This is a genomic window from Mycobacterium alsense, assembly GCF_002086635.1.
GTDB classification, from domain to species: Bacteria; Actinomycetota; Actinomycetes; order Mycobacteriales; family Mycobacteriaceae; genus Mycobacterium; species Mycobacterium alsense.
This window is the reverse complement of record NZ_MVHD01000006.1, coordinates 55706-167198: the sequence shown is the minus strand read 5'-3', so window position 1 is coordinate 167198 and position 111493 is coordinate 55706. Positions and strand designations below refer to the sequence as shown.

Sequence of the window (111493 nt, the reverse complement as noted above, 5' to 3'; positions counted from 1 at the left end):
GTATCGGCGCCGGCCGTGGGGCGGTGGGAAACGCTATGCAGGGGTGACGCGGTTGCGGGCCCGGTTAACCCTGCCGCGGCACCGGAACTGCGGTGGCCGCGGCGTCTCTTGCCATGCGCCATGGATCCTCCGCCGATAGTCCACCATGATTTGCCGCCGAACGCACCCTTATTGCTGGTGCGAGGCGTGTCGATCGGGTGAACACCGCGATGCATCACAATGGAGGCGATGACCCAGGTGAGCTTTTACGATGCCGTCGGCGGCGCCGAGACCTTCGATGCGATCGTGTCGCGGTTTTACGCGCAGGTGCCCGAGGACGAGATTTTGAGCCAGCTGTATCCCGAAGACGACCTGGCCGGCGCCGAAGAGCGGTTGCGCATGTTCCTCGAGCAGTACTGGGGCGGCCCGCGCACCTACTCCGAGCGGCGCGGGCACCCGCGGCTGCGGATGCGTCACGCCCCGTTCCGCATCACCCCCATCGAGCGCGACGCCTGGCTGCGGTGCATGCACACCGCGGTCGCCTCCATCGACTCCCGCACGCTTGACGACGAGCATCGCCGCGAGCTGCTCGACTACCTCGAAATGGCCGCGCACTCCCTGGTCAACGCGACATTTTGATGCCGGGCAGCAGGAGCGCCGAGCCGTGGTGGACGAGCGCGGTCTTCTACCAGGTGTATCCGCGGTCGTTCGCCGACAGCGACGGCGACGGGATCGGTGACCTCGACGGGCTGACGGCCCGCCTGGAACACCTGCAACGACTGGGCGTCGACGCCATCTGGCTCAACCCGGTCACCGTCTCCCCGATGGCCGACCACGGCTACGACGTCGCCGACCCCCGCGACATCGACCCGTTGTTCGGCGGGCTGGCCGCATTCGAGCGCCTGGTCGACGCCGCGCACCGGCGGGGCATCAAGGTGACGATGGACGTGGTGCCCAACCACACCAGTTCCCAGCACCCCTGGTTTGTCGCGGCCCTGGAGGCCGGGCCGGGCACGGCGGCGCGGGACCGCTACTACTTCCGCGACGGGCGCGGCCCCGCGGGCGAGCGGCCGCCCAACAATTGGCTGTCGGTGTTCGGCGGGCCGGCCTGGACCCGGGTGACCGAACCCGACGGCAACCCGGGCCAGTGGTATCTGCACCTGTTCGACGCCGAACAGCCCGACCTGAACTGGGAGCACCCCGACGTCTTCGACGACTTCGAGAAGACGCTGCGCTTCTGGCTGGACCGCGGGGTGGACGGGTTTCGCATCGACGTGGCGCACGGGATGGCCAAGCCGTCCGACCTGGCCGACGCGCCCGAGGGCCTGGCCAAGATCCTGCGCCACAACGACGACGACCCGCGGTTCAACCACCCCCGCGTGCACGACATCCACCGCGGCATCCGCGCGGTCGTCGACGACTATCCCGGGGCGGTGACCGTCGGCGAGGTGTGGGTCACCGACAACGCCCGCTGGGCGGAGTACCTGCGGCCCGACGAGCTGCATCTCGGGTTCAACTTCCGCCTCGCCCAAATCGACTTCGCGGCAAGCGAAGTCCGCGACGCGATCGTCAACTCGCTGGCGGCGACCGCGCTCGTGAACGCCACCCCGACCTGGACGCTGTCCAACCACGACGTGGGCCGCGAGGTCACCCGCTACGGCGGCGGCGAGCTCGGGCTGCGCCGGGCGCGGGCCATGGCGATGGTGATGCTCGCCCTGCCGGGCGCGGTGTTCATCTACAACGGCGAGGAGCTGGGCCTGCCCGACGTGCCGCTGCCCGACGAGGTGCTCCAGGATCCGACGTGGGAACGCTCCGGGCACACCGAACGCGGGCGCGACAAGTGCCGGGTCCCGCTCCCGTGGTCGGGCGCCGCGCCCCCGTTCGGGTTCTCCACCGGCGCCGACACCTGGCTGCCGATGCCGGCGGACTGGGCGGCGCTGACGGTGGAACGGCAGCTCGGCGACCCCTCGTCGACCCTGTCCTTTTTTCGGCGCGCGCTCCAAACCCGCAGGGAGCGCGGCGAATTCCGCGGCACCGAGATCGAGTGGCAGAAGTCGCCGCGCGGCGCGGTGGTGTTCCGGCGCCTGGACGGGGGCCTGGTGTGCGCGCTCAACGCCGGCCGCCGCCCGATGGCGCTTCCGCAGGGGGAACTCATCTTGGCCAGCGCGCCGCTGGTTGACCGGAAGCTGCCGCCGGACGCGGCGGCGTGGCTGGTCTGACCCGCGCGAGGCTTCAGCGCAGCACCAGCGCGGCGTGGCCGCGGCGGCGGTACACCGAGCCGAACTTGGCGTCGATCCGCAACCACGACGGCAGGATCCGGACCCGGACCGCCTCGTCGGCGGTGGCGCCGGCGGGCGACTGCGGCAGGAAACCCATGGCGGTCAACGCCAAAACGCAGCGCATCGGCAACCCGACGCTGACGTCGGCCGAGCTGACCCGGATGACCTCCTGGTCGAGCAGCGAGACCGGCGGGCCGTGCGAACTACCGTGCTCCTTGGCGAGTTGCGCGCCGCGCTGCGCCAGGTCCAGCATCACCCGGGCGGGCACATCGTCGAGGTGGGTGAAGCCGGATTCCGGCGGCAGCGCCGCACGCCACGCGGAGTCCATCGCGAAGCCCGGGTCGACGTAACCCGAGGCGTCGGCCGCCGACAGGCCGCGCGCCAGGGAGTCCGCGGCCACCGACAGGTCGTCCGGCCGCACCCTGCCGACCACCACCCGGCTGGCCAGCACGTCGAAACCCGTTGCCACCCAGGCGGTCAGCTGCCCCGCCGATCGCGCGCGCAGCCGAACGACCGTGGAGCCGTCCAGCCGCAGCGCGTGATCGACGAACGCGGCCAGGTCCCCGCGGTGCGCGGGGTCACGCAGCCACAGCCCGCGCTCGGCCGCCCTGTCTAGTCCCGGATCCACCGCTGCAGATACTCCCGATGGTGCGGCGCCAGGCGCACCAGCCGCTGCTCCTCGATGTGGACCGCCGCCAACTGCGTCTCGGCGACGACGGCGGGCCTCGACGCGGGGTCGGCGTTGACCGATCGGACCTCGTAGCCAAGCGTGAAGTCGACGGCGCGCAGCCGTTTGGTCCACGTGGTCACCTGCAGCGGCGAATCGGTCAGCCGCAGCTGGCCCTTGTAGGTGACCCGCACGTCGGCGATCAGCAGCCCGATGCTGGTGATGTCGGCGGCGAACGGCTCGTGGAGGAACTGCACCCGCGCCTCTTCGAGGATCGTGACCATGGTGGCGTGGTTGATGTGCTGGTACATGTCGATGTCCGACCAGCGCACCGGGACCGGCGCGACGTACCCGATGCTCAACTCGACGATCCCCTCCCGCTGGTGCGTGTCATCCGCCGGATCTGCCGCGCGGCAACCGACAGCGTGGCGAGATCCTTTGCGCCGCTTTCCTGTATCTCGGTGAGCGTCCGGCGCGCGCGCTCCACCCGGGAGGCGCTCATCTGCTCCCACTCCCCGATCTTCTCTTCGCCGCTCTCGTCGGGTTCCCCCACGGCCAGCACGTCAAAGCACAGCGACCGCAGCGAGGAGTAGATGTCGTCGCGAATCGCCAAGCGCGCCAACGACTGCCAGCGGTCGTGCCGCGGCAGCTCGGAGACGGCGGTCAGCAGGCCATCGGTGCCCAGGCGGTCCATCAGCGCAAAATAGGTGTCCGCCACCTCGGCGGTGTCGATCTCGGTGATGTCGGCGACGTCGATGATGTCCAGCAGGCTGTAGCGGTACAGGCCGGCCGCGACCATGTAGGCCAGCTCGTTCGGTGCGCCCTGCGACGCGAACTCCGCGGCCTCCTTTTCCACGATGGCCTTGTCGTCGCCGCGCAACCACTCCGACATCCGGGGTGTCAGCTCCTTGACCTTCGCCGCGAACCGGTTGATCTCGGCGCCGACGGCCAGCGGCTGGGGGCGGTAGTTGAGCAGCCAGCGCCCGGCGCGGTCGATCAGCCGGCGGGTGTCCAGCGTGAGCCGGTCCGACAGCGCGACGGGCAGATTCGCCGCACGGACCTGCCGCCAGATCTCGCTCACGCCGAAGATCGCATCGGTGGCGACGTAGGTGCGCACCGCGTCGATCGGCCCGACACCGACGTCTTCGGTGATGCGGAAGGCGTAGCTGATGCCCGCGGTGTTCACCAAGTCGTTGACCAGCATCGTGGTGACGATCTCCCGGCGCAGCTGGTGGGTGCGGATCTCCGGGGTGAACCGTTCGCGCAGCGGCGCCGGAAAGTATCGCGGCAGGCGGGATGCGAACACGTCCTGCTCCGGCAGCTCGGTGGTGAGCATGTCCTCTTTGAGCGTGAGCTTGACATGCGCCATCAGCATGCACAGCTCCGGGGACGTCAGCCCCAACCCGGCCTCGAGGCGACGGTGGATCTCCTTCTCCGACGGCAGCGCCTCCAATTCCCGGTTGAGCCCGCGGCTTTCGAGGTATTTGATCTGCATCGCGTGCACCGGCAGCAGGCTGGCCGCATTGGCGCGGCTGGTGCCGATCAAGTCGTTTTGCTCTTCGTTGTCGGCGAGCACCAATCGCGCAACCTCGTCGGTCATCGACTCCAGCAGCTCTTTGCGCTCCTCGGCCTTCACCTTGCCCGCGGTGACCAGCGAATCGATCAGGATCTTGATGTTCACCTCGTGGTCGGAACAGTCGACGCCGGCGGAGTTGTCCATCGCGTCGGTATTGATTCGCCCGCCCGACAGGTCGAACTCCACACGGCCCAGCGCCGTCACGCCGAGGTTGCCACCCTCGCCGATCACCTTGGCGCGCACCTGATTCCCGTTGATGCGCACCGGGTCATTGGCGCGGTCGCCGACGTCGGCGTCGGACTCGGACTCCGCCTTGATGTAGGTGCCGATGCCGCCGTTGAACAACAGGTCGACCGGCGCCTGCAGGATCGCCCGGATGAGCTCCGGCGGGGACATCTCGCCGGCCTCGCCGGCGATGCCCAGGGCGTCGCGGACCTGCGGGCTGACCGGGATGGCCTTCTGTTCGCGGCTGTAGACCCCGCCGCCCTCGCTGATCAACGAGGCGTCGTAGTCGCCCCAGCTCGAACGCGGCAGGTCGAACATCCGCCGGCGTTCCTCCCACGACCGCGCGGCATCGGGATCGGGATCGAGGAAGATGTGCCGGTGGTCGAAGGCGGCCACCAGCCTGATGTGCTTGGACAGCAGCATGCCGTTACCGAACACGTCGCCGCTCATGTCTCCGATGCCGACGACGGTGAACTCCTCGGACTGGGTGTCGACGCCCATTTCCCGGAAGTGGCGCTTGACGGCCTCCCACGCGCCCTTGGCGGTGATGCCCATGGCCTTGTGGTCGTAGCCCACCGAACCGCCGGACGCGAACGCGTCACCAAGCCAGAACCCGTAGGACTTGGCGACGTCGTTGGCGATGTCGGAGAACGTGGCGGTGCCCTTGTCGGCGGCCACCACGAGGTAGGCGTCGTCGCCGTCGCGGCGAATCACCCCGGGGGGTGGGCTGACCTTTCCCGTTGCGTGGTCGACGTTGTCGGTGACGTCGAGCAGCCCGGAGATGAACAGCTGATAGCACGCGACGCCCTCTGCGCGGCTGGCGTCGCGGTCGACGGCGGCATCACCGGAGGGCAGCGGCGCGCGCTTGAGCACGAACCCGCCCTTGGCGCCGACCGGCACGATGACGGCGTTCTTCACCGCCTGCGCCTTGACCAGCCCGAGAATCTCGGTGCGGAAGTCGTCGCGGCGGTCGGACCACCGCAGCCCGCCGCGCGCCACCGGGCCGAAGCGCAGGTGCACGCCCTCGACGCGTGGCGAGTACACGAAGATTTCGAACTTCGGGCGTGGCAGCGGCAGCTCGTCGAGCAGCTGGGCGTCCAGCTTGAGGGCCAACGCATCCCGGGCGCGAGCCGAACCCTCACGCGTCACAAAGTAATTCGTCCGCAGCGTGGCCTGAACCAGCGACGCGAACGCGCGCAGGATGCGGTCGGTGTCCAGGCTCACCAGGGCGTCGATGTCCGCGGCGACCGCGGCGGCGGCCGCTTGCGCGTCGCGCGACGTCGGCCCCCCCGATTCCCTCGGGTCGAAAAGCGCCTCGAACAGCGTGACCAGCGACCGCACCGTCGAGGGGTGCTCGTTGAGCACCGATTCGATGTGGGACTGGCTGTAGGGAAAGTTGGCCTGCCGCAGGTACTTCGCGTAGGCGCGCAGGAGGACGGCCTGCTGCCAGGTCAGCCTTGCGCGCAACACCAGCTCGTTGAAGCGGTCGATCTCGACGCGGCCCTGCCAGATCGCGGTGACCGCGTCGGCGAATCGCTCGGCGGTGGCGTCGCGTTCGGCCTCCGTGGTCGCGAGGCTGATCGTCGGGTGCGGCTGGATCTTGAACTGGTAGATCCACACCGGCATGCCGTCCGGGCGGGCGACGGTGAACGGCCGCTCCTCCAGCACGACCACCCCCATGCTCTGCAGCATCGGCAACAGCTGGCTCAGCGAGGCGGCGTGAGCGCCCAAAAACCATGTCAGCTGGGCGATCCCGTCCTCGCCGCGGTCGGAGAACACCAATTTGACCGAACCGTCGGACAGTTCGTTGATGATGGCGATGTGCGCGATGGCGTCGGTGGGCGTGACGGCCTGCTTGTAGACCTCGCTGAAGGCGGAGGCGTAATGCTCGGCGTCGGCGTGCGAGACGGGGGAATCGGAAAGGTCGGCGGCAGCGGCGATCAGGCGATCCCCCCACGTTCGCGCGGCCTCACTCAGCAACCCCTGGATCCGGATTCGGTTGGCTTCCGACGTGTCGACGGGCGCGGCGGCGGGGCTGGTATCGTCCTCCTGGGGCAACCGAACCATGAAATGCATGAGCGCCCAAGGCGATTCGCTCACACGAGCGGTGAACTCCAGCCTCGTCCCGCCGAATTCGCGGACCAGGATGTCCTCCATCTGCAACCGCACCGCGGTGGTGTAGCGGTCGCGCGGAAGGTAGACCAGGCAGGAGACGAAGTACTGCAGCCGGTCGGCGCGCACGAACAACAGCGCACGCCGCTGCGATCCCAGGTCCACCACCGCTTTGGCCATCGTCAAAAGCCGTTCGGCGCTCAGCGTGAAAAGCTCCGAGCGCGGGACGGTCTGGATGACGTCGAGCAGCAGCTGGCCCGGGTGGATGGGGTCGCTGTCGGCCATCGCGAGCGCTTCGCGGACCCGGCGCGAGATCATTGGGATTTCCAGGACATCGGCGTTCATGGCCGCGACCGTGAACAGCCCCACGAGGCGGTGCTCGAGTACACCGCCGTCGTCGCTTTTTTCGCGAACGGCGATCACGTACGGATAGGCGCCGTAGCGCAGGTAGCTGCCGACGACGGATTGGGCCAGGACCAGCAGGTGACCGTCGTCGGTCAACCGCGGGCGCGAACCGGTGCGCGTGCGCAGGACGCCGAGGCCGGTGGGGCCATCGCTGGACACCAGCTTGTCGTGCACCCGGCAGCGTTGGTAGCCCAGCAGCAGGAAGTTCCCCTTGCCCAGCCAGCGCAGCAGCTCCGCGACGTCCCGGCGGTCCGGCGCCGCAAAGCGGTCGCCGGAGTTGGTTTCGACGGCGGCGGCCAGCTCTCTCAGCGTGCTGATCAACCCGGCGGCGTCGGTGGCGACCTGCTTGACGTCGGCCAGCACCCTGGGCAGCAGCCGCTCCACCTCGGCGAGGGTCCTGCTGTCGACGGATGGCGACAGCGGGACGTAGATCCACGCTTCGCCGTCGTACTGCGACGCGCCGGGCGCTTTGGGCGCGATGCTGAGCAGGTCGCCCTCGGCGTTGCGCCGCACGTCGAACACCGGCGTCATGATCCCCGCGTAGGCGACACCGAGCCGGTGCAGCAGGACAGTGACGGAGTCCAGCAGCATGCTGCCGTGGTCGGTGACGACCTGGAGCGCGGGTCCGAACCCGTCGGTGTCGTCGGCCGGGTACACGCAGACGCAGCTTCCGCTTTGCGCGCGGCACTGGCCGAGCCGGTAGTGGGCGCGCAACATCGCGGGGGTCACCATGTCCGAGGGGTCGGCGGGTGTGGCGGTGTCGGGTTCTTCTCCGCGCGGACCGCGATAGCTTTCGACGTAGGCGTTCGCGATCCAGTCGGGAATGTCGTCACTCGTGGTGAACGCGGTCCACGGCTTGAAATCTGGCTTAGCACCGGGATCGATCGTCATGCCGATTGCTCCCAACTCGCGACGGACGCCGGCTGCGCCGATCGCCTCGCCCGGCAGCGGGCTTGGCTAACCCGACACTAGTCGCGCGTGAGCTTGCGGTGGGTCACTCGGTGCGGCCGGGCGGCCTCCTCGCCGAGCCGCTCGACCTTGTTTTCCTCGTACGCCCCGAAGTTGCCCTCGAACCAGAACCACTTGGCCTCGTTGTCCTCGTCGCCTTCCCAGGCCAGGATGTGCGTGCACGTGCGGTCGAGGAACCAGCGGTCGTGCGAAATCACCACCGCGCAACCCGGAAACTTTTCCAGCGCGTTCTCCAGCGAGCTCAGGGTCTCGACGTCCAGGTCGTTGGTCGGCTCGTCGAGCAGGATCAGGTTGCCGCCCTGCTTGAGCGTCAGCGCCAGGTTCAGCCGGTTGCGCTCCCCGCCGGACAGCACGCCGGCCGGCTTCTGCTGGTCCGGGCCCTTGAAGCCGAACGCCGACACGTAGGCCCGCGACGGCACCTCGCTCTGGCCGACCTCGATGTAGTCCAGCCCGTCGGAGACCACTTCCCACACGGTCTTCTTGGGGTCGATGCCGGAGCGGGCCTGGTCGACGTAGCTCAGCTTGACGGTCTCGCCGATCTTGACGGTGCCGCTGTCGGGCTGCTCGAGCCCGACGATGGTCTTGAACAGCGTGGTCTTGCCCACCCCGTTGGGGCCGATGACCCCGACGATTCCGTTGCGCGGCAACGTGAACGACAGGTCCTTGATCAGCGTGCGCCCGTCGTAGCCCTTGTCGAGGTGCTCCACCTCGACGACGACGTTGCCCAGCCGGGGCCCGACCGGGATCTGGATCTCCTCGAAGTCGAGCTTGCGCGTCTTTTCCGCCTCGGCGGCCATCTCCTCGTACCGCTGCAGGCGGGCCTTGCTCTTGGCCTGGCGGGCCTTCGCCCCGGACCGCACCCACGCCAGCTCGTCTTGCAGGCGCTTTTGCAGCTTGGCGTCCTTGCGGCCCTGCACCGCCAGCCGCTCGGCCTTCTTCTCCAGATAGGTCGAGTAGTTGCCCTCGTACGGGTACGCGCGCCCGCGGTCGAGCTCGAGGATCCACTCGGCGACGTTGTCCAGGAAATACCGGTCGTGGGTCACCGCCAGGATCGCCCCCGGGTAGGCGGCCAGGTGCTGCTCGAGCCACTGCACGCTCTCGGCGTCCAGGTGGTTGGTCGGCTCGTCGAGCAGCAGCAGATCCGGCTTGGACAGCAGCAGCTTGCACAGCGCCACGCGGCGGCGCTCGCCGCCGGACAGGTTCGTCACCGGGTCGTCCGGCGGCGGGCAGCGCAGCGCGTCCATCGCCTGCTCCAGCTGCGAGTCGAGGTCCCACGCCTCGGCGTGGTCCAGTTCCTCCTGCAGCCGGCCCATCTCCTCCATCAGCTCGTCGGAGTAGTCGGTGGCCATCAACTCGGCGACCTCGTTGAAGCGGTCGAGCTTGACCTTGATGTCGCCCAGCCCCTCTTCGACGTTGCCGCGAACGGTCTTCTCCTCGTTCAGCGGCGGCTCCTGTTGCAGGATGCCGACGGTGGCGCCGGTGGCCAGGAAGGCTTCGCCGTTGTTCGGCTTGTCCAGGCCGGCCATGATCCGCAAGACGCTCGACTTGCCGGCGCCGTTGGGGCCCACGACGCCGATCTTGGCGCCCGGGAAGAAGCTCAACGTGACGTCGTCCAGGATGACCTTGTCGCCGTGCGCCTTGCGGACCTTTTTCATCGTGTAGATGAACTCAGCCATGCCGCGGTGTTGCCTTTCTGGTTTTGCAGAATGATCCCGCCGACCATCCTAGGCACCGCGCGGCGGCCCCATTGCCGCAGCTAAGCCGACAGCGACAGCGCCCCCGGTTCCGCGTCGGACCCGGTGGCCTCGGATGCTGCGGACTCCGCACCGTCGGCGTCGTCGCCGTCGTCGGCGGTTTGTCCCTCGCCGTCGCCCGAGGCCGCCGCGACCTCGCCCGCACTCGGACCCGTGTAACCGGGCTTTTCGATGCGCACGATCGCGCGGGACACGTCGGGCCCGACCGACGTCGCGCGCATCTCCAGCGACGACCGGCGATTGCCGTCCCGGTCCTCGTACTCGCTGGTGTACACGTGACCGACCACGATCACCGGTGCGCCCTTGCCCAGTGCGGCGCCGACTCCGGTGACCAACTTGCCCCAGCAGTTCACGTTGATGAACAGCGAGTTTCCCGGCTCCCAGCCGCCGTCGGCGGTCCGGCGGCGCGAATTGCTGGCCACCCGGAACTTCATGACCTCCTGGGTGCCGACCTGCCGGCGCTCGGGGTTGTTGACGATGTGACCCACGACGGTCAGCGGTGTTTCGAACATTGACTCATTTCCTTTCGTGTCGCGTGTGTGCCGGTTGCCATTCAGCGCGCGGGCAGCGACAGGGCGGGGCGGCCGGTGCGGCTCGGCGCGCACCGTGTGGACAAGGCCCCAACTGTGGATCGGCGGCTCCGAACCTGGGGGCTTTGATTCGGCGGTGACGGCGGGGGCTACTCGCACTTTTCCGCCCTGAACGCAGAGTCAACGCAGCGTCAGGGCTCGCGGCGCGCCAGTTCGGCCAGCATCGCGTTGTAGGCGGCCAGCTCGGCGTCGTCGTCGCGCTCGGCCGCGCGGTCCAGCCGCCGGGCGGTGCGCTGGTCGCTGCGCGCCCATTGCACCAGCAGCGCAAGCATCACGATCACCAGCGGCACCTCGCCCGCCGCCCACGCGATCCCCCCGCCCAGTCGCTGGTCGCCCAGCAGGTCGGTGTGCCAGCTCAGCCCCAGCGACCGGTAAAAGCTCGCGCCGAGCACGGTCTTGGTGCCCATCAGCACCACCCCGAAGAAGGCGTGCAGCGGCAACGACGCGAACACGACGGCCACCTTGGCCAGCGGCGGGAGCGGCCGCGGCGTGGGGTCGACCCCGATGACCACCCAGTAGAACAGGTAGCCGCTCAGCAGGAAGTGCACGTTCATCGCCAGGTGGCCGGCGTGGCTGCTCACGGCGATGTCGAACAGGTCCGACAGGTACAGCCCGTAGAACCCGGCGACGAACAGCACGGTCGCCACCACCGGGTTGGTGAGGAACCGCGACACGTGGCTGTGCAGCGCGGCCAACAGCCATTCCCGCGGGCCGGGCGGGTCGCCCCGGCCCGCGGCGGGCAGCGCGCGCAACGCCAGCGTGACCGGGGCGCCGAGCACCAGCAGGATCGGTACCAGCATCGACAGGCCCATGTGGGCGACCATGTGCATGCTGAACATCGCCGGCATGTACCTGCCGACGCCCGACGACGTCACGAACAGCAGCGCCAGGCAGCCCAGCAGCCAGCTCAGGGTCCGGCCCGGGGGCCAGCCGTCGCCGCGGCGCCGCAGCCGCACCACCCCCGCGACGTAGACCGCGGCGAGGACGATCGCGGCGCTGCCGAAGATCAGGTCGAAACGCCAGTCGAACAGGATGCGCGTCACGGTGGGAGGCCCGTCGAAGTCGTAGCCGATCTCGGCCTCGGCGACGGTGGGCAGCCGCGCCGGAGGCGGCGGCGGGGCGGTGCGGCCCAGCCCGACGGCGATGCCGAAGGTGAGGCCGAACACCGCCGCCTCGATCAGCGCGAGCCTGACCAGCGCCCCGCGGGAGGTGCCCGGATTGGCTTGCAGCGCAGCCACTCCCGAGCGCCGCTGGCGCCAGCCCAGGACCCCCAGCGCGCACAGCGCGACGAATTTGGCGACGACCAGCCGCCCGTAGCCGGTGGTCAGCAGGTCCGACGGCAGCACGCGCACCAACGCGTTCACCAACCCGCTCAGCGCCATCGCCACCCAGCACCACAGCGCTACCGCCGAGAATCGCCGCGCCGCCAGCGCGGTGTGGTCGCCGCGGCGCAGCGCGTGGGCGAGCAGGGCGAGCAGGCCGCCGGCCCACAGGCCCGCGGCGACGAGGTGGATCAGCAGGCTGTTGGTGGCCAGGTCGTGCGAGCCACCGGCCGACGAGTGGCCGGTCAATCCGAGCGGGATCAGCGTCACCAGCGATCCGGCCAGCAGCACCGGCGTCCACGACCACCGCAGCACCGACGCGCTGGCCAGCGTGACCGCCGCCGCCAGGATCGCGGTCCAGCGCCAGGCGGAGGCGGTGTTGATCATCCCGGCCAACGACCAGATCGTGACCGGGTTGAGGTGGTCGATCACCGGCTGGCCCGACACGTCGGAGATGGTCAGCGGCACCAGCAGCGCGGCGCACACCGCCCAGGCCCCCGACGCGATCGTGCCCACCCGAAGCGCGCGGTAGCCGTCGGCGTCGAGGACACCGCTGCTTTGCGGCGGCACCAGAAACGCGGCGAAAAGGAACGACCCGACGGCCAGCACCGCGGCGATCTCCCCCGCCGCCCGGACGAACGGCAGCCCCAGCGTGGTCGCCGGGCCGGGATCGGGCAGGCCGGTGGCGGTCAGCGCGCCGGCCAGCGACAGCGCGCCGATCCCCGCGGCGGTGCAGCCGGCCAACGCCGCGACGCCGATCAGCACCGGCCATAGCAGCGCGCGGCGCGCGCGCACCGGCTGGACCGTCATGCACCCAGCGTATTGGGGGTCGCGCGGGCTACCGAGTCCGGATGTCCACGCGGCCCCGGCGGGCCTCTGCCTCCCGGGCGACGAACTGGTGTCGGGCGATTCGCCCGACGTGATCGGAGTCGCGAAGGATGGCGCGCAATTCCCGGCGGAACGCGTCGCGCCGTTCGGCGAGGTCGGCGGCGGGTGCGACCAGATCCTGGTCGACGACGACCTGGTAGGCGGTGGCGAACAGCAGCGTCGAGACCGATTCGCTGCTGCGGATCCGGGTCTGCGCCACGTATTGGCGCCCGACGCCCAGCGCCGATTCCGTGAGTTCCTTCTGCCCGACGTCGGCGGGCGCGTCGCGCAACACGTCGGCAACGAGCTCGTACGCCTCGAAGCACACCCGCAGCATCGCGTCGGCCATCAACGGACGCTTGGAAAACAACATCGCGTCGATCTCGTCGCCCCCGGCGGCGACGTGGTCCTCCCAGTCGTCGTGCCAGGCCATCTCTTCGGCGATGTTCTCCCGGAACGTCGCCGAATCGGCGAAGTAGAAGTCGAATTTCAGCAGGTCGCGCAACCGCATGGCCTGCGACCAAAAGGCCTCCATGCGATCACCTTCCGCGCGCCTGGCGTGCGCGAGCGCCAGCTCGACGATCGAGGTCTCCAGGAACGCGTGGATCACCGAGTTGCGGTAGAACGCCGCCGCGTGTTCCTTGTCGGGCCCGATCAGCCACACCGGCTCCCGCCCGCCGTCGACGCGGGTGATCGGGTGCCCGTTGGACAGCGCGTCGACCGCCGCGCGCACGCCGTCGCGGGTGCGCAGCCGCAACGCGCTGGTCGACACCGGGATGTTCTTGCGCTCGAGGTAGTCCAGCGAGTCCTGCAGCGTGTGGTGGAGCTGGTCGAGCGTCAGCGCGGCGCCGCGCGTGGTCAGCAGCAACGCGCACACCAGGCCGGTCGCGGTCACCGGGGTGGACTGCAGGATCCGCCATGCGACCTCGAACGACATCTTCTGCAGCGCAAGGCGTTTGGCGTCCTGATCGTGCACCAGCGGGCCGTGCGGCGGGCCGAGGTACTGGCGCATCGACACCGCCTCGGGGAAGCGGACGTAGATCTTGCCGTAGTTGCGTTCGCCCTGGGCCCTGATGAAGTTGTACAGCCAGCCGATGCCCTCGGGGGTCTTCTCGCCGCCGCGGGCGTAGGCGGCGTATTCCGCGGTCTCGTGCAGCTGGTCGAAGCTGATCGACACCGGCTGCAGCAGGATGTCCTCGCTGCGGGCGTCCAGGTAGGCATCGGCGACGTAGGCCAGCAGACCGAGCTTGGGCGGCAACATCTTCCCGGTGCGCGAGCGGGTGCCCTCAATGGACCAGCTCAGGTTGAACCGCTTCTCGACGATGTAGCCGACGAACTCGCGCAGCACGTATTTGTACAGCGGGTCGCCGCCGATGTTGCGGCGGATGAAGATCACGCCGGACCGGCGCAACAGCGGGCCCATCACCCCGAACGACAGGTTGATGCCGGCGAACACGTGCACCGGCGGTAATCGGTTCTCCTGCATCGCCACCGGCACCACAGCGCCGTCGATGTACGACCGGTGCGAGAACAGCAGCACCGCCGGGTGGGCCTCCAGCGCGGAGCGCATGCCCGCGACCTGATACTCGTCGTAGTCGATCTCGGGGTCGAATCCGCGGCTGATGGCCCGGCCCAGGACGCCGACCAGGTCGACGGAAACCCGGCTCCATCCGGTGGCGAGCTCGTCGAGCATCTTGGCGGCTTCCTCGACGGTGGCGCCCGGAATCTTGTCGAGGCCCGCGCGAAACCGCGTGGACGCCAAGATCTCCGGCTTCACCAGCCGCGGCGACTTGTACTGCGGGCCGAGCCGTCGGTATTCGGCCCGTTCCATCGCCAGGATGGCGCGGCGGGTGACGAATTGCGCGAAGTCGCGCTTGTCCTCCCCGACGGTGGTGTCGCGCCACTGCTGGCGCAGCTCGGAAATCTTCGCCGGCTCGCCGGCCACCACCCGCGCGCGTTGCGGGTCGTTGTGCACGATCTGTCGCTGCTGACGGGGGTTGGGGTGGTAGGGATCCCGGCCGGGGATCAGCCCCGCCAGCTTGGCGAGCCGGCCGCGGTTGGCCGGCGGCAGCCAGAACACCCGCACGGGCACGATCGAACGGTCTCCCCCAACTTCCTCGTTGGATTCGGATTCGAGCTGTTCGGCCAGCGCGGTCAGCGCCGCCGCCGGTGCGTCGCGTTCCGGCAGCGTCAGCACCTCGAACCTCGCCTCGGCGTTGCCCGCCCGCTGCCGGTCCACCCAGGCCATGACCAGTTCCCGCTCGACGGGCGAGGTCATCGACGCCAATATCAGCGCGTCTTGCGCGGCGAGGACTGCGCTGATAGTCGCCGCCGGTTTGGTCACGGCCGCCCTCGGGGCTGTTGCGCCTCACCGTCTTTGAGTCCGACGGTCGACGCGTTCGGGTTCGCCTTCGCGGGCTTCTTCTTGGCGGCCTTCTTCGGCGCCGCCTTCTTGGCGGCCGCTTTCTTGGGGGCCGCCTTCTTGGCGGCCGCTTTCTTGGGGGCCGCCTTCGGGGTCGCCTTCTTGGCCGTCTTCTTGGCCGCCTTCTTCTCGGCGTACAGGCTGACCTCGGGCAGTTCGTCGACCGGCCAGTTGGCGAGCGTGTCCAGATACAGTTGACGCACCTCGGCGATGCGCTGGGGTAGCGTCTCGACCGTCCAGTCCTGCACCGAGATCGGCGGAAACACCGCGACGTCGACCGTCCCGGGGTTGATCACGGCCGAGTTGCGCGCGGCGACGATCTCGGCGTTGCGGATGACGATCGGGACGATCGGGATGCCGACCGCCATCGCGATGCGGAAGGCCCCCTTCTTGAACGGCCCGACCTCGGTGGTGTCGACCCGGGTGCCCTCGGGTGCGATCACGATCGAAAGCCCTTTCCTGGCAAGCTCTTCCATCTCGTGCAGCGACTCCACCGCGGCGACCGGGTCGTCGCGATCGATGAACGCCGCGTCCATCGCCTTGCCGATGGTGCCCATGATGGGGTCTTTGGCCAGCTCCTTCTTGCCCACCGCCGTCCAGTTTTCGCGCACCAGCGCGCCGGTGATGACCGGGTCAACCTGGTTGCGGTGGTTGAAGATAAAGACCGCCGGACGCTGCGCGGTCAGGTTCTCCTGGCCGATGACATTGAGGTGCACACCGGCGATCGCCAGCAGCGTCTGGGAAAAGGTCGAGGTGAAAAAGTTGACGCCCCGGCGGCGGCTGCGGGTCAGCACGCCGATGCCCACCGCGCCGGCGGCGACCGGGAAAATCGAACCGAAGCCGGCGAGCGTGCGCAGCTGGCGCCGCAGCCCCACGCGGCCCCGGCTGTCGAATCGCAGGATCGGCCAGCCGCGCCGCTTGGCCACCGCGGCCATCTTGCCCTCGGGATTGGTCGGCCGGGGATTGCCGACCAGATACATCAGGGCGACGTCCTCGTCGCCGTCGGCGTAGAAGTAGCTGTCCTTGAGGTCGATGCCGTGCTCGGCGGCGAACCGTTGCACCGCAGCGGCTTTGCCCGGGCCCCAGAGGATCGGCTTCTGCACGCCGCCGGTGAGCATTCCGTCCTCGTTGGTCTCGAACTTGTTGGTCAGCATGTTGGAGATGCCGAGGAAGCGCGCCACGGGGTTGACCTGGATGGTCAGCGCCGACGAGCTGAGCACCACGGTGTGGCCGCGGGCAACGTGAGCGCGCACCAATTCGCGCATCTCGGGGTAGATCCGCGACTCGATCCGCTGGACGAACAGCCGCTCGCCGATCTCCTCCAGGTCGTCGAGCAGCCGCCCGGCCAGCGCGGCAGCGGCCTTGCCGATGAGATCCTCGAACTCGATGCGCCCCAGCGTGTGGCTCAGACCGGCCTGCACCATGCCGAGCAGCTCCCCCACCCCCATGTCGCGGCGCCGCAGCCGCTCCTGGGTCAGGATGACGGCGGTGAAGCCGGCGACCAGCGTCCCGTCCAGGTCGAAGAACGCGCCGATCTTGGGTCCGGGCGGGCTGGCCATGATCTCGGCGACGGAACCCGGCAGCCGCATCTCGGCCGCGGGCTTCGGCGTGCCGCGCTCCTCCGAGGCGGTCATGACCCCGACGCCGATCGCGACGAGACGGCCGGTTCGACGAACGAGGCGGGCACCGCGCGCGGCGCCGGGTCGCCGGCCAGGGCCAGGATCTCGTCGAAACCCTCCAGCAGGCACTGCGCGAACAGCGGCTCGTTGCGCACCGAGGCCCGGTCGTAGCGCACGGTGATCGTGCACCATCCGCCGCGGGAAATCAGCACCACCATCATCGCGACGCCGGGCAGCGGACCGATCCCGTACTGCCGCAACACTTTTGCCCCGGCGATGTAGGTGTCGCCGGGATAGACCGGGACGTTGCTGGCCTGCACGTCGGAGCCGATCACCGAGCCGGTGAGCCCTTCGAGGATCGGTGTGGGCAGCACTGAAAGCACCGGGGCGATCGAGCCGACGATGTTCATCGCGGGCTCGTCGCGCCGCTGCGTCATCTGGGCGCGGATCTTCCTCATCCGGGCGACGGGGTCGGCGGTGCCCAGCGGTGCCGCCAGGTTGACGCCGGTGAACCGGTTGCCGCCGGCGGTGTCGGCGTCGGCGCGCAGGTTGACCGGCACCGCCATCGGCAGCGTGCTGATCGGCACGCCGAAGGCCTCGTGGTAGCGGCGCAACGCGCCCGACAGGCCAGCCAGGTAGGCGTCGTTGATCGATCCGCCGCCGGCCTTGGCGGCCCGGTGCAGGTCGGCGAGCGGGATGTCGATCGCTTCGGTGCGGGTGGCAAGGCTGCGCCGGCGCAGCAGCGGCGACGGCTCGGCGGCGCGGTTCATCACCCGCATGCCGGACATCGCGTAGCCGACCGCTCCCCCCACCGTCGACACGGGGTCGAGCACCGCTCGCCCGGCAGCGGACACCGCCCCGGATACCGCGCCCACGACGCCGCTGACGATGGCGAGCGGCAGGCGGTTGATGCCCTGTCGCATCAGGTCGTTGGGGCTCAGGTCCTGCGGAATGGGTTGCGGCGGCGTCGGCCTCGGCGGCGGATCGCGTTCGAGATCGTAGATCTCGGCGAACATCGCGACGCCGCCGACGCCGTCGGTGACCGCGTGGCTGACATGCAACAGCGTCGCGGCCCTGCCGTCGGCCAGGCCCTCGACCAGGGTGGCCGTCCACAGCGGGCGCGAGATGTCCATCGGCGACTGCAGGATCACCTCGGCGAGGTCGAACACCTCGCGCAGCGTGCCGGAGCCGGAGACGCGCACCCGGCGCACGTGGAAATCCAGGTTGAAGTCGGGGTCGACCACCCAGCGCGGCGCCGCCGTCGGCAACGTCGGCACGACCACCTTCTGCCGCAGCCGCAACACCCGCCGGGACGCGTTTTCGAATCGGGTGCGGAAGCGCTCCCAGTCCGGCGTCGAGTCGAGGAGCTCCAGCGCCATGATCCCCGACCGGGTCCGGGGATTCGCCTCGCCCCGGTGCATCAGGTAGTCGACCGGTCCAAGCTCGTCGGACAATTTAACGGCCTCGATCGACTCAGCCATGATGATGAACTCGACGCGCCAACGTTGTCACCGCCGACCAAGCCTCCTGCTCCGGACCCGCGAAACTGATTGCCCACCCAACGCTAGTCGGGTTCCCGCGCTGGTGAAAGGCGACGGTCAGCTGGCCGGAGTCGCCGACAGGGGCAGCGAATCCGTCAGGGAGCCGGCGCGGCGCCCGTAGACGACGCCCAGGAAATCGGCGACGGCGTCGGCGGCCAACCGCGACCGGACCGTCGGGGTGATGTCGAATGCGTGGTGGGCGTTGGCGAGTTCGGCGTAGGCCACCGTGGCGGCCCCGGCCTCCTTGAGCGCCGCGCAGAAGGCCCTTGCCTGGCCGCTGGGCACCAGCTCGTCCTTCTCGCCGTGCAGCACGAAGAACGGCGGCGCCTCGCCGTGCGTGTAGGCGATGGGTGAGGCCGCCCTGAACCGCTCGGGGTCGTCGGTGTAGCGGCTCTTGAGAACGAACTGCTCGAGGAACGGCAGCATCAGCTCGTGCATGTTCTCGAAGTCGGTGAAGTCGTAGACGCCGTAGTACGGCGCGACGGCCTGGACGCTGGTGTCGGCGTCCTCGAAGCCGGGCTGGAGCGCCGGGTCGTTGGGGGTGAGCGCGGCCAGCGAAGCCAGGTGCCCGCCGGCCGACCCGCCGGTGATCGCCACGAAGTCGGGGTCGCCGCCGTAGTCGGCGATGTTCTCGCGGACCCACGCGATGGCCCGTTTGACGTCGATGAGGTGGGTCGGGAAGGTGCAGCGCGGGCTCTTGCTGTAGTTGATCGACACGCAGATCCAGCCGAGTTCGGCCATCCGGCTCATCAGCGTGTAGGCCTGCACGCGTTTGTCGCCGACGGCCCACGCTCCCCCGGGCACCTGGATGAGGACCGGCGCACGGCGCCCGGGCGTCAGGTCGTGGCGCCGCCAGACGTCCAGCAGGTGTGCGCTGCCCCCGGGGCCGTAGGGGATGTCCGAGGTCTGCGCGGCGTAGCGGCGGTGCGGCCCTTGCCTGCGCAGTAGCCCGCCGCGCGGGGCGCAGGGGGTCTCGGCGCAGGTGGGGTGGCGCACCTGGTCCCGGAAGTCGGCGCCGAAGCACTCCTCGAGTGCGGCCGTGAGGGCCTGGTCGGCCTTCTGTGCGGCCCACGAGGTGCCGACGCGGCCGATCGCGGGCGGCGACACACGGGACAACGCGTGCCCGGTCAGCACATGCGGGGGGAATTCGGTGGTGAGCCAGCCGGCCACCCAGCCGACCGCGGACGGTGAGCCGCGCAACAACAACGCGCCGGCCCGGTAGGTGTCTCGGGCATCGGCGGCCAGCCGCAGCGCGTGGGCGCCGGCCTGCGAGCACCGTGAAGTCAGGTTCAAGGCCACGCTCATGGCAACGCCACCCCTCGACGTCAGGCACACGCGTCGTTGCGGTTAACGGTTGTTTACCAACCGATGTCGTACGTGTGTCGAGGCCCACACGATAACCGATAAGCGCGGCGCGGGAAGGCTTTTCGGGCGCGTCGCGCCCGGCGAGTCTTTCTGTGAGTGCCGTTCGATAGACTGACCTGCACATTGCCTCCGTAGCTCAGGTGGATAGAGCAAGGGCCTTCTAATCCCTAGGTCGCACGTTCGAGTCGTGCCGGGGGCACTGCAGGCATCATTTGCGGCTGGTCGCGATGCCAGGCAGCTCGGAGTCGACGATCTCGATGTCGCGCAGTCCCGCTGAAGCCAAGCGGGCGCGCAGATCACCCGTCAGCTGCTTCTGCGGCGGCGATCAACGCGCTCCCCAGCTTCCGCGCCTCGGTCGGGGTGATGACCGAGGCATCGGCGCCTTCGATGATGATCTCGCGCTCAGCGTGCCCATCCGCGTACTGCCGCCCGATAATGGACACCACGATATCGCCGATAGGATCGCGTCCCCCGTGGTCGGCTACCGGCTTGATTTTCCACTCCTGGCCGTCGAACACCCTGAACGTTGTGCCGGTGCTTTCCCATCTGTCGACCCAGGTTGCCCCGATGGGTGCCGCAAGGTCGAGTTTCATGGCCAGATCGTTTCCGCGATCCCGAGCGCGCGCTGTGGTCATGGGTCGTCCTCCTTGGGTGATGTAGTCAGTTGACTACATCACGGCAATGTTGTGTAGTCAACTGACTACACCGAAGGCGCGCCCGTTGCGCTGCGTGATTGTGGTCACGCTGCCGCACAGGATGGCGAGAATGGCGGTCGTGGCCCCGCGCCGCCTCAGTAGCGGTAGATGCGCTCCGCGTTGGCGGCAAAGAGCTTGTCCCGGGCGCCGGCGCCGAGGCCGGCGGTGATCGCCGAGTAGGAGGAGTAAAGCTCATCGAAGGAACCGTGCATCGCATCAACCGGGAAGTTGCTCGCGAACAGGCAGCGGTCGACGCCGAAAGCGTCGATGGCGTGCTCAAGCCAGGGAGCCAGCGCATCGACCGCCATCGATCCCAGCGGCATGGCAGCGGACCCGCGAAGGCGCCCTTGGGTCGAACGCCGCGAAACCGGGACGCTGTCGACTGCTCGTCAAGGAATGCCACAGCCCCGGCAACAGATTCGGCCGGGGGCAGGCCGCCGATGATCGCATCGGGGTGCCCGTCGGCCTGCGCCCGTCGGTCGAGTTCGAGGGTCTCCCCCCACCGAAGTCGACTCGGCGGTCAAGTCAGACGAAGTCCGAACCGCCGTCTACGTTGACCGTCGCCCCGGTGACATAGCCGTTCCGTCGAGAGGCCAGGTAAGTCGTGATGGACGCGATTTCCTCCGGCAGACCCGCCCGACCCAGGTCGCACGGCTGGTGAAAGTTGTCGTCGATCCACGTCATCACGTCGACGGGGTTCGTCGCGTCCAGGCCGTCCGCTGCCAGGATGTCCTTGAGGTTCTCGGTGAAGCTGGCCGTGACTATGGTGCCAGGGCAGACGCAGTTGACCAGAATGCCGTCCTTGGCAAGGCTTTTCGATAGGTTCTTGGTCACGCTGCTCAATGCCGCTTTCGACGCGGTGTAGGCGACGATCCGCGGATTCTGCCGCTGGATCGAGTGCGCCGAAAGGGTGACGACGCGTGCCCAGTCCGCTGCCCGCAGCATGGGCAGCGCAGCGCGGATCGAACGCACTCCGGACATGGTGCCCAACGCGAACGCAGCGTCCCACTCGGCGTCGTCCATCTCCTCGAAATACCCGTCGCCCGGTCCGATGGTGTGGACCAAGCTGTTGAGCGCGCCCCATCGTTCCTGTACCTCTTGGAATCCCGCTGCGATGGAGTCACCGTTCGACATGTCGACACTGATGCCCACGGCATCGGGGGCACCCGCAGCCATGAGTGATTTCGTGGCGGCATCAAGGGCGTCCCGACCGCGGGCCATCACCGCGACTTTCGCCCCTTCGGCGGCCAGCGTCTCGGCGATCGCCAAACCCATGCCCTTGCTGCCGCCGGTGACCACCGCGGCCGAACCCGCTAGACCTAAGTCCATGCTCTCCCTCTCCTTGAATGTGCCTATTTGGATGCGTTGCGCTTCAACGGTTTTTGTTTCGATCGCGGTTCACTGAGAACCGCGTGGATGGTCTTGGGAGCTACACCGAGGCCGCCAAGACAGAATCGCTGTACGCGCTGCCGAGTATTCTTGAGGTCGCAAGTTGCTGTGGCCCAATGGCGTTCGACGTTGGACCACACGACGCCCTGGATCGAAAGTGCCTCGACCTCGGGATCGATGTCGCGGAATAGCCGCGCGTCTCGTCCGCGTTCGAGCTGGTCGATGAGCGGGCGCAGAATCTCCCGATATGCCGGGCCGACCAGCTCCGGTGCAGCGAACATCTGCGACTGGGCTTCCAGCGACAGCTGGCGCAGGTCCGACCGGATCTCGACGTTGAAGGCCAGGTCGAGACGGCCGTCGATCCAGGCGGCTACGGCGCGAACGGCATCAGGTGCGGAGGCCATAAGCGACTCGAGCCGTTGCATTTCGGCACCCGCCATCTCAAGGAATAGCGCAGACACGAGTTGGTCCTTGGAGTCGAAGTGCCGATAGAAGGCCCTGGTGCCCAGCTGCGACCGGTTGAGCACGCCGGCGATGTTGAGTGCGCTTACGCCGTTCTCGCGCACAATCTCGGTGGCGGCGGAGAGAATAGCGGTCCGGATCCGCGGATCGGGCGCGAGTTTCTTTCGTCCGCCCGAGATGCCGGGTTCCATCAGGCCGATGCGTCGTAGGTCGCCAGATAGTCGCTGAACGCCTCGCGCACCTGTCCCTCGGTCAATCCATAATCCGCCAATTCGTACGAATGAGTGCCGTGCTGGCCGGGCTTGTGCCCGTCGGCCCACGCCTGCACCTTTGCGCGTGCAGCATCTGTGAAGGTGAGGCCGAGTTGCTCGTAGCTGTCGGCCACCGTCTTGACCGAGTCGGTCTGCAGGTCCGCGAACGACACGTCGACGAAGCGGTCGTCGCCGAACTTCTTACGAAATTCCATCGCCCGCCCGATCCCCTTGGCCCACCAGGCCAGCTGCTCGGCCCCTAGTTCGTGCGGATCCTTGCGGTCGCTGCTCCAGCTGCGAATGTAAGAGATGAGACTGCACACCGAACCCAGCACCTTCGCTGGATCACGATGACTCCATAGGAATTTGGCATTGGGATATACCTCGACGAAGGCGTCGAGGGCAAACATGTGCACCGGTGTGCGCAGGTGCCAGAGACTCGGCTTGCAATGCCACTGGAGAAGTTTCAGGACCTGCTGGTGGAACTCGTAGGTCTCCCGCATATCCGTTTCCAACAGCCAGTCGATATAGCTGGGGACGCGGACTACGCCGTCGAAATGATAGGTGCGAAAGCTCATTCCCATCAGATCCTGGCACTCGGTAGCGACTTCGGGTCCCGTACTCATCATCGACTTGAATTCCGGGAACATCTGATCGATCATCGTGATGCCCTCGGCGGCCTGCGCGATCCGCGGATCGGTGTGCTGGGTGGCGGCCTCGGGCGGGGGCGTGGGCGCTTGCGACTCCCAGGTCCGTAGCGACCGGAACTGCGGATCATTTGCCACCAATTGCCCCAGAGCCGTCGTGCCGGTACGGGGTAGGCCGAGTATCACCACGGGACCCTCGACCACCTCGTCGCCGATCTCCGGATGCTGCTTGTAGGTGTCCACGATCTTCAACCGCTGAATGAGCGCGTTGCTGATGGTCGCGTGCTGGATCACTCGGCCCATGTCGTTGAGCTGGGCCTCGCTGTTCAAACTGTCGATGGTCCGCTCGAGGCCCTGACGGTAGTAGGACGTGCCGAAATCTTCGAGGCCGGTAGCGTTGCGGGCCCCCTCTTCCAGTTCGTCTGCGGAGAAGCTCATCGATAGAACCTTTCGTGTACGGCGCGGCGGCGCGATTCGATGACCTGCGCGCGTTCCTCGGGGGTTGTCATGGTGGTGTCAGACGGCAATGCCGACAGAACCTCGCCGAACGCCACGACGCGGGTGCTCGGTACGGGGGCAGTCTCGGTGCGGACACAGCGCAGGAGCATGGCGCCGTTGCTGTGCCCAGCCGTGTCAAGCCAATTCGCCACGCCGGGATCCCGCGTGGCCAGAACGAAGCGCGCTATCCCGTCGGGATCAACGACCGCTTGATGACCGTTGAGGCTGGACTGGTGGAGTCCGTAGTGGATCGTCTCCAGCCACGGATTGCCCAACGAGAGGCTCCAGTAGACACCCTTCGGAGGTTCGAACTCCAGGATCAAGGCTTCATCGGGATCCAATTCGAATCGCCCTATGACCGGCCGATTCTCGGCCGCCGCGCCCATCGAGCTCATGTCCATCGGGGGCACGAAGTCGTTGGCTTCGGGCATCGCCCCGAAGTCGAGAAAGAACTTCAGGTTGTCGTAGACGAATTCCCCCAACGCGTAAAGCTGGCGCGAGACCGAAACATCCAGGTCGACGGAGCGGTCCTTCTGCTCGGCAGGGTCGCCGATACGTTCGATCTTCAGCGAAGCCAGGGTCTCGGTGTCCCAGTCGTATAGGAAGTTCCGCACCGTCAGTGTGGGATGATCGCCGGCGAGCTTGAGCCAGTTCCCTTCGTGCTCATCGGCCGAGAGGATTGCCTCGAAGTTCCCGTCGGGGTCCACTTTGAGTTCGTCGACGAGACGATTGGTGACGGCGGCCATCCCGTCCATCGTCTGCAGGCCGACGTAGCGGGCAGTGCCTCGATTGCCGAATAACCGATAGGTCTCGCCAGCACGCATGCTGGCATTCATGTACACGCAGTCCGGACATTCGAGGCCCCACGTGATGATGTCGTCCGTCTTGGCCCGGGTAACCGCGAGTACCGGATCCGGGTCCACGCGCAGCGCCACATCGGTTCCGGCCGCGAGCAAGACCATCAGGTGGCGCATCCCCGACGCATAGTCGATCCGGTTCTTGTTGACCGGAGTCGACACCACCAGTTGCTCGGCTGCGTTCAGGCGCTCCTGCAGGTGGGCCCACGCCTCGGCCAATTGTGGGTCCTCGCCGCCGCCACCGGACAACGCCGTCTCTGCAATCGTGTGGGGCAACCACGCCATCGGGTTTTTCCACGCGGTCGGGGCCTGCTCATCAGCCACGGTTCCTCCGCCTCCAGCGCGCTGCGCATTTTGAAAACGTCATTTTCGATACGTACGTACGCACTGTCGCACTGAATGACGCCGGCTGTCAACGAGTCGCCGCCGCCTTTCGCCTTTTCAGCCCTTCGACAACTGCCTCTGCCGGTCGACCATTGGACGCGCACTGTCGACAGCCCGATAGCCGCTCGAAGCGCTACCGTGGCCGAACCCTCTGTGCCGCAGGAAAACTGGTCTCCGACCATGCTTATGGCTGGATGGGACGTCAGTGTCTACACGGCGACAGGCGTCCTCGGACGACGAATCATCGGAGTTCCCATCCTCGCCGACGCGGACGCCGAGGCGTTGGTCGCGCTCGCCGCGCCCGCAATCCAAGCCATGCTCACCTCAGGGTTGCCGCCCGAAGAGCACATCGGCCACCAGATCAGCTGAAGACGGCAACGCGATCGAACACGCTCGTTTCGCGGCGGCCGCCGAGCCGAGGCGCCAAGCTCACAAATTGGACGCAACGTTTCGCGTCGCGATATGTCAGCATCAGTACGTGAACGCACGGCTGTTCGCTTGTTCGCCGGCCGCCGCGGTGGTGACAACCTTGGCGGCCCTGCTGAGCGCACCGATGGCCCCCTTCGCGTCCGCTGCCCCCTGTCCCGATGTCGACGTGACGTTTGCGCGCGGCACCGACGAACCACCCGGTATCGGTGGGGTCGGGACGGCGTTTGTCGATTCGCTGCGCTCGCAGGTCGCCGGTCGGTCCGTCGGGGTGTATCCGGTCAACTACCCAGCGACCGAAGATTGGCCCCCGTCTGCTTCTGCCGGCGCCGGCGATGCGAGCGCTCACGTTCAATCCATGGTTGCGAATTGCCCCGCCACCAAGCTGGTGCTCGGCGGATATTCCCAAGGCGCGATGGTGACGGATCTGGTCACCATCGCCCGAGCATCGATTGCGGGCTTCAACGCCGCGACGCTATCGGCGGACGAGGCCGATCACGTCGCTGCGGTCGCCGTCTTCGGGAATCCGACGGTTCGATATCTCGGGGGGCCGATCAGCGACATCAGCCCGTGGTATGGGGCCAAGGCCATTGACCTGTGTGCGCCCGGCGATCCGATCTGCTCTCCCGGGGGCCTGTCGCTGCCCACGCATGACGAGATGTTCTCCGCGGCGCACCTGTCGTATGCGCAGTCCGGGATGCCCGGTCAGGCCGCGACTTTCGTCGCGTCCCAGCTGAGCCATTGACCCGGGTTCATTACGATTCGCCGGCCGCGCGCGAACCGAAATGGACCGTAGCGAACCCGGTGCTCAGCGATGTGTAGCGGGCATCGACGAAGCCCGCTTCCACCATCGCGTCGCGCAACTCGTCCCGCGACAGCCAGGTCCGGATCGAATCGGCGGTGTAATGATGCGCGTCGCGATGCCACGCCACGGCCCGGCCCGCCACCGGCATCACGCGGAAGTAGAGCAGGTCGTGGAGGCCTGCCAGCACCCTCGAGGTCGGCCGGCTGAAATCGAGCACCATCAACCGGCCGCCCGGCCGCAGGACGCGCCGGAACTCGCGCAACGCCTGGACGCGGTCGGCGACGTTGCGCAGCCCGAAGCCGATCGTGACCACGTCGAACGACGCATCCGGGAATCGCAGGTCCATGGCGTCGCCCTCCTGGAAGTCGACGGCACCGTGTTGTCGCCCGCGGGCGACCTCAAGCATCGGCGCGCAGGAGTCGACGCCGGTGACCTGGCCTCCCGGCCCGACGGCCGCCTCCTCCACGAACGCCAGATCGCCCGTTCCGGTCGCCACGTCCAGCACCCGTTCACCGGGCCGGAGCGCCAAAAGCCTCATGGCCTGGCGCTTCCACAGGCGATGAAGCCCGAGCGTCCACACATCCGTCATCAGGTTGTAGCGCTTGGCCAGCGCCGCAAACAGATCTTTGACGTAGCCGACCTTGGCTTCGTCCGACTCGTTCCATCGCCGTGTGACTACCATCGTGAGCCTCCGCACAACCCCCGAGTCCAATAGTCCGGGAATGTATCACGGCAAATCTGTCAGCAGTCGATCTCCGCGTTCAGATCGAATTCGGCGAAGGTACCCGACACTTTCTCGAGCAGGTCACCCTTGGTATTTGGCCGGCCGAGAACATACGCAGAGATTCTGAGAGACATCTTCCCGCGGCCCCGCCCCGAACCCAGGAACAGCTGCCCGCCCATGGCCTCGAGCGTGCTCTTCTTGATGTCGGGCTCGAGGTTTCGCAGGTAGGCATAGTCGGCGTCGGTACCGTCGGGCCGGTTCGCCGCCGGCGACAGGTCGCCGACGTTGGAGCAGGTGACGGGGAGGCTGCCGCCGCCGGCCGCCATCCCGGCCACCCGGCGGGCCGCCCAGACGGGCGTCATCGCCGCCAGGGGTAGCGGCGCCAACCACTCGTTGTCGGGGTCCTCCATCGCCGCGAGGATCGCCTGGGTGATGCTGCCCTGCATGTCCGCCAGGTCGGTGGCCGCGTGCGTGGGGTCGACGGCGACGTCCACGCTCGTCAGGGCGTTGCCGCGGGTGTCGCCGTCGGTCCGCAGCGACACCAGGAATCGCAGGGTGACCTTCCCGTCGTCCTGCACGCGCCCCACCCGCACCGCGAGCCGGCACGCGATCCCCGCCACCAGCGAGTTGCTGCTTGCGCCAAGGCTTTTCGCGCGGGCATCCCATTCCGTCAGGTCGATGTACGCGGAGACGGCGGGCACCTCGACCGCCTGATCGCCGCCGGAGGCCCGCGGGGCGGGCGGCGCCGCCTTGATCGACGATTTCAGCTCCGCGCGGTCGCGGCGGGCCCGTCGCGCCACCGCCCGCAGCGCGTGCGCCACGTCGGGCAGGTCTTTGACGGTCTGCCGCAGGTCCTCGCGCACCGCGCGACGCAGTGGGCGCGACCGCGCGGGCAGGTAGCCCAGGTCGAGTGTCCTGCCCTCGGCGGCGTCGGCGATCGCCTGACCGAACGCGATGGCGTCGACGATCATGTGCGACGCCACCAGGCTCACCGCGGTGCCGCCGTCCTCGAGCGGCAACACGCCGAGGTGCCAGCCGGGTCCCCATTCCGGGTCGATGGGCAGGCGCGCCCGCTCGTCGACCCAGGCGTTCACCTCGGCGCGCGGCCGCGGCGCGGCGACGTCGATGTCCTCCGGCGCTGGCGCCAGCACCCAGTGGTCACGCGCGAAGGGCACCGGCGACCGTTCGATCAACCGTCCGAGCAACCCGTGCCCCAGGTTGCGCTGAAATCGCCGCAACCCGTCGAGGTTGACGGCACGGTCGTAGATCCACGTCACCTGGATCAGCGCGCCGTGCACCGCCCGCAGCGCGAGGAACGCCGCCTGATCCAGATAGGCGAGCGAATTGTCCACCGGCGCAGGCGTATTGACCTCAGCCGCCGCGACCGCGGGAGCGGCGCTGTCGGTGAGCAGGCCCGCCAGGTGGGCGGCGAGCTTGGTCGGGGTGGGGTGGTCGAAGGCCAGCGTCGCCGGCAAGCTCAGGCCGGTGTGCTGGTTGACGGTGTTGCGCAGTTCCAGGGCGGTCAGCGAGTCGATGCCGAGGTCTTTGAAGGGACGGTCGGGGTCGAGGGCGTCCGGGTCGGGGTGCGCCAACACGGCCGCGGTGGTGGCGGTGACGATCTTGGTCAGGGTGTCGAGTCGCTGCTCGGGGCTTTGGCCGGCCAGCCGGGCGGAAAGCGTGCGGGGGCTGGCCGCGGCGGCTTGGGGCCGCACATGGGTCAGGGCGGACAGGATCGGGTCCAGCCGGTTCTGCCGCGCGTGACGGGCCAGCGCGCCGACGTTGACCGGGCTCGCCACCAGGTTCGCCCGTTGGCTGGCCAATGCGGCGTCGAACAGTGCCAGGCCCTTTTCGCTGGTGATCGGTGTGAGCCCGGCGCCGGTCAGGCGGGTCAGGTCGGCGGTGCTCAGGTGGGCGGTCATGCCGCTGGGGGCCTGCCAGTAGCCCCAGGCGACGCTGGTGGCCTGGCGCTGGGTGTGCTGGCGGTGGCGGGCCAGCGCGTCGAGGAACGCGTTGGCGGCCGCGTAATTGGCCTGCCCGGGGCCGCCCAGGATGCCCGCGGCCGAGGAGAACAGGACGAACGCGGCCGGGTCGCGGTCGGCGGTGAGGCGATGCAGGTGCCAGGCCGAGTCGGCCTTGGCGGCCAAGACCCTGTCGAGTTGTTCGGGAGTCAGCTCGGTCACCACCGCGTCGTCCAGGACGCCCGCGGCGTGGATGACCGCGGTCAACGGCCGGCCGACGGTGTCGAGCGCCGCGCCCAGCGCCGCGGGGTCGTCGGTGTCGCACGCGGTGATGGCGACCTGAGCGCCCAGCCCCTCCAACCGTTCCCGCAATTCGCCGGCGCCCGCGGCGTCGGGCCCGCTGCGCGACAACAGCAGCAGATGCTGGACGCCGTAGCGGGTGACCAGGTGTTCGGCGAAGAGCGCGCCCAGCATCCCGGTGCCGCCGGTGATCAGCGCGGTGCCCTCGGGGGCCAGCACCGCGGGCGGGATCAGGACGATCTTTCCGGTGTGGCGGGCCTGGCTCATGTCGCGGAACGCTTGGGGCGCACTCACCAGGCCGTAGCTCGTAGTGGGCACGGGCCTCAGCACACAGCCGGCGAACAGCTTGGTCAGCGCCGCCCACGCCGGCTGCAGCGATTCCGCTGGCGCGCTGCTCAGGTCGTAGACCCGATAGTCGACTCCGGGATGGGCGGCGGCGATGTCGTCGGCCGCGCGGATGTCGGTCTTGCCGATCTCGATGAAACTGCCCCCGCGCGGCAGCAACCCGAGCGAGGCGTCGACGAACTCCCCGCGCAGGCTGTTGAGCACGACGTCCATGCCGCGCCCGTCGGTGGCCGCCTTGAAGGCCTCGACGAAATCCAGGGTGCGCGACGACGCGATGTGGCCGGGCTCGACCCCCAGCTCGGTGAGCACGTGGTGTTTGTTCGGGTGGGCGGTGGCGAACACCTCGGCGCCGAGGTGGCGGGCGATCTGGATGGCGGCCTGCCCGACGCCGCCCGCGGCGGCGTGGATGAGCACCCGCTGCCCGGCCGACAGCCCGGCGATCTCGGCCAGCGCGACGTACGCGGTCAGGTAGACGATCGGCGCGGACGCGGCCTGGGTGAACGACCACCCGTCGGGCAGCGGCACCACCATGTTCTCGTCGGTGACCGCGGTGGGCGCGAACGCGTTGTGCGGGAAGAGGCCCATCACCGCGTCGCCCGGGCGCAGCGACGCATCGGGTCCGGCCTCGAGGACGATCCCGGCGGCCTCGCTGCCCATGCCCTCGTCGGCGATGACGCCCAGCGCGACCACCACGTCGCGGAAGTTCAGTCCCGCGGCGCGCACCTGAACGCGAATCTGCCCGGGCGCCAGCGTCGTTGGGGGGTCGGCGGGAAGCAGGGCCAGGTTGCCGAGGTCCCCCTTGCGGGTGCTGCCCAGCTGCCAGGCGGGGGCGTCCGGCGGGCTCAGGGTCGGGGTGCGGGCCAGGCGCGGGGCGTGGGCAACGCCGTTGCGCACGGCCAGCTGCTGCTCGCCGTCGGGTGTCGAGGCGACGCCCGGCAGTGCGGCGGCGGTGGCCGGGTTGTCGTCGGTGTCGAGGAGGACGATGCGGCCGGGTTGCTCGTTTTGGGCGGTGTGGATGAGCGCCCACGCCGCGGCCTGCGCCAGGTCGGGGACGCCGTCGTAGGCGCCGACGCTGACCGCGTGACGGGTGACGATCACCAGCCGGCTGTGGGCGTTGTCGGTCCGGGCCAGCCAGCCCTGCAGCTGGGCCAGCACGTCGCGGGTCAGCGCGTGGGCCCGCCGCGGCGGGTCGCCGTCAATATCGGTGGGGAGCCGCCAGATCACCAGCTCCGGGCACGGGGTCAGGGTGGCCGGGTCGTCCGTCCACGCCGGCAGCTGGGTGACCAACGGCGCGGGCAGCTCGGGCGCCGGGGGCCAGGTCAGCTCGAACATGCTGTCGGCGAGGCCGGCCATCGACGCCGGGCGGCCGATCTGGTCGGCGACCGCGCGCAGCGTCAGCGCGTTGATGGTGATCACCGGGGCGCCGGCGGGGTCGGTGGCGTGCAACTGGAACGTGTCGTCGGCGGTGCGGGTCAGCTGCACGTGCAGCTGGGTCGCCGAGGTGGCGTGCAGGGTGATCCCGCTGAACGCGTACGGCAGGCGCAGCGCACCGGCCTCGCCGGACGGGTCGGCCACGGAGGCCAGCGGGTGCAGGGCGGCGTCGAGCAGGGCGGGGTGGATGCCGTAGCCGGCGACATCGGTGCCGGCGGGCAGCTCCACCTCGGCGTAGACGACGTCGGGCCGCGTGGGGTCGGTGCCGATGCCCCGCAGCGAACGGAACACGCCGCCGTAGCGGTAGCCCAGCTGGGCCAGCCGTTCGTAGTAGCCGTCCTGGTCGACCGGCGCCACCCCGATCGGCGGCGCGGGTGGCGGGCCGGCGGGCTGATCGGCGCTCAGGACACCGCTGGCGTGCAGCGTCCACGCGCCCGTCGGGCCGCCGGTGCGCGAGTGCACGCTGAACGGGCGCCGCCCGTCCCCGTCGAACGGCTGCACCAGGATCTGCAGGTCGGCGGGAGCCTGCTCCGAGAGGGTCAGGGGCGTGTGCAGGACGAGATCGTCGATCCCGGGGCAGTCGGCGAACTCGCCGACGCGCAGGATCGCGTCGATGAACCCGGTCGCGGGGAACACCACGGTGTCGTTGACCTGGTGGCCGGCCAGCCAGGCCTGCGTGCCGGGCGAGAGCCGCCCGCTGACCATGACCTGGTCCTGGTCGGCCAGCGGGGCGACCGCGCCCAACAGCGGGTGCTCCGCGCGGTCCAGGCCCAACCCGCCGGCGTCGCCCGTCGGCGCGGCGGCCAGCCAGTAGCGACGGTGCTCGAAGGGATAGGTGGGCAGCCCGACCGTGCGGGCGCCCGGGTGCACGGCCGACCACGACGGGCTGTGGCCGTGGTTGTGCAGCTGGGCCAGCGCGCTGGCCAGGCTGTCGCGGTCGGTGCGGTCGCGGTGCAGCGTGATGACCACCCCGGACTGGGTGCGCTGGGTCCGGCCCGTGGCCTCGGCCAGGGTGTCGGTGAGCGCGGGTGCCAGCACCGGGTGCGGGGACAGCTCCACAAACGTGCACTCGCCGGCGGCCAGGCGCTCCACGACGCGGTCGTGGAACCGGACCGGCTCGCGCAGGTTGCGATACCAGTAGTCGGCGTCCATGGTGGTGGTGTCCAGCGGGTCGGCCGAAAGCGCTTGGCCCACCGTGGAATACAGCGGTATTCGGGCGGGTGCCGGGGCCAGGTGGGCCAGCTCGGCCAGGAGCCGTTCGCGCGCCGGTTCGACCTGCGCGGAGTGCGAGGCGTAGTCGACGGCGATGGTCCGGATCTGGATGCCGTCACGCTCGCAGGCCGCGCTGAACTCCTCCAGCGCGGCGGGTTCGCCGCTGATGATGGTGTGGGTCGGGCCGTTGATCGCGGCGACGCTCAGCTTCTCGCCCCAGGGCTGCAGGCGTGGCCTCAGTTGCTCGGCGTCCAGCAGGACCGACGCCATGCCGCCGGTGCCGCGCAGGTCGCTCAGCGCCCGGCTGCGCAGCGCCACCACCTTGGCGGCCTCGGGCAGCGGCAGCACCCCGGCGATGTAGGCCGCGGCGATCTCGCCCTGCGAGTGGCCGATCACCGCGTCGGGGACGATGCCGTCGTGGCCCAGCACCTCGGCCAGCGACACCGCCATCGTGAACAGCACCGGCTGCACCACGTCCACGCGGTCGAGCGCCGGCGCGCCGGGTTCCTCGTACAAGACGTCGCGCACCGACCAGCCCGTGAACGGGTGCAGCGCCTTGTCGCAGGCGTCGACGGTGTCGGCGAAGACGCGGTTGTTCTCGTAGAGGTCTCGGCCCATGCCGGCGTACTGGGCGCCCTGGCCGGGCAGGACGAACACGGTCTTGCCGCGCACGTGGGCCTGGTAGTGGTGCTGGGTCAGCCGCGGGTGGGGTTGGCCGGCGCGCAGGGCGTCCAGCGCGTCCAGCAGGTCTTCGCGGGCATCGGCGGCGGCCACCGGCGCGGTGATCACCGCCCGGTACGGGTGGTGGGCGCGAGTGGTGGCCAGGCTGTAGGCCACGTCGCTCAGATCCAGGTCGGGGTGGGCGACCAGGTGCCGGTGGAGGCGGTCGGCCTGGGCCCGCAGCGCCGCGGGGCTGCGCGCCGAGACCGGCCAGATGAGCAGCCCGGCTTTTTGGGCCGGGGGTTCGGCCGGTTCGTCCGGCGGGGCGGGGGCCTGTTGCAGGATCAGGTGCGCGTTGGTGCCGCTGATGCCGAACGACGACACGGCCGCGGTGCGGGGATGATCGGTGTGCGGCCACGCCACCGCCTCGGTGAGCAGCCGCACGGTGCCGGCCGACCAGTCGACGTGCGGGCTGGGCCGATCGACGTTGAGCGTCGGGGGCAGGCTGTCGTGGTTGAGGGCCTCGATCATCTTGATCACCCCGGCGACCCCGGCGGCGGCCTGGGTGTGGCCGATGTTGGATTTGATCGACCCCAGCCACAGCGGGCGCTCGGCGCTGCGCGCGGTGCCGTAGGTGGCGATCAGCGCGCCCGCCTCGATCGGGTCACCCAGGGTGGTGCCGGTGCCGTGCGCCTCGACCACGTCGACCTGATCGAGCGCCACCCCGGCGTTGGCCGCGGCCTGGGCGATGACGCGCTGTTGGGCCGGCCCGTTCGGGGCGGTCAAGCCGTTGGAGGCGCCGTCCTGGTTGATCGCCGAGCCGGCGATGACCGCCAGCACCGGATGGTTGTTGCGCCGGGCGTCGCTGAGCCGTTCCAGGACCAGCACCGCGGCGCCCTCGCCCCAGCCCGTCCCATCGGCGTTGGCGGAGAACGCTTTACACCGCCCGTCGGCGGCCAACCCGCGTTGGCGGGCGAACTCGGTGAACACCGAGGGGGTGGTCATCACCGTGGCGCCGCCGGCCAGCGCCAGGGACGACTCGCCGTCGCGCAACGACTGGCAAGCCAGGTGCGTGGCCACCAGCGACGACGAGCACGCCGTGTCGATGGTGATGGCCGGTCCCTGCAGGCCCAGCGTGTACGCGACGCGCCCGGAGGCGACGCTGGTGGACAGGCCGGTCAGGCCGTACCCTTCCGCGCCGTCGGAGCCGCCCGCGCCGTATTGCTGTGACCAGGCCCCGATGAACACCCCGGTCTCCGAGCGCACCAGGCCGGCGGGGTCAATGCGGGCGGTTTCCAACGCTTCCCAGCACACCTCGAGCAGCAACCGCTGCTGGGGGTCCATGGTTTGGGCCTCGCGCCCCGAGATCCCGAAGAACTCCGCGTCGAAATCGGCCGCCCCGACCAGGAAGCCTCCCGAGCGGGTATAGGTCTTGCCGACCGCGTCGGGGTCGGGGTCGAACAGGTCCGCCAGGTTCCAGCCGCGATCGGCCGGGAACGGCCCCATCGCGTCGGTGCCGCCGGCCACCAGATCCCACAGCGCCGCAGGCGAATCCACCCCGCCGGGAAACCGGCACGCCATCCCCACCACGGCGATGGGCTCGTCGATCGCCACCCGCGACTCGACCGGCGCGGCGGCCCCGGCCGGTCCGCTGAGCAGCCGGCCCAGCTGGGTGGCCAACTCGTCGGGGGTCGGGTAGTCGAAGGCCAGCGTGGGCGGCAACGCCAGGTCGGTCTCGGCCTTGAGCCGGTCGAGCAGCTCGGTGGCCTTCACCGAGTCGAATCCCAGGTCTTGAAAGGCGCACTCGGGGTCGATGTCGTCGGCGCTGGGCTGGCCCAGCACCGTGGCCACCTGCGAGCACACCACCTCCAGCAACAGGTCGTGCTGCTGGCGGCGAAGCGTGCGCAACCGTTGGGCCCAGCCGGAATCGGCCTCGGCGACCGCGGCGGCGTCGTCGACCGCGCGCGGCTCCGGCTTGGGGACGGACGTGTCCAGCCGGGTGAACTCGTCGTGCAGGTACTTCTGCAGGCAGTCCCGTCGCCGGACCTTGCCGCTGGTGGTGAGGGGGATCGAATGCGGCGGCACCAGAACGAGATCCGCGACGCTGAGGCCGTGCACCCGCGATATCGCCGCGGTGATGTCGCGGCGGGCGGCGCCCAACTTGCGGGCGGCCTCCTCGGAGTCGTCACCCTTCTTGAGTTCGACGATCGTGACCAGCTTTTCGGCGCCGTCGTCGTCGGGGACCGCGATCGCCACCACGCGGCCCGCGGTGATCTCCTGAATCGTCGCCTCGATGTCGTCCGGAGAGTGGTTGCGCCCGTAGACGATCAGGAGATCCTTGATGCGGCCGACGATGAACATCTCACCGTCGGAGAAGAAGCCCAGGTCTCCGGTGCGCAGCCACGGCGCCTCGGGTGCACCGCCCGACGGGTCGAGAAGCGTTGCGCCGAAGGTCCGTTCGCTTTCCTCGGGTTTCTGCCAGTAGCCGGAGCAGACGTTGTCACCGTGCACCCAGATCTCGCCGACGGTTCCGGGCGGGCACTCGGTGCGGGTCTCGGGGTCCACGATGCGCACCGTCGGCCACCGCGGCATGCCGTAGCTGACCAGCGGTGTGCCGTCGCCGCTTTCGCGCCGCTTGGCCTGGCCGGCGGTCAGTTTCTCGGATTCGAAAAAGACGGTTTTCGGTGGTTTGCCCGTGTCCAGGGTGGCCACGTAGAGCGTGCCTTCCGCGAGGCCATAGGAGGGTCGTAAGGCCTCGGGGCGGAGGTTGAACCGGGCGAACCGCTCGGCGAAGCGCCGCAGCGTCGGGGGGTTGACCCGTTCGGCGCCGTTGAGGATGTTGCGCACCTTGCCGAGGTCAAGGCCGGCCATGTCGTCGTCGGACGTCTTGCGGGCCGCCAGCTCGAAGGCGATGTTGGGTCCTGCCGAGAAGGCGTGACCGTTGCCGGCCAGCAGTTGCATCCACCGCGCCGGCCGCTGCAAGAACGACGGCGGGCTGGTGAGCACGGTGCGAAACCCGCACAGGATCGGGAAGGCGATGCCAAAGATCAGACCCATGTCGTGAAAAAGCGGCAGCCACGACACCACGGTGGTGTCGGGCGGGGCGATCCCGTCCTCGTAGTAGGCGGCGATGATCTGCTCGCAGTTGACCTGAATGTTCTTGTGCGACACCACGACTCCCGCCGGAGTGCGCGTCGAACCCGAGGTGTATTGCAGATGCGCAACATCAGGCAGATCCTCGCCCGCGGCGGGGGCTTCGTGCTCCGCGTCCAGGTCCAGCAGATCAACCTCGACGACCGATGGCGCGCGCTCGCCGGAATCCACCTTGATGGACCCGGCGATGTCGGCGGCGACGGCGGACGTCGTGAGAACGGCCGACGGTGACGCGTCACGCAGGACGGCGCTTACCCGCTCGTCGCTGGAGCCGCCGAGTGGCAGCGAAAGCGGAACGGCGATCTGGCCGGCCTGCAGCGCGCCGAGGAACCCGAGGACGTACTCGAGTCCCTGCGGCGCCAGGATCACGGCGCGGTCACCGGTGGACCCGCGAGCCTTGAGCTCTCGCGCAACGTTCAGCGTGCGCCGATACAGCTGCGCCCATGTCAGGTTTTCCGCGACGCCCGCCGGGTCCTGGTCGTAATTGACATATGTATAAGCGGTCTCACTGGGCTGCAGCCTGGCGCGCTCCCGCAGCACGGCGGGAATGGACGACTCAAGCACGGCTCGAACGATACCGATGAACGGACAGGGCGTCGGCGAAACCGCCGCACTCGGCTGCGACCCCGGCCCGCACTGCCAGAGGCCACGCCGGCTTCCGGTGGCCGTGGCGCTCGAGACCGGATGGCGGGGTCCTGGTGGGGTTCGCGCCGCCGCGCCCGCCGAGTAGCCTGACCTGGTGCCCGAGGCCGTCCTGTTCAGCGTCGACGCGCGCGTCGCGCTCATCACCGTCAACGACCCCGACCGGCGCAACGCGTTCACCGACGAGATGTCGACGCTGTTGCGGGCCGCGGTGGAGCGCGCCGAAGCCGATCCCGACGTGCACGCCGTCGTGGTCACCGGCGCGGGAAAGGCGTTTTGCGCCGGCGCCGACCTCAGCGCCCTTGGGGCCGCCGGCGGCGGAGAGACCGAGGCGGGACTGCGGCGGATCTACGACGGGTTCATGGCCGTCGGCAATTGCCGGTTGCCGACGATCGCGGCGGTCAACGGCGCGGCCGTCGGCGCGGGCCTGAACCTGGCGCTGGCCGCCGACGTGCGCATCGCCGGACCCGGCGCGCTGTTCGACGCCCGGTTCCAGAAGCTGGGGCTGCATCCCGGCGGCGGCGCGACCTGGATGCTGCAGCGCGCGGTCGGCCCGCAGGTCGCGCGCGCGGCCCTGTTGTTCGGGATGCGCTTCGACGCCGAGGCCGCCGTACGGCACGGGTTGGCGCTCGGCGTCGCCGACGACCCGGTCGCCGCGGCGCTCGAACTCGCCTCCGGACCCGCGGCGGCGCCCCGCGAGGTGGTGCTGGCGACCAAGGCGAGCATGCGGGCCACCATCAGCCCGGGATCGCTGGACACCGAGCAACACGACCTGGCCATGCGCACCGAGCTGGGACCGCAGGCGGCCTCCCTCCAATCACCGGAATTCGCAAGCAGGTTGGCCGCGGCGCGCCGCAAGTAGCCGGGCTTGCATCGGACGGTGGCCGACGGCTCCGCAAGGGGTTCTTAGTGTCCCGGGTACCAGCGGCCCGGAGTTGTCCACTCCAGGCCGGGCGCGGGCGCATCGACCGGGCACATGTACTTGTCCGGAAACCTCACGCACGTCGGGGGCAACGGCTGAGTCGCGCCGTCGGATGTCGGTAGGACGTGTAACCACCCGCGATCCTGGCACAGGAAAGAGTCGCCACCCGGACCACCACCCCGGACGGTGCCGTTGATGCACGGGTCGGCGTGCGCCACCGCCGGGACGCTGAGAAGCCCCGACACGATCGCGGAGGCCATCGCGACGACGATCGCCCTCATAACACATTGACGGTAGTCCAAGACAAGCTGGAAACGGAAGTGGCTCAGCAAACCCGAAACCGGCGGCCCCGAAGGCCGCTACAGGTCCAGAAGCGCGGTCTCGGGCGACTCGATCAAATCCCTGAGCTCGCAGACGAACCGCGACACCTGGGCGCCGTCGGCGACGCGGTGGTCGAACACGCACGTCAGCGTCATCGTCGACCGCGCGACAACCTCGCCGCCGACGACCACCGGGCGCGGCCTGATCGCTCCCATCCCCAGGATCGCCGCCTCCGGGTGGTTGATCAGCGGCACGCCGTCGTCGACGCCCAGCGCCCCGAAGTTCGACACGGTGAACGTCGAGCCCGTCAGCTCGGCGGGTGTCAGGGTGCCCTCGCGCGCGCCGGTGATCAATTCCGCTGTCCGCCCGGCCAACTCGCGGGTCGTCTTGCTCTGGGCGTCGGCGATCACCGGGACCAGCAGCCCACGCGCGGTGGCCACACCGAACCCCAGATGCACGCTTCGATGGACGTGCACCTGGGGACCCTCGGGCGAGTCGACCCAGGTGGAGTTGAGAACGGCGTTGTGGCCCAGCGCGATAACGAGCAGCCGCAGCGTCAGCACGAACGGGGTGATCCGCCCGTCATGCTCGCTGAGCCGCAGCAGCGCGGTGCAATCCGCGTCCACGCTGGCCTTCGCCGCGGGGATGTCCCGGTGGGACAGCGCCATCTTCTCGGCCATCCGGGCCTGCACGGCGCGCACCCGCCGGACGTCGTCTCCGGCGACGTGGGCGGCCGCGAGCACGTCGGCGCGGGTGATCACCTCGCCCTCGCCGCGCGGCACCGAGGCGAGGTCGACCGACAACTCCTTGGCAAGCTTGCGCACCGGCGGGGCGGCCAGCGGCCGGCCGACCCGACGGCTGGTGTCGATGCCCGCGTCGGCGCCGTAGCCGACCAGCGTCGGCACCGCGCCCTCGCCGTTGGACGCCGGACCGGGTTCGGTGTCGATGCGGACCAGCACCGCCCCGACCTTGAGCACATCGCCTTCGGCCCCGCGGGTTTCGACGATGCGTCCGGCGTACGGGCTGGGGATCTCCACCTCGGCCTTGGCGGTCTCCACCGTGCACAACACCTGGTTGAGCTCAACGTCGTCGCCGGCGCCGACGTACCAGCACGACACCGTCACCTCTTCCAGCCCCTCGCCGAGGTCGGGGACCCGGAACGCCTTGACGCGATCGTCGGCGCTCACGGCAGTCCCAGCGCGCGCTCGACGCAGTCCAGCAGCCGGTCGGGGCCCGGCAACCACAGCCCCTCCAACCGGGCGGGCGGGTAGGGCGTGTCAAAACCGCAGGCCCGCAACACCGGTGCCTCCAGCTCGTAGAACATCTCCTCCTGGATGCGCGCGGCCAGCTCGGCCCCGTAGCCGAGGCTGCGCGGGCCCTCGTGCATCACGATGCAGCGCCCGGTCCGGTGGATCGACGCGGCGACGGTCTCGAAGTCCAGCGGGGCCAGCGACCTCAGGTCGATGACCTCCAGGCTCCAATGTCGTTGGCGCTGAGCGTCTTCGGCGGTGGCCACTGCGGTGTTCACCAGGCTGCCGTAGGTCACGACGGTCACGTCGCGGCCGGGCCGGCGCACCATGGCCCGTCCGATGGGCGGTTCGGGCCGGCCGGTGTCGACGGCGCCGCGGCCCTGGTAGCGGCGCTTGGGTTCCAGGAACATCACCGGGTCGGGGCAGGCGATGGCGTGGCGCAGCAGCCAGTAGGCGTCGGCGGGGTTGGACGGCACCACCACCTTGAGGCCGGCGGTGTGGGCCCAGTAGGACTCGGTGGATTCCGAATGATGTTCGGCCGCACCGATTCCCCCGAACGACGGGATCCGGACGGTGACCGGCATGTCGATCTCGCCGCGGGTGCGGGTGCGATACTTTGCCAGGTGGCTGACCACCTGATCGAAGGCCGGGTAGGAGAATCCGTCGAATTGGATCTCCGGAACCGGCACGAAGCCGCGCAGCGCCAGCCCGATCGCGATTCCGACGATGGCGGACTCCGCCAACGGCGTGTCGAAGCAGCGGTGCTCGCCGAAGGTTTGGGCCAGCCCGTCGGTCACCCGGAACACGCCGCCCTGAACCCCCACGTCCTCGCCGAACACCAGGACGCGGTCGTCGGCGGCCATCGCGTCGTGCAGCGCGCGGTTGAGCGCCTGCACCATGGTCAGCTGTCCCGCGCCCAGCGCGACGTCGGCCGCCGCGAGCGGTTGGTCGCGCCCGGCCGGCCGATCGGCGAGCTGGGTCATTCCAGCCTCCCCAGTTCGGCCCGCAGCTGTTGGCGCTGCGCCTGCAGCCCGGGCGTGATCTCCGCGTAGACGGAGGTGAACACGTCGTCGACGTCGAAGTCGGGCGCGTCGAACACCGCGTCGCGCAGTTCGGTCCGCATGCGCTTGGCCCGCGCCGCGACCCGCTCCTCCAGCCGCTCCGACCACACCCCCTGGCCCTGCAGGTAGGCGCGGTAACGCGGGATCGGGTCCAGCGCCGCCCACCGGTCCACCTCGTCCTGCGACCGGTATCGGGTCGGGTCGTCGGCGGTGGTGTGCGCGCCGAGCCGGTAGGTGACCGCCTCGATCAGCGTCGGGCCGCCGCCGCCGCGGGCGCGGGCGGCGGCCTCGGCCATCACCGCGTAGCAGGCCAGCACGTCGTTGCCGTCCACCCGGATTCCGGGCATCCCGTAGCCAATCGCCTTGTGCGCGAGGGAAGGTGCGGCGGTCTGCCGGGATACCGGTACCGAGATCGCCCACTGGTTGTTCTGCACGTAGAACACGCACGGTGTGGTGAACACCGCGGCGAAGTTCAGGGCCTCGTGGACGTCCCCCTCGCTGGTGGCGCCGTCGCCGACGAAGGCCACGGTCACCGAATCCTCGCCGAGGCGTTGCGCCGCCATCGCCGCGCCGACGGCGTGCAGGGCCTGGGTGCCGATCGGAATCGATATTGGCGCGCAGCACTTCTTGGTGAATTCCAGGCCGCCGTGCCACGTCCCCCGCCACACCGCCCCGACGCGTCCGGGCGGAATGCCGCGCACCAGATAGGCGCCCAGCTCGCGATATTGGGGGAACAGCCAGTCGGTCTTCCGCAGGCACGCGGTGGCGCCGACCTGGGCGGCCTCCTGGCCGCGGCACGGTCCGTACAACGCCAGCTGGCCCTGGCGCTTGAGGTTGACGAACTCGGTGTCCAGCTCGCGGGTGAGCACCATCATCTCGTAGAGCCAGCACAGCGTCTCGGCGGGAAGGTCACCGCCGTACCGGGATTCGGGTGTCCGCGTGCCGTCGGGCGCGACGAGTTGCACCGGTTCGAGGTCGACGGTCAGCGGCATCCGGGAAATGTCTGCCATACCGCCTCCTCAGCCCCGAGCCGAGCTGGGCAAAAGGCTCCGCTCGTCGCGACACTGGCGCGCTTTCCATTATGCGCTCAAACGCGACGGCACCGGGTTGATCGAGGCCGAGCCGGCAACGTGTCGCCGCAGCGGCGTGTCAGGCGGGCTCCCCCGCCCGGCGCAGCAACGCCTGCGCGTGCTTGAGCACCGGCGAGTCGACCATCTGTCCCTCGAACGCGAACACCCCGCGCTCGGACCGCGCCGCCGCCAACACCCGCCGCGCCCAGTCCAGCTTCTCCTCGTCGGGGCGATAGGCCTCGCGCACGACCGCGATCTGCGTGGGGTGGATGCACACGGTCCCGTCGAAACCCACCGCGACGCCGTCGATCGCCTCCGCCCGCAAGCCCTCGAGGTCCTTGATGTCCAGGTGCACGGCGTCGAGCGCGATCCGGCCGAACGCGGACGCCGCGAGCAGGGCCGTCGACCGGACGTGGCGGGCGACGTCGCGGTAGCTGCCGTCGGCGCGCCGGCTCGAGCTGCCGCCCAGCGTGGCGACCAGGTCCTCGGCGCCCCACATCAAGGCGACGGTGTTCTCGGCCGCCGCGATCTCGGTGGCGAACACCGCGCCGCGCGGCGTCTCGATCAGCCCGACGACCTCGCGCGGCGCGAGCGCGGTGACCTGCGCGGCCGATTCGGTCTTGGAGAGCATCACGGTGGTGTACGCGGTATCGGCCAGGGCGTCCAGGTCGCGGGCCTGCTCGTCGGTGCCCGCGGGGTTGATGCGCACCACGGTGCGCCCGGGGTCCAGCGGGGTCTCGCGCAGCGCCTTGCGGGCGGCGGGCTTGTCGGCTTCGGCCACGCCGTCCTCCAGGTCGAGGATCACCACGTCCGCCGCGGCGGCGGCCTTGGCGAAACGCTCGGGACGGTCGGCCGGGCAGAACAGCCACGCCGGACCCGCCTCGCGCAGGTTCATCCGGACTCCTTCGTGCCTTTTTCGGAATCGGGTCGCTTCTGCACCAGCGTGGTGCGCACCGCCTTCGCCACGACGTCGCCGTGCTGGTTGCGGCCGGTGTGTTCCAGGGTGACGATGCCCTCGCCCGGACGGCTCTTCGACTCGCGCTTGGCGGTGCACACCGTCTCGGCGTACAGGGTGTCGCCGTGAAAGACGGGCTTGGGGAACGACACCTCGGAGAACCCGAGGTTGGCGACGATGGTGCCCAGTGTCAGCTGCGCCACCGACAGGCCCACCAGCGTGGAGAGGGTGAACATGGAGTTCACCAGCCGCTCCCCGCGAAAGCCCGGCTGCTCGGCCGCCCACGCCGCATCCAGGTGCAGCGATTGGGTGTTCATCGTCAGCGTCGTGAACAAGACGTTGTCCGCTTCGGTGACCGTGCGGCCGGGCCGGTGCAGGTAGGTCGTGCCGACCTCGAACTCCTCAAACCACAAGCCCCGCTGGACAATCGACTTTCCGGTTTCGTCCCCTGTGCTCACGACAGCCCCAGCGATCGCGCGATGAGCATCAGCTGCACCTCGGTGGTTCCCTCACCGATCTCGAGGATCTTGCTGTCGCGATAGTGACGCGCCACGGGGTACTCGTTCATGAAGCCGTAGCCGCCGTGGATCTGGGTGGCGTCGCGGGCATTGTCCATTGCCGCCTCCGACGCGATCATCTTGGCGATCGCCGCCTCCTTCTTGAATGGCTTGCCGGCCAACATCTTTGCGGCCGCATCGTAGTACGCCGTGCGCGCGACGTGAGCGCGGGCCTCCATCCGTGCGATCTTGAAGCTGATCGCCTGATAGGAACCGATCGGCTGCCCGAACGACTGCCGTTCCTTGGCGTACTTGACGCTTTCGTCCACGCAGCCCTGCGCCGCCCCGGTCGCCAGGGCGGCGATCGCGATCCGGCCCTCGTCGAGGATCGACAGGAAGTTGGCGTAGCCGCTGCCGCGGGGGCCCAACAGGTTCTCCTCCGGCACGCGGGCGTCGGCGAAAGTCAGCGGATGGGTGTCCGATGCGTTCCAACCGACCTTGTTGTAGACCGGCTCGACGGTGAAACCCGGTGTGCCGCTGGGCACGATGATCGTCGAGATTTCCTTCCTGTCCCCGGCGAGGGTGCCCGTCACGGCGGTGACGGTGACCAGCGAGGTGATGTCGGTGCCGGAGTTGGTGATGAATTGCTTGGTGCCGTTGATCACCCATTCGCCGCCCTCGAGGCGGGCGGTGGTGCGGGTGGCGCCCGCGTCGGAGCCGGCGCCCGGCTCGGTGAGGCCGAACCCGGCGAGCGCCCGGCCCGCCGTCAGGTCCGGCAGCCACTTTCGCTTCTGCTCCTCGTTGCCGAACCGGTAGATCGGCATCGCGCCGAGGCTGACGCCGGCCTCCAGCGTGATCGCCACGGACTGGTCGACCTTGCCGAGTTCCTCGAGTGCCAGCGACAACGCGAAGTAGTCGCCGCCCATCCCGCCGTACTCCTCGGGGAACGGCAGGCCGAACAGGCCCATCTCGCCCATCTTGGCGACTACCTCGTACGGGAAGCTGTGCTCCTCATCGTGTTTGGCCGACACCGGCGCGACGACGGTGCGCGCAAAGTCGGCCACCGTGTCGCGAAGGTCCTCGTATTCCTTGGGCAATGTGCCCCCGGAAGTAATCGACGTAGTCATGTCTCGTCCTTGCCATCGGTGTTTTCTTCGGAGTCCGCGAGGCGGGCCAGCACCTGGTCCACCGCCACCTGGTCGCCGACCGAGACGAGCACCTCCACCCGCCCCGAAACCGGCGCGGCCAGCGAGTGTTCCATCTTCATCGCCTCCACGACGACCACGATGTCGCCCTCGGAGACCTCGGCGCCGGATTCGGCCTGCACGGCGATCACGTTGCCGGGCATGGGGCTGACGATCTCGGCCTGCCGCGCACCGGCCGCGCGGTGAATCTTGTGCTCCTCGGCCTCGCGCAGGTGCCAGGTTCCGCGTTCGTCGGCGATCCACAGGTGCCGGTCGGCCTCGGCCCACCGGTATTCGCGAGACACCCCGTCCAGCGTCACGGTCATCGACGCTCCGTCGACTCGCACACTGGCGGAACGGGTCTCGCCGTCACCGACCCGCACCCTGGCGTCGCCGGGCAGTCCCCACACCGAGACCGTCTCGCTGCGCAGCGGGGTGCGCATCGCCGTGCGCACCGGCGCGGCGTCACCGCCGACCCGCCATCCCGTGGGCGCCGCCCACGGGTTGCCGCGAGCGCGACGCGCGAGCGCCCATTGGCGGAACAGGCCACCGGCGGCCAGCACATCGTCGGGGGCCGGCACCGGCGCGAAATCGGCCACCCGCTCGTCGAGCAGCGCGGTGTCGAGATCTCCGGCGCGCACCCGCTCGTCGGCCAGCAGGAACCGCAGAAATTCCAGGTTGGTCTGCACGCCCAGCACCGCGGTGCGCGCCAGTGCCCCGTCGAGTTTCGCGAGCGCCTCGTCGCGGTCGTCGCCATGGGCGATCACCTTGCTCAGCATCGGGTCGTAGTCGCTTCCCACCCGCGTGCCGGCCAGCAGCGACGAATCCACCCGCACCCCGGCGCCGACGGGCTCGAACACCTGCAGCACCCGCCCGCCCGTCGGCAGGAACCCGCGCGCGGGGTCTTCGGCGTACACGCGGGCCTCGATCGCATGCCCGCGCAATTCGATATCGTCCTGCGCGAAGCCCAGCTTCTCGCCCGCGGCCACCCGCAGCTGCCACTCCACCAGGTCCAGGCCGGTGACCGCCTCGGTCACCGGATGCTCGACCTGCAGGCGGGTGTTCATCTCCATGAAGAAGAACTCGTCGGGCCGATCGGCGGAGACGATGAACTCCACGGTGCCGGCCCCGACGTAGTCGACGCTGCGGGCCGTGTTGCATGCCGCCGCCCCGATCCGCGCGCGCGTGCCGGGGTCGAGCAGCGGCGAGGGCGCCTCCTCGATGACCTTCTGGTGCCGCCGCTGCAGGCTGCATTCGCGTTCGCCCAGATGGACGACGGTGCCGTGGGTGTCGGCGAGCACCTGCACCTCAATATGCCTGGGCCGCAACACGAACCGCTCCAAAAACAGCGTGTCGTCGCCGAACGCGGACGCGGCCTCTCGGCGGGCGCTCACCAGCGCCCCGGGCAGCCGGGCCGGATCCTCCACCAGCCGCATGCCCTTGCCGCCGCCGCCCGCCGACGGCTTGATCAACACCGGATAGCCGACCTCGTCGGCCGCCGCGACGAGATCGTCGTCGGTCAAACCGGGCTGGGCCACGCCCGGCACCACCGGCACGTCGAAGGCGGCGACGGCGTTCTTGGCGGTGATCTTGTCGCCCATCACCTGCATCGCCAGGGGCGGCGGACCCAAGAACACCACCCCGGCGCGTTCGCACGCCGAGGCGAAATCCGCGTTTTCGGAAAGGAATCCGTAGCCCGGGTGGATCGCCTGGGCGCCGGTGCGCACGGCGGCGTCGACGACCTTGTCGATGTCCAGATAGCTTTCGCGCGCGGGTGCGGGTCCCAGGCGGACGGCCGCGTCGGCCTCCAGCACGTGCCGCGCGGTGGCGTCGGCGTCGCTGTAGACGGCGACGGATTTGATGCCCATCCGGCGCAAGGTGCGGATCACCCGCACCGCGATCTCGCCACGGTTGGCCACAAGCACGGTGTCGAACACTGCAGTCACATCCGGAATACGCCGTAGGAGACCGGATCCAGCGGGGCGTGGGCGCACACCGAAAGGGCAAGCCCGACAACCGTTCTGGTCTGGGCGGGGTCGATGATGCCGTCGTCCCACAGCCGTGCCGTGGAGTAGTACGGGTTGCCCTGGTCCTCGTATTGCTGACGGATGGGCGCCTTGAACGCCTCCTCTTCGTCGGGCGACCACGGCTTGCCCGATGCGCTGAGCTGCTCGCCGCGCACGGTCGCCAGCACCGACGCCGCCTGCTCGCCACCCATCACCGAGATGCGGGCGTTGGGCCACATCCACAAGAAGCGGGGTGAATAGGCCCGGCCGCACATCGAATAGTTGCCCGCGCCGTAGGATCCGCCGATCACGACGGTCAGCTTGGGCACCCGGGCGCACGCCACGGCGGTGACCATCTTGGCGCCGTGCTTGGCGATGCCCCCGGCCTCGTAGTCGCGGCCGACCATGAACCCGGCGATGTTCTGCAGGAAGAGCAACGGTATCTTGCGCTTGTCGCACAGCTCGATGAAATGCGCGCCCTTCAAAGCGGATTCGCTGAACAGCACCCCGTTGTTGGCGACGATGCCGACGGGATGGCCGTGGATGCGCGCGAAGGCGGTCACCAGCGTCTTGCCGTAGTTGGCCTTGAATTCGCTGAATTCGCCGCCGTCGACCAGCCGCACGATGACCTCGTGCACGTCGTAGGGCACCCGCGGATCCGGCGGCACCACGTCGTAGAGCTCGGTCTGCGCGTGCTTGGGCTCGACGGTGGGCCACACCTCCCACTGGCTGGGCTCGCGCGGGCCGAAGGTGGCCGCGATCGAGCGGACGATGCGCAGCGCGTCCTCGTCGTCGTCGGCGAGGTGGTCGGTGACGCCCGAGACCCGCGAGTGCAGGTCGCCGCCGCCCAGCTCCTCGGCCGAGACGATCTCGCCGGTGGCGGCCTTGACCAGCGGTGGGCCGCCGAGGAATATGGTGCCCTGCTCGCGGACGATGACGGCCTCGTCGCTCATCGCCGGCACGTACGCGCCGCCGGCCGTGCAGGACCCCAGCACGGCGGCGACCTGCGGAATCTCCTTGGCGCTCATGGTCGCCTGGTTGTAGAAGATCCGCCCGAAATGCTCGCGGTCGGGAAAGACCTCGTCCTGGCGCGGCAGGAACGCGCCGCCGGAGTCGACCAAATAGATGCACGGCAGCCGGTTCTGCAGCGCGACTTCCTGTGCGCGCAGGTGTTTTTTGACCGTCATCGGGTAATAGGTGCCGCCCTTGACGGTCGCGTCATTGGCGACGATCACGCACTCGCGCTCCGACACCCGGCCGATGCCGGTGATGATCCCGGCCCCCGGGGATTCGTCGTCGTACATGCCGTTCGCGGCCAGCGGGGCGAGCTCCAGAAACGGGCTGCCCGGGTCCAGCAGGCGATCCACCCGTTCGCGCGGCAGCAGCTTGCCGCGACTGACATGGCGTTCCCGCGCGCGTTCGTTGCCGCCCAGGGCGGCGGCGGCCAGCCTGGCGTTCAGTTCGCCGACCAGTCGCCGGTGCTCGTCGGCGAACGACGGCGCGGTCATCACGGTCGAACTCACGGGCGCCTCCCGACGGCCGCCGGCGCACCCCTCGCCATCACGTTGTCCATCGCCGCGGCAGCCTCCAGGATTCAGTTAATTTTGATTAACTGGAGCGAGAGTACCACCGCACGCGCCGCCGAGTCCAGGGCGCTCACCCCCGTCCGCGCAGGTGCTCGACCGCCTGCCGGCGCACCTCGACCTTGCGGACCTTGCCGGTGACGGTCATCGGGAACTCGTCGACGATCCACAGGTAGCGCGGGATCTTGAGCCGGGCGATCCGGCCGGCGCAGAACTCCCGCAGCCCCTCGATGGTCAGCGCCGGCGCCCCCTCGCGCAGCATGAGCACCGCCATGACCTCCTCGCCGTAGCGCGGGTCGGGCACCCCGATCACCTGGCAGTCGACGATGTCGGGGTGGGTGGGCAGGAATTCCTCGATCTCGCGCGGCGAGATGTTCTCGCCGCCGCGCACGATGAGGTCCTTGATCCGGCCGGTGATCCGCACGTAGCCTTCCTCGTCCATGACGGCCAAGTCGCCGGTATGCATCCAGCCGTCGGCGTCGATCACCTCGGCGGTGCGCTCCGGATCGTTCCAGTAGCCCGCCATCACCGAATAGCCCCGAGTGCAGAACTCGCCGTCCACCCCGCGCGGCGCCGTCTGGCCGCTGACCGGGTCGACCACCTTGATCTCCAGGTGCGGGCCCGCGCGGCCGACGGTGCCGACGCGTCGTTCCACCGAGTCGCCGGAGCGCGTCTGAGTCGAGACCGGGCTTGTTTCGGTCATGCCGTAGCAGATCGAGACCCCCGGCATGTGCATGCGCTCGATCACCTTGCGCATCACCTCGACCGGGCACGGCGAGCCGGCCATGATGCCGGTGCGCAGGCTGGTCAGGTCGTGGTCGTCGAACTCCGGCAGCCCAAGTTCGGCGATGAACATCGTCGGGACGCCGTAGAGGCTGGTGCAGCGTTCGGCCTGGACCGCGCGCAGGGTGGCGGCCGCATCGAAGCCGGGCGCCGGGATCACCATGCAGGCGCCGTGGCTGGTGGCCGCCAGATTGCCCATCACCATGCCGAAGCAGTGGTAGAAGGGCACGGGAAGACAGATCCGGTCCCGCGCGGTGTATTCGAGCAGCTCGCCCACCAAGTGGCCGTTGTTGAGGATGTTGCGGTGGGTCAGCGTGGCCGCCTTCGGGAATCCCGTTGTGCCGGAGGTGTATTGGATGTTGATCGGATCGTGGCAGCGCAGCGTGGCCGCGATCCGCTCGAGCGCGGTCGGGTCGGCCTTGGCGTCGGCCAGCTCGTCCCACCGGTCGCCGTCCAACAGCACCACGTCGCTCAGGTCCGGACAGCGCGGCGCCACCTCGTCGAGCAGGGCGGCGTAATCCGTGCCCTTGAAATCGCGGGCGGCGATCACCATCGCGACCCCGGATTGCGTTAGGGCATATTCCAATTCGCGGGCCCGGTAGGCGGGGTTGACCGTCACCAGGATGGCGCCGATCTCGGCGGTCGCGTATTGGGCGAGCACCCACTCCCAGCGGTTCGGCGCCCAGATGCCGACCCGATCGCCGACGCCGATGCCGGCGCGCAGCAGCCCCGTCGCCAGCCGACGCACGGCGACCAGGAATTCGTCGTAGCTCCAGCGTCGGCCCGCGGCGAGGTCGACGAGCGCGTCACGGCTCCCGTGGGTCGCGGCCGTGGCGGCGAGGTTGGCGCCGATCGTCGTTTCGAGCAGGGGAGGACTGCTCGGCCCCCGGTCATAGGAAAGGTTCGCCACGGCTCCTCCGCTGCTTCGGCTATCAACCTAATCCGGTTGCGGCCGCAACGTGCTAAGTTAGTGGCGATTAACCGAACTTGGGATTCAGGGACGGAGGCCGGCCATGCCCGCAACCGTGCCGGACGCCCCAAATCGCCGCAGCCAGTTGAAGTCCGACCGGCGCCTGCAGCTGCTGGCCGCCGCCGAACGCCTCTTCGCCGAACGCGGGTTCCTGGCGGTCCGCCTGGAAGACATCGGCGCCGCCGCCGGGGTCAGCGGCCCGGCGATCTATCGCCACTTCCCCAACAAGGAGTCGCTGCTGGTCGAATTGCTCGTCGGGATCAGCACCCGGCTGCTGGCTGGGGCGCGCGACGCGCGAGCCCGTAACGCCGACGCGGCCGCCGCGCTGGACGACCTCATCGACTTTCACCTCGACTTCGCGCTGGGCGAGCCCGACCTGATCCGCATCCAGGACCGCGACCTGACCCACCTCCCCGAGGCGGCCGAAAAGCAGGTGCGCAAGGCGCAGCGTCAGTACGTCGAGGTCTGGGTCGGGGTGCTGCGCGAGCTCGACCCGAGGCTGGCCGAAGCCGACGCCCGGCTCACCGCCCACGCCGTCTTCGGCCTGCTGAACTCCACGCCGCACAGCATGAAGTCACCGGACGACCCACGGCCCGGCCGTGCCGCGCGGTCGCGCGCCGTCATGCGCGCGATGACCGTCGCCGCGTTGCAAGCCGGGAACCAGTGCCCCTGAGTCGGCCCTGAGACGAGCCCGCCGGGGCGGCCGGCTTGGGTACCCTGCAACCCATGAGGTGGACATGAACGATCCACGTCGACCCGGGTGGTCTAGTCCCCCTCCGCCGGGCCCGGGGCTGACCGGGCCGCAGGGCTACCCGTATCCGCGCCCCGCCGACCCGGCGTACGCCGACCAGGCGGGGCCCTACGCACCCTCCTACGGCGGGCAGTTCTCGCAGTGGTCGCCGGGCCAAAACGACACCAAGGAGCTCCCGTCGTATTGGCGCCGGGAGCTGCCGCCGCAGGGTGAGGCGCCGCCGGAGGGCTCGGTTCCCCCGCCGCCCGGCGGCCCCAGGTCGCCGCGTTGGCTGTGGTTCGGCGCCGGTGCGGCGGTGTTGCTGGTCGTCGCGCTGGTGATCGCGCTGGTGCTGGCCAACGACGCGATCAAGACCCAGACCGCGGTCCCGCCCCTGCCCGCCATGCCCGGGTCGAGCGAGGAGACCCCGACGCCGGCCCCGTCGACCCGACGGCCGTCGCGCACGCCGCGGCCGGCGCCGCCGCCGAGCGCGTCCCTGACGCCCACCGAGACCCCGGTGCCGGGGGCGATGGAGGACGTCGTCTACAGCGTCACCGGCGAGGGCCGCGCCATCAGCATCGTCTACATCGGCACCGGCGACGTCGTGCAGACCGAGTTCAACGTCGCGCTGCCCTGGAGGAAACAGGTCAGCCTGTCCAAGGCGGCCGCCCACCCGGCCAACGTCACCGTCGTCAACTTCGGCCACGACGTCACCTGCTCGGTGACCGTGGCGGGCGTTCAGGTGACCCAGCGGGTCGGGGTGGGCCTGACGGTGTGCGACACGCGGGGGTAGCGGGAGCCGCTCGCTTTCGCCGAACGTGCAACCACTGCGAAAAATCGGCACATTTTTCGCGCTGACTACACGCTCGACGGGGCGGGGGCGGCGCGCGGGACGCGCACCGCCAGCATCGCCAGCAGCCCGGCCGTGAGCACCAGGCAAATCCCGGCGAGGCCGGCGCGCACGGCGCCGAACGCGTCGACGAAGACGGAGAACAGCCACGGCGCGACGAACGCGACGGCGCGCCCCGTCATCGTGTACAGGCCGAACGCGACCCCCTCACCGCCGTGCTTGCTCAGCTGCAGCAGCAGGGCGCGCGACGACGAGAGCGAAGGGCCGACGAACATGGCCAACAGCAGCCCGCAGAGCCAGAAGGCGTGCACACCGGACAGCGTCATCAAGGTGACTCCCACGACGATGATCGCCGACAGCGAGCCGACGATGACCGCCTTCGACCCGATCCGATGGTCGACGAACCCGCCGACCGCGGCGCCTATCGCGGCCACCACGCTGGCCGCCACGCCGAACACCACCACGTCGCCCTGGGACAGGCCGTAGACGTTGACGCCGAGCACCGCACCGAAGCCGAAGATGGCCGCCAGCCCGTCCCGGAACAGCGCGCTGGCCCCCAGGAAATAGACCAGGTTGCGGTCGCGGCGCCATTCCGCGCTCACCTCGACCCACAGCTTGCGATAACCGCCCAGCATGCCCACCGGGCGCGACGGCTGCGCGGAGCCCGGCAGCCGGTGCGCGACGAACAGCAACGGCAGCGCCAGCAGCCCGAACCACGCCGCGGTGAGCAGCATCGCCTCTCGGACGTAGAGCCCGTCCTGGACGGGTACGCGCAGCAACCCGCGCTCCGGGCCGGTGCCGGAGATGAAACCGACATAGACCAGGACCAGCAGGACCACGCTGCCGCTGAACCCCGAGGCCGCTCCCAGGCCGGAGATGCGGCCCACCGTCTGTGGCGTCGACACCTGGCGCAGCATGGCGTTGTACGGGACGCCGGCAAGGTCCCCGCACGCGGCCGTCGCCGACAGCAACACCAGGCCCGCCCAGAGATAGCTCGGCTGGTCGCGGATCAGGAACATCGCGGTGGTCGAGGTCACCGCGAGGCCGCTCAGCAGCGTCAGCGCCACCCGCCGGCGGTGCGGCGCTTCCACCCACACCCCGACCAGCGGCGCCAACACCGCGATGGTCAATCCCGAAACGGCGAGCGCGCGCCCCAGCCAACTCGCCGGCGAGGTGCCGCCCGGCAGGCCCGCGCCCACGCTGCTGGTCAGGTAGACCGAGAAGACGAACGTCGCCACGATGGCGTTCATGCCGAGGGAGCCGCAGTCCCACAGCGCCCACGCCACCACCCGAGAGGTCACGGGTGTGGCGGTGCGCTGACTCATGCCCGGCACTCTATTGAATGCGTGCCTGTCTACGATTGGCCGCATGCCGGTCCCAGCTCCCAGCCCCGACGCGCGCGCCGTGGTCACCGGGGCTTCGCAGAACATCGGCGAGGCGCTGGCCACCGAACTCGCCGCGCGCGGGCACAACCTGATCGTCACCGCGCGACGCGAGGACCTGCTCAACGGGCTGGCCGCGCGGTTGGCCGGCCGCTACCGCGTCACCGTGGAAGTCCGCCCCGCCGACCTGGCCGACCCGACGGAGCGGGCCAAGCTGTGCGACGAGCTGGCGGCGCGTCCCGTCTCGATCCTGTGCGCCAACGCCGGGACGGCGACGTTCGGTCCGGTGGCCGGCCTCGACCCGGCGGGGGAAAAGGCGCAGGTACAGCTGAATGCCATTGCCGTGCATGACCTTACGTTGGCGGTGCTGCCGGGCATGGTCGAGCGCAAGGCCGGCGGCATCCTGATTTCCGGTTCGGCGGCGGGCAATTCGCCGATCCCCTACAACGCCACCTACGCGGCCAGCAAGGCGTTCGTGAACACCTTCAGCGAGTCGCTGCGCGGGGAGCTGCGCGGCTCGGGCGTGCACGTCACGCTGCTCGCGCCCGGCCCGGTGCGCACCGATCTGCCCGACGACGCCGAACGCTCGCTGGTCGAGCGGTTGGTGCCGGATTTCCTGTGGATCTCGACCGAGCACACCGCCCGCGTGTCGCTGGATGCGTTGGAGCGCAACAAGATGCGCGTCGTTCCGGGGCTGACGTCGAAAGCCATGTCGGTGGCGAGCGGGTACGCGCCCCGCGCCATCGTCGCGCCGATCGTGGGCAGCTTCTACAAGAAGCTCGGCGGCGGGTAGGGCTGGCGTCGTCACACTGGCCACTTGCGTACCCGAACGGTCGGCACGATGCCGTTTCCAAAGCGATGTCGCATGTGATATCGACTCAGAGAAGATGTTATGCCAAGCCGCGCAGGGACAGCTGTGACTGATGTGACGAGGGTGCTGTCGTCCAGCTAGGCGTCACTTTCGGCGTCGACGGCCGGCGCCGCCGAAAGCGTTCCGGATGACCTCGCGTATCGCGGTGTTGATACCACTTTTCACCGTCGGGTTGCTGAGCACTTCCTCCCATACCCCGGGGCCCTTGGGCTCCGCCGGCTCCGGCATCGGCGGAACGGGCTCGTTCGCCGGGACCGGTGGGGTAGCCGGACTGGGTCTGCGGCGGCTGCGAACCGGGCGGGCCGGACGGGGCCGGCGGCTGCGCCGGCTGCTCAACCGTCTGGCCGTATTTCGCTTGCAGCGGGCTGTCTTTCACCGCGGCGGCGATCTCGTCGGCGCCGATCGCGGCCATCAGCGACCGGGGCACCCGCATCCGCGTCCACGCCACCGGCGTGGGTGCGCCCTTCTCGGACAGCACGGTGACGACCGCCTCGCCGATCCCCAGCGAGGTCAACGCCGACTCCAGGTCGTAGACATCGGTTTTCGGGTACGTGCGCACGGTCTTGCTCAGCGCCTTCTGGTCGTCGGGGGTGAACGCCCGCAGCGCGTGCTGGATGCGGGCGCCCAGCTGCGAAAGCACGTCGTTGGGTATGTCCGTGGGCAGCTGCGTGCAGAAGAACACCCCGACGCCCTTGGAGCGGATCAGCTTGACGGTCTGTTCGACCTGCTCGAGGAAGGCCTTGGACGCGTCGGCGAACAACAGGTGCGCCTCGTCGAAGAAAAACACCAGCTTGGGCCGGTCGACGTCACCGACCTCGGGCAGTTTGTCGTACAGGTCGGCCAGCAGCCACATCAGGAAGGTGGAGAAGATGACCGGGCGCACCGACTGCCCGCTGAACTCCAGCAGCGAGATGATGCCCTGCCCCTGATGGACGCGCAGCAAGTCGTTCGGATCGAGCTTGGGCTCACCGAAGAACGTGTCGCCGCCCTCGCCCGCCAGGTTCACCAGCGCCCGCAGGATGACGCCCGCCGTCGTCGAGGACACCCCGCCCAGGTCCTTCAGGTCGGCCTTGCCCTCGTCGCTGGCCAGGTGGCTGATGACGCCACGCAGCTGCTCGAGGGTGACCAGCGGGCGGTTGTTCTCCTTGGCCCAGTGGAAGATCAGTCCCAGCGTCGACTCCTGGGTCGCGTTGAGCCCCAACACCTTCGACAGCAGGACCGGGCCGAAGCTCTCCACGGTCGCGCGCACCGGCACGCCCACTCCCCCGGTGCCCAGCGACAGGAACTCGACCGGAAACGCCGCCGGCTGCCAGTCGTCGCCGGTGTCTTTGGCGCGCGCGGCGGTCCTGTCGTTGGACTCGCCGGGCCGGGCCAGACCGGACAGGTCGCCCTTCACGTCGGCCATCAGCACCGCGACCCCCGCCGCGCTGAGCTGTTCGGCGATCAGCTGCAGCGTCTTGGTCTTGCCGGTTCCCGTCGCCCCGGCCACCAGCCCGTGCCGGTTGATGGTGGCCAGCGGGATGCGAATCCGCGCGGTCGGATCGGCCTGCCCGTCGACGACGACCGTGCCCAATTCCAGCGCCTGGCCTTCGACGGCGTAGCCGCCGGCGATCCGCTGCGCGGGAGTCGCCGCTGATTCGGTGCTCATCGTGCTAGGCCCCCTCTCCGCAGTCCCGGCAACGCTCACACTACTTGCCAGGGGGAGGCGGAGGCAGGGCCCGCGTGGGCTTAGTGTGAGCGCTGTGCGCGACGAACTGGTGTGGATCGACTGCGAGATGACCGGGCTGGATCTGGTCTCGGACAGGTTGATCGAAATCGCGGTCCTGGTCACCGACGCCGAGCTCAACGTTCTCGGCGACGGCGTGGACGTGGTGATCCACGCCGACGACGCCGCGCTGTCGTCGATGATCGACGTGGTCGCCGAAATGCACTCCCGCTCGGGGCTCATCGACGAGGTCAGGGCCTCCACGGTCGACCTCGCGACCGCCGAGGCGATGGTGATGGACTACGTCAGCACCCACGTCAAGCAACCCAAGACGGCGCCGCTGGCCGGCAACTCGATCGCCACCGATCGGTCGTTCATCGCCCGCGACATGCCGAAGCTGAATTCCTACCTGCACTACCGGATGATCGACGTCAGCTCGATCAAGGAACTGTGCCGGCGTTGGTATCCGCGGATTTACTACGGCCAGCCGGCCAAGGGCCTGTCCCACCGGGCGCTGGCCGACATCCACGAATCCATCCGCGAGCTGCAGTACTACCGGCGGACCGCGTTCGTGCCCCCGCCGGGGCCGTCTACCAGCGAAATCGAGACGGTGGCCGCCAGTCTCCAGGGCGCAGAGAACGCGCCCCGAAAAACCGATTCGGACACCGGGCCACCGAGCGGTTAGTATCGACAGTCGCCGCTCGCTGGCCCCATCGGGGCGCCGGCTCGCGGGCATGGTGAGTGTAGTTCAGTTGGTAGAGCACCAGGTTGTGATCCTGGGGGTCGCGGGTTCGAGTCCCGTCACTCACCCCACCGGTCAGAGGTGTAATGACTGCTCCCCTAACCCATGGTCAGGATCGCCCCGGCGCCCAGCAGGATCATGGATCCGAGGGCTACCAGGATCACCGTGATCGCCACCAGCACGACGTCCTCTTCGGCGGGTCGCCAACGCGGCTTGATCGCGGCGAGAAGGGTCTTGGCCGCCCACGCTATGGCGTCGATCCGAGTGGGCGCGGTCGTGCTGTGGCTCATCTCCGCTTCATGACGCGGCGCAGGGATTGCCAGGGTCATACCAGGACCTAAACCTGCAGACCCCGCAAGGGGTCGGTTGCGTGAAAAGCCATTCTCTTCATGTTTCAACGATACAAACCGAACCCCGACGCGTGAATCACTATTGAGGTAAAGGTGGCTAACGGTACGAGCACGGAGTTGCGTTCCGCCGCTCGCCATTTCGGCAAGCTGGTGCGTGGTCCCCGCCCGGCACTTTCGCGGAACCCGTCAGGTGTCGGCGTTGCCCGCCTTCCACACCGGCCACGGGATGTTCCAGTCCCCCAGCCCCTCGGTGCCCGGGAGCGTCGGGCCCACGGTGTGCACCACCTCGACGATGTCGCCGCTCTTGCTGTGCTCGTAGAACCATTCGGCGTTGCTCGGGCTCACGTTCAGGCACCCGTGGCTGGTGTTGGTGTGGCCCTGTGCGCCGACGGACCACGGCGCCGAATGCACGAACACGCCGCTGTAGGACATCTGGGTGGCCCACTCGACCTCGGTGCGATATCCGTTGGGCGAGTTGACCGGAACACCGTAGGTCGAGGAATCCATGATGATGTGCTTGAATCGCGCGCCGATGATGTAGACCCCGTTGGCCGTCGGGGTGCTGTCCTTGCCCATCGAGGTCGGCATGGTCCTGACGACCTCGCCGTTGACCCGCACGGTCACCGTCTTGGTGGTGTCGTCGGCGGTCGAGATGACCTCGTCGCCGATGGTGAAGTGCGTCTTGACGTTGTCCTCACCGAACATCCCGTCGCCCAGATCGACGCCGTAGGTGTTGACCGCCACATCGACCGTCGTGCCCGGCTTCCAGAAATGCTCTGGGCGCCAACGCACTTCGCGGTTCGTCAGCCAGTAGAACGCGCCCTCCACGGGGGGGTTGGTGGTGATCTTGATGGCCTTCTGGGCGGCGGCGCGGTCGGTGATGTTCTCGTCGAAGCGGATCGCCACCGGCTGGCCGACGCCGGTCACCTCGCCGTCGGCGGGGCTGACGTACGGCATCGTCAGGTGCGCCGGCGAACTGGTCTGAAAGGTCATCTGCCGGGTCGCCGCGCCACCGAGCCCCAGCGCCTTCACGCTCAGCGTGTAGCGCCTGTTGTAGCCCAGCTGCTCGGTGGTCGACCAGCGCAGCCCGTCGGGGCTGAGCTGCCCGCTGATCGACCGGCCGTTCTCGTTGACCATCGTCACCGACCCGAGCACGCCGGAGGCGACGCTCACCGTCACCGGTGCGTCCACCGTGACGCCGACGGCGCCGTCGCTGACCGAGGACGTGAGCTTGGGAACCAGCAGGTCGCCGAAGGGCGTGCCCTTGTCGAAGATCACCCTCGGCGGCGCGGCGGTGTGTTTGTCACTGCACGAAACACCAACCACAGCAAACACAATCATGGCAATAAACAGCAATGATCGGTGTCTGAGCAAAGGCGTCATCGAGCAGGCCTTCCGATTCGATCCGCTTGGGTTGGTCACCGCTGACCAGAAACAGTGGAAGCATTGTAATGGGTTTTGTCCCCCCACAATGGGCAGACGGGCCGACGAGGCCAAGGCGTGATTTACGCCGACTGACTCACCGGCCCGTGGCGCTTCGCGTCGACCCTGCGGCGGGTGGCGACGGCCTCGACGCGCGCGAGTTTCACGATCGCCGCCGCCATCACCAGCGCCGCCACCGCCAGGGCGACGACCTCGGCACGGCCCGTGTCGAGGGTCTCGTCGAGCACGACGACGCCCAGCGCCGCCGCCACCACCGGCTGCGACATCTGCAGGGCCGGCATCGACGCCGTCAGCGGCCCGGCCCGGAAAGCCAACTGGCTGAACGCGAAACCCCCGGCGGCGGCCAAAAGCCACGCATACAGCTCGGGTGTCCCGGCCACCGCCAATGCGCCGTCGCCGAGCCGGGCGACGACCTCCTTGGTCAGCACCGCGAAGACGCCCCACAGCGAACCCGACACCAACGCCAAGAGCAACGCGGCCACGGGGCCGCCCCAAATCCGGGCCGCCACAACGCATGCGACGAACAGCGGCCCCAACACCGCGGCCACCGCCGCCCAAGTGCCCAGCGATGCGCTGGAACGGCCGGCCTGCGGATCGCCGACGACGACGATCACGATCACCGAGGCGGTGAGCAGGCCGGCCCAGAACCACTCGTCTGCGCTCACCGCGCGCTTCGACAGCCTGGCATTTACCGGCAACGCGAACAGCAGCGACAGCATGAGCAGCGCCTGCACCAGCAGCACCGAACCGCGGCTCAGCGCGGCCGCCTGCAACGCAATGCTCGCCGCGAGCAGCAGCGCGCCCCACCACCAGCGCTGGCTGCGCAGCAGGTTGGCGAACAGCTCGACGTTGCCGGCCGACCTGTCGGCGATGCAGTGGGCCGCTCGTTGCTGCAGCACGTCGCCGATCGCGATGCACAGCGCGGAAGCCAATGCGAGCAGGGCGGCGATCTGCGCGCTAGCCACGGCCCGTCACGGCCCCGGTGGGCCACCTCTTGATCAGCGGGCCCCGACGGCTGGGCGCGTCGGCGGCCCAGCGCCGCCGCCCCACCTCGTCGGCGCCGCCCTCACCCATCGCCAACCGTTCATGCAGCCGGGCCAGTGGTTTCGGCGCCCACCAGCTCCACCGGCCGAGCAGGTGAATGAAGGCCGGCACCAGCACCATTCGCACCAGGGTGGCGTCGGCCAGCACCGCCAGCGTCAGGCCGAGGCCGAGCATGCGCATGAACGACACGTGCGCGGGGATCAGGGCGGCGAACGAAATCGACATCACCACCGCGGCGGTGGTGACCACCCGGCCGATGCCGGCGATGCCCAACGCCGTGCTCTCGTCGGTGGCGGCGTGAGCCTCCACCGCGCCGGGTCGCGCCTCGCGCGAGGCCAACGAGGCCCGCCAGTACTCGTGGATCCGCGAGACCAGGAACACCTCGTAATCCATGGCCAACCCAAAAGCGATGCAGAACAACAACACCGGGATGTTGGCGTTCAGCGTCCCGTTGGGGGTGGTGCCCAGCGCGCCGAGGTGGCCGTCCTGGAAGATCCACACCATCGCGCCGAACGCCGCGGTCAGTGACAACACGTTGCACACCAATGCCTGCAGCGGTATCACCACGCTGCCGGTGAGCAAGAACAGCAGCGCGAAGGTGATGACGGCGATCAGGGCCAGCGTGGTGGGCAGCCCCCTGCTGATCGCGTCCACGCTGTCGCGGTTGATCTGCGCCAGCCCGGTCAGCTCCACCGACCGCCCCGCCGGCCCGGCGACCTGATGCAATCGGTCGAGCTGGGTGTTGGAGGCCTGCGAGTACAGGGGCGCGGTGGTGGCCACGGTGAGGAACGCGCTGCCTCCGGCGATGCCGGTCGCCGCCGCCGGCGGTCCCACCGGGCGTCCGCCGGCGAACGTCGCGGTCGGGGCGGTGACCGCCGACACGTCGGGCACGCGCGACAGGTCGGCCGCGTAGCGCTCCAGGTCGGCGGGCGTCACACCGTGCGCGTCGGGGACGACCACCGACACCGAGGTCCCCAGCCCGTTGCCGAAATCGTTGTCCAACATGTCGGCGACCTGGCGCGCCGACGCCGAACGAGGCAGCACCCGCTCGTCCGGAAAACCCCACTTCACCCCGAGGAACGGGGCGCCCAGCAGCAGCATCAGCGCGACGACGCTCAGCCCGAGCGGCGCGGCGTGACGCAGCACGAATTTGGTCGATCGATACCAGAACAACGAATAGACCGGCTTGTGCGCGTGGTCGCGCCACGACTTCGCCCGCGGGGGTGTCCGGCGCGCCAGCCACCGGCGCACGTCCAGCGCGTCGAGCCGGGGGCCCAGCAGCGCGAGCGCCGCCGGTGTCACCACGATGGACGCGATCGCGACGATGGCCGCGGTAGCGACGATGGTGTAGGCGGACGACTTCAGGAAGTACATCGGGAAGACCGCCATCACCGCCATCGACAGCCCGACGGTGGTGGCGGAGAACAGCACGGTCCGACCGGCGGTCGCCATGGTCCGCAACAGCGCCACGTCCCGACCGGCACACCGCGCCAGCTCCTCGCGGTAGCGGCTGATGATCAGCAGGTTGTAGTCGATCGCCAGCGCCAGGCCCATCGCGATGCTCAGGTCCAGGGCGTAGGTCGAGACGTCGGTCGCGAAGCTGATCAGCCGCAACACCGACATCGTCAGGGCAATGGTCAGCCCGCCCAACGCGATCGGCAGCGCGGCCGCCACCACCCCGCCGAGCACCCAGACCAGCACCGCGAAGCTCAGCGGGATCGCGATCGACTCCATCAACACCAGGTCCCGCGCGTTCTGCTCGTTGATCTGCGCGTACGCCACGGCCATGCCGCCGGCCCGCAGGGTGACGCCGTCGCGGTCGTGCACCAATTCGCTGGTCAGGGCGCTGGCATACTTCTGCGCGTCGTTCTCGCCGCCCTTCAGGCCGGCCACGATCAATCCGGACCTGCCGTCCTTGCTGACCAGCTGCGCGGCGACCTGCGGCGGTGACGTCCACGCCGAAGACACGTTCAGGACCCACGGCGACCGGTTCAGGTGCTCGACGATGTCGGTGGCCACGCCGCGGGCCTCGGCGCCGCGGGCGCCGGCCGGCGCCGTCACCGCGATCATCATGTGCTGATCGGTTTGGTCGAACCGGTCGCGCAGGAGTTCGGTCGCCCGCGCGGACTCCGAGGTGGGGTCTTGGAAGCCGCCGCCCGACAGGCCGTTGACCACCGGAATGCCGAAGATCGCCGCCCCCAGCAGGGCCAACACCGCGACCGCGATGATGCGTCGCGGCGCGGCGATCGCAAGCCGGGTGAATGCGGGCAGCATGGCGTATCGCTATACCCCAAACTCGCTCGCCTGACCCACCCGCCGGTGGCGAGGTTTGGCGTTCTGACAGTCGGGTATCGGTGTGCAGAGCGCCGGTTTGGCTGGGCCAGCCGCGGATTGGATGAGCGATGACGACGACGGACGACGCCCTCAGGATCAGACATCCAACCGAAGATGACTGGCAGGCGGTCTATGAGAACCAGGCTCGCGCCTTCGGGGATCCGGTGGACGCGCGGGACGTCGAGGCATGGAAGCGCCGGGTCGAACTCGAAGACATCCTGATCGCCGAGGACGTCTCCGACGGGCAGCGCCCGAATCTGGTGGGGACGTCGATCATCTACCGCGCGCGGCTCACCGTTCCCGGTGGCACCAGCCTGCGCGCCGCGTGGCTGACGATGATCACGGTCGCGTCGACGCATCAGGGTTCCGGGATCTGGGCGCAGCTGTCCGCCCAGGGGTTGGGCATCCTGCTGGACCGCGGCTACCCGATCGTTTGTGGCGTTCCGACCCAGACCGCGATGTACGACGGTTTCGGTGCCGGGGTGGCCAGCTACATGCACTCATACTGCATCGACCGCCGCTTCGCGAAGCTGCGCGACGCGCCGGATGCCAATCGTGCGCGCGAGGTCAACGCCGCAGAGGCCCGGCACGTCCTACCCGAACTGTACGAAAGATGGTGCGCCACAACGCCTGGGGCCGTCGAGCGGGACAGCGCGTGGTGGGCCGACTTTTTGGAAGACAGGCCGACGCAGCGCGGCAACGGCTCCGCGCTGAACTACACGATTCATCCCGACGGCTTTCTGACCTATCGCGTCGTCGGCGAGGCCAAGCACGCGTTTCGGCCGCCGTTCGGCCACGTGGTGGTCGAGGACTTCTGCCCCATCACCGACGAAGCGCACACCGAACTGCTCGAGACGTTGCTGGTGTTGGAGATGTTCGACGACGTCGAGATCGACCTGCCCGTCGACGATCCGCTTCCCCTCAAACTGCGCGACCAGCGCGCAGCGCGGACCACCGGCCGCAGCGACTTTTTGTGGGTGCGGATCAACGACGTGCCCGAGGTGCTCGGAGCCCGCACCTACTCGGCCGACGTCGACGTGGTGCTGGAAGTGACGGACCCGCTCAACCTGGCGGGGGGAACGTTCCTGCTTCAGGCGCGCGACGGCGCCGGGAAGTGCACACCGCACGACGGGCCGGCGGTCGTCGAGCTCGGCCTGTCGGAGTTGGGGACGATCTACATGGGTGCCCACCGGGCCTCCCAACTTGCCCGGGCCGGCCGCATCGCCGAGCTGCGCCACGGTGCGCTGCGGGAGCTCGACGCCGCGTTCGGCACCGAGCGGGCGCCCTACTGCGGCACCCTGTTTTGATCGGCCGGGCTCGGTATCCTGGAAAAGGTCCGGGATTTCGCTCAGCGACAGGGCGCCTGTTATTGTCGCAAACGCGGTCTTGGACCGACGCGCCGTTAGCTCAGTTGGTAGAGCAGCTGACTCTTAATCAGCGGGTCCGGGGTTCGAAACCCTGACGGCGCACTTCAGAGCATCATCGCAACTCGACCAGCACGCGTCACCGAACCGCGTTTGGTGGCTGCCCGCGCGGCATTCGACCGTGGACCCTGCAAGGCCCCGCCCTCGTCAAGGCGCGCGCACGCCCTCGTCCGTCATCCTTGTGGGATCCGTGCCGGCGCCAGGATGGCGATCTCGTTTCTAATAAAGTGTTAATGCAATAGTTTCCTATGCAAATAATCCGCTACGATCTCGAAGTGTGACCCAGGTTGATGTGCTCGGCGACCCACAACGCGGGCGCCAATGGGTCGACCACGAGGGTGTGCGGTGGCGCTGGCGGGGCGCGTGGGAGTGGTTCAACCCGGTCACAACTCGATGGGTCGAGTCCAAGCGACCCAAGGTCGTCGGGCGAGGGCCGTTCACGCCCGTGAGCTAGGTGAGCGCGGTCGCTTCGAATTCGATGAATTCCGTCACAGCCCCAGCGCGCGAAAATCCGCATCCGGAACTGACACTGGGGACTCCGGTTCCTCATCCATACGCGCCCCGCGGTCGTTGGCTGTAGGTTCTTTCCACAGCAATTGGTGAAGCGCCCCCTGAAACGAGCTGCATCGCGAAGGAGCTGCCATGGGGTTCATCCAGCCGAATCTGCCCGTCGTCGACGTGGCCGAGTGGAGCAAGCAACCGCGCGCCCAGCGGATCGTGCCGATGGCGCGCCACATCGCCGAGAACGGCTTCGGCACCCCGCTGGTGATGCACGTGATGTACGGCGTGAAGATCGCGCTGTACATCCTCGGCGGGTGGCTGTTCGCGTGGTCGACCGCGGGCATCGGGGGTTTCACCGGCGTCGGCGCGTGGTGGTCGGAACCGATCGTGTTCGAAAAGGTCGTGCTGTTCACGATGCTGTTCGAAGTCGTCGGCCTGGGTTGCTGTTTCGGGCCGCTGGCCGGGCGCTACTTTCCGCCGATGGGTTCGATCCTGTATTGGCTGCGGCCCGGCACCATCCGGCTGCCGCCTTGGCCCGAGCGGGTGCCGCTGACGAAGGGCGACAACAGGACTCCGTTCGACGCGCTGCTCTACGGGGCGCTTCTCGCATTGCTCGTGACCGCGCTGTTGTCCGACGGCACGGGCCCAGTTCCCGCCCTGGGCACCACGATTGGGGTGCTGCCCTCCCGGCAGATCATCGCGGTCCTGACCGTCCTGGCCGTGATCAGCCTGCGCGACAAGGTGATCTTCCTTGCCGCCCGCGGTGAGGTCTACGCGCCGCTGGCGTTGGCGTTCCTGTTCTCCGGGGCCGACATCATCGTCGGGGCCAAACTGGTCTTCGTGGTGATCTGGCTGGGGGCGGCGGCCTCGAAGCTCACCAAGCACTTCCCGTTCGTGATCTCGACGATGCTCGCGAACAACCCGTTCATCCCCTCCGGGCCGCTCAAGCGTTCGATGTTCAGGCGCTTTCCGGATGACCTGCGGCCCAGCGCATTAGCGGGCGCCATCGCCCACTTCTCGACCGCGGTGGAGGGGTTGGTGCCCCTGGTGTTGCTGTTCTCCCGCGGTGGCTGGCCGACGGCCGTCGCCGCCTTCGTGATGATCGTGTTCCACCTGAACATCCTGCTGGCCTTCCCGATGGGGGTGCCGCTCGAGTGGAACGTGTTCATGATTTTCGGCGTGCTGTCGCTGTTCGTCGCGCACGCGGGCACGAGCCTGTCCGACCTGACCGGGCCGTGGCCCGTCGTGCTGTTCGCGGTCTTGGTCTCCGTCGTGGTCATCGGAAACCTGTTCCCGCGCAAGGTTTCCTTCCTGCCCGGCATGCGCTACTACGCCGGCAACTGGGACACCACGGTCTGGTGCGTCAAGCCGACGGTCGACGACAAGTTCCGCACCGGCTCACGTGCGCTGGGCCCGATGCAGCACCTACAACTCGAGCGGCTGTACGGCAGCAGGGAGGAAACACTGATCCCCCTCCACCTCGCCCTCGCGTTCCGCGGCATGAACACCCACGGGCGCGCGCTCTACACGCTGGTGCACCGCGCGTTGGCGGGCTACGACGAGGACGACTACAACCTGTGCGAGGGCGAAGTGCTGTGCTCCATGGTGCTCGGCTGGAACTTCGGCGACGGCCACATGCACAACGAGTGCCTCGTCGAAGCGCTGCAGCGCCGGTGCGGGTTCGAGCCGGGTGAGGTGCGGGTCGTGATCCTCGACGCGCAGCCGATCCACAGGCAGACCCAGGAATACCGGCTCGTCGACGCCGCGACGGGCGAGTTCGAACGCGGCCACGTCGACGTCGACGACATGGTCACCAGCCAGCCGTGGGCCGACGACCTTCCGGTGCACGTCCAGAGCGGCGCCGGCGCCGGCATGTCTTGAGTGTGCCGTTAGCGGTTCCGGACCCGGCGGATGACGACCACCACGACGACGGCCCCGACCCCGGCCAGGGACACGAGCACGGCGGGTTTCTGCACGAACTCGATCACCCGGGCCTTGACGTCGTCGGCCAGGCGGCGCGGATTGGCCCGCTCGGCCAGCGAGTCGACCGTTGCCGCCAGCTGGTCGCGGGCCACGTCGATGTCGCGCTTGATGGCCTCGGGGTCCCGGTCCGCCACGTCTCTGTCCTCCAAGTCCGGCTGATGCACCTGAGGAACTACCCTAGAGCAGTGACCGAAACCCCACGGCTGGCGCCCGGAGACAAAGCCCCCGCCTTCACCCTGCCCGACGCCGACGGCAACACGGTGTCGCTGGCCGACTACAAGGGCCGCCGGGTCGTCGTCTACTTCTATCCGGCCGCATTGACACCGGGGTGCACCAAACAGGCGTGCGACTTTCGCGACAACCTCCACGAGCTCAACGACGCCGGCCTCGACGTCATCGGCATCTCCCCCGACAAGCCGGAGAAGCTCGCCAGGTTCCGGGACGCCGAAAAGCTGACGTTCCCGCTGCTCTCGGATCCCGACCGCAAGGTGCTGACCGCCTGGGGCGCCTACGGCGAGAAGCAGATGTACGGCAAGACCGTGACGGGCGTGATTCGGTCCACGTTCGTGGTCGACGAGAAGGGCAAGATCGCCGTCGCGCAGTACAACGTCAAGGCCACCGGCCACGTCGCCAAGCTGCGGCGCGACCTCGACGTCTAACCCAGATACGCCAGCAGCAACGCCTCGGCGACCGCCGCGCGTTCCAGCACGCCGAGGTGCAGGCTCTCGTTGACGCTGTGGGCTTGCGTGGCGGGATCCTCCACGCCGGTCACGAGGATCTTCGCCTGCGGGAACGCGGCCGCGAACTCGGCGATGAACGGGATCGAGCCGCCCATGCCCATGTCGATCGGCTCGGTGCCCCAGGCCTGCCGAAAGGCCGCCCGCGCGGCGTCATAGACCGGGCCGCTGGCATCGATGGCGAACGGCTGCCCGATATCGCCGGGCGTGACCGTCACCCGCGCACCCCACGGCGCGTGCCGTTCCAGGTGGGTGCGGAGCGCGTCCAGATGCGCGGCGGCGTCGCCGCCCGGCGCGACCCGCATGCTGACCTTGGCGCGGGCGCGCGGGACCAGCGTGTTCGACGACGCCGCGATCGATGTCGTGTCGATGCCGATCACGGTGATCGCCGGCTTGGCCCAGAGGCGTTGCGGCGCGGAGCCCGTCCCGATTTCGCGCACACCATCGAGCAGCCCGGATTCCGCGCGCACCCGCTCAGCGGGGTAATCGACTGCGGCCGCGGTACTTTCGTGCAGGCCCGCCACGGCGACATTGCCGTCGTCGTCGTGCAGGGTGGCCAGCAGGCGCACCAGCACCGTCAGCGCGTCGGGAACCGCGCCGCCCCATAGGCCGGAGTGCAGCCCGTGGTCGAGCGTGGCCACCTCGACGACGCAGTCGGCCAGGCCGCGCAGCGACACCGTCAGCGCCGGTACCTCGGTGCTCCAGTTGTCCGAGTCGGCGATGACGATGACGTCGGCCGCCAGCGCGTCGCGGTGGGCGGCGAGCAGCCGGCCCAGCGACGGCGAGCCGGATTCCTCCTCGCCCTCGACGAAGACGGTCACGCCCACCGGGGGCCGGCCGCCGTGCGCCCGGAACGCCGCCAAATGCGTTGCGATGCCGGCCTTGTCGTCGGCGCTGCCCCGGCCGTAGAGCCGCCCGTCGCGCTCGGCGGGCTCGAAGGGCGGCGACGCCCACTCGGTGACGTCGCCTTCGGGCTGCACGTCGTGGTGGGCGTAGAGCAGCACGGTGGGCGCGCCCGGCGGCGCCGGATGTTTGGCGATGACAGCCGGCGCCCCGCCCTCGCTGACGATGTCCACGTGGGCAAAACCCGCCTGCGACAACAGATCCGCGACCGCCCGCGCGCTGCGGTGTACCTCGTCGCGCCGACCGGGGTCGGCCCACACCGACTCGATGCGCACCAGGTCCTCGAGATCGCGGCGCACCGACGGCAGCACCTCGCGGACGCGCTCGACCAGATCGCTCATGCCCTCGAGGCTAGCCCGACGCGCCCGGGGTGGCTTTCGGGCCGGCGAGGACCGCAAAGTGCCACTCTTTCCGGCGTGTCGCCGTGCAGACTCGGGCGCTCGCGGGGTAACGGGACCGGTCACGGGGTCTCGAGTATCGCCACCGCCGCGGCGATGTCGCCTTCGTGCGTCAGCGACACGTGGATCGTCACGTCGGCCAGATGCTTGGCGATCTCCCCGGTCAACCGCACCCGCGGGCGGCCCCACATGTCCGTGACCACCTCGATGTCGCGGTGGATGTCCTCGGGCAGCACCGGGCGCTGGGCGAACCGCGACCCGGACCACGCCTTGATCACGGCCTCTTTCGCGGCCCACCGGGCGGCCAGGTGGCGCGCCGCCGACGAGCTCTTGTCGGAGGCGTCGCGGCGCTCACCCGGGGTAAACGTCTCGGAGAACACCGTTCCCGGCTGGTCGACCTGCTCGGCGAAATCTGGAATGGAGACGACGTCGATCCCCACGCCGACAATTCCCATGGGTCGGAAGGCTAACGGATGCGCCGAATCATCGTGCAGCGACCTGGTTGGCCCCGTAGACGTCGCCGTCGTCCAGCCGGGCGGCCGGGTTCAGCAGCATCGCCGCCTCCTGGCGCTTCTCCGGCGCGTGCTGGTCGAAGCGGCGGTCCGGCGGCCGCTCGTACATCGGCGGTCCGCCCGCGATGGCCGACACCAGCCGCCGCTGACCGGCCAGCAGCCGCGCGTCGGCGCGCCGCCGGTAATCCGCGCGCTGCTCCGGATCCAGCGCCGCGATGAACGCCTGCGGGTGCACCAGCGCGACCAGCCCGGACACGTGCCCGAACCCGAGGCTGGTCACTATTCCGGCCTTGAGCGGGAACCTATCCCCGAGGCGCAGGGTCTCGCGCACCCACACGAAGTGGGCCGACCCGGCCAGCTCGTCGTCGACGCAATCCAGGCTGCGGTTGGGCGGGATGACCCCGTCGCGCAGCATCTGGCACACGCCCATCATCTGGAAGACCGCCGCGCCGCCCTTGGCGTGCCCGGTGAGGCTCTTCTGCGACACCACGAACAGCGGCGCGCCCGAGGAGCGGCCCAACGAGTCAGCGAGCCGCTCATGCAGCTCGGTCTCGTTGGTGTCGTTGGCCAGCGTCGACGTGTCGTGCTTGGAGACCACCGCGATGTCGTCGGCGGTCACCCCCAGCTTGGCCAGCGCCCGCGCCAGCGGCGAATCCTTGCCGCCGCGACCGGCGCCCAGCGCACCGAGGCCGGGCGCGGGGATCGAGGTGTGCACGCCGTCGCCGAAGGACTGCGCGAAGCCGACCACCGCCAGCACCGGCAGGCCCATCTTGAGCGCGAGGTCGCCACGGGCCAGCAGTATCGTCCCGCCGCCCTGGGCCTCCACGAAGCCCAGCCGGCGCCGGTCGTTCGGCCGGGAGAACTTCGAGTCGTGGATGCCCCGGCCGCGCATCATCCCGGTGTCGGCGGTGGCCGCCATGTCACCGAAGCCGATGATGCCCTCCAGCGTCAGGTCGTCGATGCCGCCGGCCACCACCATCTCGGCCTTGCCCAGCCGGATCTTGTCGACACCCTCCTCGACCGACACCGCGGCCGTCGCGCACGCGGCGACCGGGTGGATCATCGCGCCGTAGCTGCCGATGTAGGACTGAACCACGTGCGCGGCAACGATATTCGGCAGGACTTCCTGGAAGATGTCGTTGGGCTTGTTACGGCCCAGCAGGTTGCCGTGGTACATCGTCTGCATCGAGGTGCCACCGCCCATGCCGGTCCCCATGGTGTTGGCCACCATGCTCGGGTGCACGTAGCGCATCACCTCGGCCGGGGTGAAACCGGCCGACAGGAACGCGTCGACGGTCGCCACGATGTTCCACACCGCAAGCCGGTCAATGGAACTGGCCATGTCGGGGCTGATGCCCCACACGGTCGGGTCGAACCCGGTCGGGACCTGGCCGCCGACGACGCGCGACAGCTTGGTCTTGCGCGGCACCCGAATCTCGGTGCCCGCCTTGCGGATGACCTGCCAGTCGCTGGAGTCGGGCACCGGGCGGATGACGGTGTGCTCCGGGTCGAACTCGACGAAGGCGCGGGCATCGGCCTCCGAGGACACCACGAACGCGAAGTCCTTGTCCAAAAACACCGACACCAGCAACGGCGACGCGTGGTCGGGGTCGATCGCGCCGTCGTCGACGAACTCACGGATGCCGCAACGCTCGACGACGGTGTCGTGGTAGCGCTCGACCAGCTCGGCCTCGTCGACCAGTTCGCCGGATTCGGTGTCGTACCAACCGGGTTGGGGATCGTCTTCCCAGCGGATCAAGCCGGTGGTCCAGGCCAGCTCCAGGACACCGGCCGCCGACAGCTCGTTGTCGACCTCCATTTCGAAGCGGGTGCGCGACGAGCCGTACGGGCCGAGTTCGGCGCCGCCGACGATCACCACCAGGTCGGCGGGGTCGACGTCGAGGTCGGCCCACTCCGGTGGCGGTGCGGGGCGGTGTCCGCGCGGCGGCGACGGCAGGGCCGCGATGGTGCCCTCGGCGTGAGCGTCGTCGGCCTCGGCGGCCTCCGACGTCATCTCCTCGCGCGCCTTGGCCGCCAGCTCGGCCATGTCGAGGTCGGCCTCGGCCAGCCCGCCGGTCAGATCCGCCTCGATCGGTGAAATGGCCGCGGCCACCTTGGATTCCACGTCGCACAGGCTCAGCAGCAGGCCCGCCATCTCGTCGGTCGAGTAGGTGGTGACCCCGGCCTCTTCCACGGCGCTGACGATGGCGTCGTTGTGGCCCATCAGCCCGGTGCCGCGAGTCCAGCCGATCAGCGCGTGCACCAGGCTGACCCGCGCCGCCCACGACGACTCGGCGTGCCAGCGGCTCACCAGCGCGTCCAGCGCCGACTTCGCCTCGCCGTAGGCGCCGTCACCGCCGAACATCCCCCGGTTGGGCGAGCCGGGCAGCACCACGTGCAGCCGCGACGCGATGTCGCGCTCGGCGCCGATCTTCGACAGCCCGCCGACCAACCGCTGCACGGCCCACAGCAGCACCTTCATCTCCATCTCGGAGCGGGAGCCGGCCTCGGACAGATCGCCCGCGACGCGGGGCGCCGCGAACGGAAACAGCAGCGTCGGCGTTTGCGCGTCCTTGATGTGGATCGACTGCGGCCCAAGGCTTTCGGTTTGCTCGGTGCCTACCCACTCGACTAGGGCGTCGATGTCGGAGTAGGAGGCCATGTTGGCCGCGACGACCCACAGCGCGGCGCCGTAGCGGGCGTGGTCGCGGTACAGGCCGCGGTAGAAGGCCAGCCGCTCGTCGTCGAGCCTGGACGTTGTGGCGACCACGGTGGCGCCGCCGTCGAGCAGCCGCGCCACCACGGACGCCGCGATCGAGCCCTTGGACGCGCCCGTCACCACGGCGACCTCGCTGCTGTGCGGGCCGGGATCCGGGTTCTCCGCACCGGCGGCGATGCGGCCGTACAGCGACGCGTGGATCTGGCGGCCGGCCGCCAGCGACTTGCCCTGCCACCAGGTGGCCTGGTTGGCGACGACGTGGCCGGCGCCCTCGAACCGCTCCGACAGGCGCACCCAGTCGGCGTCGATGTCGCCCTCGTCGGTCAGCCACAGCTTGACCAGGTCCTCACGGGCGCTGGCCCACCGGTCGTCGAAGACGACGGCCTTCTTGGCGTCGAACACCGGCGCCACCAAACGTGGCCAGTCCGAACCCAATTCGGCGGTGACCAGGTCGATGAGCTCGGCGTCGGTGGCCGCCGGTGACACACTGACCGGGTCGTCCAGGCCCAGCTGCCCCAGCACCAGCCGGGCCGCGGACGCCAGCACGCCGTCGCGGCCGGTGATCTGGTCGGTGAATTCGCTCAGCGCGGCCGCGTCGATGGTCGCACCGCCGCCACCACCCGTCGACGGCAGCGCCACCGCGATGCCGCGCCGGGCGGCCACCGAGGTGACCGCGGCGTCGATGACCTTGTCGACGGATGCGGCGTCGGTCAGCGCGCCCTCGTGCAGGTGCCCCATGCCACCGCCGCGAACGCTGGTGCCCTCGCGGGTGCCCAGCGCGACCTCGACCATGACGTGCTTGGCCCAGCCCTCGCCCAGCTCCCACGCCTTGGTGACCCGTTCGGCGATGGCGGCGGGCCGCTTGCCCGAGGGGCCGAGGACCGTCCTCAGCTGATCGTTGATCGCGTCGGAAAGCACTGGGCCGAAAGGCTTGTAGGTGCGGGCCAGCTTGGTCACCTGCGAACGCAGCCCGGCCAGGTCGGCCTCGGCGGCCCCGTCGATGGCGCCCAGGTTCAGCTCCGAACCAAGGTCCACCAGCAGCTGGTTGCGCCGCGACGACGCGCCGTCGGTGATGGACTCGATCGAGTCCAGCTCCTCGATCTGGTCGATGCGCATCTTGGCCGACAGCGCGATCAGCGCCAGCGTGGCGTCCGCGGCGTCGAACGCGATGTCGTCCGGCCGCGCGGCACCCGAAGGGGCGCTCGGCGCCGGTGCCGGTGCGGTGGCGGCAGGCTCGGTCGGCATCGACTCGGCCACCGGGTCCGCGGCTACCTCATCCTCGGCCTCCGGCTCCGGCTCCGGGTCGGTGTCGGTGGCGAACAGCACGGCGGCGTCGCGCTCGGCGTTGAGCACTTCCACTGTGCTGTGGGCGTATTCGGGAAGCTTGAGGGTGTTGGTGGCCAGGCCCGCGACCGTGGGCGACGACTTCACGCCGATCTCGACGAACCGCTCCACGCCCAGCCCGCCGGCGGCCTCCTCGGTGAACAGCAGGTCCTGGGTCTCGATCCAGCGCACCGGGCTGGCGAACTGCCAGGCCAGCAACTCGATGAAGATCTTTCGCGCCATCTCGCGCGGGCGCTCGTTGCGCCAGGTGTCGTAGTCGGCGAGGATCTCGTCGAGCGGCTCGGCGGGAACTAGGTCCCGGATCTCCTGGATGAAGTCGCGATCCAGCGAGAACGGCCGCGGCACCAGGTTGGGGATGTAGCGCCCGACGATCAGGTCGGGATCCTTGCCGTGCGGCATGAGCCGCTCGAGTGACCGGCGGAAGTCGGCCACACCCACCCGCAGCACCCGCGAGTGGAACGGCACGTCGATGCCCGGCACCAGAATGAAGGAGCGCTTGCCACCGGTGATCTCACGGCGCCGCTCCACCTCGGCTTCCAGCGCCTCCAGACCGCGCACGGTGCCGGCGATCGCGTATTGCGAGCCGCGCAGGTTGAAGTTCACGATCTCGAGAAACTCGCCTGTGCGTTCGGCGATTTCGTCGACGAACTCGGTGACCTTGTCGTCGGGCAGGTCGATCTGCGAGGGCCGGATCGCGGCCAACCGGTAGTTGGAGCGGCCCATCTCGTCGCGGGGCACGATGTCGTGCATGTTCGACCCGCGGTGGAACACGGCCTCGAGCAGCGCGTCGAGTTCGAACACACGGCTGACACAGGCCAGCGCGGTGTACTCGCCCACCGAGTGGCCGCAGGCGATGGCGTCTTCGACGAAGGCGCCCTGCTCGCGCATCTCGGCCACCTGCGCGGCGGCCACGGTCGCCATCGCGACCTGAGTGAACTGCGTCAGGTACAGCACGCCGTCGGGGTGGTTGTAATGAACCCCGCTGGCGATGATGCTCGTCGGGTTGTCGCGCACCACGTGCAGGACCGAGAAGCCGAGCGCCTCGCGGGTGAACTTGTCGGCCTGGTCCCAGACCTTGCGGGCGGCCTTGGACCGGGCCCGCACCTCCATGCCCATGCCCTTGTACTGGATGCCCTGGCCGGGGAACGCGTAGACCGTCTTCGGGGACGCCAGGCGCGCGGTGGCCGACATCACCAGATCCGAGCCGACGCGCGCGGCCACCTCCAAAACCTCTGCGCCCTGGTCGATTCCCACCCGGTCGACCCGGAAGTCGACCTCGTCGCCCGGGCGCACCATGCCCAAGAATCGCGCGGTCCAGCCGATCAGCCGCGCCGGTGGGCGGGCCTGGCCGTCGGTGGCGGTCACCGCGTGCTGCGCGGCGGCCGACAGCCACATGCCGTGCACGATCGGTGATTCCAGGCCCGCCAGCAAGGCGGCCGACCGATCGGTGTGGATGGGGTTGTGGTCACCGGAGACGACCGCGAAGGGCCGCATGTCGACCGGCGCGGTCAGCCTGACGTCGCGGCGGCGGCGACGCGGGGTGTCCGTCGCGTTCTCCGACACCGCGCCGCCGGCCCGGACCGGATCGGCGAGTTCGGCGCCGCCGGTGCGGCCGAGGATCGCGAAACGCTCACGGAGCGTGGCTACGACTTCGGCCGCGGAGCCGTCACCCGCGGCCGGGCCCTTGATCGTCACCGCGACGCTGACCACCCGCCCCATGTCCGTGTCGACGGCGCGGGAAGCCGTTGCGGTGATTTCCAATTGCGCGCGCACGGTCGGCAGCTTGCCGACCACGTGGGCGGCGTGGTCCAGGTGCACCAGGCTGAGCAGCCCCTCCACCACCTGGGCACCGTCGTCGGTGACCGCCGAGCCGATCACGGCGAAAACGGCGGGCCAGCAAGGGCCGACGAGCGCATCGGGAACGGTGGTGAGGCTCGGCGCCAGCGGCTCCCCGAAGGTGGCCGTGACGCCGGTGTGGTCGGCGACCCGCTCGGGATCCCAGTCCACCGTCACGGTGGCCGTCCCGTCGGTGACCGCCGGCAGGAACTCCGGGCCGTCGACGCCGGCGGCGATCGCCAGGACCGCGCGCATGGCGGTGGCGGCGTCCTCGCTGGAGACGACCGGGATGCCGCCGTCCATCGTGTTGGCGGGCAAGGTGAACGGGATGTCGACCCACACCCCGGAGACCGGCACGCTCAACACGACCTGCTCATTGTTCGCGCCGACGGCGCTTTCCAGGCGCGCGCCGGTGGAAGAGTGTGTGGCGCGGCGGCTTTCGGGCCCGTCAGAGCCTTCGTGCACGAGCCACTCGGCCGGGTCGCCGATGCGGTGCACGGGGTTGGTCGTGGTGCGGCCGGCCCACTGCACGTCGGGGGCGTCGAGCACGACGGCCAGCGGTCCGGTGACGTCGACGCGGCCCAGCCGGCGCGACGTGACGGGCCGGGGCTGCCCGTCGGAGGACAACACCTCGTCGATGGCGGCCTGCTCGAAGCGGTCCAGCAGCTCGCCGACGGGCTCGTCCATCCGGGTGATGCCGGCCACCGACGCGGTGCCCGGGATGATGCACACCTGGTCGGCCTCGTAGCGGGCGTCGTGCGCCTGCCACAGCGAGTCGCTGCGCCACCAGCGCCGCACGTCCTTGTCGATGACGGGCACGAAGTTGACCGGCTTGCCCAGCGTCTTGCACAGGGTGACGAAGAACGGCACGTCGGCCGGGTGCAGCTGCACGGTTTCGGCGTCGGGGTAGTGCGAAAGCAGCCTGGCGATGCACTGTTCGGGGTGCTCGAGCAGTTCGGGCTCGTTGAAGACGGTTTCGATCGGGCCGAAATCCTTGGGGTGCAAACGCGCTTCGGCGCGCTTGAGCATCTGCTCGAACCGGTCGCGCCACGTGTCGGCCAGCCAGGGGCTGCCCGGCGAAGCGGTGTCCGCGGTCGAATCGCCGTCGCCGATGGCCAATTCGACGTACCGCCGCAACCACTGCAGGTAGGTCATCTCCGCCACGTCGCCGAAGTACGGCTTGGCGGTGTTGGCCATCGCCGCGATGATCTCGTCGCGCCGCTCGGCGACCGCCTCGGCGTCACCGGCGACCTCGTCGAGCAGCCGGCCACAACGCGAGGCGCTGTTGTCGATCTCGTGGATGTCCGCGCCGAGCTGGCTGCGGCTGGAAGCCATGCCGCCCTGGGCTTTTCCGGCGCTGATCCACTGGTCGGTGCCGTTGGTCTCGACAAGCATCCGCTTGACCGACGGCGACGTGGTGGACTCCAGCGTCGCCATCGCCGCGGTGCCGACCAGGATGCCGTCGATCGGCATCAACGGGAAGCCGTAGGCCTGCGCCCAGCGGCCGGACAGGTATTCGGCCGCCCGCTCGGGGGTGCCGATGCCGCCGCCGACGCAGACGGTGATGTTGGGCCGCGACCGCAATTCCGAATAGGTGGCCACCAACAGGTCGTCGAGGTCCTCCCAGGAGTGATGCCCGCCGGCGCGCCCGCCCTCGATGTGCATGATCACCGGCTTGGTGGGGACCTCGGTCGCGATGCGGATGACCGAGCGGATCTGCTCGACCGTGCCGGGCTTGAACACCACGTGGCTGATGCCGACGTCGTTGAGTTCGCCGATCAGCTCGACGGCGTCCTCGAGGTCGGGAATGCCCGCGCTGATCACCAGGCCGTCGATCGCCGCGCCGGACTGGCGGGCCTTCTGCACCAGCCGCTTGCCGCCGACCTGGAGCTTCCACAGGTAGGGGTCGAGGAACAGCGCGTTGAACTGATAGGTGCGGCCGGGCTCGAGCAGGCGGGAGAGCTCCTCGATGCGGTCGGCGAAGATCTCCTCGGTGACCTGCCCGCCACCGGCCAGCTCGGCCCAGTGCCCCGCGTTGGCGGCGGCCGCGACGATCTTGGCGTCGACGGTGGTCGGGGTCATGCCCGCGAGCAGGATCGGCGACCGTCCTGTCAGGCGGGTGAACTTCGTCGACAGCTTGACCCGGCCGTCGGGCAGGCGAACCGCGGTCGGGGCGTAGGTCGACCACGCCCGGGCGACCTCGGGCACGGCGCCGACGGTGAAGAGGTTGCGCTGCCCGCCGCGGGTGGCCGCGGGCACGATGCCGATGCCGAGGCCGCGGATCACCGGTGCGGTCAGTCGGGTGAGGATGTCGCTGGGACCCAGATCGAGGATCCACCGCGCGCCGGCCTGGTGAACACGCGTGATCTCGTCCACCCAGTCCAGACCGTCCACCAAGATGGCCTCGGTCAGCTTGCGGGTCAGCGCGACGTCGAGGCCGACCTTCTCGGCCCATCCCCCGACGATGTCGATGCCGTCGGCCAGCCGCGGCGTGTGGAAGCCCACCTCCACCCGCACCGGGTCGAAGACGGGGGCGAAGACGTCGCCGCCGCGGACCTTGTTCTTGCGGTCGGCGGCTTCCTTGTCGGAGACCTGCTGGCAATACAGCTCGAACCGCGACAACTGCTCGGGGGTGCCGGTGATGACCACCGACCGCCGGCCGTTGCGGATGGACAGCACCGGCGGCAGCACCGTGCGCACGTCCTGCGCGAACTCGTCCAGCAGCCGGCGGATGCGGTCCGGGTCGGCGTTGGTCACCGACACCATCGGCGAGCGCTCGCCCAGCACCGAGATGCCGCGGCGGCGCGCCACCAGCGTGCCGGCCGCCCCGATGAGCTGCGCCAACGCCAGCAGTTCGGCGTCGCGGGCGCCGGCCGCCTGAAACGCCTCGACGGCGAGCACGCCCTGGGAATGCCCGACCGCGGCCACCGGCGGCGTCGCCGCCCAGTCCATGCCCTGCCGCGCGAGGGCGCGTATGGCGGCGATCTGGGTCAGCAGCACGCCGGGGATGGAAACCGCGGCGGAGGTCAGGTGCTTGTCCGACGGGATCGGGTCCTCGGCCGCCAGCGCGCGCACCCAGCTCAACGGTTGGAAGCCGATCGGACGCACCACCACGAGCTCTTTCGCCACCGGCTCGAGCATCAGTTCGGCCTCGCCCACCAGCGTCGCCAGGTCGGATTCGATCCCGGCCGACGACACCAGTTCCTCGAGGTTTTCCAGCCAGGCGCCGCCCTGGCCGCCGAACGCCACGGCGTAGGGCTCACCGGCCGTCAGGCGGTCGACCAGAGCATGGGTGTCGTGCGGGCGGCTCCCGTCGCGGTCAGCGGACACTCCCCTCGCTGCGCTCGGTGACCCGTCCCCTCGCTGCGCTGGGGTCCCCTGGTCGTGCTCGTAGATCGTCACCTTCTGTATCTCCCTATGCCTCTTTTGCGTCTCGGCCCGTCGTGCCCCCCGGGGGGCGGACGTGCTCGGTCTAAGTCGATGCGGCGTGGTTCAGCGTCGAATCACAGCCGGAGGACGGCTTGCCGCCGCGTTGTCGGCGCACCGCCCGCGAGGATCAAACGGCGCGGCGGACAGCATCGGCTGTACTAAGAGTGTCATAAGGATCGGTGCCCTTTTTCCATGTTGAACGGTTACTGGTGAGTTCTACGCATGGGTAACCGTGTCCCGGGTAACACCCCGCCGAAGCGGCCGCGCGGGCGCGGCGAACAAACCCGCTGCATGTAGGTGGTTACGGTCGAGTAGGCATAACTGCCCTGATCAAAGCACGATTGTTATCAAATCGTTATGTGAAAAAAATCGGGCCGCTGAGGCGTCGTCGGCACCGCGCCGGTGCTACCGCCAGGGTCCGCGGCGCCGAAAAATCAGCGAACGAGTGTTTGCTGGGAGTGCGCCCGCCGCGGGCCCCTAGACCCACTGACCGAATTGGGGTTTGAGGATTTGGTTGATGTCCACCCCGACCCCGCCGACGCTGCGTTTGTCGATCTCGACCTGATGCAGACTTGCGGCCGGATGGGTGAACCCCTTCGGGGAGCCCCAGTTGTGCTGCCAGAAGTACGAACCCAGCCCGTCGTGCAGCGCCCAGTCGATGGTCTTCGAGTTGGCGTACACCCCGGTGCGCTGATGCCCGATCACCGACTCCCAGGACCGTAGATACGGCACGATCTGCTGCTTGTACTGGTCGTATGACGGGTCGTCGTCGATGGACGCGTAGATCGGGGCGTTCGCCGGACCGCCGGCGGCGGCGTGCAGCTGCATCCCCCGCTGGGCGTGCTTGATCCCCGCGCCGGCCCCGCCCAGCCAGTCGGCGGTGGCGCCCTTGCCGTACTGATAGCACGACACGATCTTGAGCCCGTTGCTGCTCAGGTCGCGGGCCTCGCTGACCTGAATCGGCTTGCCCAACATCCAGTTACCGCCGGGCCGGCGGTCGGACACGTACCGGATCGATCCCACCGCCCCGGCGGCCCTGATCGCGCTGGCCGGGATGATCCCGGCGGCGTAGTCCAGCAGGGTGCCGAGCGACGCGGACGCGGGAGCGGCGTGCAGCGAGGCCGCCGCGATGCCCAGGCCTAACAGACCCGGGGTCGCGGCGGCGAATTTCAGCACGTCACGGCGCGAGACCGACACATGCCAAAGGGTACGACAGAAACATCAGGTGCAACACCAGTCACATCGGTAACAGCTGTGTCACGGTGCCGCATCGGCGCAGCAGCCCGGACGCCGGCCGGCGCGGACTCTTATTTTCTTGTCACTATAAAGTTAGTAGGGTTAGCGAGAGCGCTTGACCGCAACCGGAGTTCGGATGGACCACGACCAACTCATCGACCTGACCCGGCGTGCCCTGAAGCTGGCGCGCGACAAGTCGACCGATCTCGCGGCCGGTGTGCACATGGTGGATGCCGCCGACTACACGTCGACCGAGCGCCACGAGCGCGACCGCGCGCTGTTGATGGCCAGCCCCCAACTGGTCGGCTATGTTTCGGAGCTGCCGCGGCCGGGCGCGTATTGCACGAAGACGGTGATGGGGCGTGCGGTGTTGCTGAGCAGGACGTCGGACGGCTCGGTCAAGGCGTTCGACAACGTGTGCCTGCATCGGCAGTCGCAGGTGGTGACCGGGTGCGGCACCGCCAAGCGGTTCACCTGCCCGTACCACGCGTGGACGTACGACAACACCGGGCGCTTGGTGGCGGTGCCGGGGCGCGAGGGTTTCCCGGATGTGGCGCTGCGGTCCGACGGCCTGACCGAGTTGCCGGCCGCCGAATATGCCGGATTTCTCTGGGTGGCACTGCAGCCCGGTGCGACGCTGGATGTCGCCGCGCACCTGGGACCGCTGGCCGACGAGCTCGACTCGTGGGGCATCGGGCGGTGGTCCCCGCTGGGCGAGAAGGTGCTCGACTCCCCGATCAACTGGAAGCTGGCGGTCGACACCTTCTCGGAGAACTACCATTTCGCGACGGTGCACCGCGACACTTTCGCCACCATCGCCCGCAGCAACTGCACGGCGTTCGATTCCTATGGCCCCCACCACCGGTTGGTGTTCCCGCTGAACACGATCCTGGATCTCGACGACGTTCCCGAGGAGCGGTGGGACCCGTTCCACAACCTGGTCGTGATCTACGCGCTGTTCCCCAACATCGTGCTGTCGGTGACGGTCGCCAACGGCGAGCTGTTCCGGATCTACCCCGGCGACCGGCCGGGCAGGTCGATCACCGTGCACCAGAACTCGACACCGCTGGACCTGTCCGACGAATCCGTGGCCGCAGGCGCCCAGGCCGTCTTCGAGTACGCGCACGCCACCGTGCGCGACGAGGACTACCGGCTGGTCGAGGCGCTGCAGGCCAACCTCGAGTCCGGCGCCCGCGATCACCTGCTTTTCGGCCGCAACGAACCCGGCCTGCAGCATCGCCACCTCAGCTGGGCCACGGCAATTGCGGGCTAACTCAGCCGGCCGACAGCACCGCGACGAGGTCGTCCAGAAGGGTTGCGAGCGACAGGTTTTCGGGCCTGTGCGCATCGCCCAGCAGCTTCAGCGCCTCACCGCGGCGCCCGGCGGCGACCAGCGGCACAACCTCCCCGGCGAGCGCCTGCAGCTCCGGGGCCTCGTCGGCGACGGCGGTGGCCAGCACCTCGGCCAGCTCCCAGTCCCGGTACAGGGCCAGGGAGCGCTCGTTGAACGCAAACCCGGTCACGGGTTGGCCCGCCAGGGTTCCGCGGTAGCGGTACGGCCCTTCCATGTATTCGATCGGCAGGCCGTGCGCCGGGGCGGCCACCAGCGGCTCTCCGACGATGTCCAGCTGCAGTGTGGCGCAGCTGATCCGGTGACGATCCGGCATGTAGCGGGCCGACGCCACCGGCCGCACCAGGGGCCGCACCGTGTCCGGCCAGCGGACGTAGCTTTCGGTGGTGACCTCGATGTCTTCCGCGCATTTGGGCGCCATCTCGGGGTCCGGGTAGCAGGCCGTCACACCCGTAAACGGTTGCAGCGCATTGCCGTTGGTGCGGTCGAACTGCCGCCAGATGCTCAAGTCCACACCGTTGTCGAGGTTGATGGTGCGCCATTCGTGCGACCTGGCGCGCGGGTCTCCCCCGGACCCGCCGCCGCCGGCGTACTTCGGGAACCATTGCCGGTCGACGTGCCCACCGCTGCCCGAAACCTGCTCGACGACATCCCCCCAGCGCAGGGTGCCGGTCATGGCCATCCCGGTCTGGAAATACGAGTACGTGTCGCGTTGGCCGAAGCAGACGATTTTCCCGTTGTAGGTCGACGCGCCCACCGGTGTCGGTGCACGCGTTGGGGTTACGGCCAGGTCCAGCCGCATCCGCCGCCCGGACCGGTCCTCGCCCACCAGGCTGACGCGGTAGGTATAGGGCAGCAATTCCCCGTCGCCGCCCCGGCAGGCGGTCCACGAAGCGGTGCCCGCGCTGCTGCGGTAGCCGAGGTCGAGATGGCCCAGCCCCATGGCCAGCTTGCGTTGCGCCCCGGGTTCCATGTTGGCCGGTGGCATGTCGTAGTCCGTGTAGGTGCCGTAGTCGCCGGTGTCCAGGTCGAACAGCGCCATCGTGTAGAAGTCCGCGACCACCGTCCCACCGGGCCGGTTCTTGTTGAAGATGGTCAGGAACGCGAACGACCGGTCGCTGCCGGTGGCGTCGAGTTGGCCGGCGATGAACCAGGTGTCCGATTCCTGGTCGGGGTGTTCGCCCTCGGCGGCCGGGAAATCGAGCTGGCTGTCGCCGGGCACCAACTGAAACGGGTAGTTGCGCCAATCGCCGGTCATGACACGCAATCCTGCTTTTTTGGCTATGTTAGCGTCAATAGCAAAGGTCTCGAGGAAGCGCTCCGATGACAGCAGATTCCGGCCATCGCATCTACGACGAACTGTTCATCGGAGGGCAGTGGCGCAAGCCCGCCAACCCCCAACGGCTCACCGTCATCTCCCCGCACTCCGAGGACCCCGTTGGCCACGTCCAGGCGGCCGGGCCCGAGGACGTCGACGCCGCCGTCGCCGCCGCGCGACGGGCCTTCGACCACGGCCCGTGGCCCCGCCTGAGCCATGCCGATCGAATGGCGAAGGTCGAACAGCTCGCCGCGATCTACGGCGGCCACATCGACGAGATGGCCGATCTGATCACCGACGAGATGGGATCGCCGCGCAGCTTCAGCCGGCTGGGCCAGGCGGCGGCCGCGGCGTCGATGATGCACCTCGCCCTGGCCGACGCGCGCAAGTTCCCGTGGGCCGAACGCCGCCAGGGCGTGCTCGGCGAGGTCCACCTGCGCCGGGCCCCGGTCGGGGTGGTCGCGGCAATAGTGCCGTGGAACGTGCCGCAGTTCTTGATCATGCCCAAGCTGATCCCGGCCCTGATCGCGGGCTGCGCGGTCATCGTCAAGCCCGCGCCCGAAACCCCTTTGGACGCCTTGTGGTTGGCGGAGATGATCGAGCAGCTCGACCTGCCCGAAGGGGTGGTGTCGGTGCTTCCCGGCGGCACCGACGTCGGGGAGGCGCTGGTGCGCCACCGCGGCGTGGACAAGGTGGCGTTCACGGGCTCGAGCGCCGTCGGGCGCCGCATCGCCGCCCTGTGCGGCGAGCAGCTGAAACGCTTCAGCCTGGAACTGGGCGGCAAGTCGGCGGCGATCGTCCTCGACGACGCCGACATCGACAAGACGGTCGCCGGTTTGAAGACCGCCGGCCTGATGAACAACGGGCAGGCCTGTGTGGCCCAGACGCGCATCCTGGTCAGCGAACGGCGCCACGACGAGGTGGTCGACGCGCTTGCCGCGATGATGGCGGGCCTGACTGTCGGCGACCCCGCCGACGAGGCGACCGACGTGGGACCCCTTGTCGCGCAACGGCAGCAACACCGGGTCCAGGAGTACATCAAGTCCGGCCGCAGCGAGGGCGCCCGCGTCGTCGTCGGCGGCCTCAATACCGCACAAGACGGTCCGTCCGGGCGCGGCTGGTACGTGCGGCCGACGCTGTTCGCCGACGCCACCAACGAGATGCGCATCGCCCGGGAGGAGATTTTCGGTCCGGTGCTGACCGTGTTGCGTTACCGGGACGAGGACGACGCGATCAGGATCGCCAACGAAAGCGACTACGGGCTGGCCGGTTCGGTGTGGACGTCCGACATCGCGCACGGCCTGGAGATCGCGGCCGGTGTCCGCACCGGCACCTACGGCATCAACATGTACACGCTCGACATCGGCGCCCCGTTCGGGGGCTTCAAGCAGTCGGGCATCGGCCGCGAGTTCGGCCCGGAGGGTCTGCACGAGTACGTCGAGCTTCAGACATTGGTGTGCAGCGGCAAGCTGCCGCCACTATGACGCGGACGCTTTTGGTCACAGCCGTCACTCGCGTACCCGCGCGGCGGGCATGTTGCGACTTGAAACTTGATATCGCATGCGATAGCGAGTTTGAGACGGTGTTGTGCCAAGCCGCGCCGGGACGCGTGTGACTGATGTGGCGGACGCGCCCCCTACGCGAAAGACGGCCGCCAGGACGGATCGCGGCCCAACCGCGCGAGAAGCCTTGCCTGCACGTCGCTTTCGGCGGGCACAGCGAGCGGGACGCCGAACATTCCCGACGAACTCAGCGCCTGAGGATCGGCCGGCAGGTCGGCGTAGAACAGCTCACACCAGGCGGTACCGAGCCGATCGTCGGCGCCGACGGCGCGCGCGAGGTCCCAGGTGTGTACCAGAACATCGCGGGTGAGCTTCGGAATCAGATCCGGCGCCGTCTCCTCTAAAGCCTTCGCCAGTGCTTCATAGGTCAGCTCCCATCGCGCCTGCGGATCCTCGCGTGGCCGGTCGGGCTTGAAACCCGACGGACGCAAGACAAGTACGTCGTGAAACCCGATCACGTGCTCCAGCACTGCGCGGGCATCCCACTCGTCGCACGGGGAGCGACGATCCCACTTGCCACTTGCCGCTGCGACGGCCTCGCCGAACCGTCTGCACACCGCCAGGTGCAGTTCGGCCACGTCATCCATCGGGCACCTGCAGCGTGAGCTCGACCGGACAGCACAGCGCCCCATGCTGATTGGTCACCTGGATTTCGAGGTCAACGAGGCAGCGCGGCGGGTCCACCGACATGTCCCGCCGCTTGGCCACCGCGCGCCCGCGGCCGATCATCGTGTCGCCCGCGTACACCGAGCCGACCAGCCGCATCGAACGCCGCACCACGCGGCTGCCAGGGCCCGCCCAGTCGGTTGCGACGCGGTCGGCAAATCCGGCGAGGTGCATGGTGTTGACGTAGATCGTCGGGTTGCCCTGGCTCTGGGCATAGGTGGGATCGAAGTGGCCGGGGAAGTAGTCCCAGGTTGCGCCGGCGTTTTCCACCACCCGCTGGTAGGTGATGTCGTCGACCACCTCGGGCAGCTCGACGGGCACGGTGAGCTCGTTCCAATTCAGCTCCGGGCCCGTCACGGTGCGCCCTCGGGGGTGAAGCGGAACAAGGTATTTCGGCATGTGGCGACGACGGCGCCGTCCTGGCGGCGATAGGTCTCCAGCGTCTCGACGAAGTGGCCGACCCCCAGCCGGGTCCGCTTCTCCGGCGACACCGATACCAGCTCCTCGATTGCGGTGAGCAGATCCCCCTCGACGATGGGTTGGAGGAACTCGACGTCGTTGGCGGCGTTGATGAACGTGGTGCCCGGCAACGGCACCCGCAGCAGGATGGACCCGGCCGGCCGCTCGCCGCTGGGTTGCCACGGCGGCGGGATCAGCCATCCCATCAGCAGCCCCGGCGGGGCCAGCAGGCCGCCCCACTTCTCCCGCGCGAACTCGACGTCCCAATACGAGCGATTCCCGTCGCGCACCATCGCGGCGAACAACTGGATGCGCGCCCCGCTGACCGGTGTCGCCGCGACGCGTGGTTCACTCTTCGCGCCGACCAGGCGCAGCGCGTCTTCGTAGGTACCGAAGGCCAGCTGGTAGCTCACGTCACGAGGGTATGCCGGCTGGGTACCGAATCCCATTCGAGCACACGGGAAGTGAAGTACCAGCCGCCACGCTCATAGACCAGCGTGTCGCGGTAGACCCCCGTCGCCCGCAGCCTGGTGTCGCCATCCGCGGTGGCGAAAAGCAGGGCGACGCAGCGCTGGTCCGCGTTGACGCCATCCACGTGGATCTCGTGATCGACGGCGACCAACCGCTGCCCGCCGCCGCCGTCGAAGCCCGCCCGCAGGTCCGTGAACAGCTCGCCGTCGCGGGTGTAGCTGGCCCCGGAGTGGCGGAACGTGGCGATCCAGCGGTCGCGATCGCCCTCGGAATAGGCCCTGTTGTGGCGGGCCGTCAGATCCAGGATGGCGGCGCGGCCCGTGGCGGCGTGCAGCAGTTGCTGTTCCTGATAGCTCATGGTCATTGTGCTCCGCGGCCCCTCTCGGGCGATTTACCGGCCAACGATATACCCCGCTTTCTCACGATCCCACGCGTCCGGACTCAAGCCGCGGGCGCGCAACAGGTCCTTGCGTATCCGCCCAATGATGTTCCTGGGCAGTTCGTTAACCACCTCGACGTATCGCGGCACGCAGAAGTACGGCATCCGGGCCGCGCAGAAGTCGAGCAGCTCCGCGCAATCCAGCGTGGCGCCGGGCCGCAGCGTCGCGATCAGCAGGATGTCATCCTCGCCCAACTCGCTGGGGACCCCGACCGCCGCGGCCTCGGCCACCGCGGGGTGACCCGTCACCACGGTCTCCACTTCGACCGAGGAGACGTTCTCGCCGCGCCTGCGCAGCGAGTCTTTGATGCGGTCCACGTAGGTCAGGTTGTGATCGTCATCGAACCGGCCCAGATCGCCGGTGCGGAACCACTCCGGGTGCGGTTCTATCCGAAAGCCCTGGCCCACATAGCCTTCGCTCATCACATGCGGGCGCTTGGGCCGGCAGGCGATCTCCCCGACGGTGCCCGCCGGCAGCGGGTCGCCGTGCTCGTCGACGATGCGGACGTCGAAATCGGGGTTCGGCCGCCCCGACGTTCCCGGCACCCCCTCGTCGGCGACGCCCTTGACGGCGATCGGGAAGGCCTCGGTCATCCCGTACATCGTGACGATCCGGCAGCCGTACCGCCTTTCGATGTCGCGGTAGGAGTCGGCGGCGATGGGGGCGGCGGAGATGAACCGCAGCGGCAGTTGCGCGTCACGGGGATCCGGGGGCAGGTTCTGCAACATCGACACCATCGCGCCGGCCCCGGCGAAACCGATAGCGCCGTGGGCGCGTATGTCGTCCCACACCTGGCCGGGGTGAAAGGCCTTCGCCAGCACGGTGGTTCCGCCCACCAGCATCGGCGCCAGCACACTGGGGGCCGCGCTCAGGTGAAAGAGCGGCATCGCCGTCCACAACACCTCCCCCGCTCCGAACCGCCACGCCGAGGAGGCCGTCGCGGCCACCGAGAACAGGTAATGCCACGTCGTGGCGACCGCCTTCGACGGCCCGGTGGTGCCCGACGTGTAGAACAGCACCCCCACCTCCGCCGGCCCCGCGGGGCTGTCGGCCACCGGGTCCTCCGTGCCGCCGCACAGCGTCGCGGTGAGCGAATCGCCCTGCACCACAACGTCGGTCACGGTGTCCAGCTGGGCGGCGATCTCGTCGACGCGGGACCGTCGCTCGGGGTCGGTGAGGATCACCTTGGCGCGCGACAACCGCAGCGTGTGCAGCAGGAAGTCGCCCTTGTTGGCGGCATTCACCGCGGCGCTCACCGCGCCGATGCGCGCCGCGCCGAGCCAGAAGTAGACCCAGTCCGGGCAGGTGCCGGTGAACAGCGCCACGCAGTCGCCGCGCCCGACGCCCAGGCCCGCCAGCACGGTGGCCGCCGCGCGGGACCGTCGCCGCATCTGCTCGAAAGTCACGTCGGTGCCCGCGATCGACATCATCACCCGGTCGGGGTGCTGCTCGGCGCGCCGATCGAGCACGGCCGGCACGGTGAAGCTGTCGACGCCGAAGTCGGAGGGCCGTGGCATTAGGCCTTCATCAGGCCTGGGACGCCGCCGGGTCGGGCTCACCGTCGGCGGTGTAGCCGAAATCGGTGGGCGATGGCTGCGGGCCGGGGTAGAAGCGGTGCGCCCACCGGCGCAGCGCGGCATAGTCGTGCGCCTCCTCGGGGGCCAGATTCGGTCTCTCGAGGTATTTCATGTTCTCCCACGTGAAGAAGTCCTGTTTGATGACTTCTTGCTGCAGCGCCAGGAATTTGGCGGCACGGCCGGTGGGCACGTCGCCGCTGTCGCCGGGCTCGCGGACGGAGGCCTGCGTGTAGAAGTAGTCGGTGTAGTCCTCGTCGACGGGCGTCTGCCCGGTGACCTGGACGGTGGCCACCAGCTCGCTCGGGAAACGAACCAGCCCGAGGCCCAGCGAGTAGTTGTCGTAGATGATCTTGGCGTCGACCGGCCCGTTGGGGGTCAACCACGTCGAGGCGCGGCCGCCGCCGAAATGGGCGTTGACGGTGGCGTGCAGATGGTAACCGGACACCTCGAACGACGCGGTGGTGGCGGGGCTGGCGGCCTTGTGCACGTATTGAACGTGGTACGGGTCGGCGGCGTTCTCGATGATCATCTGCGGGTGCACCTTGACCCGGTTCAGCATCTGGGTGTGCGGGTGCAGCGGGTAGTACTCGTCGGTCTCCAGCTCGGGCAGCACCGGCGGCTGCCAGTACGGCGCGCGCCCGTGCCGCTCGTGCCACGCCAGGATGAACCCGTACCACTCCACGCTCGGGTAGGTGCGGATGCGGACATTGTTCTTGCAGCCGATCTTGCTGTACGGGATCAGCGCGTTGGTGCCATCGCCACGCCAGCGCCAGCCGTGCCAGGGGCAGACGATGTTGTCGCCCTCGACGGTGCCGCCGACGCCCAGGTTGGCGCCGAGGTGCTGGCAGTACGCGTCCATGACATGGACCCGGCCGGACTCGGTGCGGAACAGCACCAGCTCCTCGCCGAAGTAGTGCGCGCGCTTGACCTGACCAGCGGCCAGGTCGGACGCGAAGGCGACGATGAACCAGCCCGTCGGGAACCGGTAGGTCGACAGCGCGATGCCGCCCTGACCGAACTCTCGTTCCGAGGGATCTTCGGTGGAATCCGACGCCGATTTCGAGCTTGTATCCGTCACGAGCACTCCCGCGGGGTTCGACGATCAAGTCTATTTTTACTATCTTAAGCATTGAACGTCAACGCGGCGCCGCCGGAGGTGGTCGTCGTCGCCACGGAACGGGGTTTGGAGATGACGGCTGCGGCTGTGGACTTATCCGATTTCGCCTTGTGGCGCAACGGCTTTCCCGACGATCTGTTCGCCGAGTTGCGCCGCACCAGCCCGATCTTCCGCCACGAGCTGACCCCCGGGGTCGCCCAGATCGTCCAGCGCGAGTTCTGGGTGACCACGAAACACCGGCACTCGGTGCGGCTGCACCGCGACGCCGACGCGTTCAGCGCGGTCGATGGCCCGCTGATCCAGCCCGTCGGGATGTTCGCGTCGTACCCGACGATCATCAACATGGACCCGCCCGCACTGAACAAGCGCCGCAAGCTCATCGCTGGCGCGTTCAACCCGCGCGCGGTGGCCAAGCTCGAGGCCGGCATCCGGGCGCGCGCGGCACGGATGATCGACCGCCTGCTCGAAAAGGGCGGCGGCGACTGGATCGAGGACGTCGCCGACGCCCTGCCGATGACGGTCATCGGCGACATCATCGGCATCCCGGAAGCCGACCGCCCGCGCATCTTCGACTGCCTGGACCTCATCCTGAAGGCCAACGCTCCCGGGCCACGGCCGAGCCGGCAGGACTATACCGACCTGTACGCCACCATCTTCGGCTACGCGATGCAGCTCACCGCGGACAAGCGGGCCAACCCGACCGACGACATCTGGAGCACGCTGGCGACCGCGGCGATCACCGGTGACGACGGCGAGCAATTCAGCCTGCCCGCCAACGAGCTCGAGTTCTTCTTCTTCGTGCTGGCCTTCGCCGGCAGCGACACGACCAAGAACGCGTTGGCGACCGGCCTGCAGGTATTCGTCGAGAACCCGGACCAGATCCAGCGTTACCGCGAGCAGGAAGCGTTGCGGCCCAGCGCCATCGAGGAGGTGTTGCGTTGGGCGTCACCGGTGGCGTACTGGACGCGGACCGCGAAGGTCGACGTCGAGATCGACGGCCAGCACATCGCGAAGGGCGACCGGGTGGTGTCGATGCTGCGCTCGGCGAACCGGGACGAGGAGGTGTTCGACTCGCCGTTCACCTTCGACATCGGGCGCCAACCCAACCCGCAGGTGGCGTTCGGAGGCGGCGGGCCGCATCACTGCCTGGGCGCCATGCTGGCGCGCGCGGAGTTGCGCGCCGTGTTCGACGAGCTGCTGCTGCGCTGCGACGACATCGCGCTCGGCCCGGCCACGGTGGCCCATCCGAATCTGCTCACCAACATGTCCATCTACGACGAGATGGCGATATCGCTCACCGAGCGCCGGTAGGTCACTCGATCAGCCGCAGCGCGGCCTTGGGGCACTGGTCCACCGCGGCGCGAACGTCGATCTCCCGGTCGGGCGGCACCGGGCCGTCCGCGATCTGCACCACGTCGGCGTCGCCCAGCTCGAATATGTCCGCGGCGATCGATTCGCAGAAGCCGTTGGCCTCACACAGGTTCTCGTCCACCGTCACGCGCATTGCACGCCCTCCTCACCGCTCATTTCTTGAGGCCCTTCGGACGGGTCCCGATCACTTCGTTGCGCGCCAGGTCCGCCAGCTCTTGTTCGGTCAGCCCGCACAGGTCGCGCAGCACCTCTTCATTGTGCGCGCCCAGCCTCGGCGGCGGGCGACGAAGCCACCTGTCCTGCCCCGCCAGCCTGGCGAACGGCGGGCAGGGATACAGGCCCGCGCCGGTGCTCGGGTGGTCCAGGGCCTCCAGGAACCCCCGGTCACGCAGTTGCGGGTTTTCGGTCACCAGCGACGGCGACACCACCGGCGCGGCGGGAACGCCCGCGCCGGCCAGGAGTTGCACCGCCGATTCCCGCGGCTGCCCGGCGAACCACTCGTGCAGCCGCCGGTCGATGTCGTCGGCCCGTTCACGGCGCCCGGCGACCGTGGCCAGGCTTTCGTCACACCAGGCGGGCCCGCCCAGCACGCCGACCAGCGCGCGCCACTGCACGTCGTCACGGACGGTGACCGCGATCCAGTCATCGTCGCCGGCGCACCGGTAGATGTTCTGAATCGTCTCGCAGTGACCGCGGTTGCCCCGCCGGCCCAGCGTCACCCCGAAGACCTCCGACTCGATCGCCTGCACCGCGGTGGCGTTGAGCACCGTTTCCAGCATCGGCAGCTCGACCTGCTGGCCGGACCCGGTGCGCGCGGCGAAGCTCAGCGCGGCCAGCACCGCGAATGCGGCGTGCACCCCGGCCAGCGGGTCGCAGGCCCCGCGCGGGGTCACCGGCGGGGCCTCCGGAAGGCCCGTCACCCAGGCCAGGCCGGCGATCTGCTCCATGGTCGGGGCGAACCCGACCCGGTCACGCCACGGCCCCTCCAGCCCGAACGCCGGCATCCGCGCCACCACCAGCTTGGGATTGACGTTGAGCAGCGCATCGGCGGTGAGCCCGAAGTTCTCCATCACCCGCGGCGAGAAGTTCTCGATCACGACGTCGGCGCCGGCGGCCAGCCGCAGGAACAGCGCGCGGCCCCGGTCGGAGCCCAAATCCAATGTGACGGAACGCTTGTTGGTGTTCATCGCGTGGAATACCCAGCCGTACTCCCACCAGTCGTCGACGTCGGTGCGCATCCCGCCGGAGTAGCGAATGCCGTCGGGCCGCTGTATCGACTCGACCTTGACGACGTCGGCGCCGAACGCGGCCAGTAGGTGGGTGGCCGCCGGCCCGGCCCAGAACGCGGTCAGATCGACGATCCGCACACCCTCGAGCGGCAGCCCTACACCGGTCGGCTCCGATTCGGATTCGGCCCTGCGCCAGGGTGATTCGCCGTCGGCCTCGCCGACGGCCGGGGTCGCGCCCAGCGGCGCGGGCCCGCACGCCGACATGACCCAGGGCGGGCGGGGCTGGTGAAAGCCGGCCGGGTTGCGCACGAACACCTTTCGCTGCCGCACGTAGTCCAGGTCCCGGATCGTGGAGCCGTTGCCCAACGCCGCGATCGGCAGCCGGAACAGCTGGGCGAGTTCGACGATCTCGTCGACGGTCCGTTCGGCGAGCCACGGGCCGATCTGTTCGCGGATCAGGTCGCGGTATGCCCACCGGCCGATCTGGAAGCGCAGCTGCTCGATCTCCTCCAGTTGCGGGCACTCGACCATCGCGACGAAGTCGAGCCACTGCTGCCCGGTGACCATGGTGATACCGACGTAGCCGTCCTTGGCCGGTTCGATCGAGGGCACCTCCAGGGTGCGGCGGACCGGCGGGACGCGCAGCAGCTGCGAGTGCAGCCATTCGCTGCTCTGCATCGCGGTGATCGCCTCGAGCATGGACAGGTCCAGGTGCTCGCCGCGACCGCCTTGCTCGACGCGGCGGCGCACGGCCAGCGCGCCGAACGCCGCGTACACGCCGCCCATGTACTCCCCCAGGTCGCCGCCGATCGCGATGGGGGGCCCGGCGGGATCCCCGCGAAACCCGGGCGAGCCGGCCCACGCCTGCAGCGTGAACTCGCTGGCGGCGCGGTCGGCATACGGTCCGTTCCAGCCGAAGTCCGAGATCGTGACCACGATCGCGCGCGGGGACTCGTCCAGCAGGCGACCCGGGTCGATGCCAAGCGCCGCGGCCCGGGCGCGGGTTGCGGTGACGACGACGACGTCGGCGCCGGCCAGCTCGGCCTTCAGCCGCTCAGGGTCGGCGGTCAGGCTGCGCTTGCCCGCGTTGAGGTAGCTGAAGAAGGGGGACGGCCGGCCGTCGGGCACCGGTGAACAGCTGGCGGAGTATCCGCGCAGCCAATCGCCTTGCCGCGGTTCGATTTTGCGTACCTGCGCCCCCGCGTCGACCAGCAGCTTCCCGCAATAGCATCCGGCTATCCGATCGCTGACCTCGACGACACGCAATCCGTCAAGCGGTGTCGGCCGGCTGCCGGGCTCGCGCCTCACGCGGCTATTTATACCATTACTGCTAAAATAGCTAAGCCTGTCGAACACGCGAGGATTGGATGACAGCCCTGGGAATTGGTCCCGACGCCCGTCGCCGATTGTCGGCGCCGCGGATCGCCGAAATCGTAGCCGACGAGTTGCGCCGCCAGATCATCGACGGCGAGCTCGCCGACGGCGATCTGCTGCCCCGTCAGGAGGTCCTCGTCGAGCAGTTCAACGTCAGCCTGGTTTCGTTGCGGGAGGCGTTGCGAATCCTGGAGACCGAGGGCCTGGTCTCCGTCCGGCGGGGCAACCGCGGCGGCGCGGTGGTGCACGCACCGGCGAAGACCAGCGCCGCCTACATGCTCGGCCTGGTGTTGCAGAGCGAGGGCGTCGCGGTCGCCGACCTGGGCATGGCATTGCAGGAACTCGAGCCCGCCTGCGCGGCGCTGGCCGCGCAGCGGCCCGACCGGGCGGACACGTTGGTGCCGGAACTCAAGCGGGTCAACGACGCGATGGCCGAAAACCTCGACGACGGTGCCCTTTTCACCGAAATCGGCCGCCAATTCCACGATCTCGTGGTGCGCGGCTGCGGCAATCACACGATCATCGCCGTGGTGGGCAGCCTGGAGACGCTGTGGACCAGCCACGAACAACAGTGGGCGGACGAGAGCGCGGCGCGCGGCACCTACCCGTCGCTGGCGCAGCGCCGCGCGGTGCTCAACACCCACACCAAGCTCGCCGAGACGATCGCCGAGGGCGACGTCGACCGGGCCCGCCGCATCGCGGGCCGCCACCTGGCCGACACGCAGACCTACGTGCTGTCGGGGCGTCCCGAGCAACGCATCTACGCGCTGTCGCCGCAGGCCTTGTCTCGCCCGCGGGATGTCCGGCGCCCCTGACACCATGTCGCAGCGCACCGCACTGGTCACCGGGGGCAGCGGCGGCATCGGAAAGGGATGCGGCCGCAAGCTGAGCGAGCTGGGCTACGACGTGGTGCTCGCGGCGCGGCGCGAGGCCCCGCTGCGCGCGGCCGCCGCGGAGATCGGCGCGCGCCACGTCGTCGCCGACGCCTCCGACCCGGACGGGTTCGCCTCCGCGATAAGGGCTTTGGAACGGATCGACCTGGTCGTGCACGCCGCCGGCATGCTGGGCGGAACGTACGCGCGCAAGCAGACATTCGACCAGTGGCGGGCCATCATGTCGGCCAACCTGGATTCGTGCTTCGTGGTGACCGCCGCCGCGCTGCCGCGGATGCGCGCGGGTTCGCGGTTCGTGTTCGTCTCGTCGTCGGCGGCACACGAGCCGATGATGGCCCGCACCGCCTACTCCGCGTCCAAGGCCGGCATGAACGCGTTCGCCCGGGCCCTGGCGCTCGAGGTCGACCGCGACGGCATCGCCGTGCACATCGTGACGCCCGGCCCGGTGGAAACCGAGATGCTGCAGGACGTTCCCTTCGAGATGTACGCGATCCAGGTGTCCGACGTGGCCGAGGCGGTCGCCTGGCTGGACACGGTCGACCCGTCGGTCGACCTGCCCGAGATCCGGCTGTCCGCGGTGGAACGGGGCCCCTATGCCCGCCCGCCCGTGGTTCCTACCGAAGCGCGCCGGCGGCGCCAGCGAACGCCTTGATGACCGAATCGCCGAACTCGTGCAGGGAGTCCGGGGCGGCGAAATCGGCGAACCACACGTAGAACCGCTCGACCCCCTGGGCCGCCAGCCCGGAGAAGTGCCCTACCAACTCCTGCGCGTCGCCGCAGACCAGCCCCGACCCCAGGTTCCCGAATCGCCGGGTGCTCACCTCGCGCACGGCGCCCGGGTCGGCGCCGGCCCGGACGAAGCCCACCATCTGCTGCACCGACACCCGCGCCGTCCCCGCGGCGGGGGCCAGCCTGGGCAGCTTCTCCAGCTGGTTGGCCGGCACGTTCCACCAATCCGCATGCCTGCGAACGAGTTCCATCATCCGGGGCCCGGTGCCACCCAGAACCAGCGGTATCGGATGGGACCTCCGCGGGGCCTGCGCGTTCTCGTCCGCGCCGTCGCCCCAGTACTGCCGGATGAGGTCGAGGTGGCGCCCGAGCTGCTCGACCCTGGCCTTCGGATCCTGCTGGCCCACATCGAATCTGGTGAACTCGGCGGGCCAGGATCCCGCGCCGAGGCCGAGGTCGAACCTGCCGTTCGACGCGTCCGAGAGGGTGACGGCCTGTTTGGCGAGCACCGCGGGATGCCGGAAGGCGTCGCACAGGACCAGGTGACCGACCCGCAGCCGCTCCGTCTTGGCCGCCACCCAGGTCGCGATGCCCATTGCCTCCCAGATGTTTTCGTCGCGCAGCCCGGGCGCCTCGAGGTGATCGATGAAGGCCATGCCCTCGAACCCGCTGGCCTCGGCGTGGCGGGCGCGCTCCGCGATGTCGGCCGCCGAAAGCCGCAGCTGCGGCAGGAACAGATACCACTCGACCATACGTCCACCTATGCTCGCGCCGATTGCAACAAGGGCGCTAGTTTACTATTTTTATTATGTTAGGGGTCTTATGGATGTCGGACTGACTTCGGAGCAGTTGTCGCTGCGCGACACCGTGCGCGGCATCCTGCGCACCGAATGTCCGCCGGACGCCGCCCACCAGGCCCTGGAAGACACGGGCACCGACCCCGAGCGCTGGCGCGCCCTGTGGAAGACGGTGGTCGACCTCGGCTGGACGGAGCTCGCGGCACCCGACACCGACGACTACGGGCCGGTCGAGCTGGCGGTGGTCCTCGAGGAATGCGGGGCCGCGATCGCGCCGATCCCGTTCCTCAGCAGCGTCGGGCTGGCCGCGGGCGCGCTGCGGGCCGCCGGGCTCGGCTCGGCGCTCGCCGACATCGCCGGCGGCGCCGTCGCCACCCTGGCCGTCCACTCCAGGGGATCGCGGCTGCCCGGCGCGCCGATGACGTTGCGCCAGGGGCGGCTGCGCGGCCGCGCCGTCGCGGTCCCCAACCTGCCGCGCGCCGAGTTGGTCGTCACGCTGGCGCACTCCGACAAGGGCGGCGATGACCCCGACGACACGGTGGTGGCCGTGGCGCGCTGCGGTGACGGGGTTACCGTCCTGCCGGGCGAGTCCACCGACCCCGCGCAGCCGGTGGCCGACGTGGAGATCGACGCCGAGCCGCTGGCCACCGCGCCCGTCCGGCTCGAAGCGGCGCTGGCGGCGCCGCTGGTGGCCGTCGCCGCCGACCTGGTCGGCGTGGCGAGCGCCGCCCTGGGCCGCTCCGTCGAGCACGCGAAGGCGCGCCGGCAGTTCGGCAGCCCGATCGGCGCCTTCCAGGGGATCAAACACGCGCTGGCCGACAACTACGTCGGCCTCGAACGCGCCCGCAGCCTCACCTATGCGGCCGCGGCCCGGCTGGGCGAGCGGGACGCGGCGGACGGGCAGGCCGCCTGGACCGCCGCGGCGATGGCCAAGGCTGCGGCCGGGGACGCGGCGGTCAATTGCGCGCGCACCGCGGTGCAGGTGCACGGCGCGCTGGGGCAGACCTGGGAGCACGACGTCCACCTGTACGTCCGGCACGCCTGGCAGGGCGCGGCCATGCTGGGCGATAGCCGCGCGCTCTACCACGAGGTTGGGCGCCGGTTCGCGGGAGGCCGGGGATGACCGCCGGATTCTCAGGAAGCCCGATCGTGGCGGAATTCGGCGCGTGGCTGACCGATTTTCTGCCCAACGACTACTACGCGAAGTACCGCGAGTACCGCTGGGACCTGGCGCTGCGGCGTGACTACCAGCGGGCCGCGTTCGAGGCCGGCTGGATCCAACCGACCTGGCCCCGCGAGCACGGCGGCCGGTCGCTGGGCCTGCGCGACGCGATGGAGGTGCGGCTCGCGGCGGCCGTGCGCTCGGCGCCCAAGCTGCCCAACATCGCCGGCCCGAACGTCGCCGCGCCCGGCATCCGTCAGTTCGGCACACCCGCCCAGATCGACCGGCTGCTGGTCCCGTTGCTGCGCGGCGACGAGTGGTGGGCCCTGGGCATGTCCGAGCCGGAGGCCGGCTCCGATTTCGCCGGGCTGCGCACCCGCGCCGAGCGCCGTGGGGACGTCTTCCGGGTCAACGGACACAAGATCTGGACCACCCAGGCCCACCTGTCGCGGTGGTGCACCCTGTATGCCCGCACCGATCCGGACGCGCTCAAGCATCGCGGCATTTCGTGTCTGATCCTCGACCTGCAGTCGCCCGGGGTCAGGGTCGAGCCCATCCGCATGGCGTCGATTTCCGACGAGACATTCTGCGAGGTCTTCCTCGACGACGTCGAGGTGCCGGCGGAAAACCTGCTCGGACCGCTCAATGGCGGCTGGAACGTCGCGCTGTCGTCGCTGCAGCACGAGCGCCAGATGATCTGGATCATGAACTGGGTCGAGATCAAGCGCGGACTCGGCGCGGTACGCGAGGCGCGCCCGACCGACGACATCTGCGCCGAGCTGGGCTCGCTGCTCACCGACGCCGAGGCGCTGCGCGCCACCGGGTACCGCGCCCTGGGCAACGAGTTGGCCGGGCGGCCCACCCCGGAGGCCGACACCCTCAAGCTGCTCGGATCGGTGACCCTGCAACGGGTTTGGGAGCTCGCCTCCGTCGCCCGCGGCCAGGATTGGGTCAGCGATCCTGACCTGCTGTTCGAACGCCAGGACGCGCTGGCCGCAACCATTTACGGCGGCACGTCGGAAGTGCAGCGAAACATCGTCGCCGAGCGGGTGCTCGGGTTGCCGAAGGGATGACGAGCATGGACTATGACCTCGGCGAGGACGCCGGTCAACTGCGAAACCATTTGCGCGAGTTGATAGCCAACAACATTCCCGCGGACTTCCTCGGCGCCTGCACGGACGATCCGCGTGACCTGGCGACCACCGAGACGTTCTGCAAGCTGCTGGCCGCCGAGGGACTGCTGGCGCTGGCGTGGCCGAAAGAGCATGGCGGCGGCGGTGGTTCGGTCTGGCAACAGACGGTGTTGCGCGAGGAGATGTGGGCCCGGCACGAGCCCCGCGGCCCGCAGTACATGGGGATCAACTGGGTCGGTCCGGCGCTGATGCGCTACGGCACGGCCGAGCAGAAGGCCGAGCACCTGTCGGCCATCGCTTCCGGCGATGTGATCTGGTGCCAGGGCTTTTCCGAGCCGGAGGCCGGCACCGACCTCGCGTCGCTGCGCACCCGCGCCGTGCCGGACGGTGACGGCTGGCGAATCACCGGCCAGAAGGTGTGGACCTCCTACGCGCTGATGGCGTCGTGGTGCGTGCTGGCGGCGTGCACCGACCCCGAGGCGCCAAAACCCAAGCGGCTCACCCTGTTCCTGATCCCCATGGACCGGCCCGGCTTCACCGTCCGGCCGATCCCCTCGATGCTCGGACCGCACCATCTCAACGAGATGTTCCTCGACGATGTGCGGGCCTTCCCCGGCGACGTCCTCGGCGAGGTCGGCGACGGCTGGCGCGTGATGCGCGAGGCGCTGGCGTTCGAGCGGGTCGGCATCGCCCGTTACGCGCGGTGCGAATCGCTGCTCGCGCGCCTGCGCGGCCAGCTCGGTGACGACTGGGACGCGCTACCCGAGTCGATTCGCTCCCGCTGGGCCCGCGCGCTCGTCGACCTGCGCGTGGCGCGGCTCTTGGCGTACCGGGCCGTGTCCCTGCAGGACGATCCGGCCGCGGGTGGGGCGGCCAGCGCCGCCCGCATCGTCACCACGACCCTCGACCAACAGGTCGCCGAGCTGCTGTTCGACGCGCTCGGTCCCACCGCGCTCGACAGCGGCGCGTCGGCGCCGCTGCACGGGGCGATCGAGGACCACTGGCGCTACGCCCAGGCGGCCACCGTCGCGTCCGGCACGATCGAGGTGCAGAAGATGCTGGTCGCACGAGACGTACTAGGAGAGCACCGGTGAACACCGAACTGCCGCAGGACATCAGCGACTTCGCGGCCGTTGCCGCCAAGCGGCTCGCCCGGCTGGGCGGGCCACCGGCGGCGCTGCGCGCCGAGACCGACGATGGCGTTCGGGACGCGGCCCGCACGGCCCTCGATGACCTCGGAGCGTTCGAGCTCGACGTCCGCTCGGCGCCCGACGACCTGCTGGCCGCGGCCGTGCTCTGCCAGGCCGCCGGCGCCGTCGCGCTGCCCTATCCCCTCGTCGAGGAACTGCTGGCCATCGACGGCGCCCGGCTGACGCTGGTCAACCCCGAGGCGCCCCGCATCGACCACGGCGACCTGCCCGGCGAGTGGATCGCCGCCGACGTGGACGGCACCCGGTACCACCCGCAACCGGCGTCACGAACCACCGCCAAACTGGGGCCGTTCCTGGTGCCGGCCACGCTGGGTGCACCCGACGGAACGGTCCCGGCCCGCGACGTCAACCTTCACCTCGTGCTGGGATCGTGGCGGATTCTGGGAGCGCTGCAGCAGGCGCTGCAGATCGTCACCGAACACGTGCGCGCCCGGATCCAGTTCGGCAAGCCGCTGGCCGACTTCCAGGCCGTCAGGTTCGCCGTCGCGGATGCCGCGGTCGCGATGCGGGGGCTGTACGAACTGGCGAAGTACACCATCTGCCGGCCCGAAACGCTTCCGGTGCAGGTACATTCGGCCGATGCCCTCGCCCTCAGGCACAAGGCCGCCGACACCGCACGCCAGGTGCTGCGCGCCTCCCACCAGCTGCTCGGCGCCCTGGGCTTCTGCGACGAGTCCGACATCAGCGTGCTCGACCGGCACACCCAGCCGCTGATCCGGTTGCCGCTGAGCGCCGAGGCGCTCGCCCTGCGCCTGATCCCCGACGTCCGCGACGGTCACCTGGAGACGCTGTTCAGCGGGCCGGTCTCGGCATGAGCACCCAGCCCATCGAATCGGGGGCCGCGGCCGACCCCCTCGCGGACGGGATTCCGTTCGGGGCCAAGCTGCAACAGCTTGCCGAGCAACGCCGCGACGACACGGCCGTGACGAACGTCGCGCTCGACGGCACCGCCCGCTCGCTGACCTTCGGTGAGCTCGACGCCCGCGCCAACCGGTGGGGGCGGGCGCTGGCGGCCAGCGGCGCCGGAGTGGGTTCCCTTGTGGCACTCGGGATCCCGAATTCGCAGCACTTGGTGCTGGCCACGCTCGGGTGTTGGAAGATCGGCGCGGTTCCCGTTCCCATGCACTGGGACCTGCCCGAATGGGAGCGCAACCGGGTGCGCGACGTGATCGACCCCGCCGTCGTCGTCGACGAGAAGACCCGGTGGGAGCTGGAGGCGCGCGCGGCCGGTGAGTCCGAAAGCGCGCTGCCCGCGGTCGTTTCCCCGCATTCGAACGGGATCTGCAGCAGCGGGTCGACCGGCGTGCCGAAGGTGATCCTCAGCCTGGCCCCGTCGCTCTGGACGCCCCAGCACGGCGAGCCGTTCCTGTCGAACTGGACGCCGGTGGCCCAGCCGCAGACGATCATGGTGCCCGCGCCGATGTATCACACCAACGGCTTCGCCACCCTGCTCATGCTGCTGGCCGGCGACCATCTTGTGGTGCTCGAAAAGTTCGACGCCGCACTGGTTTTGGATGTGATCGAAAGGTTCCGGATCACCAACTTCACGGCCACGCCCACGATGCTCGCGCGCATCGCCGCCCGGCCCGACGTCCGGCGGCGCGACCTGTCCAGCGTCGTGTTCATCCTGCAGGGCGCCGCGGTGATGCCGCCGTCGCTGATGCACACCTGGTTCGAGCTGCTGAGCCCCGAGCGGATCGTGACGGCCTACGGGATGACCGAGAACTTGGGCCTCACCGCGCTGCGCGGCGACGAGTGGCTCGCGCACCCCGGCAGCGTCGGCCGCGGCTTCCGCGAGACCGAGATCCGGATCCTCGACGGCGACAAAAAGCCGCTCGGCCCCGGCGAGCATGGCGAGATCTACCTGCGCTCGCCGATGAGCGCGGGATCGCGCTACGTGGGCGGGGCGGCGCCGCTGCCGTCGACCGACGACGGCTTCCGTTCCGCAGGCGACATCGGATACCTCGACCAGGACGGCTACCTCTACATCGTGGACCGCCGCGTCGACATGATCGTCACCGGCGGCGCGAATGTCTTTCCCGCGGAGGTGGAGTCGGCGCTCGCCGGCCACCCCGGCATCGCCGACGTCGTGGTCATCGGGCTCGCCGACCCGCACTGGGGGCGCCGGGTGCACGCCGTGGTCCAGCTCGCCGACGGTGCGTCGCTCACCGAGCACGAGGTGATCGAGTACGCGAAGGGCCGGCTCGCCCACTACAAGGCGCCCAAGACCGTCGAGTTCGTCGAGGCGATCCCCCGCACCGCGGCCACCAAGGTCAACCGCTCGGCGATGATCGCGGCCCGGGGCGGATAAGCGCGCACCTCAGAGCGGCACCGCGGTGGCCGGCCGGGCGCCCGCTGGATGCGCCCGTCGGGGACCAAAGCCGCCGAGCGCATCGACACGTGGGTGGTGCGGGGCCCGGGTGCGTGGAGTCATCGGGATTTGCTTTTGGATTCTCGCTTCGTAATTCAGGAGCGCGGCGAACTGCCGCGCGCGCTTGGGATTGAAGCCGGTAAGGGCGTCGCGCGGCACCGAGTACACGAAATTCGTGCCTGGCCCCTCGATCTTGACACTGACGAGATCATCGACGTCGGACGTCGTGGCCGTGGCGGTGAGCCCTTCCAGCCGACGGCGCTGGGCGCGCTCATCGTAGCCCTTGATCAGCTCGGTCCTGGTGATGCGAAGCTCGTAGAACGAAAAGATGACGCCCTCCGCGCGGTCCCGTTTTCTGGGGTCAAAGCCGACGGCCTTCTTGACGGCGGAGCGGTGCTTGTAATTGGTAAACCACCACAACGCTGCGATCAAAATCAACGCGACGAGGTCGAGGCCGACGAGGTCACCGCCGCCGCTGCCGACAAAGGGCGACTCCCCCGCCGCGCGACGCACGACCGCCATCTCTTTTTTGTCGAGTCCGCTCAGGCTCCGCGCGACGCTCACCGCCACACCAGCCAGCAGGCAGATCACCACGATCACGACCACGATCCACCAGTACTTGGACATCAATAAGCCCTTTCGCGATGTGCCCGATCATGCTCCGATGTCGGTTGTGGTCGCAGGCGATTCGTAAGCTACGGCGGGCTTCTTGAAAGATTCTTGGCGTTCTTTCGGTGGCTGGGCCACGGCCAGGGAGGACTTCCTGCTCGGTACATCTCGGCGTGCCCGTTGCGGTGCCCGCCCGCGCCGTCAAGAATCCGCCAAGGCAATTCCGCAACCCTGGAACGGGCGTATGATTTCGTCCTCCCGGATTCCCCGCGCGGGACCGGATGAAGAATCCAGAACGGAAAACGAGCACCGTGAAGTATTACGCGGCGGAATTAGGCCCCGCAGTTAGAGGTATTGGAAAGCTCATCGCGCTTTTGATACGCGGTTTCGGCCAAAATGGCCTGATAGCGGCTGGTTGCGTGCTGTTGGTTTTTGCCGTCGTCGCCGGCGCGGTGTGGTACGTCCGCCGCACGAGCAACGAGGAAGACGCACCGCCGCCGACCGCGTTCCAGAAGCCCCCGGGAAAAACGCGGCCCGTCTCACAGGCCCACGCCGGCGACGGATACTTCAAGAAGTGCGCGGTCTGTGGGAAATTCACCCGCAACGCCAAGGTATGCAGGAACTGCGGCCAAGACCTCACCGATACAGTGCACCCCAGCTAAAAGCGCGGGAGAAGTGGCCGAGCCCGTCGGGGCACGCGTAAGTGACCAAACCCTGTGGCGCTCCGGTTTCCGGCGCTGGCCATCCCGACCCGCGCGCGCTGGTGCCCAAGAAGGTGACGCCGGCGGGACAAACCCTGAAAACGCGGCAGCGACGAAGTCCGCCCGGCCCGCCGCGACGAGCCCAAACGCATCGCAGCCCACGACGCGCCCCCACCCCGCTAGCTTCGCGGATGGCTTGCCTCGCGCGGTAACCTCATTCTCATGCCCGACCCCGGCGAGGAAACCGAAGTGACCCGCGGCGACCGCTTCATCAAGACGGCCGTCGCGATATTGGGCGAAACCGGACGCACCGACTTCACCGTGCAGGAGGTCGTCGCGCGCTCGAAAACGTCGCTGCGCGCCTTCTACCAGCACTTCGCCAGCAAGGACGAGCTGTTGCTGGCGCTGTTCGAGCGGACCATCGCGCAATCGGCCCAGGCCTGGCGCGCCGAGACCAACGGGCTGGACAGCACCGCGGCGCTCAAGCTGGTGATCGATCGCGTCAGCCAACAGCCCGAATCCAGCACCCAGGACAGCCTGAACCGGGCCTTGAGCCTCTACAACCAACACCTGGCCGAAACCCGTCCCCGCGAATACGCCCGCGTGCTGTCGCCGCTGCACCAACTGATCCGCGACATCGTCGGGCAGGGCATCACCGAGGGGGTGTTCAACCCGGGCCTGGACGTCGGGGCCGCGGCCGCGATCGTGATGCAGACGATGATGGGCGCGCAGCGATTGCATTGGCTGGGCACCGAATTGATCAGCGCGCCGATCGACGCCGGCCAGGTCTACGACTTCTGCAGCCGCGCGCTGGGCATCCGAGAAACCGACGGCGCGACGCGCCCGCCGTCGCTGGCCGAGCTCTTCGCGCAGATCGGAATGCGCGCGGGCACCCGCGACGGCGAGTTCGCGATGACGATGCCGGTCAGCCCGCAGGTGGTCAACACGTCCGGTGCGCTGCAGGGCGGATTGATCGCCACCCTCGTCGACGTCGCGGCCGGGCAGTTCGGGTTGAGCTACCTGCGGCCGGGCACCACGATGACGACCGCCGACCTGTTCGTGCGCTACCTGCGGCCGATCCGGCAGGGCCTGGCTTTCGCGGTCCCCCGCATGCTGCGCGCCGGCCGCCGAACCATGGTCATGCAGGTCGACATCTACGGCGACGCCGCCAGCCCGGGTGAGGAACTCCTCGCGACCGCGACCGTGAACTTCGTGGTGATCGAGGGGACCACGCCGACGCTGCCCAGCTGGCCCGAGGCGTAGAGCGCCCGCTACACCTCGCCGCGCGAAAGTGGTAACGTCGTTACCAGATATCGAGAATCAAAGGCTCCATAAGGAGATCGCCATGCCGTCTCGCGAACTTTCCTTCCCCGTGTTCGACGCCGACAACCACATGTACGAGCCGCAGGAGGCGCTGACCAAGTACCTGCCGGACCACCGCAAGCACGTCATCGACTACGTGCAGGTGCGCGGCCGCACCAAGATCGTGGTGCGCGGCCACATCAGCGAGTACATCCCCAACCCCACGTTCGAAAAGGTCGCCAGGCCGGGCGCCCAGGAGGACTACTTCCGCAACGGCGCGCAGGGCAAGAGCTACCGCGAGATCCTCGGCGAGCCGATGAAGGCCATCCCCGCCTTCCGCGAGCCGGGGCCGAGGCTCGAGGTCATGGACGAGCTCGGCATCGACTACGCCCTGATGTTCCCGACCCTGGCCAGCCTGGTCGAGGAGCGGATGAAGGATGACCCGGAGATGACCCACGACGTCATCCACGCCCTCAACCAGTGGATGTACGAGCAGTGGTCGTTCAACTACTCCGACCGCATCTTCGCCACCCCGGTGATCACGCTGCCCATCGTCGAACGCGCGCTCGAGGAACTGGAATGGTGCCTCGAGCGGGGCGCCCGCACCGTGCTGGTCCGCCCGGCGCCGGTGCCCGGTTTCAAGGGCAGCCGGTCGTTCGGCTTCGAGGAGTTCGACCCGTTCTGGCAGGCCTGCATCAAGGCCGAACTGCCGGTCTCGATGCACGCCTCGGACAGCGGCTACTCCGAGTTCGCGAACGTGTGGGAGCCCGGGGATGAGTTCCTGCCGTTCAAGCCGACCCCCTTCCGCAGCTTCGCGATGGGCCACCGGCCGATCCTGGACGCGATGGGCGCGCTGGTGTGCCACGGCGCGCTCTCCCGCAACCCTGAGCTGCGGATCCTGTCCATCGAGAACGGCGCCGACTGGGTCCCCGACCTGTTCAAGGGCCTGAAGGGCGTCCACAAGAAGATGCCGCAGGCGTTCAGCGAGAACCCGGTCGAGGCGTTCAAGCGCTGCGTCTACATCACCCCGTTCTGGGAGGACCGGTTCACCGAGATCGTCAAGATGATGGGCACCGACCGGGTGCTGTTCGGCTCGGACTGGCCGCACCCCGAGGGCCTGAAGGACCCGATCACCTTCGTCGACGAGCTCACCGACTTCTCCGAAGAAGACGTCGCCAAGATCATGGGCGGCAACCTGATGAAGCTCATGAAGGTTTCGGCGAAGAAACCGGTCTCGGCCTGACCCACCGCCCCCGCTGCGGCATTTACCTACGAGCAGTTGTTAAAATCGCGACCAGCGTGTGCAGATGTCATGTATTTGACGTAGTTACATGACTCGGTAGAAACGTCCCCCGGGAGGGGCAGCCAGATGGTCGCCGAAAAGGACTGGGACGAGACCGTCGGTGCGGCCGACGACGTTCGCCGCATTTTCGAGCATGTCCCGGCCATGCTGGTCGGCCTCGAAGGCCCCCAGCACCGCTTTGTTGCGGTCAACGCCGCCTACCGCGCCTTCAACCCGACCGGCGACCCGGTCGGAAAGCTCGCGGTCGAGGTCTTCCCCGAGCTGGAGAGCCAGCAGATCTACCAGATGTTCGACCGGGTCTACGAAACCGGTGAGCCGCAATCCGGGACCGAGTGGCGGCTGCAAGCCGACTACGACGGGTCGGGGGTCCAGGAGCGGTACTTCGACTTCGTCGTCACGCCGCGCCGCGGCGACGACGGATCGGTCGAGGGCGTGCAGATCATCTTCGACGACGTCACCCCCCGGGTGCAGGCGCGGCTGACCTCCGAGGAACGCATGGAGGAGCTGTCCGAGCGCTACCGCAGCGTCCGCGATTCGGCGACCGTCATGCAGCAGGCGCTGCTGGCCCCGTCGGTGCCCGTCGTGCCCGGCGCCGACATCGCCGCGGAATACCTCGTCGCCGCCGAGGACACCGCCGCCGGGGGCGACTGGTTTGACGCGATAGCCCTCGGGGATCGCCTGGTGCTCGTCGTCGGCGACGTGGTGGGCCACGGCGTGGAAGCCGCGGCGGTGATGTCCCAATTGCGCACCGCGCTGCGGATGCAGATCTCGCTGGGCCACACGATCGTCGAAGCACTCGAAGCCGTCGACCGCTTCCGTGAACACGTGCCGGGGTCGAAGTCGGCCACGCTGTGCGTCGGTTCGCTCGACTTCGCGACGGGCGAGTTTCAGTACTGCACAGCCGGACACCCGCCGCCCCTGCTGGTGAGCGCCGGCGCGCACGCGCGCTACGCGGAGCCGTCCGGCGCGGGTCCGTTGGGCAGCGGCACCGGATTTCCGGTGCGCACGGAGGCGCTCGAGGTGGGCGACTCGGTCCTGTTGTATTCCGACGGCCTGATCGAACGTCCCGGCCGCCCGCTGGGCGCCAGCACCGCCGAATTCGCGGAATTGGCAGCGGATATCGTCGGCGGCAACGGCGGTTTCGTCATCGACGCGCCGGGACGGCCGATCGACCGCATCTGCTCGGAGACGCTCGAATTGCTGCTCCGCTCGACGGGCTACAAGGACGACGTCACGCTGCTCGCCGCCCAACGGCGCACGCCGCCGCCGCCGCTGCGCCTCACGCTGGACGCGACGCTGCACGCCGCGCGCGCGGTCCGCACCCGGCTTCGCGAATGGCTCTCGGAGATCGGCGCCGACACGGAAGACATCTGCGACGTCGTCCACGCCGTCTCCGAATTCGTCGAAAACGCCGTCGAGCACGGGTATTCGACGGAGGTCCCCGACGGGGTCATCGTCGAGGCCGCGTTGGCCGGCGACGGCCACCTGCACGTTTCGGTGATCGACCATGGGCGGTGGAAGGATCACCGCGAGGGCGAGCAGGGCCGCGGGCGCGGGCTGGCGATGGCCGAAGCCCTGGTGTCCCGGGCGCACATCACGCACGGCCCCGGCGGGACGACGGCCAGCCTGACCCACCGGCTGTCGCGACCGGCCAACTTCATCACCGACACGATCGTCAGCCGGTCCACCCACCGGCTGCCCGCCAACGCCGAATTCGTCTCCTTCGTCGGCTCGGACGAAGGCGGCGGCCGGATCGTCGTCAGCGGCGACGTCGACACCACCACCGCCTCCACCCTGGACCGCCAGATCGCCGTCGAAAGCCGTTCCGGCATAGCGTCTTTGACGGTCGACCTCAGCGGAGTCACCCACCTCGGGTCGGCCGCCGTCAGCGCGCTGGCCGCCGCCCGCGACCGGGCGCACACCCAGGGCGGTGATTTCGTGCTGGTGGCCCCGCCCGGCAGCCCGGCGCATCACGTCCTGTCTCTCGTCCGGCTTCCCTTTGTGACCGGCGACGCCAGCACCGATCCCGCGAACGTCTTCGCCGAAGATTAGGGCCTGCGGTCGGCCTGGCCGTGGCGCACCTGATTGAACGGCACCCCGCGGTCGGCGGCGTATTCGCGCGGGAAGCCCAGCACCCGCTCGCCGATGACGTTGCGGGCCATCTCCGTGGTGCCGCCACCGATGGCCACGTTCTGCCGCGACAGGTAGCGCAGCCCGGTCTCGAGGCCCTCGCCGAATTCGCCGACGACACCGGCACTTCCGGCGATCGCCAGCGCGGTGTCCATGTCCAGGGTCACGGTCTCGGAGTGGAAGAGCCTGATGAGCGTTCCGGCGGCCGGGGGCAGCGCGCCGTCGCGGACGCTGCGGTAGACATGATCGATCAGCTGCTCGGCGACCACGCGGTGCACGAGCGCCCGGCCGGCCAGCTCATGGACGCGTTCGCTGTCCCCCTGGCCCGTCTTCTCGGCGAGGGCGACGTAGTCGACGGGATTGGTGCTGCCGCCCTCGCTGCCGCTGCCGCTGGCGAATTCCGAGCCCTGCCCGACGGCCCGGCGTTCGTGATACAGCTGGCGCGAGGCCACCGCCCAGCCGCCGTTGACCTCGCCGACGACGGCGTCGTCGCCGACGTCCACCCCGTCCAGGAACTCCTCGCAGAACTCGGTGGAACCGCTCAGCATCGTGATGCGCCGCAACGTGATTCCCGGATGGGCGATGGGTACCAGGAACATGGTCAGGCCCTCGTGCTTGGGCACGTCCCAGTCGGTGCGGGCCAGACACAATCCATAGTCGGCGGCGAACGCGCTCGTGCTCCACGTCTTGGCGCCGTCGATCACCCAACGGTCACCGCGGCGCTCGGCGCGGGTGATGACACCGGCCAGATCCGAGCCGCCGCTGGGTTCACTCAACAGCTGCACCAGCACCTCCTCGCCGCGCAGGGCGCCGGCGATGTGCCGCGCCTTCTGCTCCTCGGTGCCGGTGTCGAGCAACGTGGCGCAGCAGATGGTGAACGTGGGCGTGTTCAGGATCAGCGGCATCTCGTAGCCGAGGGATTCGGCGTCGAATGCCTTCTGGTATTCGTAGTCCAGGCCGAGGCCGCCGTACTCGCGGGGGAAGCAGATGCCGGCGAATCCCCCTTCGTAGAGGCGCCTTTGCAATTCGCGGGCCCTGTTCCACGATCGCTCGTCGTCGCGCGGGGCGGCCGGCGGGGACTCGGGGTCGATGGCGGGCATGTTGTCCGCCAACCACACTCGGGCCCGGGCGGCGAAATCGGATACGGATTCGGTGGATTCGGTGGGGGTCATCGCGCGTTCGTCGTCGATCGCGCCGCCTTCTCGGCCGCGTACACCCGCAGGTTGTGCTCCTCGGGGGTGCCGAACATGGCGCGGTACAGCGTGACCCGCCGCAGGTACAGGTGCAGGTCGTGTTCCCAGGTGACGCCGATGCCGCCGTGCATCTGCACGCAGGCCTGGACGATCCGGCCGGCCATCTCGCCGACGTAGGACTTGGCGATGCTGGCCGACAGGCCCGCGTTGGGCGAGCGGGCGGCGAGGTCGGCGACCGCCGCCGCCGTGGTGGCGCGGCACGCTTCCAGCCACAGCTTCATGTCGGCGAACCCGTGCTTGAGGACCTGATAGGACGCCAGCGGCCGGCCGAAAGTGTGCCGGTCCAGGGCCCATTGGACGGTGAAGTCGAAGACCGTCTGCAGGATGCCGACCACCTCGGCGCACTGCAGCACCTGCGCGAGTCGGCTCTGCCGCTCGATCAGCGCGGCGGTCTCGGCCGCGCCGCCGACGGCGGCAGACCGCGGCACGACCACGCCGTCGAAATCCACCCGCGCGTACTGCTTGACCAGGTCCACCGACTGCTGGGGCGTGATCCGCACGCCCGGCGCGTCCGTCGGGACCAGGAACTGGCGAACCTCGGAGCCATGCGGGCCGCAGCGCGCCACGACCAGCAGCACGTCGCTCTGGGCGCCGGCCTCGACGCGGTCCTTCGAGCCATGAATGCGGTAGCCGGCAGGTGTTTCCGTGGTTTCGGTGGCCGTCACCGAGGGATCCAGCGGCGCCCAGCCACGGCCCGGTTCGCACACGGCCCACGACGCCACGGTTTCACCGGAGATCAGCGACTCGATGGTGTCGGCGTGCGAGTGCGGGTCCGCGCACTCGGCCAGCGCGCTGAGCACGACGCTGACCGGATACAGGGGCCCGGGGGCCACCGTCTTGCCGAGTTGTTCGGCGACCATGGCCAGGTCCTCGACTCCGCTGCCCGACACGCTGCCGCCGCCCAATTCCTCGGGAACCAGCAGGGCCGTCCACCCGAGTTCGGCGGCGCGCCTCCACCAGGCCCGGTCGAAGGACTGCCCGTCGGCGTGCAGTTCCCGGACCCGACGCAGCGGCGCTTCTTTGTGCAGAAAGGCTTGGGTCGTGGAAGCGAAGAGTATCTTTTCGGGAGAGTCGACAGCGGTCATGGTGCCGAAAGGAAAGTTGGTTGGTTGGTCATCCGCCTGGTCGGTTCTCGTCGGGGTTCGCTGGGATTTCGATGTTAGCAATGAGCAATACGGTAAGAGATACCGGAGTGCAATCGATAATGATCGTGACGTGCGGTGATCGCGATGGCTGACGCGAACGAACCGCCGGAGACCCGGGCGTTGATCGAGGAGGTCGAGGCCGAAGCCGCCGCGGCCGAAGCGGTGGCCGCCGCCGCCAAGGCCCGCGCCCGCGCCGCGCGGCTGCGACGCGAAGCCCTCGGCCTGCCCGACCCGGCCGAGATCCTCGACGAGGACGAAGACGAAGACGAAACCGGGGACGAAGGTTACGGCGGGGCGGACGACGAGCAGTACGACACGGCATACGAAGAGTACGACGAGGATTACTACGAATCGGCCGAGGATTACGACGAGTCCCTCGCGGAGCGGGCGGCGTGGCGGCGGTGGATGCCGGCGATCGCCGCGGCGGCGGCCGTCGTCGGCATCTGCGTCTTCGTCGGGCTCAGCGTGTACATGGTGGCCCAACACCGCGACGCGACCCGGCAACAACAAAGACAGGCGGAGTTCGTCGACGGCGCCAAGCGCGGCGTGCTCAGCATGATCTCCCTGGATTACAACAAGGCCAAGGACGACGTCCAGCGCGTGATCGACGGCTCCACCGGCCAATTCAAGGACGACTTCCAGCACCGGGCCAACGACTTCATCGCGGTGGTCACCCAATCGAAGGCGGTCACCTCGGGCACCGTCAACGCGGCCGCGCTCGAGTCCGTCACCGGGAACTCGGCGGTGGTGCTGGTCTCGGCGACGTCGCAGGTCACCAATTCCCCGCCGGGCAAGGACGTGCCACCGCTGGTGTGGCGGCTGAAGGTAACGGTGTCCGAGGTCGGCGGGCAATACAAGATGTCGAAAGTCGAGTACGTGCCATGACCGACGACGTGAGCGACATCGATTCGGCCGCACCGGAAGTCGAGCCGGGCGCCGAACCCGAACTCGAAGCCCAACCCGATCCCGACGGCGCCGACGAGGCCGGTGAAACCTACGAAACCGACGAAACCGACGAAACCGACGAGGCCGGCTCCCCCGCCCCGGTGGAACGCGCGCGCCGCACCATCCCGCCCGGGCTGCGCAGGATCGGCGCGGCCGTGCTGGCGGCGCTCCTGCTGATTTCGGGCGGCGTGGCGACCTGGCTCTACTTCAAGCAGTACCGGCCCGACCAGCAGACCGGCACCGATGTCGCCCGCACGGTGGCCAGGGCCGCGTCCGACGGCACAACGGCGCTGCTCTCCTACTCGGCCGACTCGTTGGACCAGGATTTGACCGCGGCCAAATCCCACCTGGGCGGGGACTTCCGTTCGTACTACGAACAATTCAGCAAGCAGAGCGTGGCGCCGATCGCCAAGCAGAAGTCGATGAAGAGCACGGCCAAGGTGACGGGCGCCGCGGTGTCGGAGCTACATCCCGATTCCGCGGTCGTCCTGGTCTTCGTCGATCGGGTGACCACGACCAAGGACAACCCTCAACCGAACGTGACGGTCACCAGCGTGCTGGTGGGCATGAACCGGATCAGCGGCACCTGGCTGATCACCAAGTTCAACCCGGTCTAGGTTCGCTACATCGCGAACACGCGGCGCAGCGACTGCGCGTGCAACGCCCGGTTCTCTTGGGAGACAACCCAATCGGGAACCAACGAATCGAACCCACTGAAGGTGGCCGCAATGACGTGCAACTCGGTGTGCACGTAGGCGTGCAGGAGCCGGTTGGCGTAGCCGATGGCCTCGTCGCGGCACGGGTCGATCTCCGAGCAGCTGATGAACGTGGGTGGCAGCCCCTCGAGGTTGGCCCGGTGGGCGGGGACGTGCTGACCGCTCGCGGCCGCGTGGCCGAGGTAGTGGCTCCAGGCCCGGCTCACGGCGGGACCGTTGAGGCCGGGCGTGCGCTGGAACTCACGCCGCGACGGCGTGGCGTCGCAATCGAGCATCGGCTGGTGCAGGATCTGCACCAGGATCGCCGGTCCCTCCTCGTCGAACATCTGCTGGGCCAGCCCGGCGACCAGTGCCGCCCCCGCGTCGCGGCCCATGACCGCGATGCGGCCGGCGTCGGCGTCCAGGTCGGCGCAGTTGTCGACGGCGTAACGAAAGGCCGCCTCCACGTCGGCCAGCGCGGCCGGGCACGGATGTTCGGGCGCGAGCCGGTAGTCGACCGAGACCACGAGGCAGTCGGCGTCGCGCGCCAACTCCACGCACTGCGCGTGATCCGTGTCCAGATTCCCCGTGACGAAACCGCCGCTGTGCGCGTACACGACCAGCGGAGCCGGGGACCCGGTGCGACCGCGGTAGAGCCGAAGACCGAGGCGCCCGCCGTCCGGCCCGGGGATGGACAGCGTGTCCACCGCAACGCCGCCGGTGTCGACGGCCGCGGCCCGTTCCGCGGCGCGCAGGTTGGCGCGTTCCCGCTCGGCGGGCAGTGTCTCGGTGCGGAATTCGGCGACGCCCAGCTCGATCGCCGCCTCGCGCAGCACCGGGTCGATGCGGTTAAGGCCTTGCGGCCGGAGGTTGGTCTGCGTCATGCCCTCTCATCTTCCGTGCGGGAAATCCCCTTCACGGTAGACCCGGGCGCCGCGTCACCGTTCCCCGGGAAGCGCCTTGACCGTCGCCGGCAGGCCGTACAGGGCGGTCGCGTTGCCGCGCATGATGCGCTCGCGTTGGTCGGCGGGGAACCGGTTGATCGCGTAGGTCGGCGAGTCGTAGCTCCAGTGCGGGTAGTCGGTGGAGAACATGAGGTTGTCGCCGAGGTCCATCATCTCCAGGTACTCGCGGAACTGCACGGTGTCGGTGTCTTCCAGCGGTTGGGTGGTGAACCGTACGTGTTCGCGCACATAGTCCGAGGGGCGGCGGCGCACGTGCGGCAGGTCGCCGCGGCGGGCCTCCCAGACCCGGTCCATCCGCGACATCACCGGCATCGCCCACGTGAAGCCGCCCTCGACGAAAACCACCCGGAGGTCGGGGTGGCGATCGAAGGCCCCGTCGAAAACCAGGCTCATCAGGTGCGAGACGTAAAGCAGCGGCCAGGACGCGAAGAAGTCGTGCCAGTGCGCGGGGTTGCCGACCGGGTACAGCGGAATCAATTCGAACGGAGTCTGCCCCATCAGGTGGGTGGCCACCGGAAGCCCGTTCCGCGAGGCGGCCTCGTACAGCGGGTCGAAATGCGGGTTGCCGAACGGGATTCCGCGCGTCTGCGGCGTCATCAGCACCTGGGCCATGTAGGGATGCCCCGCCCACCTCTCCACTTCGCGGGCGGCCTGCTCCGGGGTCTGGGCGCTGACGCTGATCGATCCGCGCCACCGGCCGTGCGCGTTGTAGGTGTCCAGCCAGACGTCGGCCAGCCAGTCGTTGTAGGTCGACTTCAACACGTGCTCGGCCTGCGGCAGCTGCGCGTCACACATCGGCTCCAGCGTCGCGATGCTGACGCCCGCGTCGACGAGCAATTGCTTGGCGGCGAAATCGGGGTCGCTGCCGGCGACTCCGCCGCCGGGCGGGGCGGCGTCCAGCCGCAGCGACATCGTCTTGTAGGAGTCCGGGGTGTCGTAGAAATGCGGCACCGGCGCCACCGCGTTGCCCGTCGGCCAGATCTTGTCCACCCATTTCGCGGGCGCGTAGGACTTCAGCACGTCGACCGAAACCGGCAACGGATGCACGTCGGTGTCGACGATGCTGACCGCGATCTCGTCCTCTTGGCCGGCCGGTGAGTCGACCCGCTCGATCGTCGTCATCGCACACGCTCCTTCAGCCCGTAGAGCTCACTGGCGTTCGCCCACAACACCTTGTCGCGTTGCGGCGCGTCGAGGCCTTCGGCGACGGCCTCCGGCGGCGACGTCGACCAGTGGGGGTAGCTCGATCCGTACATCAGCAGGTCGGACTTGCCGGTGAAGTCCATCCAGCGCCGCATCTGGCCGGCCTCCGTCGGGCCGTCGAACGCCGAGCTGCAGAACCGCACATGGCCGGGCAAATATTCGCTCGGATAGCGGTCGACCCAGGGCGTTTGGTCGCGCATCGACAGCCAGAAGGTGTCCAGCCGCCACATGAGCGGGGTGAGGATGTCGTGGCCGCCGTCGGCGAACACGAACTTCAGACCCGGGTGCCGTCCGAACACGCCCTCGACGATCAGCGTGGCCAGGTGCACGAAGTAGTTCAGCGGCATGAACGCCGCATAACCCGGATAGGTGTGCGCGTGCCCGGCGAAGGTGGGCGGGTAGTCG

General features: G+C 69.3%; 83 protein-coding genes, 3 tRNA genes and 2 pseudogenes (1 of these 88 only partly in view). 32 read left to right on the top strand and 56 right to left on the bottom strand.

Annotated features, from left to right (window positions below; genetic code table 11):
* Positions 1–122: pseudogene (locus BST11_RS06570) on the bottom strand (HNH endonuclease); the annotation flags it as partial.
* Positions 123–228: 106 nt separating this feature from the next.
* Here BST11_RS06570 and BST11_RS06565 point away from each other — a divergent pair.
* A complete protein-coding gene (locus BST11_RS06565) occupies positions 229–618 on the top strand; it encodes a globin (protein WP_083137174.1) in 390 nt (129 codons plus the stop codon).
* Positions 618–2198: a glycoside hydrolase family 13 protein gene (locus BST11_RS06560; protein ID WP_083137154.1), complete on the top strand. Its 1581-nt coding sequence runs from the start codon at positions 618–620 to the stop codon at positions 2196–2198. Before BST11_RS06565 ends, BST11_RS06560 begins: the two co-directional genes overlap by 1 nt.
* Positions 2199–2211: 13 nt before the next feature.
* Here BST11_RS06560 and BST11_RS06555 read toward each other — a convergent pair whose 3' ends face one another.
* From BST11_RS06555 to lipQ, 10 genes are all read right to left on the bottom strand, one after another.
* Positions 2212–2886 carry a DUF8010 domain-containing protein gene (locus BST11_RS06555; RefSeq protein ID WP_083137153.1) on the bottom strand — a complete coding sequence of 225 codons (675 nt, stop codon included), beginning with the start codon at positions 2884–2886 and terminating at the stop codon, positions 2212–2214.
* Entirely contained in the window at positions 2871–3287 is a 417-nt protein-coding gene (locus BST11_RS06550) for an acyl-CoA thioesterase (RefSeq protein ID WP_083137152.1), read from the bottom strand. Before BST11_RS06550 ends, BST11_RS06555 begins: the two co-directional genes overlap by 16 nt.
* Complete coding sequence (locus BST11_RS06545; RefSeq protein WP_083137151.1) at positions 3284–8134, bottom strand: NAD-glutamate dehydrogenase; 4851 nt, start codon at positions 8132–8134, stop codon at positions 3284–3286. Before BST11_RS06545 ends, BST11_RS06550 begins: the two co-directional genes overlap by 4 nt.
* Before the next feature lie 77 nt (positions 8135–8211).
* Positions 8212–9888 (bottom strand): energy-dependent translational throttle protein EttA, encoded by a 1677-nt coding sequence (gene ettA / locus BST11_RS06540; RefSeq protein WP_068208182.1) that lies wholly within the window; start codon positions 9886–9888, stop codon positions 8212–8214.
* 80 nt (positions 9889–9968) lie between these two features.
* Positions 9969–10478, bottom strand: coding sequence for a single-stranded DNA-binding protein (locus BST11_RS06535; RefSeq protein ID WP_083137150.1), 510 nt, complete (start codon positions 10476–10478; stop codon positions 9969–9971).
* A 209-nt stretch (positions 10479–10687) separates the two neighbouring features.
* Positions 10688–12688: a bifunctional copper resistance protein CopD/cytochrome c oxidase assembly protein gene (locus tag BST11_RS06530; protein ID WP_083137149.1), complete on the bottom strand. Its 2001-nt coding sequence runs from the start codon at positions 12686–12688 to the stop codon at positions 10688–10690.
* 28 nt (positions 12689–12716) lie between these two features.
* The gene (locus tag BST11_RS06525) at positions 12717–15089 is read right to left on the bottom strand and encodes a glycerol-3-phosphate 1-O-acyltransferase (RefSeq protein ID WP_083137148.1); all 2373 of its coding nucleotides are present in this window, start codon (positions 15087–15089) and stop codon (positions 12717–12719) included.
* Positions 15086–16801: an HAD-IB family hydrolase/lysophospholipid acyltransferase family protein gene (locus BST11_RS06520; RefSeq protein WP_083137147.1), complete on the bottom strand. Its 1716-nt coding sequence runs from the start codon at positions 16799–16801 to the stop codon at positions 15086–15088. The genes BST11_RS06525 and BST11_RS06520 overlap by 4 nt, the downstream gene beginning before the upstream one ends.
* The gene (locus BST11_RS06515) at positions 16798–18267 is read right to left on the bottom strand and encodes a WS/DGAT/MGAT family O-acyltransferase (protein WP_083137146.1); all 1470 of its coding nucleotides are present in this window, start codon (positions 18265–18267) and stop codon (positions 16798–16800) included. The genes BST11_RS06520 and BST11_RS06515 overlap by 4 nt, the downstream gene beginning before the upstream one ends.
* A 117-nt stretch (positions 18268–18384) precedes the next feature.
* Positions 18385–19632, bottom strand: coding sequence for an esterase LipQ (gene lipQ, locus BST11_RS06510; protein WP_083137145.1), 1248 nt, complete (start codon positions 19630–19632; stop codon positions 18385–18387).
* A 185-nt stretch (positions 19633–19817) separates the two neighbouring features.
* Between lipQ and BST11_RS06505 the strand changes: the two genes are divergently transcribed.
* Positions 19818–19891, top strand: a tRNA-Arg gene (locus tag BST11_RS06505).
* Between the two features lie 97 nt (positions 19892–19988).
* Here BST11_RS06505 and BST11_RS06500 read toward each other — a convergent pair.
* The 6 genes from BST11_RS06500 to BST11_RS06475 all read right to left on the bottom strand — a co-directional run bounded on the left by BST11_RS06500 (position 19989) and on the right by BST11_RS06475 (position 24776).
* On the bottom strand, positions 19989–20327 hold the full coding sequence (locus BST11_RS06500) for a hypothetical protein (protein WP_142276214.1): 339 nt from the start codon (positions 20325–20327) through the stop codon (positions 19989–19991).
* Between the two features lie 155 nt (positions 20328–20482).
* On the bottom strand, positions 20483–20710 hold the full coding sequence (locus BST11_RS06495; RefSeq protein WP_083137143.1) for an amidohydrolase family protein: 228 nt from the start codon (positions 20708–20710) through the stop codon (positions 20483–20485).
* Between the two features lie 202 nt (positions 20711–20912).
* A complete protein-coding gene (locus BST11_RS06490; RefSeq protein WP_083137142.1) occupies positions 20913–21716 on the bottom strand; it encodes an SDR family NAD(P)-dependent oxidoreductase in 804 nt (267 codons plus the stop codon).
* A 23-nt stretch (positions 21717–21739) separates the two neighbouring features.
* The gene (locus BST11_RS06485; RefSeq protein ID WP_211284660.1) at positions 21740–22429 is read right to left on the bottom strand and encodes a TetR/AcrR family transcriptional regulator; all 690 of its coding nucleotides are present in this window, start codon (positions 22427–22429) and stop codon (positions 21740–21742) included.
* A complete protein-coding gene (locus BST11_RS06480) occupies positions 22429–23574 on the bottom strand; it encodes a sulfotransferase family protein (protein ID WP_083137141.1) in 1146 nt (381 codons plus the stop codon). The genes BST11_RS06485 and BST11_RS06480 overlap by 1 nt, the downstream gene beginning before the upstream one ends.
* The gene (locus BST11_RS06475; protein WP_083137140.1) at positions 23571–24776 is read right to left on the bottom strand and encodes a DUF1214 domain-containing protein; all 1206 of its coding nucleotides are present in this window, start codon (positions 24774–24776) and stop codon (positions 23571–23573) included. Before BST11_RS06475 ends, BST11_RS06480 begins: the two co-directional genes overlap by 4 nt.
* A 279-nt stretch (positions 24777–25055) precedes the next feature.
* On the opposite strand from BST11_RS06475, the gene BST11_RS06470 reads away from it, so the two are divergent.
* The gene (locus tag BST11_RS06470) at positions 25056–25244 is read left to right on the top strand and encodes a hypothetical protein (protein WP_083137139.1); all 189 of its coding nucleotides are present in this window, start codon (positions 25056–25058) and stop codon (positions 25242–25244) included.
* A gap of 109 nt (positions 25245–25353) precedes the next feature.
* A complete protein-coding gene (locus tag BST11_RS06465) occupies positions 25354–26046 on the top strand; it encodes a cutinase family protein (protein ID WP_244897549.1) in 693 nt (230 codons plus the stop codon).
* A gap of 10 nt (positions 26047–26056) precedes the next feature.
* On the opposite strand, the gene BST11_RS06460 is transcribed toward BST11_RS06465, so the two are convergent.
* Positions 26057–26788 carry a class I SAM-dependent methyltransferase gene (locus BST11_RS06460; protein ID WP_083137138.1) on the bottom strand — a complete coding sequence of 244 codons (732 nt, stop codon included), beginning with the start codon at positions 26786–26788 and terminating at the stop codon, positions 26057–26059.
* A 59-nt stretch (positions 26789–26847) separates the two neighbouring features.
* Complete coding sequence (locus tag BST11_RS06455; RefSeq protein ID WP_083137137.1) at positions 26848–36453, bottom strand: type I polyketide synthase; 9606 nt, start codon at positions 36451–36453, stop codon at positions 26848–26850.
* A gap of 175 nt (positions 36454–36628) precedes the next feature.
* Between BST11_RS06455 and BST11_RS06450 the strand changes: the two genes are divergently transcribed.
* Entirely contained in the window at positions 36629–37393 is a 765-nt protein-coding gene (locus tag BST11_RS06450; RefSeq protein WP_083137136.1) for an enoyl-CoA hydratase, read from the top strand.
* Positions 37394–37437: 44 nt separating this feature from the next.
* On the opposite strand, the gene BST11_RS06445 is transcribed toward BST11_RS06450, so the two are convergent.
* The 10 genes from BST11_RS06445 to BST11_RS06400 all read right to left on the bottom strand — a co-directional run bounded on the left by BST11_RS06445 (position 37438) and on the right by BST11_RS06400 (position 49073).
* On the bottom strand, positions 37438–37734 hold the full coding sequence (locus BST11_RS06445) for a hypothetical protein (RefSeq protein ID WP_142276212.1): 297 nt from the start codon (positions 37732–37734) through the stop codon (positions 37438–37440).
* 78 nt (positions 37735–37812) lie between these two features.
* Positions 37813–38961 carry a dihydrolipoamide acetyltransferase family protein gene (locus BST11_RS06440; RefSeq protein WP_083137134.1) on the bottom strand — a complete coding sequence of 383 codons (1149 nt, stop codon included), beginning with the start codon at positions 38959–38961 and terminating at the stop codon, positions 37813–37815.
* Positions 38958–40007, bottom strand: a complete 1050-nt coding sequence (gene bkdB / locus BST11_RS06435; RefSeq protein ID WP_083137133.1) for a 3-methyl-2-oxobutanoate dehydrogenase subunit beta — start codon at positions 40005–40007, stop codon at positions 38958–38960. Before bkdB ends, BST11_RS06440 begins: the two co-directional genes overlap by 4 nt.
* A complete protein-coding gene (gene pdhA / locus BST11_RS06430; protein ID WP_083137132.1) occupies positions 40004–41095 on the bottom strand; it encodes a pyruvate dehydrogenase (acetyl-transferring) E1 component subunit alpha in 1092 nt (363 codons plus the stop codon). The genes bkdB and pdhA overlap by 4 nt, the downstream gene beginning before the upstream one ends.
* A 139-nt stretch (positions 41096–41234) precedes the next feature.
* Positions 41235–42050: an HpcH/HpaI aldolase/citrate lyase family protein gene (locus BST11_RS06425; RefSeq protein ID WP_083137131.1), complete on the bottom strand. Its 816-nt coding sequence runs from the start codon at positions 42048–42050 to the stop codon at positions 41235–41237.
* Positions 42047–42568, bottom strand: a complete 522-nt coding sequence (locus BST11_RS06420; protein WP_083137130.1) for a MaoC family dehydratase — start codon at positions 42566–42568, stop codon at positions 42047–42049. The genes BST11_RS06425 and BST11_RS06420 overlap by 4 nt, the downstream gene beginning before the upstream one ends.
* The gene (locus BST11_RS06415) at positions 42565–43734 is read right to left on the bottom strand and encodes an acyl-CoA dehydrogenase family protein (RefSeq protein ID WP_067319453.1); all 1170 of its coding nucleotides are present in this window, start codon (positions 43732–43734) and stop codon (positions 42565–42567) included. The genes BST11_RS06420 and BST11_RS06415 overlap by 4 nt, the downstream gene beginning before the upstream one ends.
* Positions 43731–45728, bottom strand: coding sequence for an acetyl-CoA carboxylase biotin carboxylase subunit (locus BST11_RS06410; protein ID WP_083137129.1), 1998 nt, complete (start codon positions 45726–45728; stop codon positions 43731–43733). Before BST11_RS06410 ends, BST11_RS06415 begins: the two co-directional genes overlap by 4 nt.
* Positions 45729–45733: 5 nt before the next feature.
* Positions 45734–47305 (bottom strand): carboxyl transferase domain-containing protein, encoded by a 1572-nt coding sequence (locus BST11_RS06405; RefSeq protein ID WP_083137128.1) that lies wholly within the window; start codon positions 47303–47305, stop codon positions 45734–45736.
* A gap of 148 nt (positions 47306–47453) precedes the next feature.
* Entirely contained in the window at positions 47454–49073 is a 1620-nt protein-coding gene (locus BST11_RS06400; protein WP_083137127.1) for an AMP-binding protein, read from the bottom strand.
* 103 nt (positions 49074–49176) lie between these two features.
* Here BST11_RS06400 and BST11_RS06395 point away from each other — a divergent pair, with 103 nt between their 5' ends.
* Together BST11_RS06395 and BST11_RS06390 are read left to right on the top strand one after the other, a co-directional pair.
* Positions 49177–49806: an SACE_7040 family transcriptional regulator gene (locus tag BST11_RS06395; RefSeq protein WP_083137126.1), complete on the top strand. Its 630-nt coding sequence runs from the start codon at positions 49177–49179 to the stop codon at positions 49804–49806.
* A gap of 64 nt (positions 49807–49870) precedes the next feature.
* The gene (locus tag BST11_RS06390; RefSeq protein WP_083137125.1) at positions 49871–50656 is read left to right on the top strand and encodes an MmpS family transport accessory protein; all 786 of its coding nucleotides are present in this window, start codon (positions 49871–49873) and stop codon (positions 50654–50656) included.
* A gap of 65 nt (positions 50657–50721) precedes the next feature.
* Here the strand turns inward: BST11_RS06390 and BST11_RS06385 are convergent, their stop codons facing one another.
* Positions 50722–52038 carry an MFS transporter gene (locus BST11_RS06385; protein ID WP_083137124.1) on the bottom strand — a complete coding sequence of 439 codons (1317 nt, stop codon included), beginning with the start codon at positions 52036–52038 and terminating at the stop codon, positions 50722–50724.
* 43 nt (positions 52039–52081) lie between these two features.
* Here BST11_RS06385 and cmrA point away from each other — a divergent pair, with 43 nt between their 5' ends.
* Positions 52082–52888 carry a mycolate reductase gene (cmrA, locus tag BST11_RS06380; RefSeq protein WP_083137123.1) on the top strand — a complete coding sequence of 269 codons (807 nt, stop codon included), beginning with the start codon at positions 52082–52084 and terminating at the stop codon, positions 52886–52888.
* 162 nt (positions 52889–53050) lie between these two features.
* Here cmrA and BST11_RS06375 read toward each other — a convergent pair.
* Positions 53051–54614 (bottom strand): annotated as a pseudogene (locus BST11_RS06375) (helicase HerA-like domain-containing protein).
* A gap of 94 nt (positions 54615–54708) precedes the next feature.
* Here BST11_RS06375 and orn point away from each other — a divergent pair.
* Both orn and BST11_RS06365 read left to right on the top strand, forming a co-directional pair.
* The gene (orn, locus tag BST11_RS06370; protein WP_083137122.1) at positions 54709–55356 is read left to right on the top strand and encodes an oligoribonuclease; all 648 of its coding nucleotides are present in this window, start codon (positions 54709–54711) and stop codon (positions 55354–55356) included.
* A 52-nt stretch (positions 55357–55408) separates the two neighbouring features.
* Positions 55409–55484: transfer RNA gene (locus BST11_RS06365), tRNA-His, on the top strand.
* Positions 55485–55511: 27 nt separating this feature from the next.
* Here BST11_RS06365 and BST11_RS06360 read toward each other — a convergent pair.
* The 4 genes from BST11_RS06360 to BST11_RS06345 form a co-directional block, all read right to left on the bottom strand.
* Positions 55512–55703 (bottom strand): hypothetical protein, encoded by a 192-nt coding sequence (locus tag BST11_RS06360; RefSeq protein WP_083137121.1) that lies wholly within the window; start codon positions 55701–55703, stop codon positions 55512–55514.
* Between the two features lie 246 nt (positions 55704–55949).
* Positions 55950–57104 carry a L,D-transpeptidase gene (locus BST11_RS06355; RefSeq protein ID WP_244897548.1) on the bottom strand — a complete coding sequence of 385 codons (1155 nt, stop codon included), beginning with the start codon at positions 57102–57104 and terminating at the stop codon, positions 55950–55952.
* 164 nt (positions 57105–57268) lie between these two features.
* Positions 57269–58171: a DMT family transporter gene (locus BST11_RS06350; RefSeq protein ID WP_083137119.1), complete on the bottom strand. Its 903-nt coding sequence runs from the start codon at positions 58169–58171 to the stop codon at positions 57269–57271.
* Positions 58164–60524, bottom strand: a complete 2361-nt coding sequence (locus tag BST11_RS06345) for an MMPL family transporter (protein ID WP_083137118.1) — start codon at positions 60522–60524, stop codon at positions 58164–58166. The genes BST11_RS06350 and BST11_RS06345 overlap by 8 nt, the downstream gene beginning before the upstream one ends.
* 128 nt (positions 60525–60652) lie before the next feature.
* Between BST11_RS06345 and BST11_RS06340 the strand changes: the two genes are divergently transcribed.
* From BST11_RS06340 to BST11_RS06330, 4 genes are all read left to right on the top strand, one after another.
* Positions 60653–61891, top strand: a complete 1239-nt coding sequence (locus BST11_RS06340) for a GNAT family N-acetyltransferase (RefSeq protein ID WP_083137117.1) — start codon at positions 60653–60655, stop codon at positions 61889–61891.
* Positions 61892–61980: 89 nt separating this feature from the next.
* Positions 61981–62053 (top strand) — tRNA-Lys (locus tag BST11_RS06335).
* 232 nt (positions 62054–62285) lie between these two features.
* The gene (locus BST11_RS27550; RefSeq protein WP_158086768.1) at positions 62286–62462 is read left to right on the top strand and encodes a hypothetical protein; all 177 of its coding nucleotides are present in this window, start codon (positions 62286–62288) and stop codon (positions 62460–62462) included.
* Between the two features lie 188 nt (positions 62463–62650).
* Positions 62651–64390 (top strand): DUF3556 domain-containing protein, encoded by a 1740-nt coding sequence (locus BST11_RS06330; RefSeq protein ID WP_083137116.1) that lies wholly within the window; start codon positions 62651–62653, stop codon positions 64388–64390.
* Between the two features lie 8 nt (positions 64391–64398).
* Here the strand turns inward: BST11_RS06330 and BST11_RS06325 are convergent, their stop codons facing one another.
* Complete coding sequence (locus BST11_RS06325; RefSeq protein WP_083137171.1) at positions 64399–64626, bottom strand: DUF3618 domain-containing protein; 228 nt, start codon at positions 64624–64626, stop codon at positions 64399–64401.
* A 51-nt stretch (positions 64627–64677) separates the two neighbouring features.
* Here BST11_RS06325 and bcp point away from each other — a divergent pair, with 51 nt between their 5' ends.
* Positions 64678–65151, top strand: a complete 474-nt coding sequence (gene bcp, locus BST11_RS06320) for a thioredoxin-dependent thiol peroxidase (protein ID WP_083137115.1) — start codon at positions 64678–64680, stop codon at positions 65149–65151.
* Here bcp and BST11_RS06315 read toward each other — a convergent pair.
* The 4 genes from BST11_RS06315 to BST11_RS06300 form a co-directional block, all read right to left on the bottom strand.
* Positions 65148–66473: a dipeptidase gene (locus tag BST11_RS06315; protein ID WP_083137114.1), complete on the bottom strand. Its 1326-nt coding sequence runs from the start codon at positions 66471–66473 to the stop codon at positions 65148–65150. The genes bcp and BST11_RS06315 overlap by 4 nt on opposite strands.
* A gap of 119 nt (positions 66474–66592) precedes the next feature.
* Positions 66593–66985, bottom strand: a complete 393-nt coding sequence (acpS, locus tag BST11_RS06310; protein WP_083137113.1) for a holo-ACP synthase AcpS — start codon at positions 66983–66985, stop codon at positions 66593–66595.
* A gap of 28 nt (positions 66986–67013) precedes the next feature.
* On the bottom strand, positions 67014–76343 hold the full coding sequence (locus BST11_RS06305) for a fatty acid synthase subunit beta domain-containing protein (RefSeq protein ID WP_372509704.1): 9330 nt from the start codon (positions 76341–76343) through the stop codon (positions 67014–67016).
* A gap of 504 nt (positions 76344–76847) precedes the next feature.
* Positions 76848–77567: a DUF1906 domain-containing protein gene (locus tag BST11_RS06300; RefSeq protein ID WP_083137111.1), complete on the bottom strand. Its 720-nt coding sequence runs from the start codon at positions 77565–77567 to the stop codon at positions 76848–76850.
* A 175-nt stretch (positions 77568–77742) separates the two neighbouring features.
* Here BST11_RS06300 and BST11_RS06295 point away from each other — a divergent pair, with 175 nt between their 5' ends.
* On the top strand, positions 77743–78879 hold the full coding sequence (locus BST11_RS06295) for an aromatic ring-hydroxylating oxygenase subunit alpha (protein WP_083137110.1): 1137 nt from the start codon (positions 77743–77745) through the stop codon (positions 78877–78879).
* Between the two features lies 1 nt (position 78880).
* On the opposite strand, the gene BST11_RS06290 is transcribed toward BST11_RS06295, so the two are convergent.
* The gene (locus tag BST11_RS06290; RefSeq protein WP_083137109.1) at positions 78881–80215 is read right to left on the bottom strand and encodes a lipocalin-like domain-containing protein; all 1335 of its coding nucleotides are present in this window, start codon (positions 80213–80215) and stop codon (positions 78881–78883) included.
* Positions 80216–80280: 65 nt separating this feature from the next.
* Between BST11_RS06290 and BST11_RS06285 the strand changes: the two genes are divergently transcribed.
* Positions 80281–81759 (top strand): aldehyde dehydrogenase, encoded by a 1479-nt coding sequence (locus tag BST11_RS06285; RefSeq protein WP_083137108.1) that lies wholly within the window; start codon positions 80281–80283, stop codon positions 81757–81759.
* 152 nt (positions 81760–81911) lie between these two features.
* Here the strand turns inward: BST11_RS06285 and BST11_RS06280 are convergent, their stop codons facing one another.
* Genes BST11_RS06280 through BST11_RS06255 form a run of 6 tightly spaced genes read right to left on the bottom strand, consistent with a single transcriptional unit; the run spans position 81912 to position 86534 of the window.
* Positions 81912–82424, bottom strand: coding sequence for a maleylpyruvate isomerase family mycothiol-dependent enzyme (locus tag BST11_RS06280; RefSeq protein ID WP_083137107.1), 513 nt, complete (start codon positions 82422–82424; stop codon positions 81912–81914).
* A complete protein-coding gene (locus tag BST11_RS06275; protein WP_083137170.1) occupies positions 82417–82860 on the bottom strand; it encodes a MaoC family dehydratase in 444 nt (147 codons plus the stop codon). The genes BST11_RS06280 and BST11_RS06275 overlap by 8 nt, the downstream gene beginning before the upstream one ends.
* The gene (locus tag BST11_RS06270) at positions 82857–83411 is read right to left on the bottom strand and encodes a MaoC family dehydratase (protein WP_083137169.1); all 555 of its coding nucleotides are present in this window, start codon (positions 83409–83411) and stop codon (positions 82857–82859) included. Before BST11_RS06270 ends, BST11_RS06275 begins: the two co-directional genes overlap by 4 nt.
* Positions 83372–83797: a nuclear transport factor 2 family protein gene (locus tag BST11_RS06265; RefSeq protein ID WP_083137106.1), complete on the bottom strand. Its 426-nt coding sequence runs from the start codon at positions 83795–83797 to the stop codon at positions 83372–83374. The genes BST11_RS06270 and BST11_RS06265 overlap by 40 nt, the downstream gene beginning before the upstream one ends.
* A gap of 27 nt (positions 83798–83824) precedes the next feature.
* Complete coding sequence (locus tag BST11_RS06260; RefSeq protein WP_083137105.1) at positions 83825–85390, bottom strand: AMP-binding protein; 1566 nt, start codon at positions 85388–85390, stop codon at positions 83825–83827.
* A 10-nt stretch (positions 85391–85400) separates the two neighbouring features.
* Positions 85401–86534 carry an aromatic ring-hydroxylating oxygenase subunit alpha gene (locus tag BST11_RS06255; RefSeq protein ID WP_083137104.1) on the bottom strand — a complete coding sequence of 378 codons (1134 nt, stop codon included), beginning with the start codon at positions 86532–86534 and terminating at the stop codon, positions 85401–85403.
* Positions 86535–86579: 45 nt separating this feature from the next.
* On the opposite strand from BST11_RS06255, the gene BST11_RS06250 reads away from it, so the two are divergent.
* On the top strand, positions 86580–87878 hold the full coding sequence (locus BST11_RS06250) for a cytochrome P450 (RefSeq protein ID WP_372509702.1): 1299 nt from the start codon (positions 86580–86582) through the stop codon (positions 87876–87878).
* A gap of 1 nt (position 87879) precedes the next feature.
* Here the strand turns inward: BST11_RS06250 and BST11_RS06245 are convergent, their stop codons facing one another.
* Positions 87880–88071, bottom strand: coding sequence for a ferredoxin (locus BST11_RS06245; protein ID WP_067319334.1), 192 nt, complete (start codon positions 88069–88071; stop codon positions 87880–87882).
* Between the two features lie 19 nt (positions 88072–88090).
* Positions 88091–90475, bottom strand: a complete 2385-nt coding sequence (locus BST11_RS06240) for a CaiB/BaiF CoA-transferase family protein (RefSeq protein WP_083137103.1) — start codon at positions 90473–90475, stop codon at positions 88091–88093.
* Between the two features lie 59 nt (positions 90476–90534).
* Here BST11_RS06240 and BST11_RS06235 point away from each other — a divergent pair, with 59 nt between their 5' ends.
* Positions 90535–91356 carry a FadR/GntR family transcriptional regulator gene (locus tag BST11_RS06235; protein WP_067319329.1) on the top strand — a complete coding sequence of 274 codons (822 nt, stop codon included), beginning with the start codon at positions 90535–90537 and terminating at the stop codon, positions 91354–91356.
* Positions 91340–92086, top strand: coding sequence for an SDR family oxidoreductase (locus BST11_RS06230; protein ID WP_244897547.1), 747 nt, complete (start codon positions 91340–91342; stop codon positions 92084–92086). The genes BST11_RS06235 and BST11_RS06230 overlap by 17 nt, the downstream gene beginning before the upstream one ends.
* Here BST11_RS06230 and BST11_RS06225 read toward each other — a convergent pair.
* The gene (locus tag BST11_RS06225; protein ID WP_083137102.1) at positions 92049–92915 is read right to left on the bottom strand and encodes an LLM class flavin-dependent oxidoreductase; all 867 of its coding nucleotides are present in this window, start codon (positions 92913–92915) and stop codon (positions 92049–92051) included. The genes BST11_RS06230 and BST11_RS06225 overlap by 38 nt on opposite strands.
* Before the next feature lie 70 nt (positions 92916–92985).
* Between BST11_RS06225 and BST11_RS06220 the strand changes: the two genes are divergently transcribed.
* The 5 genes from BST11_RS06220 to BST11_RS06200 are packed head-to-tail and all read left to right on the top strand — an operon-like array spanning position 92986 to position 98777.
* Positions 92986–94083, top strand: a complete 1098-nt coding sequence (locus tag BST11_RS06220) for an acyl-CoA dehydrogenase family protein (RefSeq protein WP_083137101.1) — start codon at positions 92986–92988, stop codon at positions 94081–94083.
* Positions 94080–95195 (top strand): acyl-CoA dehydrogenase family protein, encoded by a 1116-nt coding sequence (locus tag BST11_RS06215; protein WP_083137100.1) that lies wholly within the window; start codon positions 94080–94082, stop codon positions 95193–95195. Before BST11_RS06220 ends, BST11_RS06215 begins: the two co-directional genes overlap by 4 nt.
* Entirely contained in the window at positions 95192–96349 is a 1158-nt protein-coding gene (locus BST11_RS06210; RefSeq protein ID WP_211284656.1) for an acyl-CoA dehydrogenase family protein, read from the top strand. Before BST11_RS06215 ends, BST11_RS06210 begins: the two co-directional genes overlap by 4 nt.
* The gene (locus BST11_RS06205; RefSeq protein ID WP_083137099.1) at positions 96346–97281 is read left to right on the top strand and encodes an acyl-CoA dehydrogenase family protein; all 936 of its coding nucleotides are present in this window, start codon (positions 96346–96348) and stop codon (positions 97279–97281) included. Before BST11_RS06210 ends, BST11_RS06205 begins: the two co-directional genes overlap by 4 nt.
* Positions 97278–98777, top strand: a complete 1500-nt coding sequence (locus tag BST11_RS06200) for a class I adenylate-forming enzyme family protein (RefSeq protein ID WP_083137098.1) — start codon at positions 97278–97280, stop codon at positions 98775–98777. Before BST11_RS06205 ends, BST11_RS06200 begins: the two co-directional genes overlap by 4 nt.
* 9 nt (positions 98778–98786) lie before the next feature.
* Here BST11_RS06200 and BST11_RS06195 read toward each other — a convergent pair whose 3' ends face one another.
* On the bottom strand, positions 98787–99464 hold the full coding sequence (locus tag BST11_RS06195; protein WP_083137097.1) for a hypothetical protein: 678 nt from the start codon (positions 99462–99464) through the stop codon (positions 98787–98789).
* Between the two features lie 293 nt (positions 99465–99757).
* On the opposite strand from BST11_RS06195, the gene BST11_RS06190 reads away from it, so the two are divergent.
* The 4 genes from BST11_RS06190 to BST11_RS06175 all read left to right on the top strand — a co-directional run bounded on the left by BST11_RS06190 (position 99758) and on the right by BST11_RS06175 (position 104804).
* The gene (locus BST11_RS06190; RefSeq protein ID WP_142276210.1) at positions 99758–100108 is read left to right on the top strand and encodes a hypothetical protein; all 351 of its coding nucleotides are present in this window, start codon (positions 99758–99760) and stop codon (positions 100106–100108) included.
* Positions 100109–100369: 261 nt separating this feature from the next.
* Entirely contained in the window at positions 100370–101410 is a 1041-nt protein-coding gene (locus BST11_RS06185; protein ID WP_083137095.1) for a hotdog fold thioesterase, read from the top strand.
* Between the two features lie 82 nt (positions 101411–101492).
* Entirely contained in the window at positions 101493–102692 is a 1200-nt protein-coding gene (locus BST11_RS06180; protein WP_083137094.1) for an amidohydrolase family protein, read from the top strand.
* A 126-nt stretch (positions 102693–102818) separates the two neighbouring features.
* The gene (locus BST11_RS06175; protein WP_083137093.1) at positions 102819–104804 is read left to right on the top strand and encodes a SpoIIE family protein phosphatase; all 1986 of its coding nucleotides are present in this window, start codon (positions 102819–102821) and stop codon (positions 104802–104804) included.
* Here the strand turns inward: BST11_RS06175 and BST11_RS06170 are convergent.
* Both BST11_RS06170 and BST11_RS06165 read right to left on the bottom strand, forming a co-directional pair.
* The gene (locus BST11_RS06170; RefSeq protein ID WP_083137092.1) at positions 104801–106054 is read right to left on the bottom strand and encodes an acyl-CoA dehydrogenase family protein; all 1254 of its coding nucleotides are present in this window, start codon (positions 106052–106054) and stop codon (positions 104801–104803) included. The two genes, BST11_RS06175 and BST11_RS06170, sit on opposite strands and share 4 nt — an antisense overlap.
* The gene (locus tag BST11_RS06165; protein WP_083137091.1) at positions 106051–107220 is read right to left on the bottom strand and encodes an acyl-CoA dehydrogenase family protein; all 1170 of its coding nucleotides are present in this window, start codon (positions 107218–107220) and stop codon (positions 106051–106053) included. Before BST11_RS06165 ends, BST11_RS06170 begins: the two co-directional genes overlap by 4 nt.
* 144 nt (positions 107221–107364) lie before the next feature.
* On the opposite strand from BST11_RS06165, the gene BST11_RS06160 reads away from it, so the two are divergent.
* Both BST11_RS06160 and BST11_RS06155 read left to right on the top strand, forming a co-directional pair.
* The gene (locus BST11_RS06160) at positions 107365–108165 is read left to right on the top strand and encodes a hypothetical protein (RefSeq protein WP_083137165.1); all 801 of its coding nucleotides are present in this window, start codon (positions 107365–107367) and stop codon (positions 108163–108165) included.
* Complete coding sequence (locus BST11_RS06155) at positions 108162–108842, top strand: hypothetical protein (protein WP_083137090.1); 681 nt, start codon at positions 108162–108164, stop codon at positions 108840–108842. Before BST11_RS06160 ends, BST11_RS06155 begins: the two co-directional genes overlap by 4 nt.
* A gap of 5 nt (positions 108843–108847) precedes the next feature.
* Here the strand turns inward: BST11_RS06155 and BST11_RS06150 are convergent, their stop codons facing one another.
* The 3 genes in view from BST11_RS06150 to BST11_RS06140 are tightly spaced (at most 54 nt apart) and all read right to left on the bottom strand, a layout consistent with a single transcriptional unit that may run on beyond the window.
* The gene (locus tag BST11_RS06150; protein ID WP_083137089.1) at positions 108848–109804 is read right to left on the bottom strand and encodes an alpha/beta hydrolase; all 957 of its coding nucleotides are present in this window, start codon (positions 109802–109804) and stop codon (positions 108848–108850) included.
* Between the two features lie 54 nt (positions 109805–109858).
* Positions 109859–111007 (bottom strand): amidohydrolase family protein, encoded by a 1149-nt coding sequence (locus BST11_RS06145; protein ID WP_083137088.1) that lies wholly within the window; start codon positions 111005–111007, stop codon positions 109859–109861.
* Positions 111004–111493, bottom strand: partial view of an amidohydrolase family protein gene (locus tag BST11_RS06140; RefSeq protein ID WP_083137087.1) — the 3' end only. 572 nt of this gene lie beyond the right edge of the window; the window shows 490 of its 1062 coding nt (coding positions 573–1062); its start codon lies beyond the right edge, outside the window; the stop codon is at positions 111004–111006. The genes BST11_RS06145 and BST11_RS06140 overlap by 4 nt, the downstream gene beginning before the upstream one ends.

What these genes read in the sequence shown, in the direction of transcription:
- BST11_RS06565 (WP_083137174.1), top strand. Translation starts at nt 229, where the DNA reads ATGACCCAGGTGAGCTTTTACGATGCCGTCGGCGGCGCCGAGACCTTC.
- BST11_RS06560 (WP_083137154.1), top strand. Translation starts at nt 618, where the DNA reads ATGCCGGGCAGCAGGAGCGCCGAGCCGTGGTGGACGAGCGCGGTCTTC.
- BST11_RS06545 (WP_083137151.1), bottom strand. Translation starts at nt 8,134, where the DNA reads ATGACGATCGATCCCGGTGCTAAGCCAGATTTCAAGCCGTGGACCGCG.
- ettA (WP_068208182.1), bottom strand. Translation starts at nt 9,888, where the DNA reads ATGGCTGAGTTCATCTACACGATGAAAAAGGTCCGCAAGGCGCACGGC.
- BST11_RS06535 (WP_083137150.1), bottom strand. Translation starts at nt 10,478, where the DNA reads ATGTTCGAAACACCGCTGACCGTCGTGGGTCACATCGTCAACAACCCC.
- BST11_RS06530 (WP_083137149.1), bottom strand. Translation starts at nt 12,688, where the DNA reads ATGACGGTCCAGCCGGTGCGCGCGCGCCGCGCGCTGCTATGGCCGGTG.
- BST11_RS06520 (WP_083137147.1), bottom strand. Translation starts at nt 16,801, where the DNA reads ATGACCGCCTCGGAGGAGCGCGGCACGCCGAAGCCCGCGGCCGAGATG.
- BST11_RS06515 (WP_083137146.1), bottom strand. Translation starts at nt 18,267, where the DNA reads ATGGCTGAGTCGATCGAGGCCGTTAAATTGTCCGACGAGCTTGGACCG.
- lipQ (WP_083137145.1), bottom strand. Translation starts at nt 19,632, where the DNA reads ATGAGCGTGGCCTTGAACCTGACTTCACGGTGCTCGCAGGCCGGCGCC.
- BST11_RS06500 (WP_142276214.1), bottom strand. Translation starts at nt 20,327, where the DNA reads ATGACCACAGCGCGCGCTCGGGATCGCGGAAACGATCTGGCCATGAAA.
- BST11_RS06495 (WP_083137143.1), bottom strand. Translation starts at nt 20,710, where the DNA reads ATGCCGCTGGGATCGATGGCGGTCGATGCGCTGGCTCCCTGGCTTGAG.
- BST11_RS06490 (WP_083137142.1), bottom strand. Translation starts at nt 21,716, where the DNA reads ATGGACTTAGGTCTAGCGGGTTCGGCCGCGGTGGTCACCGGCGGCAGC.
- BST11_RS06485 (WP_211284660.1), bottom strand. Translation starts at nt 22,429, where the DNA reads ATGGAACCCGGCATCTCGGGCGGACGAAAGAAACTCGCGCCCGATCCG.
- BST11_RS06480 (WP_083137141.1), bottom strand. Translation starts at nt 23,574, where the DNA reads ATGAGCTTCTCCGCAGACGAACTGGAAGAGGGGGCCCGCAACGCTACC.
- BST11_RS06475 (WP_083137140.1), bottom strand. Translation starts at nt 24,776, where the DNA reads ATGGCGTGGTTGCCCCACACGATTGCAGAGACGGCGTTGTCCGGTGGC.
- BST11_RS06470 (WP_083137139.1), top strand. Translation starts at nt 25,056, where the DNA reads ATGCTTATGGCTGGATGGGACGTCAGTGTCTACACGGCGACAGGCGTC.
- BST11_RS06460 (WP_083137138.1), bottom strand. Translation starts at nt 26,788, where the DNA reads ATGGTAGTCACACGGCGATGGAACGAGTCGGACGAAGCCAAGGTCGGC.
- BST11_RS06445 (WP_142276212.1), bottom strand. Translation starts at nt 37,734, where the DNA reads ATGAGGGCGATCGTCGTCGCGATGGCCTCCGCGATCGTGTCGGGGCTT.
- bkdB (WP_083137133.1), bottom strand. Translation starts at nt 40,007, where the DNA reads ATGACCCAGCTCGCCGATCGGCCGGCCGGGCGCGACCAACCGCTCGCG.
- pdhA (WP_083137132.1), bottom strand. Translation starts at nt 41,095, where the DNA reads ATGGCAGACATTTCCCGGATGCCGCTGACCGTCGACCTCGAACCGGTG.
- BST11_RS06425 (WP_083137131.1), bottom strand. Translation starts at nt 42,050, where the DNA reads ATGAACCTGCGCGAGGCGGGTCCGGCGTGGCTGTTCTGCCCGGCCGAC.
- BST11_RS06415 (WP_067319453.1), bottom strand. Translation starts at nt 43,734, where the DNA reads ATGACTACGTCGATTACTTCCGGGGGCACATTGCCCAAGGAATACGAG.
- BST11_RS06405 (WP_083137128.1), bottom strand. Translation starts at nt 47,305, where the DNA reads ATGACCGCGCCGTCGTTCGCCGACGAGCACCGGCGACTGGTCGGCGAA.
- BST11_RS06395 (WP_083137126.1), top strand. Translation starts at nt 49,177, where the DNA reads ATGCCCGCAACCGTGCCGGACGCCCCAAATCGCCGCAGCCAGTTGAAG.
- BST11_RS06390 (WP_083137125.1), top strand. Translation starts at nt 49,871, where the DNA reads ATGAACGATCCACGTCGACCCGGGTGGTCTAGTCCCCCTCCGCCGGGC.
- BST11_RS06385 (WP_083137124.1), bottom strand. Translation starts at nt 52,038, where the DNA reads ATGAGTCAGCGCACCGCCACACCCGTGACCTCTCGGGTGGTGGCGTGG.
- cmrA (WP_083137123.1), top strand. Translation starts at nt 52,082, where the DNA reads ATGCCGGTCCCAGCTCCCAGCCCCGACGCGCGCGCCGTGGTCACCGGG.
- BST11_RS06360 (WP_083137121.1), bottom strand. Translation starts at nt 55,703, where the DNA reads ATGAGCCACAGCACGACCGCGCCCACTCGGATCGACGCCATAGCGTGG.
- BST11_RS06355 (WP_244897548.1), bottom strand. Translation starts at nt 57,104, where the DNA reads ATGATTGTGTTTGCTGTGGTTGGTGTTTCGTGCAGTGACAAACACACC.
- BST11_RS06345 (WP_083137118.1), bottom strand. Translation starts at nt 60,524, where the DNA reads ATGCTGCCCGCATTCACCCGGCTTGCGATCGCCGCGCCGCGACGCATC.
- BST11_RS06340 (WP_083137117.1), top strand. Translation starts at nt 60,653, where the DNA reads ATGACGACGACGGACGACGCCCTCAGGATCAGACATCCAACCGAAGAT.
- BST11_RS06330 (WP_083137116.1), top strand. Translation starts at nt 62,651, where the DNA reads ATGGGGTTCATCCAGCCGAATCTGCCCGTCGTCGACGTGGCCGAGTGG.
- BST11_RS06315 (WP_083137114.1), bottom strand. Translation starts at nt 66,473, where the DNA reads ATGAGCGATCTGGTCGAGCGCGTCCGCGAGGTGCTGCCGTCGGTGCGC.
- acpS (WP_083137113.1), bottom strand. Translation starts at nt 66,985, where the DNA reads ATGGGAATTGTCGGCGTGGGGATCGACGTCGTCTCCATTCCAGATTTC.
- BST11_RS06295 (WP_083137110.1), top strand. Translation starts at nt 77,743, where the DNA reads ATGGACCACGACCAACTCATCGACCTGACCCGGCGTGCCCTGAAGCTG.
- BST11_RS06290 (WP_083137109.1), bottom strand. Translation starts at nt 80,215, where the DNA reads ATGACCGGCGATTGGCGCAACTACCCGTTTCAGTTGGTGCCCGGCGAC.
- BST11_RS06285 (WP_083137108.1), top strand. Translation starts at nt 80,281, where the DNA reads ATGACAGCAGATTCCGGCCATCGCATCTACGACGAACTGTTCATCGGA.
- BST11_RS06280 (WP_083137107.1), bottom strand. Translation starts at nt 82,424, where the DNA reads ATGGATGACGTGGCCGAACTGCACCTGGCGGTGTGCAGACGGTTCGGC.
- BST11_RS06270 (WP_083137169.1), bottom strand. Translation starts at nt 83,411, where the DNA reads ATGGGATTCGGTACCCAGCCGGCATACCCTCGTGACGTGAGCTACCAG.
- BST11_RS06265 (WP_083137106.1), bottom strand. Translation starts at nt 83,797, where the DNA reads ATGACCATGAGCTATCAGGAACAGCAACTGCTGCACGCCGCCACGGGC.
- BST11_RS06260 (WP_083137105.1), bottom strand. Translation starts at nt 85,390, where the DNA reads ATGCCACGGCCCTCCGACTTCGGCGTCGACAGCTTCACCGTGCCGGCC.
- BST11_RS06245 (WP_067319334.1), bottom strand. Translation starts at nt 88,071, where the DNA reads ATGCGCGTGACGGTGGACGAGAACCTGTGTGAGGCCAACGGCTTCTGC.
- BST11_RS06235 (WP_067319329.1), top strand. Translation starts at nt 90,535, where the DNA reads ATGACAGCCCTGGGAATTGGTCCCGACGCCCGTCGCCGATTGTCGGCG.
- BST11_RS06230 (WP_244897547.1), top strand. Translation starts at nt 91,340, where the DNA reads ATGTCCGGCGCCCCTGACACCATGTCGCAGCGCACCGCACTGGTCACC.
- BST11_RS06225 (WP_083137102.1), bottom strand. Translation starts at nt 92,915, where the DNA reads ATGGTCGAGTGGTATCTGTTCCTGCCGCAGCTGCGGCTTTCGGCGGCC.
- BST11_RS06220 (WP_083137101.1), top strand. Translation starts at nt 92,986, where the DNA reads ATGGATGTCGGACTGACTTCGGAGCAGTTGTCGCTGCGCGACACCGTG.
- BST11_RS06215 (WP_083137100.1), top strand. Translation starts at nt 94,080, where the DNA reads ATGACCGCCGGATTCTCAGGAAGCCCGATCGTGGCGGAATTCGGCGCG.
- BST11_RS06210 (WP_211284656.1), top strand. Translation starts at nt 95,192, where the DNA reads ATGACGAGCATGGACTATGACCTCGGCGAGGACGCCGGTCAACTGCGA.
- BST11_RS06200 (WP_083137098.1), top strand. Translation starts at nt 97,278, where the DNA reads ATGAGCACCCAGCCCATCGAATCGGGGGCCGCGGCCGACCCCCTCGCG.
- BST11_RS06195 (WP_083137097.1), bottom strand. Translation starts at nt 99,464, where the DNA reads ATGTCCAAGTACTGGTGGATCGTGGTCGTGATCGTGGTGATCTGCCTG.
- BST11_RS06185 (WP_083137095.1), top strand. Translation starts at nt 100,370, where the DNA reads ATGCCCGACCCCGGCGAGGAAACCGAAGTGACCCGCGGCGACCGCTTC.
- BST11_RS06180 (WP_083137094.1), top strand. Translation starts at nt 101,493, where the DNA reads ATGCCGTCTCGCGAACTTTCCTTCCCCGTGTTCGACGCCGACAACCAC.
- BST11_RS06175 (WP_083137093.1), top strand. Translation starts at nt 102,819, where the DNA reads ATGGTCGCCGAAAAGGACTGGGACGAGACCGTCGGTGCGGCCGACGAC.
- BST11_RS06170 (WP_083137092.1), bottom strand. Translation starts at nt 106,054, where the DNA reads ATGACCCCCACCGAATCCACCGAATCCGTATCCGATTTCGCCGCCCGG.
- BST11_RS06165 (WP_083137091.1), bottom strand. Translation starts at nt 107,220, where the DNA reads ATGACCGCTGTCGACTCTCCCGAAAAGATACTCTTCGCTTCCACGACC.
- BST11_RS06160 (WP_083137165.1), top strand. Translation starts at nt 107,365, where the DNA reads ATGGCTGACGCGAACGAACCGCCGGAGACCCGGGCGTTGATCGAGGAG.
- BST11_RS06155 (WP_083137090.1), top strand. Translation starts at nt 108,162, where the DNA reads ATGACCGACGACGTGAGCGACATCGATTCGGCCGCACCGGAAGTCGAG.
- BST11_RS06150 (WP_083137089.1), bottom strand. Translation starts at nt 109,804, where the DNA reads ATGACGCAGACCAACCTCCGGCCGCAAGGCCTTAACCGCATCGACCCG.
- BST11_RS06145 (WP_083137088.1), bottom strand. Translation starts at nt 111,007, where the DNA reads ATGACGACGATCGAGCGGGTCGACTCACCGGCCGGCCAAGAGGACGAG.